112 protein-coding genes (1 of these 112 cut by a window edge) are annotated in these 114232 nt (G+C 64.9%); 59 read left to right on the top strand and 53 right to left on the bottom strand.

What is annotated here, in order from left to right; translation table 11 throughout:
• The 3 genes in view from G572_RS0100640 to G572_RS0100630 are tightly spaced (at most 56 nt apart) and all read right to left on the bottom strand, a layout consistent with a single transcriptional unit that may run on beyond the window.
• Positions 1 to 548, bottom strand: the 5' portion of a protein-coding gene (locus G572_RS0100640; protein WP_029056836.1) for an enoyl-CoA hydratase/isomerase family protein. Its footprint begins 517 nt before the window's first position; the window shows 548 of its 1065 coding nt (coding positions 1-548); the start codon lies at positions 546 to 548; its stop codon lies beyond the left edge, outside the window.
• Entirely contained in the window at positions 548 to 904 is a 357-nt protein-coding gene (locus G572_RS0100635) for a DUF5367 family protein (RefSeq protein WP_156884432.1), read from the bottom strand. Before G572_RS0100635 ends, G572_RS0100640 begins: the two co-directional genes overlap by 1 nt.
• Before the next feature lie 56 nt (positions 905 to 960).
• Positions 961 to 2100, bottom strand: coding sequence for an isobutyryl-CoA dehydrogenase (locus G572_RS0100630; RefSeq protein WP_029056834.1), 1140 nt, complete (start codon positions 2098 to 2100; stop codon positions 961 to 963).
• 187 nt (positions 2101 to 2287) lie between these two features.
• Between G572_RS0100630 and hemB the strand changes: the two genes are divergently transcribed.
• Positions 2288 to 3316, top strand: coding sequence for a porphobilinogen synthase (gene hemB / locus G572_RS0100625; RefSeq protein ID WP_029056833.1), 1029 nt, complete (start codon positions 2288 to 2290; stop codon positions 3314 to 3316).
• A gap of 24 nt (positions 3317 to 3340) precedes the next feature.
• On the opposite strand, the gene G572_RS0100620 is transcribed toward hemB, so the two are convergent.
• The gene (locus tag G572_RS0100620; RefSeq protein ID WP_029056832.1) at positions 3341 to 4735 is read right to left on the bottom strand and encodes an aminotransferase-like domain-containing protein; all 1395 of its coding nucleotides are present in this window, start codon (positions 4733 to 4735) and stop codon (positions 3341 to 3343) included.
• Positions 4736 to 4819: 84 nt separating this feature from the next.
• On the opposite strand from G572_RS0100620, the gene G572_RS21865 reads away from it, so the two are divergent.
• The 5 genes from G572_RS21865 (at position 4820) to G572_RS0100595 (ending at position 10088) form a co-directional block, all read left to right on the top strand.
• Positions 4820 to 5440, top strand: a complete 621-nt coding sequence (locus G572_RS21865) for a LysE family translocator (RefSeq protein ID WP_051241393.1) — start codon at positions 4820 to 4822, stop codon at positions 5438 to 5440.
• Positions 5441 to 5482: 42 nt separating this feature from the next.
• Positions 5483 to 6706: a threonine ammonia-lyase gene (locus G572_RS0100610; protein WP_029056831.1), complete on the top strand. Its 1224-nt coding sequence runs from the start codon at positions 5483 to 5485 to the stop codon at positions 6704 to 6706.
• Positions 6707 to 6781: 75 nt separating this feature from the next.
• Positions 6782 to 7270: an RDD family protein gene (locus tag G572_RS21860; protein WP_037545447.1), complete on the top strand. Its 489-nt coding sequence runs from the start codon at positions 6782 to 6784 to the stop codon at positions 7268 to 7270.
• Between the two features lie 184 nt (positions 7271 to 7454).
• The gene (locus G572_RS0100600) at positions 7455 to 9281 is read left to right on the top strand and encodes an SLC13 family permease (protein ID WP_029056830.1); all 1827 of its coding nucleotides are present in this window, start codon (positions 7455 to 7457) and stop codon (positions 9279 to 9281) included.
• Between the two features lie 27 nt (positions 9282 to 9308).
• Complete coding sequence (locus G572_RS0100595) at positions 9309 to 10088, top strand: arginyltransferase (RefSeq protein ID WP_029056829.1); 780 nt, start codon at positions 9309 to 9311, stop codon at positions 10086 to 10088.
• Positions 10089 to 10107: 19 nt separating this feature from the next.
• Here G572_RS0100595 and G572_RS0100590 read toward each other — a convergent pair whose 3' ends face one another.
• Together G572_RS0100590 and G572_RS0100585 are read right to left on the bottom strand one after the other, a co-directional pair.
• On the bottom strand, positions 10108 to 10758 hold the full coding sequence (locus tag G572_RS0100590) for a uracil-DNA glycosylase (protein ID WP_029056828.1): 651 nt from the start codon (positions 10756 to 10758) through the stop codon (positions 10108 to 10110).
• A gap of 12 nt (positions 10759 to 10770) precedes the next feature.
• Positions 10771 to 11370, bottom strand: coding sequence for a LabA-like NYN domain-containing protein (locus G572_RS0100585; protein ID WP_029056827.1), 600 nt, complete (start codon positions 11368 to 11370; stop codon positions 10771 to 10773).
• Positions 11371 to 11824: 454 nt separating this feature from the next.
• Between G572_RS0100585 and rpoZ the strand changes: the two genes are divergently transcribed.
• The 12 genes from rpoZ (at position 11825) to G572_RS0100525 (ending at position 23941) form a co-directional block, all read left to right on the top strand.
• Positions 11825 to 12229: a DNA-directed RNA polymerase subunit omega gene (gene rpoZ, locus G572_RS0100580; protein ID WP_029056826.1), complete on the top strand. Its 405-nt coding sequence runs from the start codon at positions 11825 to 11827 to the stop codon at positions 12227 to 12229.
• A 127-nt stretch (positions 12230 to 12356) separates the two neighbouring features.
• A complete protein-coding gene (locus tag G572_RS0100575) occupies positions 12357 to 14576 on the top strand; it encodes a RelA/SpoT family protein (protein ID WP_029056825.1) in 2220 nt (739 codons plus the stop codon).
• 39 nt (positions 14577 to 14615) lie between these two features.
• A complete protein-coding gene (locus G572_RS0100570; RefSeq protein WP_029056824.1) occupies positions 14616 to 15215 on the top strand; it encodes a DUF2062 domain-containing protein in 600 nt (199 codons plus the stop codon).
• A gap of 64 nt (positions 15216 to 15279) precedes the next feature.
• Positions 15280 to 16035, top strand: coding sequence for a pyridoxine 5'-phosphate synthase (locus tag G572_RS0100565; RefSeq protein ID WP_029056823.1), 756 nt, complete (start codon positions 15280 to 15282; stop codon positions 16033 to 16035).
• A 3-nt stretch (positions 16036 to 16038) separates the two neighbouring features.
• A complete protein-coding gene (gene acpS / locus G572_RS0100560) occupies positions 16039 to 16476 on the top strand; it encodes a holo-ACP synthase (protein ID WP_029056822.1) in 438 nt (145 codons plus the stop codon).
• A gap of 222 nt (positions 16477 to 16698) precedes the next feature.
• Complete coding sequence (lepB, locus tag G572_RS0100555) at positions 16699 to 17451, top strand: signal peptidase I (RefSeq protein ID WP_029056821.1); 753 nt, start codon at positions 16699 to 16701, stop codon at positions 17449 to 17451.
• Between the two features lie 31 nt (positions 17452 to 17482).
• A complete protein-coding gene (rnc, locus tag G572_RS0100550; RefSeq protein WP_029056820.1) occupies positions 17483 to 18202 on the top strand; it encodes a ribonuclease III in 720 nt (239 codons plus the stop codon).
• Complete coding sequence (gene era / locus G572_RS0100545) at positions 18199 to 19161, top strand: GTPase Era (protein WP_084649809.1); 963 nt, start codon at positions 18199 to 18201, stop codon at positions 19159 to 19161. Before rnc ends, era begins: the two co-directional genes overlap by 4 nt.
• Before the next feature lie 33 nt (positions 19162 to 19194).
• Positions 19195 to 19950, top strand: a complete 756-nt coding sequence (recO, locus tag G572_RS0100540; RefSeq protein WP_029056818.1) for a DNA repair protein RecO — start codon at positions 19195 to 19197, stop codon at positions 19948 to 19950.
• Positions 19951 to 20023: 73 nt separating this feature from the next.
• Complete coding sequence (gene parC / locus G572_RS0100535) at positions 20024 to 22273, top strand: DNA topoisomerase IV subunit A (protein WP_029056817.1); 2250 nt, start codon at positions 20024 to 20026, stop codon at positions 22271 to 22273.
• Positions 22274 to 22301: 28 nt separating this feature from the next.
• Positions 22302 to 23462, top strand: coding sequence for an iron-containing alcohol dehydrogenase (locus G572_RS0100530; protein ID WP_245566132.1), 1161 nt, complete (start codon positions 22302 to 22304; stop codon positions 23460 to 23462).
• 38 nt (positions 23463 to 23500) lie between these two features.
• On the top strand, positions 23501 to 23941 hold the full coding sequence (locus tag G572_RS0100525; protein ID WP_029056815.1) for an acyl-CoA thioesterase: 441 nt from the start codon (positions 23501 to 23503) through the stop codon (positions 23939 to 23941).
• 110 nt (positions 23942 to 24051) lie between these two features.
• Here the strand turns inward: G572_RS0100525 and smpB are convergent, their stop codons facing one another.
• Positions 24052 to 24531 (bottom strand): SsrA-binding protein SmpB, encoded by a 480-nt coding sequence (gene smpB, locus G572_RS0100520; RefSeq protein ID WP_029056814.1) that lies wholly within the window; start codon positions 24529 to 24531, stop codon positions 24052 to 24054.
• Between the two features lie 52 nt (positions 24532 to 24583).
• The gene (dapA, locus tag G572_RS0100515) at positions 24584 to 25462 is read right to left on the bottom strand and encodes a 4-hydroxy-tetrahydrodipicolinate synthase (protein WP_029056813.1); all 879 of its coding nucleotides are present in this window, start codon (positions 25460 to 25462) and stop codon (positions 24584 to 24586) included.
• A gap of 304 nt (positions 25463 to 25766) precedes the next feature.
• Here dapA and G572_RS21855 point away from each other — a divergent pair, with 304 nt between their 5' ends.
• The gene (locus G572_RS21855) at positions 25767 to 26558 is read left to right on the top strand and encodes an alpha/beta fold hydrolase (protein WP_051241392.1); all 792 of its coding nucleotides are present in this window, start codon (positions 25767 to 25769) and stop codon (positions 26556 to 26558) included.
• A gap of 3 nt (positions 26559 to 26561) precedes the next feature.
• Here G572_RS21855 and pbpC read toward each other — a convergent pair whose 3' ends face one another.
• The 3 genes from pbpC to G572_RS21845 all read right to left on the bottom strand — a co-directional run bounded on the left by pbpC (position 26562) and on the right by G572_RS21845 (position 37814).
• Positions 26562 to 28712: a penicillin-binding protein 1C gene (pbpC, locus tag G572_RS0100505; RefSeq protein WP_051241391.1), complete on the bottom strand. Its 2151-nt coding sequence runs from the start codon at positions 28710 to 28712 to the stop codon at positions 26562 to 26564.
• A gap of 9 nt (positions 28713 to 28721) precedes the next feature.
• The gene (locus G572_RS21850) at positions 28722 to 34226 is read right to left on the bottom strand and encodes an alpha-2-macroglobulin family protein (protein ID WP_051241390.1); all 5505 of its coding nucleotides are present in this window, start codon (positions 34224 to 34226) and stop codon (positions 28722 to 28724) included.
• A 114-nt stretch (positions 34227 to 34340) separates the two neighbouring features.
• Complete coding sequence (locus G572_RS21845; protein ID WP_084649807.1) at positions 34341 to 37814, bottom strand: PAS domain S-box protein; 3474 nt, start codon at positions 37812 to 37814, stop codon at positions 34341 to 34343.
• Between the two features lie 204 nt (positions 37815 to 38018).
• Between G572_RS21845 and G572_RS0100490 the strand changes: the two genes are divergently transcribed.
• On the top strand, positions 38019 to 38717 hold the full coding sequence (locus tag G572_RS0100490; protein WP_029056811.1) for a glutathione S-transferase N-terminal domain-containing protein: 699 nt from the start codon (positions 38019 to 38021) through the stop codon (positions 38715 to 38717).
• A 96-nt stretch (positions 38718 to 38813) separates the two neighbouring features.
• Here G572_RS0100490 and G572_RS0100485 read toward each other — a convergent pair whose 3' ends face one another.
• Positions 38814 to 39446: a glutathione S-transferase N-terminal domain-containing protein gene (locus G572_RS0100485; RefSeq protein ID WP_029056810.1), complete on the bottom strand. Its 633-nt coding sequence runs from the start codon at positions 39444 to 39446 to the stop codon at positions 38814 to 38816.
• Positions 39447 to 39728: 282 nt separating this feature from the next.
• On the opposite strand from G572_RS0100485, the gene G572_RS0100480 reads away from it, so the two are divergent.
• The 6 genes from G572_RS0100480 to G572_RS25255 all read left to right on the top strand — a co-directional run bounded on the left by G572_RS0100480 (position 39729) and on the right by G572_RS25255 (position 44736).
• Positions 39729 to 40307 carry a YceI family protein gene (locus G572_RS0100480; protein ID WP_037544957.1) on the top strand — a complete coding sequence of 193 codons (579 nt, stop codon included), beginning with the start codon at positions 39729 to 39731 and terminating at the stop codon, positions 40305 to 40307.
• Positions 40308 to 40367: 60 nt separating this feature from the next.
• Positions 40368 to 40979, top strand: coding sequence for a cytochrome b (locus G572_RS0100475; protein WP_208978988.1), 612 nt, complete (start codon positions 40368 to 40370; stop codon positions 40977 to 40979).
• A 45-nt stretch (positions 40980 to 41024) separates the two neighbouring features.
• On the top strand, positions 41025 to 41588 hold the full coding sequence (locus G572_RS0100470) for a YceI family protein (RefSeq protein ID WP_029056807.1): 564 nt from the start codon (positions 41025 to 41027) through the stop codon (positions 41586 to 41588).
• A gap of 112 nt (positions 41589 to 41700) precedes the next feature.
• Positions 41701 to 43335: a fumarate hydratase gene (locus tag G572_RS0100465; protein ID WP_029056806.1), complete on the top strand. Its 1635-nt coding sequence runs from the start codon at positions 41701 to 41703 to the stop codon at positions 43333 to 43335.
• 190 nt (positions 43336 to 43525) lie between these two features.
• On the top strand, positions 43526 to 44116 hold the full coding sequence (locus G572_RS0100460; RefSeq protein ID WP_029056805.1) for a L,D-transpeptidase: 591 nt from the start codon (positions 43526 to 43528) through the stop codon (positions 44114 to 44116).
• A 173-nt stretch (positions 44117 to 44289) separates the two neighbouring features.
• A complete protein-coding gene (locus tag G572_RS25255; protein WP_156884431.1) occupies positions 44290 to 44736 on the top strand; it encodes a c-type cytochrome in 447 nt (148 codons plus the stop codon).
• Positions 44737 to 44761: 25 nt separating this feature from the next.
• Here G572_RS25255 and G572_RS0100450 read toward each other — a convergent pair whose 3' ends face one another.
• Together G572_RS0100450 and G572_RS0100445 are read right to left on the bottom strand one after the other, a co-directional pair.
• On the bottom strand, positions 44762 to 45454 hold the full coding sequence (locus G572_RS0100450) for a L,D-transpeptidase (protein WP_208978987.1): 693 nt from the start codon (positions 45452 to 45454) through the stop codon (positions 44762 to 44764).
• A gap of 87 nt (positions 45455 to 45541) precedes the next feature.
• Entirely contained in the window at positions 45542 to 45913 is a 372-nt protein-coding gene (locus tag G572_RS0100445) for a gamma-butyrobetaine hydroxylase family protein (RefSeq protein WP_029056802.1), read from the bottom strand.
• A gap of 281 nt (positions 45914 to 46194) precedes the next feature.
• On the opposite strand from G572_RS0100445, the gene moaA reads away from it, so the two are divergent.
• On the top strand, positions 46195 to 47196 hold the full coding sequence (gene moaA, locus G572_RS0100435) for a GTP 3',8-cyclase MoaA (RefSeq protein ID WP_051241388.1): 1002 nt from the start codon (positions 46195 to 46197) through the stop codon (positions 47194 to 47196).
• 4 nt (positions 47197 to 47200) lie between these two features.
• Positions 47201 to 47533: a hypothetical protein gene (locus tag G572_RS21835; protein ID WP_037544951.1), complete on the top strand. Its 333-nt coding sequence runs from the start codon at positions 47201 to 47203 to the stop codon at positions 47531 to 47533.
• 65 nt (positions 47534 to 47598) lie between these two features.
• On the opposite strand, the gene G572_RS25250 is transcribed toward G572_RS21835, so the two are convergent.
• Positions 47599 to 48348, bottom strand: coding sequence for a DUF3306 domain-containing protein (locus G572_RS25250; protein WP_051241387.1), 750 nt, complete (start codon positions 48346 to 48348; stop codon positions 47599 to 47601).
• Complete coding sequence (locus G572_RS26410; RefSeq protein WP_169391266.1) at positions 48345 to 48881, bottom strand: DUF3305 domain-containing protein; 537 nt, start codon at positions 48879 to 48881, stop codon at positions 48345 to 48347. The genes G572_RS25250 and G572_RS26410 overlap by 4 nt, the downstream gene beginning before the upstream one ends.
• A 265-nt stretch (positions 48882 to 49146) precedes the next feature.
• On the opposite strand from G572_RS26410, the gene G572_RS0100415 reads away from it, so the two are divergent.
• On the top strand, positions 49147 to 51186 hold the full coding sequence (locus G572_RS0100415) for a 4Fe-4S dicluster domain-containing protein (RefSeq protein WP_029056798.1): 2040 nt from the start codon (positions 49147 to 49149) through the stop codon (positions 51184 to 51186).
• A gap of 69 nt (positions 51187 to 51255) precedes the next feature.
• Here the strand turns inward: G572_RS0100415 and G572_RS0100410 are convergent, their stop codons facing one another.
• The 17 genes from G572_RS0100410 to G572_RS21780 all read right to left on the bottom strand — a co-directional run bounded on the left by G572_RS0100410 (position 51256) and on the right by G572_RS21780 (position 67614).
• Entirely contained in the window at positions 51256 to 51558 is a 303-nt protein-coding gene (locus tag G572_RS0100410; RefSeq protein ID WP_029056797.1) for a DUF3144 domain-containing protein, read from the bottom strand.
• A gap of 49 nt (positions 51559 to 51607) precedes the next feature.
• On the bottom strand, positions 51608 to 53035 hold the full coding sequence (locus tag G572_RS0100405; RefSeq protein WP_029056796.1) for a multicopper oxidase family protein: 1428 nt from the start codon (positions 53033 to 53035) through the stop codon (positions 51608 to 51610).
• Positions 53036 to 53150: 115 nt separating this feature from the next.
• A complete protein-coding gene (locus G572_RS21820; protein WP_037544948.1) occupies positions 53151 to 54389 on the bottom strand; it encodes a multidrug effflux MFS transporter in 1239 nt (412 codons plus the stop codon).
• Between the two features lie 122 nt (positions 54390 to 54511).
• Positions 54512 to 54856 carry a hypothetical protein gene (locus tag G572_RS26590; RefSeq protein WP_029056795.1) on the bottom strand — a complete coding sequence of 115 codons (345 nt, stop codon included), beginning with the start codon at positions 54854 to 54856 and terminating at the stop codon, positions 54512 to 54514.
• A gap of 81 nt (positions 54857 to 54937) precedes the next feature.
• Positions 54938 to 55843, bottom strand: a complete 906-nt coding sequence (locus G572_RS0100390; RefSeq protein WP_029056794.1) for a DMT family transporter — start codon at positions 55841 to 55843, stop codon at positions 54938 to 54940.
• Positions 55844 to 55889: 46 nt separating this feature from the next.
• A complete protein-coding gene (locus G572_RS0100385) occupies positions 55890 to 56906 on the bottom strand; it encodes a DUF6352 family protein (protein ID WP_029056793.1) in 1017 nt (338 codons plus the stop codon).
• Positions 56906 to 57391, bottom strand: coding sequence for a DUF6505 family protein (locus G572_RS21805; RefSeq protein ID WP_037544939.1), 486 nt, complete (start codon positions 57389 to 57391; stop codon positions 56906 to 56908). The genes G572_RS0100385 and G572_RS21805 overlap by 1 nt, the downstream gene beginning before the upstream one ends.
• A 2-nt stretch (positions 57392 to 57393) precedes the next feature.
• The gene (locus G572_RS21800) at positions 57394 to 58161 is read right to left on the bottom strand and encodes a biotin/lipoate--protein ligase family protein (protein WP_051241386.1); all 768 of its coding nucleotides are present in this window, start codon (positions 58159 to 58161) and stop codon (positions 57394 to 57396) included.
• A gap of 132 nt (positions 58162 to 58293) precedes the next feature.
• Positions 58294 to 58491, bottom strand: a complete 198-nt coding sequence (locus G572_RS0100370; protein ID WP_029056792.1) for a DUF6494 family protein — start codon at positions 58489 to 58491, stop codon at positions 58294 to 58296.
• A gap of 104 nt (positions 58492 to 58595) precedes the next feature.
• The gene (locus G572_RS21795; protein ID WP_208978986.1) at positions 58596 to 59597 is read right to left on the bottom strand and encodes a S1C family serine protease; all 1002 of its coding nucleotides are present in this window, start codon (positions 59595 to 59597) and stop codon (positions 58596 to 58598) included.
• 8 nt (positions 59598 to 59605) lie between these two features.
• Complete coding sequence (locus G572_RS26125; RefSeq protein WP_156884429.1) at positions 59606 to 59758, bottom strand: hypothetical protein; 153 nt, start codon at positions 59756 to 59758, stop codon at positions 59606 to 59608.
• Positions 59755 to 61125 carry a c-type cytochrome gene (locus G572_RS21790; protein WP_208978985.1) on the bottom strand — a complete coding sequence of 457 codons (1371 nt, stop codon included), beginning with the start codon at positions 61123 to 61125 and terminating at the stop codon, positions 59755 to 59757. Before G572_RS21790 ends, G572_RS26125 begins: the two co-directional genes overlap by 4 nt.
• A 5-nt stretch (positions 61126 to 61130) precedes the next feature.
• The gene (locus G572_RS21785) at positions 61131 to 62297 is read right to left on the bottom strand and encodes a formate dehydrogenase subunit gamma (RefSeq protein ID WP_208978984.1); all 1167 of its coding nucleotides are present in this window, start codon (positions 62295 to 62297) and stop codon (positions 61131 to 61133) included.
• 741 nt (positions 62298 to 63038) lie between these two features.
• Positions 63039 to 63638 (bottom strand): formate dehydrogenase FDH3 subunit beta, encoded by a 600-nt coding sequence (gene fdh3B, locus G572_RS0100340; protein WP_029056791.1) that lies wholly within the window; start codon positions 63636 to 63638, stop codon positions 63039 to 63041.
• A 12-nt stretch (positions 63639 to 63650) separates the two neighbouring features.
• Positions 63651 to 66548: a formate dehydrogenase subunit alpha gene (locus G572_RS0100335; RefSeq protein ID WP_029056790.1), complete on the bottom strand. Its 2898-nt coding sequence runs from the start codon at positions 66546 to 66548 to the stop codon at positions 63651 to 63653.
• Between the two features lie 140 nt (positions 66549 to 66688).
• A complete protein-coding gene (locus tag G572_RS0100330) occupies positions 66689 to 66880 on the bottom strand; it encodes a twin-arginine translocation signal domain-containing protein (RefSeq protein ID WP_029056789.1) in 192 nt (63 codons plus the stop codon).
• Between the two features lie 80 nt (positions 66881 to 66960).
• Positions 66961 to 67614, bottom strand: coding sequence for a TorD/DmsD family molecular chaperone (locus tag G572_RS21780; protein WP_084649805.1), 654 nt, complete (start codon positions 67612 to 67614; stop codon positions 66961 to 66963).
• Here G572_RS21780 and G572_RS26120 point away from each other — a divergent pair.
• A complete protein-coding gene (locus G572_RS26120; protein WP_156884428.1) occupies positions 67597 to 68142 on the top strand; it encodes a hypothetical protein in 546 nt (181 codons plus the stop codon). The genes G572_RS21780 and G572_RS26120 overlap by 18 nt on opposite strands.
• Here G572_RS26120 and G572_RS0100320 read toward each other — a convergent pair.
• Entirely contained in the window at positions 68091 to 69275 is a 1185-nt protein-coding gene (locus G572_RS0100320) for an Mrp/NBP35 family ATP-binding protein (protein ID WP_029056788.1), read from the bottom strand. The two genes, G572_RS26120 and G572_RS0100320, sit on opposite strands and share 52 nt — an antisense overlap.
• Before the next feature lie 276 nt (positions 69276 to 69551).
• Between G572_RS0100320 and G572_RS21775 the strand changes: the two genes are divergently transcribed.
• The 10 genes from G572_RS21775 to G572_RS0100270 all read left to right on the top strand — a co-directional run bounded on the left by G572_RS21775 (position 69552) and on the right by G572_RS0100270 (position 77954).
• The gene (locus G572_RS21775; protein ID WP_051241383.1) at positions 69552 to 70010 is read left to right on the top strand and encodes a BLUF domain-containing protein; all 459 of its coding nucleotides are present in this window, start codon (positions 69552 to 69554) and stop codon (positions 70008 to 70010) included.
• Between the two features lie 140 nt (positions 70011 to 70150).
• Positions 70151 to 70609 carry a BLUF domain-containing protein gene (locus G572_RS25240; protein ID WP_051241382.1) on the top strand — a complete coding sequence of 153 codons (459 nt, stop codon included), beginning with the start codon at positions 70151 to 70153 and terminating at the stop codon, positions 70607 to 70609.
• 123 nt (positions 70610 to 70732) lie between these two features.
• Positions 70733 to 71647, top strand: a complete 915-nt coding sequence (fdhD, locus tag G572_RS0100305) for a formate dehydrogenase accessory sulfurtransferase FdhD (protein ID WP_169391265.1) — start codon at positions 70733 to 70735, stop codon at positions 71645 to 71647.
• On the top strand, positions 71644 to 72267 hold the full coding sequence (mobA, locus tag G572_RS0100300) for a molybdenum cofactor guanylyltransferase MobA (protein WP_029056786.1): 624 nt from the start codon (positions 71644 to 71646) through the stop codon (positions 72265 to 72267). The genes fdhD and mobA overlap by 4 nt, the downstream gene beginning before the upstream one ends.
• Positions 72264 to 72809 carry a molybdopterin-guanine dinucleotide biosynthesis protein B gene (gene mobB, locus G572_RS0100295; RefSeq protein WP_029056785.1) on the top strand — a complete coding sequence of 182 codons (546 nt, stop codon included), beginning with the start codon at positions 72264 to 72266 and terminating at the stop codon, positions 72807 to 72809. Before mobA ends, mobB begins: the two co-directional genes overlap by 4 nt.
• Entirely contained in the window at positions 72796 to 74082 is a 1287-nt protein-coding gene (locus tag G572_RS0100290; RefSeq protein WP_029056784.1) for a molybdopterin molybdotransferase MoeA, read from the top strand. The genes mobB and G572_RS0100290 overlap by 14 nt, the downstream gene beginning before the upstream one ends.
• Positions 74083 to 74218: 136 nt before the next feature.
• Positions 74219 to 74995: an ABC transporter substrate-binding protein gene (locus G572_RS0100285; protein ID WP_029056783.1), complete on the top strand. Its 777-nt coding sequence runs from the start codon at positions 74219 to 74221 to the stop codon at positions 74993 to 74995.
• 75 nt (positions 74996 to 75070) lie between these two features.
• Positions 75071 to 75784, top strand: coding sequence for an ABC transporter permease (locus tag G572_RS0100280; protein WP_029056782.1), 714 nt, complete (start codon positions 75071 to 75073; stop codon positions 75782 to 75784).
• The gene (locus G572_RS0100275; protein ID WP_029056781.1) at positions 75781 to 76611 is read left to right on the top strand and encodes an ABC transporter permease; all 831 of its coding nucleotides are present in this window, start codon (positions 75781 to 75783) and stop codon (positions 76609 to 76611) included. Before G572_RS0100280 ends, G572_RS0100275 begins: the two co-directional genes overlap by 4 nt.
• Before the next feature lie 176 nt (positions 76612 to 76787).
• A complete protein-coding gene (locus G572_RS0100270; RefSeq protein ID WP_029056780.1) occupies positions 76788 to 77954 on the top strand; it encodes a trans-sulfuration enzyme family protein in 1167 nt (388 codons plus the stop codon).
• A 13-nt stretch (positions 77955 to 77967) separates the two neighbouring features.
• On the opposite strand, the gene G572_RS0100265 is transcribed toward G572_RS0100270, so the two are convergent.
• The gene (locus G572_RS0100265) at positions 77968 to 78882 is read right to left on the bottom strand and encodes a LysR family transcriptional regulator (protein WP_029056779.1); all 915 of its coding nucleotides are present in this window, start codon (positions 78880 to 78882) and stop codon (positions 77968 to 77970) included.
• Between the two features lie 100 nt (positions 78883 to 78982).
• Here G572_RS0100265 and G572_RS26115 point away from each other — a divergent pair, with 100 nt between their 5' ends.
• Both G572_RS26115 and G572_RS0100255 read left to right on the top strand, forming a co-directional pair.
• A complete protein-coding gene (locus tag G572_RS26115) occupies positions 78983 to 79138 on the top strand; it encodes a hypothetical protein (protein WP_156884427.1) in 156 nt (51 codons plus the stop codon).
• Between the two features lie 144 nt (positions 79139 to 79282).
• Complete coding sequence (locus tag G572_RS0100255; protein ID WP_029056778.1) at positions 79283 to 80167, top strand: NAD(P)-dependent oxidoreductase; 885 nt, start codon at positions 79283 to 79285, stop codon at positions 80165 to 80167.
• 96 nt (positions 80168 to 80263) lie between these two features.
• Here the strand turns inward: G572_RS0100255 and G572_RS0100250 are convergent, their stop codons facing one another.
• Together G572_RS0100250 and G572_RS0100245 are read right to left on the bottom strand one after the other, a co-directional pair.
• Positions 80264 to 80752: a DUF302 domain-containing protein gene (locus tag G572_RS0100250; protein WP_037545417.1), complete on the bottom strand. Its 489-nt coding sequence runs from the start codon at positions 80750 to 80752 to the stop codon at positions 80264 to 80266.
• 177 nt (positions 80753 to 80929) lie between these two features.
• Positions 80930 to 81421, bottom strand: coding sequence for an Lrp/AsnC family transcriptional regulator (locus G572_RS0100245; protein WP_208979016.1), 492 nt, complete (start codon positions 81419 to 81421; stop codon positions 80930 to 80932).
• A gap of 233 nt (positions 81422 to 81654) precedes the next feature.
• On the opposite strand from G572_RS0100245, the gene G572_RS0100240 reads away from it, so the two are divergent.
• A complete protein-coding gene (locus tag G572_RS0100240; protein ID WP_029056775.1) occupies positions 81655 to 82629 on the top strand; it encodes a sulfurtransferase in 975 nt (324 codons plus the stop codon).
• 56 nt (positions 82630 to 82685) lie between these two features.
• Here G572_RS0100240 and G572_RS0100235 read toward each other — a convergent pair whose 3' ends face one another.
• Positions 82686 to 83321 (bottom strand): uracil-DNA glycosylase family protein, encoded by a 636-nt coding sequence (locus tag G572_RS0100235; RefSeq protein ID WP_029056774.1) that lies wholly within the window; start codon positions 83319 to 83321, stop codon positions 82686 to 82688.
• Between the two features lie 179 nt (positions 83322 to 83500).
• Here G572_RS0100235 and G572_RS0100230 point away from each other — a divergent pair, with 179 nt between their 5' ends.
• Positions 83501 to 85066: a sensor histidine kinase gene (locus G572_RS0100230; RefSeq protein WP_029056773.1), complete on the top strand. Its 1566-nt coding sequence runs from the start codon at positions 83501 to 83503 to the stop codon at positions 85064 to 85066.
• Positions 85067 to 85098: 32 nt separating this feature from the next.
• On the opposite strand, the gene cobT is transcribed toward G572_RS0100230, so the two are convergent.
• Complete coding sequence (gene cobT / locus G572_RS0100225) at positions 85099 to 86127, bottom strand: nicotinate-nucleotide--dimethylbenzimidazole phosphoribosyltransferase (RefSeq protein WP_029056772.1); 1029 nt, start codon at positions 86125 to 86127, stop codon at positions 85099 to 85101.
• Between the two features lie 103 nt (positions 86128 to 86230).
• Here cobT and G572_RS0100220 point away from each other — a divergent pair, with 103 nt between their 5' ends.
• The 4 genes from G572_RS0100220 (at position 86231) to G572_RS0100205 (ending at position 89311) form a co-directional block, all read left to right on the top strand.
• On the top strand, positions 86231 to 87058 hold the full coding sequence (locus G572_RS0100220) for an adenosylcobinamide-GDP ribazoletransferase (protein WP_037545402.1): 828 nt from the start codon (positions 86231 to 86233) through the stop codon (positions 87056 to 87058).
• Positions 87059 to 87143: 85 nt separating this feature from the next.
• Positions 87144 to 88304 (top strand): alpha/beta hydrolase, encoded by a 1161-nt coding sequence (locus G572_RS0100215; RefSeq protein WP_029056770.1) that lies wholly within the window; start codon positions 87144 to 87146, stop codon positions 88302 to 88304.
• Positions 88305 to 88412: 108 nt separating this feature from the next.
• Complete coding sequence (locus G572_RS0100210) at positions 88413 to 88598, top strand: DUF1289 domain-containing protein (protein ID WP_029056769.1); 186 nt, start codon at positions 88413 to 88415, stop codon at positions 88596 to 88598.
• Positions 88598 to 89311 (top strand): retropepsin-like aspartic protease family protein, encoded by a 714-nt coding sequence (locus G572_RS0100205; RefSeq protein ID WP_037544937.1) that lies wholly within the window; start codon positions 88598 to 88600, stop codon positions 89309 to 89311. The genes G572_RS0100210 and G572_RS0100205 overlap by 1 nt, the downstream gene beginning before the upstream one ends.
• Positions 89312 to 89332: 21 nt before the next feature.
• Here G572_RS0100205 and G572_RS0100200 read toward each other — a convergent pair whose 3' ends face one another.
• Together G572_RS0100200 and dusA are read right to left on the bottom strand one after the other, a co-directional pair.
• The gene (locus tag G572_RS0100200; RefSeq protein ID WP_037544934.1) at positions 89333 to 90163 is read right to left on the bottom strand and encodes a sulfite exporter TauE/SafE family protein; all 831 of its coding nucleotides are present in this window, start codon (positions 90161 to 90163) and stop codon (positions 89333 to 89335) included.
• A 46-nt stretch (positions 90164 to 90209) separates the two neighbouring features.
• Positions 90210 to 91244 carry a tRNA dihydrouridine(20/20a) synthase DusA gene (gene dusA / locus G572_RS21765; RefSeq protein ID WP_084649804.1) on the bottom strand — a complete coding sequence of 345 codons (1035 nt, stop codon included), beginning with the start codon at positions 91242 to 91244 and terminating at the stop codon, positions 90210 to 90212.
• A 637-nt stretch (positions 91245 to 91881) separates the two neighbouring features.
• Here dusA and G572_RS0100190 point away from each other — a divergent pair.
• The 3 genes from G572_RS0100190 (at position 91882) to G572_RS26110 (ending at position 94843) form a co-directional block, all read left to right on the top strand.
• Entirely contained in the window at positions 91882 to 93255 is a 1374-nt protein-coding gene (locus G572_RS0100190) for an NAD-dependent succinate-semialdehyde dehydrogenase (RefSeq protein ID WP_029056766.1), read from the top strand.
• Between the two features lie 93 nt (positions 93256 to 93348).
• Positions 93349 to 94203: an SDR family oxidoreductase gene (locus tag G572_RS0100185; RefSeq protein WP_029056765.1), complete on the top strand. Its 855-nt coding sequence runs from the start codon at positions 93349 to 93351 to the stop codon at positions 94201 to 94203.
• 478 nt (positions 94204 to 94681) lie between these two features.
• Positions 94682 to 94843: a hypothetical protein gene (locus G572_RS26110; protein ID WP_156884426.1), complete on the top strand. Its 162-nt coding sequence runs from the start codon at positions 94682 to 94684 to the stop codon at positions 94841 to 94843.
• Between the two features lie 9 nt (positions 94844 to 94852).
• Here the strand turns inward: G572_RS26110 and G572_RS21760 are convergent, their stop codons facing one another.
• On the bottom strand, positions 94853 to 95392 hold the full coding sequence (locus G572_RS21760) for a sigma-70 family RNA polymerase sigma factor (RefSeq protein ID WP_208978983.1): 540 nt from the start codon (positions 95390 to 95392) through the stop codon (positions 94853 to 94855).
• 188 nt (positions 95393 to 95580) lie between these two features.
• Here G572_RS21760 and G572_RS0100170 point away from each other — a divergent pair, with 188 nt between their 5' ends.
• The 7 genes from G572_RS0100170 to G572_RS0100140 all read left to right on the top strand — a co-directional run bounded on the left by G572_RS0100170 (position 95581) and on the right by G572_RS0100140 (position 102963).
• Positions 95581 to 95988, top strand: a complete 408-nt coding sequence (locus G572_RS0100170) for a CBS domain-containing protein (protein ID WP_029056764.1) — start codon at positions 95581 to 95583, stop codon at positions 95986 to 95988.
• Between the two features lie 149 nt (positions 95989 to 96137).
• Complete coding sequence (locus G572_RS0100165) at positions 96138 to 98198, top strand: catalase (RefSeq protein ID WP_037544931.1); 2061 nt, start codon at positions 96138 to 96140, stop codon at positions 98196 to 98198.
• Positions 98199 to 98402: 204 nt separating this feature from the next.
• Entirely contained in the window at positions 98403 to 98585 is a 183-nt protein-coding gene (locus tag G572_RS0100160) for a DUF3008 family protein (RefSeq protein WP_029056762.1), read from the top strand.
• Positions 98586 to 98676: 91 nt separating this feature from the next.
• Positions 98677 to 99201 (top strand): 2Fe-2S iron-sulfur cluster-binding protein, encoded by a 525-nt coding sequence (locus tag G572_RS21755; RefSeq protein WP_084649879.1) that lies wholly within the window; start codon positions 98677 to 98679, stop codon positions 99199 to 99201.
• On the top strand, positions 99198 to 100169 hold the full coding sequence (locus G572_RS0100150; RefSeq protein WP_029056761.1) for an FAD binding domain-containing protein: 972 nt from the start codon (positions 99198 to 99200) through the stop codon (positions 100167 to 100169). Before G572_RS21755 ends, G572_RS0100150 begins: the two co-directional genes overlap by 4 nt.
• On the top strand, positions 100166 to 102352 hold the full coding sequence (locus G572_RS0100145) for a xanthine dehydrogenase family protein molybdopterin-binding subunit (protein ID WP_029056760.1): 2187 nt from the start codon (positions 100166 to 100168) through the stop codon (positions 102350 to 102352). The genes G572_RS0100150 and G572_RS0100145 overlap by 4 nt, the downstream gene beginning before the upstream one ends.
• A 26-nt stretch (positions 102353 to 102378) precedes the next feature.
• Complete coding sequence (locus G572_RS0100140; protein WP_029056759.1) at positions 102379 to 102963, top strand: exopolysaccharide biosynthesis protein; 585 nt, start codon at positions 102379 to 102381, stop codon at positions 102961 to 102963.
• Between the two features lie 13 nt (positions 102964 to 102976).
• Here G572_RS0100140 and ligD read toward each other — a convergent pair whose 3' ends face one another.
• The 11 genes from ligD to G572_RS0100090 all read right to left on the bottom strand — a co-directional run bounded on the left by ligD (position 102977) and on the right by G572_RS0100090 (position 113722).
• Positions 102977 to 103132, bottom strand: coding sequence for a non-homologous end-joining DNA ligase LigD (gene ligD / locus G572_RS26105; protein WP_156884425.1), 156 nt, complete (start codon positions 103130 to 103132; stop codon positions 102977 to 102979).
• 24 nt (positions 103133 to 103156) lie between these two features.
• On the bottom strand, positions 103157 to 103882 hold the full coding sequence (locus tag G572_RS21750; protein WP_037544928.1) for a cytochrome c oxidase assembly protein: 726 nt from the start codon (positions 103880 to 103882) through the stop codon (positions 103157 to 103159).
• Position 103883: 1 nt separating this feature from the next.
• Positions 103884 to 104198 carry a hypothetical protein gene (locus G572_RS21745; protein WP_037544924.1) on the bottom strand — a complete coding sequence of 105 codons (315 nt, stop codon included), beginning with the start codon at positions 104196 to 104198 and terminating at the stop codon, positions 103884 to 103886.
• Complete coding sequence (ctaD, locus tag G572_RS21740; RefSeq protein WP_051241380.1) at positions 104195 to 106714, bottom strand: cytochrome c oxidase subunit I; 2520 nt, start codon at positions 106712 to 106714, stop codon at positions 104195 to 104197. Before ctaD ends, G572_RS21745 begins: the two co-directional genes overlap by 4 nt.
• Positions 106711 to 107637, bottom strand: coding sequence for a cytochrome c oxidase subunit II (gene coxB / locus G572_RS0100120; protein ID WP_029056758.1), 927 nt, complete (start codon positions 107635 to 107637; stop codon positions 106711 to 106713). Before coxB ends, ctaD begins: the two co-directional genes overlap by 4 nt.
• 1 nt (position 107638) lies before the next feature.
• The gene (locus G572_RS26585) at positions 107639 to 108130 is read right to left on the bottom strand and encodes a c-type cytochrome (protein WP_245566131.1); all 492 of its coding nucleotides are present in this window, start codon (positions 108128 to 108130) and stop codon (positions 107639 to 107641) included.
• A 42-nt stretch (positions 108131 to 108172) separates the two neighbouring features.
• Positions 108173 to 108985 (bottom strand): c-type cytochrome, encoded by an 813-nt coding sequence (locus G572_RS21730; RefSeq protein ID WP_051241379.1) that lies wholly within the window; start codon positions 108983 to 108985, stop codon positions 108173 to 108175.
• 12 nt (positions 108986 to 108997) lie between these two features.
• On the bottom strand, positions 108998 to 110776 hold the full coding sequence (locus G572_RS0100105) for a GMC family oxidoreductase (RefSeq protein WP_029056757.1): 1779 nt from the start codon (positions 110774 to 110776) through the stop codon (positions 108998 to 109000).
• Between the two features lie 3 nt (positions 110777 to 110779).
• On the bottom strand, positions 110780 to 111517 hold the full coding sequence (locus tag G572_RS21725) for a gluconate 2-dehydrogenase subunit 3 family protein (protein WP_084649802.1): 738 nt from the start codon (positions 111515 to 111517) through the stop codon (positions 110780 to 110782).
• Between the two features lie 67 nt (positions 111518 to 111584).
• The gene (locus G572_RS21720; protein ID WP_051241378.1) at positions 111585 to 112268 is read right to left on the bottom strand and encodes a potassium channel family protein; all 684 of its coding nucleotides are present in this window, start codon (positions 112266 to 112268) and stop codon (positions 111585 to 111587) included.
• Complete coding sequence (locus tag G572_RS0100090; RefSeq protein WP_029056756.1) at positions 112265 to 113722, bottom strand: TrkH family potassium uptake protein; 1458 nt, start codon at positions 113720 to 113722, stop codon at positions 112265 to 112267. Before G572_RS0100090 ends, G572_RS21720 begins: the two co-directional genes overlap by 4 nt.
• Positions 113723 to 114003: 281 nt before the next feature.
• Between G572_RS0100090 and G572_RS0100085 the strand changes: the two genes are divergently transcribed.
• A partial coding sequence (locus tag G572_RS0100085; protein WP_029056755.1) for a transposase occupies positions 114004 to 114232 on the top strand: 229 nt, incomplete at its 3' end.

Raw genomic sequence — 114232 nt, 5'->3', positions numbered from 1 at the left:
TGGGTGAGAACCCCGGCCCACAAAGCGTCGGCCTGCTTGAGGCGGGCGGCACTCAGCGCCGCCATCATGCCGGTGTGATGCGGCATGCGCGGCAGGAAATAGGTTCCGCCGACATCCGGAAAGAAGCCGATTCCCGTCTCGGGCATGGCGAACATGGTGCGTTCGGTGCCGACCCGGTGGCTGCCGTGAACGGACACGCCGACGCCACCGCCCATGACGATACCGTCGATCAGGGCGACATAGGGCTTGGGGTAGCGCTTGATCTGGACGTTCAAACGATACTCGTCGGCAAAGAACCCGACCTGCGACGGATCGCCCGCCGTGCCCTGATCGTAGATCCTGCGGATGTCGCCACCGGCGCAAAAGGCCTTTTCGCCCGCCGCCTGCACGACCACGCAACGCACCTGGTCGTCTTCGCGCCATTCCTCGAGCTTGGCGGCAAGCGCCAAAACCATGCCGTGGGAGAGCGCATTGAGCGCTTTCGGCCGGTTCAGGGTCACCAGTCCCGCATGGCCGCGGATTTCGAACAGGATCTCGTCTTCGCTCATCAAGTCCTCACAACCTTGTCGCCAAACAGGATCAGCACGGCGAGGATCACGCCGTAGCCCCAAAGCATCATCGCCGCGAACAAAACGTCATACTCCGGCGGAATTTCCGGAAACACCCGCGCGAAGGCGAGCGTCGCGGCCGCATCGCCCAAAAGCCCCGGCATGACAACACCCGCCGCAAAACGCGCGCTCTTGCCCGGTTCGCAAAAGAGCCGCGCCGCCAGCAGCGCAACCGCGCTCGCCGCAACCCCGCCGACGACGAGCGCAACCACATAGGCAAGCCCGGGGCCGACCAGAATGTACTGACCGAACAGACGGAAGACGAGGCTTGCCCCGATCCACCCCAAGATGCCCACGATCAATCCGCGCCGCATGTTCCCTCGCCGTTCCGCGATTCCGCCCGACCGTTCGCTCAATCCTTCAGGAGGTCCCGCGCGATGATCATTCGCATGATCTCGTTGGTGCCTTCCAGGATCTGGTGCACGCGCACGTCGCGCAGGAAGCGCTCGACCGGATAGTCCCGCAGATAGCCGTAGCCGCCATGCAATTGCAACGCCTCGTTGACGACAGAGAACCCTACATCCGTCGCCATTCGCTTGGCCATGGCCGCCATGCGGGTTGCGTCCGGCGTCTTGGCGTCGACGAGCGTCGCGGCCTTGTGCAGCAGCAACCGCGCGGCTTCAAGCTCCGTCGCCATGTCCGCGAGGCGAAACTGAAGCGCCTGGAATTCGGCGAGCGGCTTGCCGAACTGCTTGCGCTCCTTGAGATAGGAAATCGAGCGGTCGAGACAGCTTTGCGCCGCCCCCAGCGAACAGGCGCCGATGTTGAGGCGGCCGCCGTCGAGACCGGCCATGGCGATCCTGAAACCGTCGCCCTCCGCGCCGATGCGATTGGCAGCGGGCACCCGGCAATCGCTGAAATTCACCTGCGCGGTCGGCTGGCTCTTCCAGCCGAGTTTGGCTTCCTGAGCACCGAAACTGAGGCCCGGCGCGTCCTTTTCGACCACCAGGCAGGAAATCCCCTTCGGCCCGGCGTCACCGGTGCGCACCATCACGACATAGATGTCGGAGCGCCCGCCGCCGGAGATGAACGCCTTGGAGCCGTTGAGCACATAGTCGTCGTCGTCGCGGACCGCGCGCGTGCGCAGGCTTGCCGCATCCGACCCCGATCCCGGCTCCGTCAGGCAATAGCTCGCGAAATGCTCCATTGTGCACAGCGCCGGCAGAAAGCGCTGGCGCTGGGCGTCAACGCCGAAGCGGTCGATCATCCAGGCGGCCATGTTGTGGATCGATATATAGGCGGCGGTGGAGGTGCAGCCGGCGGCCAGTTCCTCGAAGATCACGGCCGCGTCCAGACGGGTCAGCCCGGACCCGCCGACATCGTCTCCGACGTAAATGCCGCCGAACCCGAGTTCGGCCGCCTTGCGCAGCGTCTCTTCGGGAAAACGGGAGGTCTCGTCCCATTCACGCGCGTTCGGCTCCATCTCGTCGCGGGCGAACTGGCGTGCAACGTCCTGAAACGCGCGCTGGTCCTCGCCAAGGGTGAAATCCATCGAACTGCCCTCCTCCCGTCGCGTCGACGCGGGGGAACTCGCGCGGCGACCTGCCCAGTGGGATTATCCGCCCCCCGCGCCTGCGTCAATTGCGACCCGGAATTCCCTCTCCCCCGCCTTTCGGCCGCGGGCTTTCCGATGCTAATGTCGCGGCTTCAAGGTCAAACGTCTTTCCCGGAGTAGAAGCATGACAGCGCCCCAGCGCCCCGCGAGCGGTCCCGCCACCGTCGATGCCGTTGTCGGAGGCCGGCGCATGCGCCGCAACCGCCGCACCGACTGGTCGCGACGGATGGTTCGCGAGAACACGCTGACGGTGGATGATCTCATCTGGCCCTTGTTCGTCACGCGCGGGTCGAATGTCGAGGAAGCCGTCCCGTCGATGCCGGGCGTCATGCGCCACAGTGTCGACCGCATCCGCGCGCAGGCGGAGGAAGCCGCGGCGCTTGGCATTCCGGCAATCGCCCTCTTCCCCAACACCGACCCGGAGCTGCGCGACGCGCGCGGATCCGAGGCGCTGAACGCGGAAAACCTGGTGTGCCAGGCCTGCCGGGAAATCCGCGCGGCGGGGCTTCCCGTCGGACTGATCACCGATGTCGCCCTCGACCCCTACACCAGCCACGGACATGACGGGCTGATGGAGGGCGAGACCATCGTCAACGACGAGACGGTGGAGCAACTTGTCGAGCAGGCGTTGCTGCAGGCGGATGCGGGCTCCGACGTGATCGCCCCCTCCGACATGATGGACGGGCGCATCGGCGCGATCCGCGCAGCCTTGGACGCCAACGGGCATCAGGACGTGCAGATCATGTCCTATGCGGCAAAATACGCCTCGGCCTTCTACGGGCCGTTCCGCGATGCGGTCGGCACCAACACCACGCTTGTCGGCGACAAACGCACCTACCAGATGGATCCGGCCAACACGGATGAGGCGCTGCATGAGGTCGAGCTCGATCTCGAGGAAGGCGCCGACATGATCATGGTCAAACCCGGAATGCCCTATCTCGACATCATTCGACGGGTGAAGGACGCCTTCCGGCGCCCGACCTTCGCCTATCAGGTGTCGGGAGAATACGCGATGATCTGCGCCGCAGCCCAGAACGGCTGGCTCGACCGCGACCGCGCGATGCTGGAAAGCCTGATGGCGTTCAAGCGGGCCGGTGCAGACGGCGTCCTCACCTATTTCGCGCCCGAGGTCGCGCGTCGCCTCAAGGGCTGACGCTTTTCGCCGCGCGACCTGTTCTCACGGAGCGATGCGCGCAGGCCGCGCGTCGCGCGAAAGAAGGCTGGCCAGAACCTCCAGGCCGGCCTCGAAGCGCGTGTCATCGGCGACATTGGCAAGACAAAGCCGCACCGCCTGCGGTGCGTTTCTCGGTTCCACGCAAAAATGCCGGGCCGGGCTGACCCGCACACCCCGGGAAGCCGCTTCCGCTGCAAAGCCGTCCGCCGTCCAGTCGCCGGGAAGCGGAAGCCAGGCAATGCCGCCCGAGAGGCGGTCCGCGTCCAGTCCGGGAAAGCGGGTGCGACAGCAATCGGCGCGACGGGCAATCCCGGCGCGCAATGCCGTGCAGCGCGTCTCCATCCCGGGCTGCTCCAGAACCCAGCTCGCCGCATCCGCAAGCAAGGGCGAAACCATCAGGCTGGTTGCATTCAAAACCGCTTCGACGTGGCGGATCATGTCAACGGACCCTGCGACATAGCCGACCCGCAGCACCGGGGCGACGCTCTTTGAAAGACCGTAGACAAGCACGGTGCGCTCCGGTGCGATGCCGGAAAACCCCTCCGGCGCGTCGGGCACCAGAAAGCCGTAGATCCGGTCCTCCACGATGGTCAGGCCCTGACGCACCGCAACCGACGCGAGATCCGCGCGCCGCGCCTGCGGCATCGAAACGCCCGTCGGGTTCTGCACATCCGGCATCACCACCGCCAGCGAGACGGGATGGCGCGCGCAAACCGCCTCGAGCGCGTCGGCGCGCATGCCGTCTTCGTCACCTGCGACCGGATACAACGGGATCCCGAGCGCCACGGCCGCTCCGATGATGCCCGGATAAGTGACCGCGTCGCAGGCAATTCCGCCGCCACGCCCGGCAAGCGCCTGAAAGACCGCCGACAGCGCCGACTGCGCGCCATGGGTGATCACCACCTCCCGCGCCGCGAGGCCGGGACGCCAGCGCGCGAGAAAGCGTGCAGCCGCAACGCGGTCCTCCTCCCGTCCCGCGGGCGCGGCGTATCCGGCCGGCACGGCGCCCGCCGCAAGACGGGCCGTCGCCCGTTCGAAGGCCGCGCCGACCAGCGGCGTGGCGTCATGCATCTGGAAACCGTTGACGGCAAGGTCGACGATCCCGGCCTCGTCCCCGGTCGACGCCGTGGCACGGGGCGGAAAGGCGGACCGCCGGTCTGGCCCGCCGACGAAGGTGCCCCGCCCGACCTCGCCATGGGCAAGCCCGGCCACCACCAGCGCGCGATAGGCCCGCGCCACGGTTGCCGGCGCGCAGCGCAATTGCCAGGCCGCCTCGCGGATCGGCGGCAGACGTTCGCCCGCCGCAAGCGTGTGGTCGGCGATCCGCGCCCGCAAGGTCGCCTCGATGGTCCTGGCAGTCGCCGGCCCCTCGGCGGTGGCTTGGGAGAAAATTGTCATGAGTACAATATAAACATTGTATCACATTTTGTCTCATTCATTTTGGGCGACAGAACGTACAATTCCAGCGCCGGGAGATGGCGGATGCCCTCCGATTTTTTCATGCCGCTCGCCCAGTACGGCGTGCTCGTCCTGTTCATCGTCGCGATGGTCGGTTCTCCGGGACCGGCAAACATGTCGCTGATGGCAAGCGGACTGGCGTTCGGCGCCCGACCGGCGGTCCCATTCCTGCTTGGCACGATGAGCGGCTTCCAGATAATCTTCTGGCTGAACGTTCTGGGGCTTTACGCCCTCCTGCAAAGCGCGCCGCAGGTGTTCCAGCTGCTGCGCTGGCTGTGCATCGGCTACATTGTCTATCTCGCCTGGACCATTGTGCGCTCGGGCAACGGCGTGGCCGGCGACGCCCGGCGGATACCGGGATATCTGCGCGGGCTTTGGGTTCACCCGCTCAGCCCCAAGGCCTATGCAATGCAGATCGCGGCGATCTCGCAATTCGTCTCGCCCGGGCGCTATCTCGCCGATGCGCTTCTCGTGTCGCTCACATTCTGGGTGCTCGGCGGCATCCTGAACGGCCTGTGGCTGCTGGCCGGCGGCCGGTTGCGGATGGCCGCCGGCCAATCCCGTTTGCTGTATCGGCTCAAGATCGCCCTGGCCGCCGTCATGGTCGGCTCGACCATCGCGAGCTTGCAAATCATCCCGGCTTGATGGCACAGGAAGGGTCCCGGACCCTTTCGCGGTGACCCTGTCATGTCGGTTTCGCTCGATTCCATCCGCGCCGCGGCCCAGTTGATCTCCGGGGCCGTGATGCGCACGCCGTGCCTGCCGGCCCCGAAACTGTCGCGCCTCACGGGCGCGGACGTCTGGGTCAAATACGAGAACCTGCAGGTGACCAACGCGTTCAAGGAACGCGGCGCGCTGGTGAAGCTGTCGGCGCTTTCGCCCGACGAGCGCCGGCGCGGCGTCATCGCCATGTCGGCCGGCAACCACGCGCAGGCGGTTGCCTATCACGCCGGACGGCTCGGCATTCCCGCGACCATCGTCATGCCGAAACCGACCCCCTTCGTGAAGGTTGCCGCCACACGCGGCTATGGCGCGCGGGTGGTTCTGGCCGGCGAGATGCTGGCCGACGCGCATGCCGAGGCCGAGCGGATCGCGGAAGCGGAAGGCCTCGTCTGGGTGCACCCTTATGACGATGAAGCGATCATCTGCGGCCAGGGCACCATCGCGCTGGAAATGCTGGAAGACCATCCCGGCCTCGAGTGTCTCGTCGTTCCAGTGGGCGGCGGCGGCCTGATTTCCGGAATGGCAACGGCCGCCAAGGCGCTGCGCCCCGGCATCGAGGTCATCGGCGTCGAGGCCGCGCTTTACCCATCGATGAAGGGGGCGCTCGACGGCGAGACCGTCCAGTGCGGCGGCGCAACGCTCGCCGAGGGGATCGCGGTCAAGAACGTGGGAGAGCTGACGCTGGAGATCGTGCGCGAGAGCGTCGACGACATTCTCCTGGTCGACGAGGCAGCCATCGAACAGGCGGTGAACGCCTATCTCACCCAGCAAAAGACAATGGCGGAAGGCGCCGGCGCCGCCGGTCTTGCCGCGCTGCTCTCCCACCGCGAGCGCTTCGCGGGCCGCAGCGTCGGGCTGGTCATGTGCGGCGGCAACATCGACCCGCGGCTGCTGTCGTCGATCATGGTGCGCGGGCTGGCCCACGAAGGCCGCCTGCTGTCGATCCGCATCACCACGCCGGACCGCCCGGGCGTTCTGGGCGATATTTCGACCCTGATCGGGTCGCTTGGCGGCAACATCCTGGAAGTCTCGCACCACCGGCTGTTTCTCAATGTTCCCGCGAAGGGCACCACGCTGGACGTCACGATGGAAACGCACGACCGGACCCATGCGCAGGAGATCCTCACGGCGCTGGAGGGGCACGATTTCAGCGTGCGCATGCTGGACCTTGGCGAATCGCGCCTTTGACCGGGCAGGCCGGGTCGATTTGACAGCGCCTTGCGCAATCCCCACCTGAAGGCAGCAACCGCACGAAAGGACAGCATGACCTCCCCTTCCCCGCATCACGAGATGCAAGACACCACCGCCTTCGGCGCCTTCAGCGATCCGAGGCTGTTTGCCAGCGTACGCACAAACCGGATCTTCGCCTTCGTCATCGACGCGATCCTGATCGGCGTGCTGACGCTCATGGCGACGGTCCTGGTGTTCTTTCTCGGCATCTTCACGCTCGGGCTTGGATGGCTGCTGTTTCCCATCCTCTGGCCGGCCGTGGCCCTCGTCTATGTCGCGCTGACCCTTGGCGGCCCGACAAGCGCGACACCGGGCATGCGTGCGATGGGTGTCACCATGCGCATGGTACGGGGCGACCGACCCGACATCCTGATCGCCGGCATGCATGCGCTGCTGTTCTGGTTCTCGATCTCGCTGCTCACGCCGCTGGTGCTGGCGGTTTCGCTGTTCAACGGCGAGAAGCGGCTGTTGCACGACCTCGTTATCGGCACGGTCGTCGTAAACCGCGCGGTCGACCCTTGAGCGGAGTGCCACGTACGGTTTGATGCGCCCGCCCGAAGACCGGCGACTGGCAAAACTTTCCTGGATCAAGCGCTTTCGGGAAGCATTCCTTCTTTGCGAAGCGTCCCGCGACGGATAGAAAGGTTGTGGCGTACGTCGCGCCGCGCGCCTTTGCGTGGCCGGAAAGAGGATATGGGCCGACCGCATGCTGCCAGCCGATCCCGCCATGATCCTCACGTTCGTGGTGATCGTCGCCACGATTGTGCTCTATGCGATGGAGCGTTTCGCGCTCGAGTATGTCGCCCTGGGGTCGCTCGTCGCGCTGATGGTCATCTTCACGGTCTTTCCCGGCGAAACCGGAATCGGACCGGGAGAGCTCCTGGCCGGCTTCGCCAATCCCGCGCTGGTCACCGTCACCTGCCTGCTGATCGTCGGTCAGGCACTGTTCCAGACGGACGCGCTTGAAAAGCCGGCGCAATTCATCGTCAGGGCGACCAAGCGCGCGCCGCATCTGGCCGCCGCGCCGATCCTGATCGCCGTCGCGGTGATCAGCGGCTTCCTGAACAACACGCCCGTCGTGGTGATGTTCCTGCCGATCCTGTCGGCGGTGGCCGCCGCGCAAGGCAAGTCGTCCGCCCGGCTGCTGATGCCGCTCTCCTTCATTGCCATTCTGGGCGGCATGACGACCCTCATCGGCTCCTCGACCAACCTTCTCGTGGCCGATGTGGCGGCACGCACCAGCGACGTGCGCCTCGGGTTTTTCAGCTTCACCGGGCTCGGCCTGATCCTGGCGGCGGTCGGCGGCTGCTATGTGCTCTTCGTGATGCCCTATCTGCTGCGCCCGAGAAAGACGATGGCGGACGAGCTGCAACCCTCGTCGGGCAAGCAGTTCATCGCGCAGATCCACATTTCCAACGGCCATCCCCTGGAAGGCACGACCGCGGTCGCCGGGCTGTTTCCGGCGCTGAAGGACATGACCGTGCGTCTGGTCCAGCGCGGCGAACGACCGATCCTGCCCCCCTTCGAGAATGTGACCCTGCGCCCGGGCGACACGCTGATTGTCGCCGCCACACGCTCCGCATTGACCGCCGCGCTGGCACGCAGGCATCCCTTGATGGGGACCGAAAGCGAGGAGAGCGGCGAAACCGATCCCCCGGTCCCGCAACGCTCCCTCACGCTCGCCGAAGCGGTTGTCGCCCCGGCCTCACGGCTGAGCGGGCGCACCATTTCCCAGAGCGGCTTTCACACCGAGACGGGCTGCGTCGTCATGGGCGTGCAGCGGCGCTCGCGCATGCCGCGCATGGCCATGACGGAAATCCGCCTGGAACCCGGCGACGTGCTGCTCCTGGCCGGCGGCGCGGAGGAAATCCAGAAACTGCGAACCTATCGCGACGTTCTGCTGCTCGACTGGTCGGCCGCCGAAGTTCCGCCGCGCCGCCTGGCGCCCCGCGCGCTGACGATCTTCCTGATCATGGTGCTCCTGAGCGCAACCGGCCTTGTCCCGATCGTGACCGCGTCCGTCGCCGCGACCTTCGCGTTGATCGCCACCGGATGTTTGAACGTGCGTCAGGCACTGCGGGCCGTCGACAGCCGTATTTTCATGCTGATCGGCGCCTCCATTGCCTCCGCGACGGCGCTGGAGGTGACCGGCGGCGCGCGTGTGATTGCCGACGTTCTCGTCACGCAGCTCCAGAACCAGCCGCCGATGGTGATCCTCTCCGCACTGTATTTTCTGGTCATGACGCTCACCAACCTGTTGTCGAACAATGCGACCGCGGTGCTTCTTACGCCAATCGCCGTCAACATGGCGGGGCCCACGGGTCTGCCGGTGGAAGCCTTCGTCACCTGTGTGATCTTCGCGGCCAACAGTTCCTTCGCCACGCCCATCGGCTATCAGACCAACCTCATCGTGATGGGTCCGGGCCATTACCGGTTTTCCGATTTCTTGATCGCCGGCACACCGCTTGCCATATTGCTCTGGCTGACGTTCACTCTGGTTGCGCCCGTGTACTATGGCTTTGCCATGCTGTAGCAGGCGAGGAGTGGAGACCCAACGACCGTGACGCGGCACCCGACCGATACTCCGCAATTCTATCTGACCGCCCCTGCGCCCTGCCCCTATCTGGACGGACGCCAGGAACGAAAGGTCTTTACCCACCTGGTGGGATCCAAGGCGCAGACGCTGAACGAGGTCCTCACCCAGGGCGGCTTCCGGCGCAGCCAGAACATCGCCTATCGCCCGGCCTGCGAGGACTGCAAGGCCTGCGTCTCCGTGCGGGTGCGCGTCGACGACTTCCGCTGGACGCGGGCCTTTCGCCGGCTGCGGCGCAAGAACGCCGACATCATCGGAACGGCAGCCGCACCCGCGCCCTCATCGCAGCAATACGACCTCTTCCGCCACTATCTCGACGCCCGTCACGCCGACGGCGGCATGTCGGACATGACCGTGCTCGACTATGCGATGATGGTGGAAGACACACACGTGGAAACCATGCTGGTCGAATACCGCAAACGCGGACCCGACAGTTTCCTCAACGGGCGGGGCGACGGACCGCTTCTTGCCGTCGCGCTGACGGACATGCTGAGCGACGGCCTGTCGATGGTCTATTCCTTCTTCGATCCCGATCGGCGCAGCCGCAGTCTTGGAACGCACCTCATCCTCGACCACATCGAGCGCGCGCGGGCGCTGGGCCTGCCCTATGTCTATCTGGGATACTGGGTGCGGGGATCGCCGAAGATGGACTACAAGTCGCGCTTCCAGCCCCAGGAACTCCTCGGCCCCGAGGGCTGGGTGCCCGCCCCGCCGACGGATGAGGATAATCCGCCAACCGGACAATGACCGCGCCGCGGTCCGCCCGTCACCGGGCGGCGGCGTCGATTTCGTCGCGGATCGCCGAAAACACGGCCCGGAACATGTCCCGGGTCAGGCGGCCGGTATTGGTGTTGTAGCGCGAGCAGTGATAGCTGTCGAAAAGCACCGGCGTGCCCTCTGGCGCATGGCGCGCGGCGTGGCCGAAGGGAAATGCCGATTTGCGCTGCTTCAAAGCCGTGAGCGTGGCGTCATGCGCGATCCGCCCGAGCGCCAGGATCACGATTCCCCCGCCGAGACGGGCAATCGTTTCCTCAAGATAGGGCAGACAGGTCCGGATTTCCGCACCCGTCGGCTTGTTTTCCGGCGGCACGCAGCGCACCGCGTTGGTGATGGCGGCGTCGACGAGCGTCAGTCCGTCGTCGGGCCGCGCCTGATATGTGCCGCGCGCGAACCCGAAATCGACCATCGTCTCGTAGAGCAGGTCCCCGGCATAGTCGCCGGTAAAGGGACGCCCCGTCTTGTTCGCCCCCTTGAGCCCCGGGGCAAGCCCGACCACCAGGAGGCGCGGCGCCGGCGCCGAGAACGTCGGCACCGGTGCGTTGTGCCACTCCGGATTGCGGGCGCGGTGCATTTGCCGGAATTCCACCAGCCGCGGACAGGCCGGGCAATCCCGCGGCGGGTTCAATGGCAAGGACATGCGCGCGACCGATCAGTAATCGTCGTCTTCGTCGTCCGTCTCGACGCGCCGCGGACGGTCGGCGCCCGGACGGGCCGGACGTTCACCCGGATCGCGGCCGACCTTCTTGGACAGCGTCGCGAGATCGATGAAGTGATCGGCCTGGCGGCGCAGATCGTCGGCGATCATCGGCGGCTGTGTCTGCAGGGTCGACACGACGCTGACCTTGCGCCCCTTGCGCTGCAGCGCCTCCACGAGCGAACGAAAGTCGCCGTCGCCCGAAAACAGGACGATGTGATCGACGTGCTCGACGATTTCCATGGCATCGACCGCAAGCTCGATATCCATGTTGCCCTTGATCTTGCGGCGCCCGCTGGAATCCACGAATTCCTTCACCGGCTTGGTGACGACCTTGTATCCGTTGTAATCGAGCCAATCGATCAGGGGACGAATGGAGGAATACTCCTGATCCTCGATCAGGGCCGTGTAATAATAGGCGCGCAGCAGATAGCCCGTCTTCTGGAACTCCTGGAGCAACATCTTGTAGTCAATATCGAAGCCAATTGTCCTGGCGGTCGAGTACAGGTTGGCGCCATCAATGAACAATGCAACTTTTTCTCTGGGATCGAACATCACTTTCAATGCCTTTCACTGTAATGCAGGGCGGCCTCCGACAATCCGGAAAATATACCATATTAAGGAGCGGCCGTTCCGGTTTTCCGGCTTCGCCCGACCGCTCGTCCAAGAATATATCCACGACATCCGTCTCGAGGATCGACCTGCCTACTCCAGGACATTTCTGCCCCGGCGTCACGTGCCCGTGAAACACCCGTTTGATTTTTTCGGTGCTTCGTTTTTATCCAGTCGCCTAGTAGGTTTCCGGTTTAATCAAGTTCCCTACACCATTTCCGCAGGAAACAGCAACAGAACTTCATTACTCTTCCACCGTGAGTCGCACAAAGACACAACCGGAAACGATGATTAACTTAGAAACAAATAATGCGCGGGGGCTTCCGCAAGGCTTGCCATTGCCCTGTCAAGGCAGTACATATCGCGGCTTGCCGATCACAGTTTACGGAGAATACCAATGGCGCGCGTGACCGTCGAAGATTGCATCGACAAGGTCGAGAACCGCTTCGAGCTGGTGCTTCTGGCGAGCCATCGGGCGCGGATGATTTCCAGCGGCTCGCCGCTCACCATCGACCGGGACAACGACAAGAACCCGGTCGTGGCGCTGCGCGAAGTGGCCGATGAAACCGTCAGCCCGGAAGATCTCAAGGAAGATCTGATCCACTCGCTTCAGAAGTACGTCGAAGTCGACGAACCCGAGGCGGATGCGGTCCCCATGGTTCCCAATGCATCGCAGCAAGGCGGTGGCACCGAAGTGAACACCGTCGACGATTCCGCAGTGGAATTCGACCGCATGTCGGAAGAAGACCTGCTGCGCGGCCTCGAAGGCCTTGTTCCGCCCGAGCGCAAGGACGACATCTGACCGGATACGCCGTCTGCCGCTCGTCACGTCGTATTTTCCGGGGCCGGCCCCTGCCCGTCCCGGACTTCTTGCTTTTCATCCGGCGCATCTTGATGCGGGCGCAGCGGATACGTGAGGCGTTACCGCGATGATGCGGCAGTACGAGCTGGTCGAACGGGTCCAGCGGTTCAACCCCAACGCTGACGAGGCCCTACTCAACAAGGCCTACGTCTATGCCATGCAGAAGCATGGCACGCAGATGCGCGCATCGGGCGATCCGTATTTTTCGCATCCGCTCGAAGTCGCGGCGATCCTCACCGACCTTCGCCTCGACGACGCCACCATCGCGGTCGCCCTCCTGCACGACACGATCGAGGACACCTCCGCCACCCGCGACGAGATCGACCGCATGTTCGGTCCGGAAATCGGCAAGCTTGTCGACGGGCTGACCAAGATCAAGCGGCTCGACCTGGTGTCGAAACGGGCCAAACAGGCGGAAAACTTTCGCAAGCTCCTCCTCGCCATCGCCGACGATGTGCGCGTTCTGCTGGTCAAGCTGGCCGACCGCCTGCACAACATGCGCACGCTCCATCACATGCCGGAGCACAAGCGCGGACGCATTGCCGAAGAGACGATGGAGATCTACGCGCCGCTGGCCGGGCGCATGGGCATGCACGACATGCGCGAGGAGCTGGAGGATATCTCCTTCCGCACCCTCAACCCCGACGCCCATGCCACGATCACCGAGCGGCTCGCCGCGTTGGAGCAAAAAAACCAGAGCCTGATCGGCGACATTGAAGCGGACCTGACGCATCGGCTGGAAGAGCGCGGCATTGCGGCAATCGTACGCGGACGCGAAAAACGCCCCTACTCGATCTTCCGCAAGATGCAATCGAAGTCGATCGCCTTCGAACAGCTCTCCGACATCTACGGCTTTCGCGTCATCGTCGGCACCGTGGAGGCCTGCTACCGGGTGCTTGGCGTCGTGCACACCACCTGGCCGACCGTGCCGGGCCGGTTCAAGGACTATCTGTCGACGCCGAAGCAGAACGACTACCGCTCGATCCACACGACTGTCGTGGGCCCAAGCCGGCAGCGCGTGGAACTGCAGATCCGCACGACGGCGATGGACCGGGTCGCGGAATATGGCATCGCGGCGCATGCGCTCTACAAGGACGGGGAGCTCGGCGGGCGAAACATCGCCAAGCTCGATGAGGAAAGCCGCGCCTATGAATGGTTGCGGCGCACGATCGAGATGCTGTCGCAGGGCGACACGCCCGAAGAATTCCTGGAAAACACCAAGCTGGAGCTTTTTCACGACCAGGTGTTCTGCTTCACGCCGAAGGGACGGCTGATTGCGCTGCCGCGCGGGGCGACCCCCATCGACTTCGCCTACGCCGTTCACACCGACATCGGCAACACCTGCGTCGGCGCCAAGATCAACGGCCAGATCATGCCGCTCGTGACCGAGCTGCGGAATGGCGACGAGGTCGATATCGTCCGCAGCCAGGCCCAGACACCGCCGCCGGCCTGGGAAAACATCGCCATCACGGGCAAGGCGCGGGCCGCGATCCGCCGGGCGACGCGGGAATCGGCGCGCGAGCAATATGGTTCCCTCGGCCGGCATATCCTGGACCGCGCCTTCCTGCGCGCCGGGCATTCGCTGACGGACGAGCGTCTCGCCGGGGTAATCGGGACGACCGGCCACGGCAGCGTCGCGGATCTTCTGGCTGCGGTCGGGCGCGGCGACATGCGCGCGCATGATGTCGTCGCCGCCGTCTATCCCGACTACCGCGACGACCGGCTGCAGACCATGCCGGTGGCGGGCGAGGAAGGCTGGTTCGATCTGGAAGCCGGAAGCGGGATGAAATTCCGCGTCCCCGACGCCGGCGCGACAGACGAGGAAAACGGAGCCCCCGTTCTGCCGATCAGCGGCCTGGCGGGCGACCTTCCGGTGTCATTCGCGCCCGATGGCGGAGCTGTTCCGGGGGATCGCATCGTCGGCATCCTGACACCGGGGGTCGGCGTCACCATATATCCGATACAGTCGCCCGCGCTGCAGGCGTTCGAAGAAGAAACCGACCGCTGGCTTGACGTGCGCTGGGACATGAGCAATGACGCCCATGAACGGTTTCCCGCCCGCATTGTGATCGCGGCGCTCAACGAACCGGGATCGCTGGCGACGATCGCCGCAACCATCGCGGATCTGGAAGGCAACATCGACAATCTCAAAATGCTGAAAAGGGCGGCAGATTTTCATCAAATCCTCATCGATCTTGAGGTATGGGATCTGAAACACCTCACTCGGATCATGAATCAGCTGCGAGCCAAACCGAATGTGTCGAGCGTAACCCGGGAAATCGGCTGACCTGCTATCGCCTGGCGCGAGACGACAAAGAAACACACGATGCTTTTCAAACGCCGCATCTCACCCAATCATCTGGAAAGACTGCGCGTCGCGGTCTGGCCGCGGCACAGTTTCGCTCGTTCCGCCCGCTATTTCTCGAAGCGCGTGCTGCGCCTGACGGCCTCTCCCAACGCAATTGCACTGGGGTTTGCCGCCGGGGCCTTCGCCTCGATCACGCCGTTCATCGGCCTGCATTTCGTTCTCAGTTTCGTGCTCGCCTTCATCATCGGCGGCAACATGCTTGCCGCGGCGCTCGGCACCGCAATCGGCAACCCGCTCACCTTCCCGCTGATCTGGGCGTCGACCTACAAGGTCGGCGCGCTGATTCTCTACGGCGAGGCGAAAACGCTCGACCATGGCGCCCTCGACCGCCACCTCGAAGGCGGCTTCTTCGAGCGGTCGCTCGATACGCTGCTGCCGCTGATCAAGCCGATGCTTATCGGCGCCATGCCGCTCGGACTTGCCATCGGCCTTTCTTCCTACTTCCTGGTCTACTACAGCGTGCGCACCTATCAGCGTTCGCGGCGGGTCCGCCTCGCCGCACGACGCGGCCTTGCCGCCCGAAAGAACGGCGAAGCGGATCTCGACGCGCAGTCCTAACGCGGCCATATTGCCCATCGTGCGGCGTCGGCCGTGCCTTTACGATTGCTTTCGGGAGACTGTCATGACAAGCCAGCGCCTGCGTCTCGGCGTCAACATCGATCACGTCGCAACCATCCGCAACGCCCGCGGCGGGACGGTGCCGGATCCGGTGCGCGCAGCCCATGCGGCCGCGCGCGCGGGCGCCGACGGGATCACCGCGCACTTGCGCGAGGATCGCCGCCATATTTCGGATGCGGACATCGAGCGGCTGAGCCGCGAGATCGACCTTCCACTCAATTTCGAGATGGCGGCAACGCCCGAAATGCTGGCGATTGCACTCAAGGCCAAGCCGCATGCGGCGTGTATCGTTCCCGAAAAGCGTGAGGAACGCACCACCGAGGGCGGGCTGGATGCCCGCGGCCAGCACAATCAGCTTGCACCGATCGTCTCGGAACTCGCAGAGAACGGCAGCCGCGTTTCGCTCTTCGTCGAGGCGGACACCGCCCAGCTCGATGCCGCCGTCTCGCTTGGCGCAGAGGTGGTGGAGCTTCACGTCGGACGATATTGCGACCTCTTCGCAGAGGGCGATCACGCTGCTGCGGCAAGGGAACTCACGCGTATCCAGGACGCCGCGCGCTACGGCGCCTCCGTCGGACTTGAGGTTCATGCGGGCCATGGCCTCACCTTCGACTCGGTGGCGGAGATCGCGGCAATCCCGGAACTGGTCGAACTCAACATTGGCCATTTCCTCATTGGCGAAGCGATTTTCATCGGCCTGGAAGCCGCAATTGCCAAGATGCGCGAGCACATGACCCTCGGCCGGACCCGGGCGGCCTGATCCATGATCGTCGGCATCGGATCTGACCTGATCGACATTCGACGGATCGAAAAGACGCTGGAACGGTTCGGCGAACGCTTCGTCATGCGCGTCTTCACCGAGGAGGAACGGCGGCGCTCCGACCGTCGCCGCTTGCGCGCCGCCTCCTATGCCAAGCGGTTCGCGGCCAAGGAAGCCTGCTCGAAGGCCCTCGGTACGGGCATTCGCATGGGGGTGGCCTGGCGGGAAATGGGCGTTGTGAACCTGCCGTCCGGCAAGCCGACAATGCAGCTCACCGGTTCGGCGGAATGCCGACTGGCGAGACTTGTGCCGGACGGCTTTCATCCGCGCATCGACCTGACGATCACGGACGACGAACCGCTGGCGCAGGCCTTCGTGGTAATCACCGCATGGCCGGCCGACTGGCCGCAGGCGCTTTCGCCGGCCACGAACGACCGCTGAGGCGATGCGGCGCGCGCGGCTTTGCATTGCGCCGGCGAAAGCGAGCCGGTACAAGCCAAGATGCACACGCGGTCTCACCTCCTCACGCGTGCGCGCAAGACGTTACCGTCGAAACGATGCACGCCCGTGCGGCGGCACACAGTGGCGCGTCTTTCCTGGCCGGCCGCCCCATGAGCCGGTGGATATCGGCGGCCGATATGCGTTCAAGTCGCGAAGGATCAAATGAGCGTGTCTGAAGACAAGAAAAGCAAAGACGGTGGAATCTACGAGACCACCAAGGTGCTTGTGCAGGCGCTTGCGCTCGCGCTGATCGTGCGAACGCTGCTGTTTCAGCCTTTCAACATCCCCTCGGGTTCGATGATGGACACGCTGCTGATCGGCGACTACCTGTTCGTCTCGAAATACAGCTACGGCTATTCGCAATATTCGTTTCCCTACGGGCTGATCCCGATCGAGGGCCGGATCTGGGCCGAAGAGCCCAAGCGTGGCGATGTCGCGGTGTTCAAGCTCCCGCGTGACAATGCCACCGACTACATCAAACGCGTGATCGGCCTGCCCGGCGACGAGATCCAGATGATCGACGGCGTGTTGCACATCAACGGCACCGCCGTGGAACGCACCCGCATCGACGATTTCATCGCCACCGATTCCTTCGGCAGCGTGCGGCGCGTGCCCCGCTTCCGCGAGACCCTGCCGAACGGCGTCACCTACGACACGCTCGATCTCACCATGCGCGGGACCTGGGACAACACCCGCGTCTACAAGGTGCCGCCGGGGCACTATTTCATGATGGGTGACAACCGCGACAATTCCACCGACAGCCGCGTGCTTTCGGCGGTCGGTTATGTCCCGTTCGAGAATTTCGTCGGCCGCGCCGAAATCCTGTTCTTCTCCGTCGACGAGGAGGCGTCGGCCTGGATGTTCTGGAAATGGCCCTGGACAGTGCGGTTCAGCCGCCTGTTCCGGACGCTGTGACCGGTCGCCCCACCGCGCGGACACCGTATCGATGAACGCCAACACAGCGCAGCGCAGCGCCGAAAAAACCCTGGAAGCCCGCCTCGGCCACACGTTTTCCGACCGGTCGCTCCTGACGCGCGCCCTCACCCACGGCAGCGCCACGGCCAGGGGCGACGCCGGGACGAGCTACCAGCGGCTTGAATTCCTTGGCGACCGGGTTCTCGGGCTGGCGGTGGCCACCATGCTGCATCACAGCTTTCCCCAGGCCGAGGAAGGCGAGCTTGCCCGCCGGCTCAACCAGCTTGTGCGCCGCGAGACCTGTGCGGATGTCGCCCGCGATCTCGAAGTGGGCGAGGCCATCGTCTTCGGCGACAGCGAGGCCCAGACCGGTGGACGCAAGAAAACCGCAATCCTCGCCGATGTCTGCGAGGCCGTGATCGCGGCGATCTATCTGGACGCCGGCCTCGCAGCGGCGCAAACTCTCATCGAGCGGCATTGGGGACCGCGCATGACCAATTACAGCGGTCCGCTGCGCGATCCCAAGACCATGCTGCAGGAATGGGCGCAAGGGCGCGGAAAGACCGCGCCACGCTACACAATGACGGACCGGAGCGGTCCGGATCACGCGCCGCGCTTTACCGTGCGCGTCGACATTGACGATACGGAGCCGGCCTTCGGGACCGGCGGATCGAAACGCCTTGCCGAGCAGCGCGCAGCCGAAGCCGCGCTCGTGCGTGAAGGCCTGTGGACGGAGACAGAACCCACGTGAACGACACGCCAGACGAGACCGCCGGCCCGGCCGGTGAACCGAATGAGCCCGAAGCGATCGCCGCGTCCGAGACGCGGGCGGGCTTCGTCGCGCTGATCGGGGCGCCGAACGCCGGGAAATCGACGCTGCTCAATGCCCTCGTCGGGGTGAAGGTCTCCATCGTCACGCACAAGGTGCAAACGACACGCACGCTTGTGCGCGGCATCGCCATGCAGGACGCCTCCCAGATCATCTTCGTCGACACGCCGGGCATCTTCCGGCCGACCCGACGGCTGGAACGCGCGATGGTGGACACGGCCTGGGGCGGCGCGCGGGAAGCGGATATCGTGGTCCTGCTCATCGATTCCAAGAAAGGCATCGACGAGCGCGCCGAGGCCATTCTCGACCGGCTGGCGGATGTGAAACTGCCGAAGGTGCTGGTTCTCAACAAGATCGACATCACCAAGCGCGATCACTTGCTCGACCTTGCCCAAAAGGCCAACGAGCGCGTTGCCTTCGACGAGACCTTCATGGTGTCGGCGTCCAAGGGGTTCGGCCTCGACAAGCTGATGGACCATCTGGCCGCCGCCGTGCCGCCAAGCCCATGGCTCTACCCGGAAGACCAGGCATCGGACCTGCCGATGCGCATGCTCGCGGCCGAAATCACCCGCGAAAAACTGTTCCTGCGGCTTCACCAGGAGCTGCCCTACATGTCGACGGTGGAAACCGAGAGCTGGCAGGAACGCAAGGACGGCTCGGTGCGCATCGAGCAGACGATCTATGTCGAGCGGGACAGCCAGAAAATGATCGTGCTCGGCCAGGGCGGGCGCACGATCAAGGCGATCTCGCAGACCGCGCGCGGAGAGATCGCCGAGGTGCTCGGCTGCCCGGTGCATCTCTTCCTCTTCGTCAAGGTTCGGGGAAACTGGGCCGACGATCCCGAGCGCTACCGCGAGATGGGGCTGGAGTTCCCGCGCTGACGTCTGGCGCACGGAGCGGAACGGCGAGCGACCATGGAATGGAGTGACGACGGCATCATCCTCGCCACCCGGCGTCACGGGGAATCGAGCGTCATCCTCGAGGTCATGACGCGCGGACGCGGGCGGCACATGGGACTGGTGCGCGGCGGTCGCAGCCGCAAGATGCAGGCGGCGCTCCAGCCGGGCAATACGGTCGACCTGGTGTGGCGCGCGCGGATCGACAATCATCTGGGCACCTTTGCCGTCGAACCCGTGACGCAGCGTGCCGCCGACCTGATGAGCGCGGCGAGCGGCGTCTACGGGATCCAGGCGCTGGCGGCGCTCCTGCATCTCCTGCCCGAGCGCGATCCCCACCCCCAGCTGCATGCCGGGCTGACGGCGATCCTGAACCATCTGGGGACACCGGCCATCGCCGGCCCGCTGATGGTGCATTTCGAACTTCAGGTGCTCGCCGAGCTCGGCTTCGGTCTCGACCTCGCCGAATGCGCCGCGACGGGACAGCGCAGCGACCTGATCTATGTGTCGCCGAAGTCCGGCCGCGCGGTTTGCAGCATCGCCGGCGCGCCCTATGCCGACAGGCTTTTACCTCTTCCGGCCTTTCTGCGGGCCCGGGACAACCCGGAGGTCGCCACGCCCGGATCCGAGGTCGATCCCCAGTCGCTGGCCGATGCATTTCGCCTGACCGGCTACTTCCTCGACCGGCATGTCTACGCCCCGCGCGGCGTACCGGTGTCCCCGGCGCGCGACGGCTTTATCGAAGCGGTGCGCCGCGCGACCGCCGAGAGCTGAAAAGCGCCGGTTTGCCTCGCTTAACCGCCGGCAATGCGTTGCGCGATTCGGTGAATGGCTGTAGCCAAGGCGTATGGGAAAAGACCTGATTCCGCCTGGCGGCATTGAGCCGATCAATCTGCGCGACGCGCTCGAGGAGCGCTATCTCGCCTACGCGCTTTCGACGATCACCCACCGGGCCCTTCCGGACGTGCGCGACGGGCTGAAACCGGTCCACCGCCGGCTGCTCTATGCCATGCGCCTGCTGAAGCTCGACCCGAACGCGGGCTTCAAGAAATGCGCCCGCGTGGTCGGCGACGTGATGGGTAAATACCACCCGCACGGCGACCAGGCGATCTATGACGCCTTGGTCCGGCTGGCGCAGGATTTCGCCGTTCGCTACCCGATGGTCGACGGCCAGGGCAACTTCGGCAACATCGACGGCGATAGCGCGGCCGCCATGCGTTACACCGAAGCGCGGCTGACCGACATCGCCATGCGCACGCTCGACGGACTGGACGAGGACGCGGTCGACTTTCGCGAGACCTACGACGGTCTCGACCGCGAACCCGTGGTTCTGCCGGGCGGTTTTCCGAACCTTTTGGCCAATGGCGCCGCCGGCATCGCGGTGGGGATGGCGACCTCGATCCCGCCGCACAACATTGGCGAACTCTGCGCGGCCGCGCAGCTTCTGATCAAGACCCCCGATGCCTCCACGCAGGAGCTCCTCACACACGTTCAGGGACCGGATTTCCCGACCGGCGGCGTGCTGGTGCGCAATGACCCGGCGTTCCTGGAAGCCTATGAGACAGGACGTGGCGGCTTTCGCGTGCGGGCCCGCTGGGAGGTCGAGGATCTTGGGCGCGGCACCTGGCAGGTGGTGGTCACGGAGATCCCCTATCAGGTGCAGAAATCCCGGCTGATCGAGAAGGTCGCCGAACTGCTGCAAGCGCGCAAGCTGCCGCTCCTCGACGACGTGCGCGACGAATCCGCCGAGGACGTGCGTCTCGTGCTGGTGCCGCGCAGCAAGAATGTCGACGCCTCGCTCTTGATGGAATCGCTGTTCAAGCTGACGGATCTGGAAAACCGGTTTTCGCTGAACATGAACGTGCTGTCGGGCGGGCGCGTTCCCATGGTCATGGGACTCCGACAGGTTCTGCGCGAATGGCTCGACCATCGCAAGGACGTGCTGGTGCGCCGCACGAACCACCGGCTCGGCCAGATCGAGCACCGGCTGGAAGTGCTTGGCGGCTACCTGATCGCCTATCTGAACCTCGACGAGGTGATCCGCATCATCCGCGAGGAGGATGACGCCAAGGCGTCCCTGCGCGCCGCCTTCGAGCTCAGCGACGTTCAGGCCGAAGCGGTCCTCAACATGCGCCTGCGCGCCTTGCGCAAGCTCGAGGAAATCGAGATCCGCAAGGAGCACGACAAGCTCACCGCAGAGCGCGAGCAATTGCTGACGCTGCTCGGGTCGGACACCCGGCAATGGACGCGGATCGGCAAGCAGATCGCGGAACTGGCGAAGGTCTACGGCCCTGAAACCGCGCTCGGCAAGCGCCGCACAACTTTCGGCGATGCAATCGACATCGATGTCACCGACATCCATCAGGCGATGATCGAAAAGGAACCGATCACCGTCATCGTGTCGGAAAAGGGCTGGGTGCGTGCCCTCAAGGGCCACCAGAACGACCTCTCCTCCCTGTCGTTCAAGCAGGACGATGCGCTGAAATTGCATATCCACGCGGAGACGACGGACAAGCTCTTGGTCTTCACCACCGGCGGCAAGTTCTTCACCCTCGCCGCCGACAAGCTTCCCGGCGGGCGCGGTCATGGCGAGCCGTTCCGGCTTATGGTCGACATGGACGAGGGCCACGACGTGGTGGACGTCTTCGTGTCGAGGGGCGACCGCAAGCTTCTGCTCGTCTCCACGGAGGCGCGCGGTTTTGTCGTCAATGAAGCCGATGTCATCGCCAACACCCGCAAGGGCAAGCAGGTGCTCAACGTCACGACGCCCGGCGAAGCGAAGCTTTGTGTCGCCGCGACGGGCGATCATGTCGCGATCATCGGGCGAAACCGCAAGCTGCTCGTTTTCCCGCTGGCGCAAGTGCCGGAGATGAGCCGCGGGCGCGGCGTGCGGCTGCAGCGCTATCGCGACGGCGGCGTCTCGGATGCGGTCGTGTTCAACGGGGCGGATGGCCTTGGCTGGGTCGACAGCTCCGGGCGCAGCTTCAACCGAACGCTTGAGGAACTGACCGACTGGCGCGGCGACCGCGCCCAGGCCGGTCGCCTGCCGCCGAACGGCTTTCCGCGGTCGAACAACTTCGGGCGGCGGACGCTGTAGGGCGCGGCCCGAAAATGAGGACAGCCTGATGATCCCCCCGTTCCAGTTCAACACCACTCCCAGGATCGTGTTCGAAACCGGCGCGGCGCGCGATCTCGCGGGGCATGCAAACGTTCTCGGCAAGCGCGTTCTGGTGATCTCCGACGCAGGCCTGATCGCTGCCGGTCTGCTCGACGCCCCGCTTGCCGGCCTCAACGCCGCCGGCGTCGAAACCCGGGTGTTCGCCGAGGTCGTCGCCGATCCCCCTCGTGCGGTGGTGATGGCGGCGGCGAAAGCCGGACGGGACTTTGCCGCAACCGGCGTGCTCGGTTTCGGCGGCGGCTCATCGCTCGACGTCGCCAAGCTCGCCGCGCTTCTTTGCGTAAGCGACGAGGAGCTGGACGATGCCTGGGGCGTCGGCAATGCGAAGGGCCCTCGCCTGCCGCTCGCCCTTGTGCCCACGACCGCCGGCACCGGATCGGAAGTGACGCCGATTTCCATCGTGACAATCGAGGACGATGAAAAGCGCGGCGTGGTCTCGCCGGTTCTGCTTCCCGACATTGCCGTTCTCGATGCCGAGCTGACCCTTGGCCTTCCCGCCCATGTCACGGCAGCAACCGGCGTCGATGCCATGGTTCATGCGATCGAGGCCTTTGCCTCGCGCTCGCCCAACAACAACCCCGTCTCACGCGCCCTCGCCGAAGAAGCCCTGCGGCTTCTTGGCGCCAACATCGAAGCCGCGGTCGCCGACGGTGCGAACCTCGACGCGCGCGCGGCCATGCTGCTCGGCTCCCTGCTTGCGGGTCAGGCCTTCGCCAATTCTCCGGTCGCGGCCGTCCATGCGCTCGCCTATCCGGTCGGCGGTCGTTTTCATGTGCCGCATGGTCTGTCGAATGCGCTGGTGCTGCCGCATGTCCTGCGCTTCAACGCGCCGGAGGCGGCGAAGGAGTACGCGCAGATCGCGCCACTCGTGTTTCCGCAACTCGGCCGATGCGAGGGGGTGCAGGACTGCGCCGCACGCTTTGCCGAGGAACTCGGCGCGCTCAACGCAAGGCTTGGATTGCCGGCGGGCCTCAGGTCGGTCGGGATCGGCGAGGACGATCTTGCCGGGCTCGCGCGCGATGCGATGAAACAGACGCGCCTGCTGGTCAACAATCCGCGCGAGCTGCGCGAGGCCGACGCGCTTGCAATCTATCGCGCCGCATACTGAAATCCGGCGAGACCGTCTTCCAGCCAACGGGGATATGCATGAGCCAGCGCCTTGAGCCGTTTTCGCGCGACAGGTTTCAGGTCTTTCGCGAGATCCCGACCCGCTGGATGGATGTCGATACCTATGGGCACGTCAACAACGTCGAGTATCTGAGTTACTTCGACACCGCCGTGAACGGCTGGCTGATCTCGCGCGGCACCCTCGACCCGCGCTGGTCGGAACGGGTGTTCCTGGTCGTCGAGACGCAATGCAGCTACTTCGAGGAACTGGTGTTTCCAGACACGGTGCATGCGGGCCTAAGGGTCGTGCGCCTTGGCGGCAGCTCCGTGACCTACGAAATCGGCCTGTTTCGAAACGATGGACAAAGCGCCTGCGCGCAGGGCCGTTTCGTGCATGTGCAGGTGGATGCAAAGACCCGTAGACCGGTGAAAATCAGCGGCGAACGCCGCGCGCTCCTGGCGTCGATCAGCGTCCCGTGAATATTCTCTTCAATCAACAGGCTGGAACAGCTTCTTAAAGAGCTTTATCAACTTTAATCCACACGCAGCGCACAGGATATTCACGGCTTTGCCACCGTGGATCCCCAAGGTTATCCGGCTGTTTTCAACAGCCTTGCTTTTTCCCTGCCCCAGTCGCGCTTCTTCTCGGTCTCGCGCTTGTCATGCAGTTTCTTGCCGCGAGCCAGGGCCAGTTCGAGCTTCGCCGTTCCCTTTTCATTGAAGTAGAGGCGCAGCGGGACGATGGTCTTGCCGTCCTTTTGCACGGCAGCGGACAGGCGCGCGAGTTCGCGCGCATGCACAAGAAGCTTGCGGCGACGGCGCGGCTCATGGTTGAAGCGGTTCGCCTGCAGGTACTCCGGGATATAGGAGTTGATCAGCCACAACTCCCCCCGCTCGTTGCTGGCATAGGATTCCGCGATGTTCGACTTGCCGAGACGCAAGGCCTTCACTTCGGTTCCGGTCAAGACGATGCCGGCCTCGAGCGTGTCCTCGATCTCGTAGTTGAAGCGCGCCTTGCGGTTTTCCGCAACGATCTTGCGGCCGCCTTCGTTCGCCTTCTTCTTGGCCATGGTAATGCCCGAGCGCCGGCGCGGTTTCAGGCCGCGCCGGTGCTGTCCTTGTTCAGTTGAGCAGGCCCGCGTGCGTCATCGCATCGCGGATCGCCGCCTGGGTTGTCTCCGATACAGGCACGAGCGGCAGCCGCAACTCGTTGTCCAGCTTGCCGATCAACGAAAGCGCGTATTTGACGCCCGTCGGGTTCGGTTCGATGAACAGCGCGTTGTGCAGCGGCGCCAGCCGGTCCTGAATGTCGAGCGCCGCGCGGAAATCGCCGGCGAGGGTCGCTTCCTGGAACTGGGCACACAGGCGCGGCGCAACATTCGCCGTCACCGAGATGCAGCCCGTGCCGCCATGCGCGTTGAAGCCGAGCGCGGTGATGTCCTCGCCCGAAAGCTGGACGAAATCCGGGCCGCAGACCTCGCGCTGACGGCTCGCACGCGACATGTTCGCGGTCGCGTCCTTCACGCCCTTGATGTTCTTGCAGGTGGCAAACAGCTCCGCCATCGTCTCCGGCGTCATGTCGATCACCGAGCGACCTGGAATGTTGTAGATGTAGATCGGGATATCGACTTCCTTGTCGATTGCCCGGTAATGCGCCTTCAGCCCGGCCTGGTTCGGCTTGTTGTAATACGGCGTGACGACGAGCAGCGCGTCCGCCCCGGCCTTCTGCGCGAAGGTGGCGAAGTCGATGGCCTCGACGGTGTTGTTGGAGCCGGCGCCGGCCATCACCGGCACGCGTCCGCCGACGGCCTCGATGCACAGATCGACCACGCGCTTGTGCTCGGCGTGGCTGAGCGTCGGGCTTTCACCGGTGGTGCCGACAGGCACGAGCCCGTGGCTGCCCTCTTTGATCTGCCAATCCACGAACCCCTGGTACGCTTTCTCATCAACCGCTCCATCGCGAAACGGCGTGACGAGTGCGGGGATGGATCCCTTGAACATGACGGTCCTCTTGGAGTGTGGATCAGGTGACGGGCGGAAGGCCCGGGTGGCGCACAATAGTCGCCGCGCGCTGGCGACGCAACACGCACCGTTCTCCTGTCTCGACGCTCTTTCAATCGGCGTTCGGCCGGGACTATCATGCCGTCAAACACACGGGGGAAATGCCTTGGCGCACAAAACACAACCAGGTCGTGGGGCGACTTCCGGGACGAATGAATGCACGTCACTGCGACGCGCGTGGCTTGGCGCTGACGGGTTGCGGCTTGGCGCGACGACATGGCGCCCGCTCTCCGCCCGCCCCCCTTTGCCGCAGGTTGTTTGCCTTGCCGGACTGTCGCGCAACGGGCGCGATTTCACCGACCTGGCGGAAGCCCTCGCAGTCGACGGCTTCGAGGTGACCGCCATGGACTACCGGGGCCGCGGCCTGTCGGAGCGCGACGCCGACTGGCGCAATTATTCCATCGAGCGCGAAGCCGACGATATCGACTGCGGCCTCGATGCGCTCGGGATCTCGCGCGCCGTGGTCATCGGCACCTCGCGCGGCGGCCTGCATGCGATGCTGCTTGCCCTTCGTGCGTCAGACCGGATTGCCGGCATCGTGCTGAACGACATCGGTCCGACCATCGAACGCAACGGGCTGCATCGCCTCGCCGGGACGATTGGCCACACGATGGATGCGCCCGACTGGCCGTCCGCGGCCGCCCGGCTCCGCGAAACGCTGGCGCCGCAGTTTCCCGGCCTCGACGCGGCCGGCTGGGAGCGCTTCGCGCGGCAGTTGTACGTGGAGACCCCCGACGGGCTGCGTCTCGACTATGACGCGACGCTGCGCAACACGGTGGCGGATCTCGACGCGGGAACGGAGCTTCCGGACTTCTGGCCGGTCTTCGACGCGATCCGGACCACGCCGCTTCTTGCGCTGAGGGGGGCCCATTCGGACCTGTTGAGCGAAAAAACCCTTGCTGAAATGCTGCGCCGGCACCCGGATGCGCAGGCTCTCACCGTGGACGACGAGGGCCACGCTCCGCTTCTGTGGGACCGGGAAACCCAGGGGGCGATTCTGGACTTCGCGTGCCGCTGCGCCGAGGACGCCGGCTGACCGCTAGCGCAAGTGCACCGTCACGCGCGCCGAGCGCCCGTCCGCGTCGATCACCGAGATCGTCGAGGTTCCGGGCCCGTCCGGGGTCAGCGTCAGCGAGCGGGCGTGCGCGCCGCTGGCGACCGGGGCGCCATTGGCGAGCCAGACGAAAGGACCGCGCCCGCGCCGGGCCTTCACCACCAGCGGCATCGCGGCACGGGTCATCGCGGCGTCGCCAAGCCCCAGTTCGATGACGGCGCCATCCGGGGGATAGAAGATCTCGGGCGCGGCGGATGCGCCATTCTCTGCGCCACGCCGGGCGCGGGTGCGGGCATGGCGCAACGGAGCCGGCACGGGATCGCGACCCGCCAGTTCGGCGAGCGGCGGCGGCGCAAGCCGGATACGCTTTGCGGCGATGCGCTGAAAGGCCTCGAACAGGACGGGCGCCGCGGTGTCGAAGCCCGTCATGCCCGGCACCGGCGTGCCGTCGGCACGGCCCGTCCACACGCCGACGACATGCCGGCCGTCGTATCCAACCGCCCAGGCATCGCGGTAGCCGTAGGATGTGCCGGTCTTGTAGGCGACGCCCTCGCCCCGGGCGCTTGCCGGCGGGGGCACCTCGGACAGGATCTCGCCGATCCGCCAGGCGGCGGTCCGCGACAGGACACGCCGGGTGTCCGCCGCGCCGACGACGGGCGGCACGCCCGCCCCTTGCGCGATCCGCAGCGCCACCGGCGCGCCGGCGTTGGCGAACCCCGCATAGAGCGAGACGAGGTCCGAAAGGGTCAGGCCGAACCCGCCGAGCGCCACGGCAAGGCCCGGCGCCACATCGCCCGAAAACCTCGGGTTGGCGCCGGCGCGGCGCAATCGGGCGACGAAACGGGAAACCCCGACCGCATCCAATAACGCCACGGCCGGAACGTTCAGCGAGGCCTGGAGCGCGTCGCGTACCCGGACCGTTCCCTGGAACGAGAGGTCGAAATTGGTCGGACTGTAGCCGCCGAGCGTGGCCGGCCGGTCGTCGATCAGGCTGTCGGGGTGGGCGATCCCCTGCTCGAAGGCCAGTCCGTAGATAAGCGGCTTGAGCGTCGAACCGGGCGACCGGATGGCCCGTGTCATGTCGACATGCCCGCGCCGGGGCTCGTCGAGAAGGTCGGGCGATCCGACATGGGCGAGAACCTCGCCGCTCCGGTGATCGGCGACGATCACGGCCACGGAAACATGCGGCCCCAGACGCCGTGCGCGGGCCTTTGCAAGCTGCTCCATTCGCGCCTGCAGGTCCGCGTCGATGGTCAACCGGACCTCGGGGCCGGCGTCCCGCGCGGAAATGGCATCGCGTGCCGCGTGCGCGGCAAGGCGTGGAACCTCCCGGCGCAGCGTCGGCACCGGCTCGCGCGACGCGGCAGCGACCTGGTCGGCGCTCAACACGGCGCGCGCTTCCATCACCGCGAGGACGCGGGCGCGCGCCTCGCGCGCGGCTTCTGGAAACCGGTCGGGGCGGCGCAGTTCCGGCGCTTGCGGCAGCGCCACCAGCAGCGCGGCCTCCGCCGGGGTCAACCGCGACGGCTCCTTGCCGAACCAGGCGAGCGTCGCGGCCCGAACCCCTTCGATGTTGCCGCCGAAAGGCGCGCGCAGCAGATAAAGGCCAAGGATTTCGTCCTTGGTGAGGTCGCGCTCCAGCGCCAGCGCCAGAACGATCTGCCGCCATTTCGATGCGAGGCCACGCGTCGAGCGCTCCATCGTCAGACGCGCGGTCTGCATCGTCAGCGTCGAGGCCCCCGACACGATCCGGCCGGCCGCAAGCGACTGCGCGCCGGCGCGAAGAACCGCGCGCGGATCGACCCCGGCATGCGCATGAAACCGCCGGTCCTCATAGGCCAGCAACATGCGGATGTAGAGCGGGTCCACATCGTCCAGCGAAACGGGAAGCCGCCAGCGGTCATCCGGCGTCTGGAAGGCCCGCAGCAAGGCACCGTCGCGCGCCAGCACCGCTTTCGAGACGGCAACCGGAGCCATGGTCCGCACCGGCGGAACGGAGGCAACCTGGGCGACCAGCAAGACGGCAAGCGCCACCCCGCCGACCAGCACGGCCGCCGCCCCTGCGGCGGCCCATCTTGCCAGCCGGCGAAAGCCTCGTCCGCCCGTCGGGCGCCGGCGCTGCGTTTGCGGTTTCATCGTTGACCGCTACTGCCTGGGACCCAGCACCTCGAACCGCCCGGCCCCCGTGCGTCCGTTCATGTCCGGCCGGTACATGTCCTCCACCGTTGCCGGCGGCAGCGCGAAGCGGCCCGGCACCGAGGCGCGGGCAAGATAGGCGAAGGTGTAGCTGTCGCCGTTCAGCCGCGTCTCGTCCACCGCAACGACGAAGCGGTCGTCGCGGAATTCCACGTGTTCGGCCGTGTCGACGCTGTCGAACCAGTCGAGCGCGCCGACATCGCCTGAGCGCACCAGTCGGGGATTGTCGATGGTCAGGCCCGCCGGCAGGCGGTCGACCACCATCACCCGTCCGCGGCCCGGCCGCTCGCGGGTGACGGTGAGGACCACCGCCATGCGCGTGTTCACGGCGACCGCGGCGGGATCGACCGGGTTTCCGTCGAGGTCGAAATAGTCGCGGGTGATCGTGTAGCCGGAGCTTCCGGCGGCTTCCGGGGTCACCGGCTTGCCGCTCACCGTGACAACGACATCCTGCGGTGCATCGCCCCGGTTCACGACCGACACCGGATCGGCGAGCAGATCGGCACCGTCGAAGCGGCTCGCCAGCGCGCCGCTGACCGCATTGCCGTTCAGGGCGAAGGGCGTTTGCGCCGCTGTTTCCCTGAGCTCATGGCCGGCAAGCAGCAGCCAGGCCATGTCCTGGGTGGAAAGCGCCGTGGCCGCGTCCTGGCGGTCACCGACCTGGCGTGCAAGCGCCTGTGTGTCGATCCCCTCGAGGCTGGCACGGGTCGCATAGGCAAGAACGCCCGCCGCATCGCGCAGCGTCGTTCCATAGTCGTCGCGGTAGCGGATGGAATCCGCCTGTTGCATCACGCCCATGGCCGCGTCAAAGGCAAGACGCGCCCGGGTTGTCTCGCCATAAAGCGCGAGCGCCGCACCGATCTGCGCCTTGGCAAGCGAGGAGCCGAAGGCATCCAGCTTCACATCGGCATAGTAGCGAAGGTCGCCGAGCGAGGCGCGGCTCGCCCGCGCCAGCACATAAAGCGCATAGGCGACCCCTTCGCCTCCGTCCTGGAAGTCGGAGGCATAGGCAACCCTGTTTTCGAGATTGTCGAGGGCGGTTTCCAGCGACCGCTCGGGCACATCGTGATTGCGCTCTCGCGCCCGCAGCAGGAAATCGGTCACATAGGCGTCCAGCCAGGTGTCGTTGCCGCCATAGCTGTTCCACAGACCGAAGGAGCCGTTCGCCCCCTGGTTGCCCAGCACACGGGTGATCGCCGTCTGGACGCGTTCGCGCACATCCGCATCGGCGTCGAGACCGGCAGCGATCGCCATTTCGTTGACATAGAGCAACGGAAGCGCCCGCGACGCGGTCTGTTCGGTGCAGCCGTAGGGATAGCGGTCAAGCGCGGCCAGCAGGCCCGGCACATTGATGCGCGCGAGTCCGCCGTCGGCGACGCTCACCCGCGTCGTGCGCGGCTGAAGACCGGCGAAGGTGCCGGCATCGAGCGAGAGGCTGCCGCCGGGTGCAAGCGTCACATAGGAGCGGCGCGTGACCGGGGGCGTCGTGTCCCGCACACCGAGCGACAGCGTCTTCTCGCCGACCGGACCGTCGGGACCGCTGAGGCGAAGCACCAGCGTTGCGTCTCCGGGCTGATCGCCGGCACGGATGGGCACCCGAAGGCTGCTGCGTTCACCAGCGTCCAGACGCAACTTCCGGCGGTTCGCGCCGAGATCCGTCGCAACCGGTCCGGTGATATCCGCGGTGACCTCATAGTCTCCCGCCGCGCCCTCGACATTATCGATCTCGACAAGCAGGCGCGATTCATCGCCTGGCGCGAGAAAACGCGGCAGCGTCGCGGTCATGACCAGCGGATCGCGCACGGTGACGTCGCGTGTCGCTTCGCCGACGCCGCCCGCGCTCCATGCGACCGCCATCAGCTTGAGCGTACCGTTGAAGTCGGGAACGTCGAAGGACACGCTTGCGCGCCCATCGCCATCGGTTTCCACCACTCCGGAGAACAACGCGACCGGCGCTTCCTGCGGCGGCGGAGCGGCAAGGTTCAGTCCCATGCCGTCGCCGCCGGAACGCACGCGGCCGCGCTCGCCCGCCGTCCGGTCGATCAGCTGGCCGTAGAAGTCGCGGATGTCGACCCCCAGACGGCGCTGGCCGAAGTACCATTTCGACGGTTCGGGCGCTTCGAAGCGGGTAAGGTTGAGGATCCCCACATCGACGGCGGCAATCGTCAGATAGGCAGGCTGTCCGTCGTTCTGGCCGGACACCTGCACCGAGACGTCGAGGGTCGACCGCGGCCGAATTCGCTCCGGCGCCTCAAGCGTCACCCGATGCCGGCGGGCGCCCGGGTCGACCGTCAGCCATTGCAGCCCCAGCGCGCGCGAGGGCATGCGGTTTTCCTTCAGATCCATCGGCTGCAACAGCGTGGCCGTGACATAGGCCCCGCTGCCCCAGTCGTCCGTAACCTCGAATGTCACCGCGCTCTCGCCGGCCGTAACCGGGATCGCACGGCTCTCGAGAAGCCGGTCCGACATGACGGAGACAAGCGCGATGCCATCGGCCCTCGGCGTCATGCGCAAGGTGGCCGTCTCGCCGACCCGGTAGGCGTCCTTGTCGAGGCCGACCTCAAGTACATCGGGTGTCTGGGACGAGGCCGACGACACGTACCATCCGGCGTTGAATTCCACACTGGTCGCCATGTCCGGCCCGGAAACCTCCAGCCGGTAGCGCCCCCAGTCGACCGGAACGGACAGACGCGCCGGCGCATCTGCGTCGATATCCAGCGTGCCGCTCTCAACCCGCCGCGATGTGGTCACCGGCTCGTAGGACCAGCGGCTGTCGGAGCGATACCACTGATAGCGGGTGTCGAGTTTCGACAGGCTCCAGCTCACGCCCTCAGCCGCCATGCGCTCGCCGGAGGCGGCGACGGTCAGGATATCGAATTCGGCCGGACCGCCTTCCTCCACGCCGCCGTCGAAGGCCGGTTTGACGCCAATGCGCGGACCGTCGGCCAACACCGGCAGTTCCAGGTTCCGCTCGACGAACCGCCCGCCGGCCTCCACCAGCCGCGTCACGATGCGGGCGCGGTATCCGGCAGTCGTTGCCTGCAGGTCGGGAAGCGCGGGCACGAATTGCACCCGCCCTTCGCCGTCCGTCTCCAGGCCGTCGGGAAGGCTGGCGCGATCGGGGTAGATCTGTTCGTCCGCGAGCCCGAAGGTATACCCCGCACGACCGGGCATCTCACGGGTCGGCGTGAGGATCACCTCGCCTTCAAGCCGCTGACCGGAGGCCGGAGCGCCGTAAAGAAAGCGGGCCTCGATGGAAACGCTCGGAGGATCCTGCGGATCGAAGGCCTCGGCGTCCGTTCGCGGCGTGAAATCCACCCGTTCCGGCTGGAAATCCTCGACCAGGAACGAGGTTTGCGCCAAGGGGGACTCCTTCGGGTCGGCATGAATTCGAAGGCTCCAGCTGCCCTGCTGTGCGCCGGCCGGGAGGTCGAGCGCATGCGCCCGGCCGCCGTCGCCGGCATCCGCCACGACGACGCGGGCGTGTTCCACCCCATCGGGGCGGTCGTAGATGAAGGTCAGGGGAAGGTCCGGCCGGGCATTCGCCGTCCGGTCACGTGCCATCGCTCCGGCATGCACCGTTTCGCCGGGCCGGTAGACACCGCGATCGAGCCAGGCGAAGACATCCACCGGGCCGGGCGCGGCACGGCCCGAAACGCCGCGGTCGCTCAGGTCGAAGGCGGGAGACGTCACATCGAGAAAGGCGTAATCGCCGTCCGGCGTCTCGACGCTGACAAGCGCCGGCGCCAGACCTCCCGTACCGCGTGACAGGCCGGGGGCGAAGCGCGCAAAGCCGTCGGCATCGCTTTCAACCTCGCCGAGAACGTCGTTGTTGACCGCGACGAGACGCACGGAAGCGCCCGACACCGCAGTTGCGTCGGACAGCGCGCGCACGACCGCCGTGACCCCGTCCGCACCGGAATAGGCGGTAATGCCGATGTCCGACACGAGGAACCACTGCGTGGCCCTCGGGCCCCATTCGTTGGTCTTGTCGTCGGCGGCACGCGCCACCATCGCATAGATACCGGGCGCCATCTCAAGTCCGAGATCGGCGACCGGGATTGCGGTCGTTACATCCTCGTTGAGCGGATCGCGCGTCTCGATCTCGCCTTTCCAGACCTGTTCGCCGTATTCATCCCGCAATTCCTCGGCGCGACGCGGATCGAGCTGCGACAGCACCCGTTTGTCACGCAGGGCCGACGCAAGCCCACGCTCGCCGATCCGGTATATCTCGGCCTCGACCGTCGATGTGTTCACCGACACGATGGGGATGGTCGCCCCCTCGCCGGCCGGCAGCACATAGGCACGCCCGAGGAAGCGTACGGAGGGACTGCGATCGCGCACATAGGCATTGATCGACGCGGACTTTTCCAGCGTCTCGCCATCGGCTGCGGGAACGCCCTGGCGCACCAGCACGGAATAGCGTTCGCCGTGACGCACGCCGTCGATGCAGATCTGCGCTTCGTCGCTCTCGACCGAGAACGGGCCGGCCCCGGTCACGCGCACGAAAGGCTCCATGTCGGCGCTGCGCTGAAGCTTGTCGGAAAAGACCACGCAGATACGCGGCGCTGCGGAATCGGCATCGACCTGATGATCGAGAATGCGAAAGCCGTGTTCCGCGACCAGATCCTCGTAGCGTTTGCGCAATCCGGGTTGGTCCTCAAGGGCAAGCGCCGCCCGCCACGCCTTGATCGCCGGCTTGTAGAGCTGCCGCTTGATCAGCGAACTGCCAAGTCGTTCGAGGGCGGCCGCCTGCCCGAGCGGGTCCACCGAAGCGAGATAGGCATTGATGGTGGCCGAGGTGCCGTCTTCGCGCACCTGGTTGCGCTGCTGCCAGTCGTCCGGCTCCTGTTGCAAAAGGCTGTCCGACAGCCCGATCCACAGATCATGGCGTTCGGGGGCAAGCACCAGGGCGCGTGCGAACTCCGCCTGGGCCTCTTCCGCCGCGCCCCGCGACAGGGCTTCCCGGGCCGCGCGGGCCTGCACGGACACATCGCCCTCGCCTGCCCGGTACACCCGGGGCAACTGTCGGGCGAAACTTGCGGCGGTGTCCAGCAGCGTGCGGGGCAAGAAGGACAGTTCGCTTGCACGTTCCTGCGTGAGGTCCTCATCACGCGCCTGAACCACAACGACACGCCCCGCAACCGCCCCGGAGAAGGATTGAAGACTGCCAACGCCGGATTTCAGGAAACACCAGCCGGCCGAGGTGTTGAAGGTGAAAGCCTTGCACTGAAGGTCGTCGACGCAGGCCGCCTTGCAGGCGTCCAGGTCGACCTCCTTGAGCGTCCGGTAATCGGCGCCGAAGTAATCCGCCTCGTCCACCGTGACGATGCGGCGATCCGTTGCGGACGCATCGACCGAGCCGCCCAGGAATGCGGTCCCCGCCACCACCAGAACGGCGAGCGACCGGACAAGCCGGGATTCGCGTCCTGCATGCATGCGACGTTTCAACATTTCTCTTACTCCCGGGGACAACGGCACCAAAGTCTCAAGTCGATCACGCAATCTTGACAAGTCCAAGACCCAATTCGAAAAAACACGCCAATCCGGACAAAACGGCTCCGCCGGTCACCCGTCCGACCCGGCGGCTTGCCGCCGCTCGTCAAGGACATCGGCCAGCGCGCGGGCTTCGCGGACGAGAACCTCTACGCTGGAGCGGAAGTCCTGACCAGCCGGATTTCCAGCCGCGGCACGTTCCAGGGAAACAGCGTTCGCGGCAACGCCGTTCGCCCCGAAGGTCGCGGCGAGCGATCCGATCACGTGACTTGCCGCAGCCGTCGTCGCGGCGTCCCCGGTCGTTTCGAGACGGTTCGCCTGGCCCCGGAGGTCAATCGCGCATCTTGCATAGATGCTGTCGCGCATGTCTTCCGGCAGATCCTGGTCAAGCTGCCTGAGCTTGGCCTCGTCGATCAGGGCATCGGGCGCCGCATCGCCGTTTGGGGAGAGCGCGGCAACCCAGCGCTCGCGGCCCGCCGCGCCGCCTCCCAAAACCTCCGCCAGCGTCCGGCGCAACTCGGCCCCGTCCACCGGCTTCGTGACAAAGGCGTTCATGCCGGCTCCCAGCGCCTTGTCGCGTTCTTCCACAAGCGCATGCGCGGTCAGCGCCACGATGGGTATGTCCGCCTGCGCAACCGCGCCGGCCCGAATGCGCCGCGTTGCCTCGATGCCATCCATCTCCGGCATGGACACATCCATCAAGACCGCGTCGAAGTCGTCCCTCGCCAGTTGCGAAAGAACCTCCTCGCCGGTTTCCGCCGTACGGTAACGACATCCCCAGCGATCCAGAAGGCTGCCGGCCATCATCCGGTTTGTCGCATTGTCTTCGGCAAGCAGGATCATCGCGCCGTGCAGCACGCGAAAGTCGGGTGCCCTTTGTTCGGTTTCGCCATCGTCGACTTGCGAGCGGTCCGCGCGTGCAAGATCGAGGCCTACGAGGAAACGGCTTCCGCCCCCCTCACGCGGCTCCAGAGAGAGGGTTCCGCCCATTCCCTCCACGAGCTCGAGACTGATCGCCAATCCCAGCCCCACGCCTTCGCTGCGCGTCCCGGACCCTTCACGGCTGGTCACGAAGCGCGAGAACACCTTTTTCGGGTCTTTCTTGTCAATCCCGACGCCCGTGTCTTCAACCTCGATCAGGATCGGAACCCGGGTCGCCGCTCCGCCGACGATTGCGTGGCGCAGACGGAATGTTACGCTCACGCTGCCGTGCTGCGTGAATTTCACCGCATTCGCGACCAGGTTTATCAGCACCTGCCGGATCCGTCCGGCATCGCCGACAAGCGCCTCGGGAACGTCCGGGCCAATCGTCACATCGAGAAACAGCCCTTTTTCCGCGGCCCTGGCCGCGAACAGCGCGCGTACGGCCTCCACCAGCGTCCCGGGATCGAATGGTGCATCGAAAAACGCGAGCCGGCGCGCTTCCAGGCGGGAAAAGTCGAGGATGTCGTTGAGGATCTGAAGCAGGGCGAGTGCCGCATCCCGCGCCGTTTCGATGTGGTTCTTCTGGTCCGGCTGCAATGGGGTGTGAAGAAGCAAATCGAGAAGGCCGAGCACGGCATTGAGCGGTGTGCGGATCTCGTGGCTCATCATTGCGAGGAAATCGGATTTTGCCCGGTCCGCCTCTTCCGCCTGCAAGCGCGCCTCCTCGAGCGCAAGCGTCTTGCTGCGCTCCTCGGTGATGTCGCGCATGAACGCGATGATCACCGGACCGTTTTCTCCTTGCACCGAGTTGAAGCCGACCTCCATCAGGAGTTCATCGCCGTCGCGCGTCAGGGCCCGGGCCTGGACCCTTTTTCCCTCGGTCTCGGATGGGGGCGTCTCGAGGATCGTGCGGATTTGTTCGTCATAGGCCGCGCGATGGCGTTCCGGCACGAGCAAACCACCCGCTGCAACCCCGACGATATCGCTGCGGACATAGCCGAACATCCGTTCGGCAGCCGGGTTGAACTCCAGGATATGATCCTCTGCATTGATGACGATGATTGCGTCGAGCGCACCGCCGACCACCGCGCGCAACTGGCCTTCGCTTTGCCGCAGCGCCTCCTCGCGACGCTTGAGTTCGGTAATGTCGATGCGAAACCCGACCGTCTGGCCATCCGGCATCCGCCGCTCGAACACACGCAGCCAGCGCCCGTCACCCAGATGTTGCTCGATCGGACGCGCCGGCGGGGAGCGATGCAGGCGCAGGCGGTCCGCGATCCAGCCCTCGGGATCGTCCAGCGCGTCGGCATACTGACCGAGCGCCACGCCGTGGCGCAGCATCTCCTCGAAACGAAGGCCGTGCGTGATCACATCCGCACTCAGCGCGTAGAGATCGCGGTAACGCTGGTTGCAGACAACGAGACGGTCATCGGCATCGTAGAGCACGAAGGCATCGGGGAGCGCCTCGATGGCACCGCGCAAGCGGTCCTGCGCTTCCCGCAATTGTCGTTCCGTTTCCTTGCGCCGGGCGATATCGCGCACCACGGCAACATAGAGCCTCGCGTCGTCCGTTTGTACGCTGTTGACCGCCACCTCCACTGGGATGCTGTCCCCGTCCAGCGCAAGCCCGTCGAACTCGACGGTCGGGTTCGGCGTCTCCAGTCGGGGCGGCGAGGGAAACAGGTGGGACGCAACCGGGCCATCGGCAACAGAAGAACCGAAAAGCGACACCACGGAGCGGCCGACAAGAGAGCGACCGTCCTTGCCGAACATCCGGACCGCAGCGGGGTTCGCGCTTTCGATCCATCCGGCGGTGTCATAGATCAAAACCCCTTCTCCGATGCTCTCGATCACAGCGGCAAGCCGGGCGTCGCGCTCGCGCGCCTGAGTCCGGGCCGCCGCCAGATCCTCCAGTCGCCGCACTTCCGCCTGGGCGGCCGCGGCCATGAAGCGCGCCATCTGGTTCTTCTGCCGCTGCCGGTTCAACAGGATGCCCAGCAGGAACAGGCTCGAAAGCGCGGTCGCCACAGCAGACAATTCGATCGTGTCCTCAGCGCGCAGGGTGTGCGCGTCGATCCGCGCGCTGGCGATGAGCATCGCGCCGGCACTGTCCTGCTGCCAGTCCATTCCGGGTGGCTGATTTGCCGCCATCCCGTCAGGGGAATGACAGGCAAGGCATTGTCGATCGTGGACCAGCGGAAGAGCCACAAGCAGGTCGATGCCGTCTTCGCGCGTCATGCTTTGCGCATGCATCGACCGACTTTCGTCAAACAGCGCAATTCGCGCATCGAAGGCGAAATCGATCGGATCCGAGGGATCAAGCGCGCCATTGGGCGGCACAATCGAGAGGCTCATGTCGATGTCGGCGCTCTGAGCGTCCCGGTCGGACCCCGCCCGTCCCGGCCTTGAGGGCATGCTTTCGCCCTGCGAACGCACGACGCTGTGATAGAGACCGTGACGCTCGACGAGGTCGGCTTGCGCTTCGAGTACCTGGATCGCCTCGTTGACGTAGTCGGCGCGCATGTGGTCGACCACCACGAATACCGCACTCGCGCATAACGCCAAGACGCCAACGATCAACACGCCTGCACGCAGCCTTTGACCGGGGGATGCTGAAGGCATTGTCGGAGACGCTCCTTTGCCGGGTCCGCCACGCGGGGTGCACGCTCGCTCAACCAGACGAGACAATCACAAATCGGCGCCGCACGCATCTGTCCGTTCGTCGCGCCCGCGCGGCCGCGTCGCGTTCAAAAATGTTTCGGAAGACACCACCCGCCCGTTCGCCTAACCAGAGGCAGACGTCCGCACTCAAGACAGGAGATCCTCATGCCGGACCTGAGCACCTTTCCGATCACTGCCCGCTGGCCGGCGACCATGCCCGACCGCATCCAGCTCTATTCCCTCCCCACACCGAACGGCATCAAGGTCTCGGTCGCGCTGGAGGAGCTCGGCCTCCCCTATGAGGCCCATCGCGTGTCGTTCGACAGCGACGACCAGACGACGCCGGAATTTCTGTCGCTCAATCCCAACAACAAGATCCCCGCGATCATCGATCCCGACGGCCCGGACGGCACGCCGCTCGGTCTGTTCGAAAGCGGCGCGATTCTGATCTATCTGGCGGAAAAGACCGGGCGCCTCCTGCCGGCGGATCCGCGTCGCCGCTATGCGTGCCTGCAATGGCTGATGTTCCAGATGGGCGGCATCGGACCGATGTTCGGGCAGTTCGGCCATTTCCACAAGTTCGCGGCCGACAAGGTCGAAGACCCCTACCCGCGCGAGCGCTATCTCAACGAGACCAAACGGTTGCTTGGCGTTCTCGAAAGGCATCTGGAGGGCCGTGCCTACATCATGGACGATGAGTACACCGTTGCCGATATCGCGATCGTGCCCTGGCTTCGGACACTTGGCGGCTTCTACGAAGCCGGCGAGATTTCCGGCCTCGACAGGTCGGCCAATGTCCAGCGCTGGATGAAGAGCTGCCTGGAGCGGCCGGCCTTCGAGCGCGGTCTCACCATCCCGGTCTGAGCGGGACCGGCGCATCGGTCGCCCAAAGGGAAAACCCCGAACCAATGCCGCGCGGATGCGAAACGCAATCCGTATTCGCGCGGCTGCACGGGGGCGTCAGTCGGGCGTCGGGATCTCCGCGCCGACCGCGGGAACGTCATAACCGCGCCTGACCGCGGGGCGGTCGGCGACATCCAGATACCATCGCCGCACATTCGCAAAGGCGTTGAGGTCCACGCCCTGCCATTCGAAGCGGCTCGCCCACGGCCAGATGGCAATGTCGGCAATCGAATAATCGCCGGCGACGAACTCATGCTCGCTCAGTTGCTTGTCGAGCACGCCGTAGAGGCGGCGGGCTTCCCTGGCATAACGATCTTCCGCATAGGCTGCCTTGCCGGGATTGAAATGCAGAAAATGATGCGCCTGGCCGAGCATCGGGCCAAAGCCGCCCATTTGCCACATCAACCATTCGATCACCCGAAGCCTTTCAGGCCCCTCGCCCGGCAGGAAACGTCCGGCCTTGTCGGCCAGATACAGCAGGATCGCGCCGGATTCCATCAGGCTGACACCGGCCTCCCGGTCGACGATCGCCGGGATCTTGCCGTTGGGCGAGATATGAAGAAAATTCGGCCGGTACTGCTCGCTGTTCAGAATGTCCACGGGAAACACCGTGTAGGGAAGCTCGCACTCCTCCAGCATGATGGAGACCTTGCGCCCGTTCGGGGTGGTCCACGTGTACAGATCGATCATTGCCGCCTCTCTGCCATGGCGCTTCTGACGCGTCGTCTTGCCATTTCGACACAGTCCTGCCGACCATTCAAGCCGATTGCATCGCCCATCCGAATTGCACCGCCAGGACCGGTCTGTCATACCCTTGTCATACATTGCCGAGAATTTCAGCGCGACTGTTCACGCTGATTGGACAGTGAATTCAACATCACGTGCTTGATGATCCCTTACGCACGGACGATCTGTTGACGACGCCACCGCGATTGCGGTTTCCGCCAAGACACGACCTTCAAGAGGGTTCTCATGATCAAGTTCCGTACCGCTGCCACCGTGGCGGCGCTGTTGTTCGCCACACCGCTCGTGGCCGAGCCGGTCGCCTACGAGTTCGACAAGTCGCACGCCAATCTCGCATTTTCCTACGATCACCTCGGCTATTCCACGACCGACGGGCGCTTCGGCGACTGGGACGGTGACTTGCAGATCGATCTCGACACGCCAGCCAATTCCAGCATCAACATGACCGTCGACGTCACCAGCCTCGACACCTTCTGGGCGGAGCGCGACAAGCACCTCAAGAGCGCCGACTTCTTCGGGGTTGCCGCGCATCCGACCGCGACCTTCACCTCCACCAGCGTCGAGAAGACCGGCGACAACACGCTCGCGGTGACCGGCGATCTCACGATCAAGGGCATCACCAAGCCGACGACCTTCGAGGTGACGGTGAACGCCCAGGGCGAACATCCGATGGAAAAGACGCCGGCCGTCGGCCTCGACGCCACGACCGTGGTGAAGCGCACCGACTATGGAATGGACATGTTTGTGCCTTATGTCGGAGACGAAGTGACGATCTCCTTCAGCGCGGAAGCGCTTCAGGCCAAGTAGGCCCGCCTCACCGGACACGCGGCGCGACCCCGACCGCGTGTCCGGACCGGGACCCGGCCCATGGAGACCATGATGCAGATACGCAATACGTCCACAGGCTATGGCAGCGCCGCCATTGCCTTTCACTGGATCATGGCCGCGCTGATGATCGGCCTGTTCGCGGTCGGAAAATACATGACCGGCCTCGACCCGACGGCCCCGGACACTTTTGCCATCTACCAGTGGCACAAGTCCTTCGGCTTCGTCGTGCTTGCGCTGGCCGCGCTCCGCCTCCTGTGGCGCCTTGTCAATCCATCGCCGGCGCTTCCCGCCGACATGCCCGCCTATCAACGCATCGTCGCGCATCTGAGCCACGCCGGACTTTACGCCGTTCTGTTCGCCCTTCCGATCTCGGGCTGGCTGATGGTTTCCGCATCGCCCTGGGGCATTCCGACCGTGCTCTTCGACGTGATCCCGGTTCCGCATCTGCCCGTACCTGAGGTGTTGGGAACCAAGGCGCAGGCGGAGGAATTCCTGAAAGAGGTGCACGAGCTTCTCGGGTTTGTGCTGCTTGGCCTCGTCGCGGCCCATGTCGCGGCGGCGCTCAAGCATCACTTCCTCAACCGCGACACAATCCTGAAACGAATCGTTTCGACGGGGCCCGCCCGCGCCAAACCGGCCCGGCGAGGCTGAAGGTTGCGCTCAGGCGCAAACGGCCCACCCACAACAGGAGACGTCATGTCCCGCTTTTCGACGCTCAAACGGCTCGCCGCCGCGACCGCGCTGCTGACGGTTGCCGTCCCCCCCGCATCCGCGACGACCTGGTCCGTGGACAAGGATGCCAGTTCCGTGAACTTTGTCGCGCAGCAAAACGGCGCGCCGCTCGAGGGGCGCTTTCAGGATTGGAGCGCAGACATCACGCTCGACCTGGACGCGCTCGACGCGGCGACGATTTCCGCGACCGTCCGGCCGGGTTCCGCGCAAACCGGCCAGTCGCAGGTCGACCAGACCCTGCCCGGCGCCGCCTGGTTCGCCGCCTCCAGCTTTCCCGAGGCGACATTCACCTCCAGCGACATCGTCTCGACCGGTGACAACGCCTATGAAGCGCGCGGCACCTTGACCATCAAGGGCAAGAGCGAACCGTTCACCCTCCCCTTCACCCTCGCCATCGACGGGGATTCGGCGCACGCGCAGGCAAGCGTGTCGCTCGCCCGTCTGGTCTTTGGCGTGGGGACGGACGTGTCGCCGCCGGCCGTTGCCGACCCCGTGACCGTGAACATCGACATCACGGCAACGCGCTGACTTCAGGGGCGCGCGGCCATCCCAAATCTATCCGGCGTATCCCTTGGCGCGGGCTGGCCGAATAGCGTAAAAGGCGGCATCCTTTTCCCCCTGATGCAGGTCGAGATCCGTGATGTCCGAACAAGAAACCCCCGCCTATCGCCATGCGTCCCTCTTTCCGCTTCAGGAAGACGCAACGCCCTATCGCAAGCTTTCCGGCGATCACGTGCGCGTGGACCGGTTCAACGGCGAGGATGTTCTGGTGGTCGAACCGGAGGGCATGCGGCTTCTGGCCGAGGCGGCCTTCGCCGACATCAACCATTTCCTGCGGCCCGGGCATCTGGCGCAGCTGCGCAAAATCCTGGATGACCCGGAAGCGACGGAAAACGACAAATTCGTCGCCTTCGACCTGCTGAAGAACGCAAACATCTCCGCGCATGGCGTTTTGCCGATGTGCCAGGACACCGGCACCGCCATCGTCATGGGCAAGAAGGGGCGCCGGGTCTGGACCGACGGCAGCGACGAGGCGAAACTGGCGGAAGGCGCGCGCGACGCCTACTTCAAAAAGAACCTGCGCTATTCGCAGCTCGCACCGATTTCCATGTTCGAGGAGAAGAACACCTCCAACAACATGCCGGCCCAGGTCGAGCTCTACAGCGAGGGCGAGGACGCCTACAAGTTCCTGTTCATGGCGAAGGGCGGCGGCTCGGCCAACAAGACGTTTCTCTATCAGGGCACACCCTCGCTGCTGACCCCGGAACGACTGATCGACTTCATCAAGGAAAAGATCCTGACGCTCGGCACCGCCGCCTGCCCGCCCTATCATCTGGCCATCGTCATCGGCGGCACCTCCGCGGAAATGACGCTGAAAACCGTGAAGCTCGCCTCCGCCCGCTACCTGGACGGACTTCCCGATGCCGGCTCGGAGCTCGGCCACGCCTTCCGCGATCACGAGATGGAAGCGCAGATCCACAAGCTGACGCAGGACACCGGCGTCGGTGCGCAGTTCGGCGGCAAATACTTCTGCCACGATGTGCGGGTGATCCGCCTGCCGCGGCACGGCGCCTCGTTGCCGATCGGCATCGGCGTCTCCTGCTCCGCCGACCGCCAGGCGCTCGGCAAGATCACCAAGGACGGGATCTTCCTGGAGGAGCTTGAGCGCGAGCCGGTCAAGTATCTGCCGGAAGTGACCGACGAGACCCTGTCCGACCACGTGGTGAAGGTCGACCTCACCCGGCCGATGCCGGAGATCCTCGAGGAACTGTCGCGCCATCCGACGAAGACACGGCTGTCGCTCACCGGCCCCGTGATCGTCGCGCGGGATCTGGCCCATGCCAAGCTGCGCGCGCGGCTTGAGGCCGGCGAGCCGCTTCCCGACTATTTCAAGAACCACCCGATCTACTACGCAGGCCCCGCCAAAACGCCGGAAGGTTATGCGTCCGGATCGTTCGGCCCGACAACAGCGGGGCGGATGGATGCCTATGTCGACCAGTTCCAGGCCGCCGGCGGATCGATGGTGATGCTCGCGAAGGGCAACCGCTCCGCCCAGGTGCGCCGGGCCTGCCAGGCGCATGGCGGGTTTTACCTGGGGTCCATCGGCGGACCGGCCGCGCGTCTTGCCCAGGACTGCATCAAGAAGGTCGAGGTCGTCGAGTTCGAGGAACTCGGCATGGAAGCGATCTGGCGAATCGAAGTCGAGGACTTCCCCGCCTTCATCGTGATCGACGACAAGGGCAACGACTTCTTCAAGGAACTCAATCTCGGTTGAGCGGTTCGCACCGGGAGGCATCCTCACAAGGTTGTGATCCCGGTCACGGCTCCATACCAAAATCTGGCTACAGTTGTGCCTCCACGCCCCTTTGCATTAACCGCTTTGCAAGGGACAATACCGAATACTGTCAACAGGCCGCCGGCCGTTGGAAGGATGGTTTGCTTGACCACCGGATGGGGATCTTGAAATGCGTTTATTTCGTTTGCTAGCAATAACCGTGGCTGCGGCGGTCATCGCCACACCGACCCTCGCCGCGCGTTACTTCGACCCGGCGACCAAACAGTGGATCGACTACACTGCGCATGGTGTGCCGAGCGGGAAGTCGCCGATCCCGCGCAAGCGCGTGCGATATGACGGGCCGTACAAGCCCGGCACCGTCATCATCGACACCAGCGAACGCCGCCTCTACCATGTGCTGGGGAACGGTCGCGCCATGAAATACGGCATCGGCGTCGGCCGCGAGGGGTTCCAGTGGGCCGGCACCCAGCGCATCAGCCGCAAGGCCGAGTGGCCGGGCTGGACGCCGCCGCCGCAGATGCGTGCCCGCGAACGCCGCAAGGGCCGCATCCTTCCCGCCCATATGCCGGGAGGACCGAACAACCCGCTGGGCGCGCGCGCCCTGTATCTCGGCAACACGCTCTACCGCATCCACGGCTCCAACGAGCCCTGGACCATCGGCACCGCGGTCTCGTCCGGCTGCATCCGCATGGCCAACGACGACGTCAAGCACCTCTATGACAAGATCAACATCGGGGCGAAGGTCGTCGTCAAGCGCTGACGGGTCTCCCGCACTGCGCCACAAGACATCTTGAGAACGGGCCGGCACAGCGCCGGCCCTTTTTCGTTGTCCGGAACCGAAGCTCCGTCCGGCCCCCGAGGCCTTGCGACTCCCGTCTGCGGAAAAAACGCGGTACCTTGCAAAAGGGACGCGATGTTTCGGCGGAGGTCGGAATGAAACAGGACGAAAGACGCCCTCACCTGCGGCGCGGCGCTTCGGGAAGCCGGTTTCCCGAAGCCGCGGCGCGCCTGCACGCCGTCCTGCTCCTCTTCGCAACGGCGGTGCTGCTGCCGCTCCAGGCTCGGGCGGATCCGGCACTTGCAAACCGGGGCGAGGCGCTGTCGAAGCTTCATTGCGCGCGCTGCCATGTGGTTTCGCCGGACGACCGGATGAGCGGGATTTCCTCCACGCCGTCCTTCATGATCATGGTCAAGGCGCTCGACGACTGGCGGGACCGGTTCGAGACATTCCACGCGCGCCGGCCGCATCCCGCGCATATCCGCTTCGACGGAGACGCAAAGCGTCCGCCCGACCAGCCCGCGACGATCGAGGAAATGGTGCTGAAGATCGACGACGTCGAAGCGATCGTCGCCTATGCGCAAAGCCTGAAAGACCCCTGAGCAACAGGGCGGTGGCGGGGCCGCCTCAGCCGAGCACGACAACCTTGGCACCGACCTTGACCCGCGAATGCAGGTCGATCACATCCTGCTGCCACATGCGGATACAGCCGGAGGACGCATTCGTGCCTATGCTGCGCGGCTGGTTCGTGCCGTGAATGCGGTAGAGCGTGTCGACATTGCCCTGCCAGAGATACAGCCCGCGCGCGCCGATGGGATTGCGGGGGCCGCCATCCTGACCGTTGCGGTATTTCTCGAGCTTCGGGTCGCGCGCGATCATCTCGTCGGGCGGAAACCACTTCGGCCACGCACGCTTGAAGCGAATGGTCGCATCGCCCGACCAGGCAAAGCCCGCGCGTCCCACGCCGATGCCGTAGCGCAACGCCCGTCCGCCCGGCTCGACCAGATACAGGAACTTGTTCGCCGGATCGACGATGACCGTTCCGGGCTCTTCTCGGGTCACGTATCGCACCGACTGCCGCAGGTATTTCGGGTCGAACTCCTGCCAGGGGACGGCCGGAATGCGAAAGCCGCCGTCGGTGCGCGCGGCATAGGCAAGCGCGTAATCCGGCGTGCCATCGGCGCGCGGGGTCAGGCCGGCGGCCTCGATGGAGCGGCCCCTCGACTGGCATGCGGCAAGCAGAAACGGCAGGCCGATCACAAGGGCGCGACGGGTCAGGAGACCTCCTTCGCGAGAACGACGTTCATGACCTTGGCGCACGACACAGATCTCCGATGGGTCCAGACCCCGATTATTGGCCTGATTCCGCCGCTTTGTCGACGCGCAAGCGCGGCTCCGGCCGCGCGATCAGCGTTTCGGGTCCCGGGAAAGCCCCTTCGCCTCCAGGTCCTTCAGATACCCGCCCCACATCTCCTCGCGGTTGGCCCCGAGCTTCAGGAAATAGTCCCACGAGAAGATCCCGGTGTTGTGCAGGTCGTCGAAATGGATGCGCACCGCATAATTGCCCACGGGCTCGATCTTCATGATGCCGACGCCGCGCTTGCCCGGAACCGTCTGCTTCTGCGCGGGCGAATGGCCCTGCACCTCGGCGGAGGGCGAACACACCCGCAGGTACTCGGCATCGAACGTGTGGCTTTCGCCCGTGTCGAAGGCAACGGTCAGTTGCGTCTTGTCCTTGGCGAGACGGATCTCTGTCGGCCAGGGCTTGCTGTCAGTCACGGGAAAGATCCTCTCCATCAAAACCGCCCCTGTCGGGGCTGCAAACACGCTGCGGACCATAACGTGTCGACGGCCCGCGGCAAGCCCGTCGCGCTGCACTCGCTCATCATCGCCTCCGCAGCTCATGAGAAGGGCGAATTCGCCGCTCGCGGCAATTGACGCGAGGCGCCATTCCGCTACCTTGCCCTGAAGAACACAAAGTCGCACCTGTTGCGGCGGGCCGCATATCGGGATTTGGCCGCAGCACGCAGGCGCGCCTTCACCCAGTTGAGGAAACGGAAATGTCCCAGCCGATGATCGACCCCTTCGGACGAGAAGTCAGCTATTTGCGCGTGTCGGTGACCGACCGCTGCGACTTTCGCTGTGTCTATTGCATGGCGGAAGACATGACGTTTCTGCCCAAGCGCGAGGTTCTGAGCCTGGAGGAACTCGACCGGCTGTGCTCCGCCTTCATCGAGAAAGGCGTGCGCAAGCTGCGTCTGACCGGCGGAGAGCCGCTGGTGCGCAAGAACATCATGAGCCTGATCCGCAGCCTGTCGCGCCATCTGGACAGCGGCGCGCTGGAAGAGCTGACCATCACCACCAACGGCTCGCAGCTGTCGCGCTTTGCCCAGGAGCTCTACGACTGCGGCGTGCGCCGCATCAATGTCTCGATCGACACGCTGGACACCGCGAAGTTCAAGGCAATCACCCGCTGGGGCGATCTCGGCAAGGTGATGGACGGATTGCGCGCCGCAACCGCCGCCGGGCTGAAGGTGAAGATCAATATGGTGGCGCTCAAGGGCGTCAACGAGCATGAAATCCTGCAGATGATGCAATGGTGCCACGAGCAGGGCTACGATCTCACACTGATCGAGACGATGCCCCTCGGCGAGATCAACGAGGACCGCACCGACCAGTACCTGCCGCTCTCCACGGTGCGCGCGCGCATGGCGGAAGCCTTCACGCTGGACGACATTCCCTACAAGACCGGCGGCCCGGCCCGCTACGTCAGTGTTGCGGAAACCGGAGGCCGCGTCGGCTTCATCACGCCGATGACCCACAATTTCTGCGAAAGCTGCAACCGGGTGCGGGTCACCTGCACGGGCATGCTCTACATGTGCCTCGGGCAGGACGACAGCGCGGACCTGCGCGCGGCGCTGCGTGCCTCGGAAAGCGACGAGCTGCTGAACGACGCCATCGACGAGGCCATCGGACGCAAGCCGAAGGGGCATGACTTCGTGATCGACCGGCAGACCCGTCAGCCTGCGGTGACCCGGCACATGAGTGTCACCGGCGGCTGAGGCCATGGCAAAAAACAGGAGCGGGCCCGAAAGCCCACTGCTCGACCGACCCGTCGCGCGCCTGTCAGCTCTGGCCGTGGCCGGTGCAGCCGTTCTGGCCATCGTGTGGATCGGCCGCGTTGGCTTTGCCGGTGTTGCCCTCACCCCGTTCGAACACCTCGCCCCGGACGATGCCGAAGCCCTTGCCCAAAATCCGCAACTCGCCGCCTGCCTCACGGAGCGCATCGGCGCGGTGGACCAGATGCGCAAGGATCGTGTGATCGACGACACGCAGCATGACGCTTTCAAGGCGCGCGCGGTCAGCTACTGCCGGGCGCAGTTCCCCCCGCAGCGGTAGCGCGCCGTCCGCCCCTGCCCTGCACACGCCGGGGGGATGCGGCCGGCGGCAGCGTCAAAGGGCTCTCAGCTGAAGCGCATCCGCTTGCGCGCCGGTCGTGGCGGCTGATCCGGCTGCCTGTCCGCCGCGCCCTCCCGGACCGGCCCGGCCAGGGGCCTGCCGCTCTCTTCCGCGAGGTTCGCATCCGGGATCGCCTCGCCCTGCAACGGCTGCGATGCGCCGGCGTCGGCCAATGTCTCCGCCTGCGGCTCCGGCCCCGCTTCGCCTTCCGCTTGCCCGACATTTGCGTCATCCGAAGGCGCGACCGCGGCTTCCGCGTCCAGCGCCGGCGCATCCGCGTCGGCCACCGCCTTTGCAGCCGTCTCGGCCTTGTCGCGCTCCTCCATCCAGCCGTAGCCATTGCCGACCTGCCAGGAAGACTTCAGCGCTCCGACAAGCGGTTCGACCGTGCGGAAATCCTGATCGTAGTCATTCAGCCCGTCGACACATGCAAGAACCGGGTTCGAGCGCCACAACTTGCGCAGCGCCGCATTCTTCAGCTGCTTTGAAACACCGTCTTTCAAGAAGACGGAATAGTCGGACTCGAATTCGAGCGTCTCCAGGTCGACGGCCTCTGCCGCTGCCTGGTTGGCCTCTTCGATGCGGGCGGTCTCGGCTTTCGCCTCCGCGGCCTCTTCCTCTCGCTGCGGATCGGTGCCGGCCTGCGCCTCTGCCCCTTCCTCGCGCTCGCGCTGAACGGCGCGCTTGCGCTGGGACCAGCGGCTCAGAAATCCGGTCTCCCCGTCATTGCGCGTGTCGTTTCGGTCGGCACTCATGCGCCCCCCTCCTCCGGTCCCCCGTCGGAATTGAAGATGGGAGCCTTGCCGAAAATCTGCCGCTCCTCCACGGCTTTCGTGCGGCGACGCTTCTTGAAGGCCGGCGCCTCGGGAATCGCGGCGAGGAAGCGCGCCATCCAGGCAACGGTGGCCGGCGGCATCGCAACCCGCTCGACCAGACTGTCCGGGCGCTCCAGAAACCCTTGCGCTTCGTAGGGATCGGCTGTCACTGCGAACACGCGCCAACCCGGTTCGCGAGAGCCGTCGGTCGCTTCGAGCAGCGCCCACACGCAAGGTTCGCCGGTCTCGATGTTGCTGTCGTAGGCCTCGACCATCTTGTGATGCAGGGTCAGCGCGTGGGGCGCCGACAGATAGCGCCTCGTCTCGCCGTCGCGCGCGATCTCGCGCCATCCATCGGTCGGCGGCGCATCTGCGATGACCTCGGGGACGGCCCAGACCCAATCGACCCATCGCGATGTTGCCGGACGACGCTCCAGCACGACCCCGAGCATGGCTGACACTTCCCGTTCCACGCAAAACTCCCAGATCCGTTGTCCGGCACGCTCGGTGCCGGCTTTGCCCGCCTTGCGGACACCCGGTGATTTTGGGGCCTGGAACGCGGAAAGACAATGTCTGTCGCGCGCCGCAAACGCTGCGTCCTCTCGCCGGCTTGCCGATTTTCGCGAAAGGCAATCTCGGTTAGGAAAATCCGGATCATCTGCGCTATCTTCGCGGCAAAACGACAAGCTGAGGGAACGCGCCGCCGGGCGGCCCGGCGTTTCCGCGACGGAGGAATTCATGACCGCGACCCAGCCAAGGGTTCTCCTGTGCGATTGCGAGAAGACCATGCGCCTCGATCCCGCACGGATCGAGGGCATCGATGCGGAGACCCCCATCCACACGCAGTTGTGCCGTTCGCAGCTCGCCGCCTTCGAAAAGGCGCTCGCCAGTGGTGAACGGCTCGTCATAGGCTGTACGCAGGAAGCTCCGCTTTTCGACGAAGTGGCGGAAGAAAAGGGCGCGACCCAGCAGCTCGACTACGTCAACATTCGCGAGCGGGCCGGATGGTGCGCACGCGGGACCGATCCGCACCCGAAGATCTCGGCCCTTCTCGCGGAAGCCGGGGTCACCGGAGAGCCGGCCTCCCTGCGCTCGATCGATTCCGACGGCGTCTGCCTGATCTACGGCAAGGGCCAGCAGGCGCTCGACGCCGCACGCGCGCTTGAGGGTCGGCTGTCCGTCTCCTTGCTGCTCAGCGACGCCTCCGACCTCGTTCTGCCCACCATCCTCGAGGTTCCGGTGCATGCGGGGCGCATCCGCACGGTCACCGGGTCTCTTGGCGCCTTCTCGGTGACGGTGGATGCATACGCGCAGATCCTGCCGTCCTCGCGCGGCGCCGCGCAATTCGCGATGCCGCGCGACGGCGCGAAATCGGCTTGCAGCCTCATTCTCGACCTCTCCGGCGAGACACCGCTGGTCACCGCGCCCAACAAACGCGACGGCTACATGCGTGTCGATCCGAAGGATCCGGCTGCGGTGGCACGTGCGCTCTTCGACATCTCCGACATGGTCGGCACTTTCGAAAAGCCGGTCTACGTGGAGTATGACGCGTCGATCTGCGCCCATGGGCGATCCGGCAAGACCGGCTGCACAAAATGCCTGGACGCCTGTCCCGCCGGCGCGATCACCGGCAACGGCGACCGGATCGAGGTCGATCCCGGCATTTGCGGCGGCTGCGGCTCCTGTGCGGCACATTGCCCGACCGGCGCGGTCGCCTATCGCTATCCGATGCGCGACACGCTGATCCGCCGCCTGCAAACCCTTGTCGGCACCTATTGCGATGCCGGGGGGAAAGACCCCATCGTCCTGGTCCATGACGAAGGTCACGGGCTCGACCTGATCAACGCGATGGCGCGGTTTTCCGACGGACTGCCGGGGAACGTCCTGCCGATCGCCGTGCATGCCGTCACGGTCTTCGGTCATGACGCGATGCTCGCCGCGGTGCTCGCGGGCGCAAAGCGCATGGTCTTCCTCTGCCCGCCATCCCAGGCCGACGAAACACTTGCCCTTTCACGCGAGATCGCGCTTTCCACGGCCCTTCTTGAGGGAATGGGCTACCATGGCGACACCGTGTTTACGCTTGCCCTTGAAGCCGACCCGGACAAGCTGACGGGATGTTTCACCGTTCCCTCCGGTCCGCTCCCGGCCGCCCCCGCACTCTTCGATCCGGTCGGCGGCAAGCGCGATGTGGCGCGCAGCGCCATTTCACGGCTCCTCAAGTCGGCGCCGGAGCCGGCGACGGTCATCGGCTTGCCGGAGACGGCTCCTTACGGGCGCATCTCCATCGATGCGGATGGCTGCACGCTGTGTCTGGCGTGCGTTTCCGCCTGCCCGGCAAATGCACTGGCCGACAACCCGGACAAACCGCAGGTCAGCCTGACGGAAGCCGCCTGCGTGCAATGCGGTTTATGCGCGACGACCTGCCCGGAAAACGTGATCACGCTGGAACCGCGCTACAATTCGGCGCCGGAGGCCATTCGCCCGGTGGTGTTGCATGAGGAAGAGCCGGCGACCTGCGTGTCTTGCGGCAAGGCTTTCGGGACGAAGTCCTCGATTGCGCGCATCCGGGACAAGCTCTCGGGCAAGCACTGGATGTTCCAGCGCGAAGACCAGACCCGGCTGATCGAGATGTGCGACGACTGCCGCATCTCGGCGCAATGGGAAATGCCGGATACACCGCTGCGCGGCGGGTCCCGGCCGAGGATCGCCACCACGGACGACTATCTTGCGCTGGAGAAAGGGCCGCTTTCGGCCGATGACTTTCTCAAGGACGACTGAACGCCCGCTCGCCGAACCAAAAGCGCCGCCGGGGTCGTCCGGCGGCGCTTTTGGTTGCGTGCAGCCGACTTAGGCGGACCCTGCCGGCGGATCGAGCTCCGGGTCGGCGAGGTTCTGGCGCAGCATCTCGGTGTATTGCTTGACCATATGGGTCACGAAGGCCTCATGGTCGTCGACCTCGAGCACCGCCTTGGCGACATGGGCATTGTAGCGCGAGGCCGCCCACAGGAAGGCGAGATGCAGGTCGGTCGCCGGGATCTTTCGGTTTTCCCGGTTGGCCACCTCGATGAAGCGAGCCGCGACCTGCAGGAAACCGGCGGTGTCGAGGTCCCCTTGCGCCCGTGCCGCGCGGCGTTCCTGGCGATTGCTCATCGGTGTCGTTCCCTTGATTGGTTTTGTTTTCCGTGGTGCGCGCGGGCGGTCAGGCGACCTCGAACCATGACATCATGCCCGCGACCTGATGTTCCAGCATATGACAATGAACCATCCATTTTCCCGGATTGTCGGCCACGAAGGCGATCTCGACGCGCTCGCCAGGATCGGTCAGCACGGTGTCGCGCCATTCCTCGCGCTGTACCGGCGTTCCGTTTCGCGACAGCACCTTGAAATGGTGGCCATGAACATGCATCGCGTGGGGCCATCGCGTGTCGTTGACGATCGGCATGCGCACCGTCCGGCCGCGCGCGACCTTGAACATCGCCGGATCGCCATGCGTGCCGGCGATCCCGTTGAAGGACCAGACCTTGCCCTGGTCGACAAGCTCGCGCATGCCGCGTTGCGCGCCCTTCAGCATGGCGCCGCTCATGCGTCCCATCGCGCCACCCTCCATCAGGAGGTCCTGTGTCAGGGCCGCGTCCATATCGAGGGTCATCGGCAGTGGATTGGCGGGAAGCGCGATGTCCTGCGGGAGCGGCGTCGCGCGTGTCACGGGATCGCCGTCGAGGACGAATTCGCACGCCGCGAAGGGCTGACCCGACGCTTCCTCGACGGTGAAGGTTCTCGCCTCGGCGGGCAGATCGACAATCACATCGGCACGCTGGGCCGGCGCGATCAGCAACGTCTCATCCGCAAGCAGCTCCGGTGCGACCGGCTGTCCGTCGAGCGCGATCAGATGCGGCGCAAGACCGGTAAAGCGGATGGTCAGGACACGGGCATTGGCGGTGTTGACCACGCGCAGGCGCAACCGCTCGCCCGGGCGCGCCGGAAAGCGCGGATAAGGCTGTCCGTTGACCGTCAGCACATTGCCGAGACGCCCCGCGTGCGCCCAGTCGTGCATGGCACCGAGGCTTGCGACATCGATCTGCCGCGCCTCGTCCAGACGCCAGTCGTCGAAGGCGAGCACGACGTCGCGATCATAGGCCTTGGGTCCGGGTTCCTCGACAACCAGGACGCCATAGAGCCCGCGCGCGAGCTGTTCCCAGGACCGGTTATGCGGATGATACCAATAGGTGCCGGCGTCCGGCGCCTTGACGCGGTAGTCGAATGTCGCGCCCGGTTCCACCGCCGGCTGGGTCAGGCCCGCGACACCGTCATAGGCATTCTCGATGCGGATGCCGTGCCAGTGGATCGTCGACGGCTGCTCCAGCTCGTTCTTGAAGCGGACGTCGAGGGTTTCGCCCTGTTTCATCCTGAGCAAAGGACCGGGAACCCGCCCTTCGTAGCCCCAGATATCGGCCAGCGGCCCTTCGTTTTCCCAAAGCGCCGCGCGGCCCTTGCGGGCAATGAGCATGCGCGGCTCATGGGTCGCAGCGCTTGCCCGGTCGACAAGTCGGGGAAGCATGCTCCCCATTGCGGCGCCCGTGGCGCCAAGCAGCGCGGCGCGGCGCGTGATCCCGACCCGTCTTGTCATGACATCCCTTTCCAAATACGACACTGGCTCATACCAGCTGCCATGGGCGAAAACTGGGCAGGCCGCGCCGCAAGGCCGGCGATGCGGCAAAATGTCCGCGGCGCGCAGCGTCTCCCTACCCGGTCCGGGTTTCCTCGCCGCCACGCTCCAGCCGACGCGCGATCGTTCCGAAGGTTACCGCCCCCGCGCAGGCAAGCGCCATCACCAGAATGAGCGACCAGACAGTGCCCGGCCACAAGACACCCGACAGCAGCCAGCCGGCAAGCGCGGAGGCAATAGCGCCCGCGCCGATCTGCAGACTGCCGGTCAGGCCAGACGCCGCGCCGGCCAGATCCGGGCGTACGCTGACCGATCCCGCAATGGCGTTGGGAAGCGACATGCCGTTGCCGATCCCGACAATGAACATCGGGCCGAACAGCGCAAGCGGATGCACGAAGCCAAGCGCGAAGAACGCGGCAATGGCCGAAACGGCACACACCAGAACGCAGTTTCCGCCGAGAATCATGCGCGATATCCCGAGCTTTTCCGAAAACCGCCCCGTGAGGCCGTTCCCGACCATGTAGCCGGCCGCGACCATGATGAAGTAGAGCCCGTAGGCCGACGGTGACATGTCGAACAGGCGGGCGGCCAGAAAGGGCGCGCCGCCAAGGAACGAGAAGAAGACCGCCGACGTGAAGGCCGAGGTCAGCGTATAGGCCCAGAAAAGTCTCGAGCGCGACAGGGCCGCGTAGCTGCGCACCAGACCGCGCATCCCCCCGCCGGAGGCGCGGGTGTGGTGGGTCTCGTGCAATTCCGCCCAGGCCCATGCGAGCACCAGTGCGCCCAGGGCGATCATCAGATAGGAGCTCGAGCGCCAGCCGAAGGTCTCGTCGAGAACGCCGCCGATGGCGGGCCCGATCATCGGCGCGACCGCCATGCCCATGGTGACATAGCCGATCATGCTGGCGGACTGCCGGCGGTCGAAGAGATCGCGCACGATGGCGCGTCCAAGCACGATGCCGGCGCATCCCCCCGACGCTTGCAGCATGCGCCCTACCAGCATCACCTCGATGTCGGTCGCTGCCGCGCAGGTCACGCTGCCGAGAAGAAAAACGCCAAGCCCCCACAACAGCACCGGACGCCGTCCGTAGCGGTCGGACAGCGGCCCGATGCCGATCTGGGCAATTGCAATCGCCGCAAGATAAAGCGACAGCGACAGCTGGACCATCGCCGCCGTGGTGCCGAAAACATCGACGAGAACCGGGAGCGAGGGGAGATAGATGTTGAGTGCGAGCGGGCTGACGGAGGATACGGCAACAAGCAGAGGGAGCGAGGGGCGGCGTTGCGGCAGAGCCGTCGATAGGCTGTTTGTCATACGGTTAAGTACGGTCTGTTCGTCGACATTGGCAAGAACAAAGGCCGGCGCACAGGGGAAGTTCCTATCACCTCTTTTTGAATTTCCGGGACGGAAATCAAACGCCCGGATCGGGCATTACGTTACGGAATGCACGTCAAAACAGGGAACGGACGGGCCTGCACGCCGGAACCCGCCGCGCGCTTGCCCTCACCGGAATCTCCTGCCGGGGTCTCGCTGCTGCACGATGACAGCATCGCCACCTGCCGGATGTTGCAGGCTGGAGCCACCGGCTTGCCGAGGCCGGAGCTGCGCCCGTCGCTCCAGCCCGCAGCCTTCGCTTCAACCACGCCGAACATGCGCTCGATGCGGCGGCGGCCGGTGCGGGCGCGGTGCTCGCGCGGCAAACTCTCGCGGCCGGCGACATTCGCATCGGCCGGCTGGTCACCCCGTTTTCCCTGAGATTGCCGATCCGGCCGAGGTTTCACCTCGTCGGGCTGCCGACAACTTTCCGCCGACCCGCGGCCGCGACCTCCCGGGACCGGGCGCGCCGGGACATCACCGAAACGTCAGCTGCCGCGTAAGCCTGTCTTCGCGGCCGGCCCGGCCGTGCGCAGGCGTTTGCGCTCGCGCATCAGACTGTACAGACCGGTTGCCACCAGAATGGCGATGCCGGCAAGGGTGGGAAGATCGGGAATATCGCCCCAGACCACATAACCGATCAGGATCGCCCACATGATGATGGAATAGCGAAACGGCGCGACCATCGAGATGTCGCCCATCCGCATCGCGCTGATAAGACATGTGAAGCCGACGAGAATGAAACCGGCCGCAGTTGCCAGGAAGATCAGTTCCTTTGCCGTCGGCATCGGCCATGTCTCGGCCGTGGACAGCGCAAGCCCCATCGCCGATACGCCGCACAAGGTGGCAAAGGAAACGCCGAGAGTGGGGATATGCGCCGGCAGGACATTGGTCGAGAGATCGCGCAGAACCATGAACATCACGCCGGCCAGCGCGACGAGCGCCCAGGCGTCGAAGCCCGCCATGCCGGGACGGACGATGAGCAACACCCCGCAAAACCCGACGACAATCGCCGTCCAGCGTCGCCAGCCGACGGGCGCGCCGAGAAAGAGCGCCGCGCCCGCCGTCACCAGCAGCGGCAACGCCTGAAGGATCGCGGTCGCATTGGCGATCGGCAGGTGAAACAGGGCGGTCAGGTAGAACATGGTCGCGACGACCTCCGCGAAGACGCGCACGCCGACCCATTTGTTCAAGAGCAGCGGAAACCGCCGGATCGAACCGTTTGCGACGCAGATCACCAGAAGGAACGCGAGCGCGAAGACGCCGCGCAGGAACATGATCTGCCCGAGCGGGAGGTTCTCCGACACGAGCTTGACGAAACTGTCGTTGAAGATGAAGCCCATCATGGCGAGCATCATGATGGCGACGGCGCGCCCGTTGTCGGGGGAGGTCATGTCAAGCCTTGCTGGTTGCGCCGCGTCCGAATGGAGCGGAAGGAAATCAGTTGCGGCGGCGCACGGGAAGATTGGTCAACAGGTTCTGCGGCTTCATACGGATGATGCCGTCGCTTCCCACAGCCAGTCCGAGCCAGACGGGCTTGCCGCGCATCGTCTCGATACTATCGCTCCGGTTGTCAAAGTCGAGCCGGAACAGCGCGGCAATGCGTGCCATGTCGCTCTCCTCCACCGGAGTGCCCTCGTAAAGCGCGTTCAACAGACGGGTCGCCTCGGAATCCAGGCCGATATGCCACGACCAGCGCTCGTCGCGGATCGATTGCTGCGGCTGGATCCGCACGCCGACGCCATGGAAGTGGCCGATCCAGCTCTCCAGCACGCGCGCGAAGGCATCGAGCGCCGGTTCCGTGAAGCGGAAATCGATCGCCGTGTCGAAGCGGTCGGAGCGCTCCCAATAGATGTCCTTGTTTTCCTCGCCCAGCACATCGAGCGCAATGTCGCGTGTCGGCGTCCCGGCTTCCGCCAGCAAGGCCCCCAGCCCGCCAAATCCGCCGGTCTTCGAATAGGTCTCGACGATCTCCGCATCGGCCAGCATGAGCTGGCCGTCGGTCGTGGTCACCGACTGTTCGCGAAACAGCAGTTCGCCGGCGCGCAGACGCAGCGGGTCCGCCACCTTGCGCAGGATGTTGTGGGTGATCAGATGCACCATCTGGTCGATGAACACCGGCGGGATGGTGACCGTCGCCCCTTCCCCGAACAGCGCGGCGTAGGACGCCTCGATGGTGCCGTGACGGGCCAGATGATCGCGGAAGGCGAGAATGATGCGGTAGTTGTCGGCTGCATCCGCATCGGCGATTGCGTCAATCTCCTCCGCCCCGACGGCACGGAAGGGATCGTTCATCAGCGCCTCGAACAGGCGATGCTCGGCCGGACAGGAGTCCTCCACCGGGTGAATTTCCGGCCGGGTGAAATAGGCGCGCAGGATATCCGGCGTGACCGTGAGCCAGCCGTTTTTCTCGCGCTCCACCAGATGCATGCCGGAGGATTTCCAGAAGCTTGGCATCAGGCGTCTCCGCTCACGTCCCAGATCCGCGCATGCGGTGCATCTTCCGGCGGCGTCACCAGATGGAACCGCTCGTGGATCGCGCCCTCGTCGTCGATTTCGCGCTGGATGGCCAGCAGCGCATTGAGGTCCAGTTCCTCGGCAAGCTCCATCGCATCGGCGATCTCGGCTTCGGCGACCCCGCGCGCGGCGTCGACAGAGGGTGCGCCGTGTTCGTCGACGAAGTGCTGGGCCAGCCGGTCCACCAGCCGTTCTTGCTCTTCCCCGGAAATCTCCGCAGGCGTTGCCAGCGTGGACCAGCCAAAGGTTTCAAGCGACAGGAAACCGGACACGAAGGCCTGGCGGACCTTGCCTTCCAGACCTTCCGGCGTGTAGGCGCGAAAGGCAAAGGTGCCCGGAATCACCCAGTCGCCCGGCTCCGCGGCGACGGGAAACACATGGGCGTCCGATGCATCGAGACGAATGGCTTTTAGAAGTTTCGACATGATCAGGCCTCCGAGGCCTCGAGAGAGTGGGAAGACAGGTGCTCGTACAGCTTCAGCGATACAGAGTCACCACCGGCCGACGCGTCGCGCTTGAGCAGAAGGTTGCCCGCCTCGTCGAGCCCGAGGAAGGTGCCCGCGACCGTGCCGCCTGGTGTTTCAACGGCGTGCGGACCACGATAGCCTTCCGCACGAAACAGCCAGTTTTCCAGAACCGGCGCGAAGCCGTCGACACCCCAGGAGTGAATCCACGTCAGAAGGTGACGCGACAGGGATTCTATCACCTGTGTCCGGTCGAGATCGACGGCGCCCTCGTCGATCAGACTGGTGCGATCCGGCGTTTCGCCAGGCTCCAGCGGGCCGTCGAGCGGCGCCAGCCGGAAGTCGAGTGCAACCGTCAGCCAGAGCGGCGCGCCCTCGCCATCGAGCTGGTCGCTCATTGCCAGACGCACGGTTCCGACTTTCGCGCCATTGACCTTGAACACATCGGGCCAGAGGAAGGTCAGCGCCGTCTCCGGCGGCGTGATGGCGCCAAGCGCGTCATTTGCGGCCACCATCGCCAGGAAGAGCATCTCAACGCCCCGCTCCGGGGACACGTCCGGTTCGAGCACCACCGCGAGCGACACCACATCCGTGCGCCTGGACCAGATGAGGTCTCCGGCGGATAAACGCCCCGCGCTCGCACCGTCGCACGCGGTTTGGAAGACATCCTCGCTGGCGGGCACGGCATGGCCCGTCAAAAGGGGCGGAAACGTCGGGTCGGGCGTCAACACGGCCCCTCTCCTTCACAGATTGAATCACGTGGTTCGCGCAATGGTGGAATGCCCTTCCCGGCAGACGCCGGAACGAGAGTCCCGTCAATGAATTGACGGGAGGCATTCACCTTCTGAATCAACCGGACCCGCTCAGCCGTCGCCCAGTTCGATCTCGCCGGTCACGACATGTTCGAACGTTTGGCCGTCGATCGTCAGGACCACGCGCGCGGGCAAGGTCCCGCTGGTCAGGCCGGAATCGCGGACATGCGCTTCCAGCGCCTGCTGCGAGGTCACGCCGACCTGCTTCAGGAACTTGCGCAAGGACATGTTGAAGGTTTCGTTGTCCATCTGGTCGTTTCCTTGTGTGGCGGGCCAAGAGCGAAGCCGTCTGGCTTCGCAAAATGATTCAACCCGTTGTCATTCCGATTCCGCTTTTTGCTGCAAGTTGCTGATCAGTCGACCAGAACAAGCTCGACATGCAGTTCCCTTCCGTCGCGGCGAAGGGTCAGCCGGCCCCGCGCATCCGCACGCTCCATCCGCCCGCGCAGCGCGGCAACCGTGCGCACGGGCCAGCCGTCGATCGCAAGGAGCACATCCCCCGCACGCAGCCCCGCACGCGCAGCCGGCCCGTTGGCCACCACATCCACGATTGCCAGGCCCGGACGCTCCGGACCAAGAGGGGTAGCACGCAGACGTGCGCCAAGCGACCTGCGCGCGGACCGCTCGGCCCGCGCGGCAGCCACCACCCGTTGGGCCAGCGAGGCGGAGACCGCAAAATTGACCCCGATGTCGCCGTCCCCGGACTTCGTGTAGATCGCGGACAACAGACCGACCAGCCGTCCGCGCCCATCGACAAGGGCACCGCCGCTGGTGCCCGGATTGACCGCCGCGTCGGTTTGCAGGAAGTCCTCGATGGCGTTGAAGCCGATGCCGCCGCGTCCCTGCGCCGAGATCACGCCGCAACTGACCGAAACACCGAGACCGAAGGCATTTCCGATGGCGCAGACGCGCGTGCCGGGTTCGGGATCGCGCGTGGCGAGGGTGAGCCCCTCACCCGACACCGAACCGGCAAGCGACGCGCTCAAAACGGCCAGATCGGTCTCGGGATCGCGAAACAGGATTTTTGCCGCGACGACCCTCCCGTCCTCAAGGCGCAACCTCGCGCTCGTCGCCCGCCCGAGCACATGATCGGCCGTCAACAAGAGCCCATCGGGCGCGAGGCGAACGGCGGATCCCTCCGGCTCGTCCGGATTGACCGCCCCGTCCGGCCAATCCGGCAAGAGGGCGACGACCTGGCCGCGCGCGGCGGAAAGGCTCTCAAGCGCGGCGGCTGGGCGGACAGGCGCATCGAGACCGTCGGCCGCCCGCGCGCCCGCAACCGCCGACATGCCCAGTCCCATGGCAATCGCCAGGCCGAAACCGACCGGCCTCATCCGCCGGGCATAATCGGACAACGGCGCGATCAATTCCTCTCGCCGGACGACAGGCGCACGGCCCCCGGCGTGCTGGTCGTGTAGACCGATGCGGCGGAGTAATCCAGGCCGCGGGTCAGCACGGCCCAGGACCCGACCCCGATCACCGCGACCGCAATGACCGCTGCAACGAACGCCTTCATTTTGCCTTTTCCTTCTCGGCTTGCGACGGCCCCCCTTGCGGCGCCGTCGCCTGTTTCAGAAACCGCACCAGCGCATTGCGCTCCTCGACGCTCTTGAGGCGCTGGATCGGCATTTTCGTCCCCGGCGTGACAACGTCCGGGCCGTGATCGAAGAGGTCGGAGATCGTCTTCTCCGTCCAGGTGAAGTCCGCCTCCAGAAGCGCCTGCGAGTAGGGATACCCCGGCAGGCTGCCGACCTTGCGACCGAACACGCCGTAAAGCGTTGGACCCGCACGGTTGCCGTCATCCGGGGTCAGCGTATGGCAGACCGAGCACTTTCGGGCGAATTGCAGCGCGCCCGGGTCGTCCGTGTCGGCGACCTGGAAGCGGCGCGGAAACGAACTCTCCACCGGTTCGAACGGCTTGCGCGGCGCGATCTGCCACGCGTTCACATGATCGTCGAGCCCGGCGTAGAAGGCGACCGCCCTGTCACCCGTCAGCGCCATGCCCCAGACAGGGCCATAGGGGTTTTCATAGCGTTCGATAAGCTCCCAGGCCCTGGCATCATAGACGCGGATCTGCCCGTCGCCACCGCCACTGGCCAGCAGGCCGCCGTCGCCGGAAAGCGCCAGCGCCAGAACCGGACGCTCGTGACGGGCAAGCTGCTTGGCGATCTCCCCGCTGGCGATGTCGACAACCGCGACCGTTCCGTCGGTCGCGCCGAAGGCGATTTCCTTGCCGCCCGCCATGAGTTTCAGAACGTTGATGCCCCAGCCGTGAACATGCACCTCCCTGAGAAGCGCACCGTCACGGCGGGCGAACGAGCGGATGACCCCGTCGGACGATCCGGTGAAAACCGTTTCCGCATCGGGGGAGAAGGCCACCGCGTTGACGTTGTTGCGATGGCCGGTCAATCGTCCGGCCGGAACGAGTGCGCCATTGCGAACCTCGAAGAGATGCGCGCTGCGATCCCATGAGGCCACCGCCACATGGCGCCCGGAGGCCGACACGGCGAGCGAGAGCATCTTGTCGTCGCCGGTATCGACACGCGACAGCACCGCCCCGTCAGCGAGATCCCAGAGCAGCACCGCACCGTCGTCGCCGACAGAGACGGCGGTGGTGTCCCCCGGCAGGAAGCGGGCGTCGTTCACCGCAGCATCGTGCCCGATCAGGCGCTTCGAGGGATGAGACTGTCCGTTGGACAGGTCCCAGAGGATCACGGAGTAGTCGAAGGATGCCGTCAGGGCCTGCCGCTCGTCCGCAGAGAGCGTCACGGATTTCACCGGGCCGCCATGGCCGGCCAGCCGCTCGGGCCAGCCGGAGGCCGCCGCCGCACCGCAGAGCGCGGCGGCAACCAGGATGGCAAGACCTGCGAGACGCCGCAGCACGGTGCCTACCCGGCAGGCTGAGGGGTCGCAGCGGCATCGGACTTGCCCGTGCCGCCCTGACGCGAAAGCACCTCCTCGACCCAGAGCGAATGGTGCTCCTTGGCCCAGTTCAGGTCGACCTCACCCGATCCCATGGCATCGAAAGCCCCCTCCATGCCGATCGAGCCGATGTAGATATGGGCGATGATGACGCAGACCAGGAACACGCTCATGATCGAATGCCAGAGCGTTGCGAGCTGTTGCTCCTGCAGCACCGACAAGCCGGCGGGCAGGCTCGTTCCGAAGACGGAATTGACGACCTCGAAGGTGCCGCCGAAGAAATGCGTCGTATAGGGAAACAGCAGCGACCAGCCGGAAACCGACACCGAAAGACCGCCGAGGATCGTCAGCCAGAAAATCATCTTCTGGCCGGCATTGAACTTCTTCGCCGGCGGATGCAGGTTTTTGGAGAACAGGCCGCCGGCCTGAAAGATCCACTTGATATCGGTGCGATCCGGCAGGTTGTGACGGACCCACATGATGAAGATCATCGCCAGTCCCGCCATGAAGGCGAAGGCGAGATAATTGTGCAGGTACTTGCCCACCATCGTGAGCCAGCCGAACGCATCCGCCCCGATCACCGGCAAAAACACATAGCGGCCGTACATCACGTTGAGGCCCGTCAGCGCAAGGATGACGAAGGACGACGCCAGCAGCCAGTGGCCGAAGCGCTCCACCCCGGCAAAGCGGGTGATGGTCTTGTCGCTGCGCCCGTGCTCGATCCTGATCCGCCCGCGAATGGCGAAGAACAGGCACAGCACAACGACAATCCCCAGCAATGCCCAGCTGGCATAAAGCGCGATGGGCCCATTGCGAAGCGAGCGCCAAAGCTCGCCCTCCGACTGGATCAGCGTCGCGGATTTTTCATCCTGAATAGCGACGGTGCCGGCATCGCCCTGCCGCACGGCCCGCCAGAAATCCGAATCGGAGGATCCGCCAAGCGTGTTGCCGGGAACCCGTCCGTCGATGGGCACCTCGCTTTCGACCGGGGGCGCCGTCCCCTGCTGGGCCCCGGCGGGAGCGGACAGCGTCACGGCGACCGCGGCAACCAGCAAAAGCGCGCCGGCCCCGGTCATGACCCCGCGCGCGCGGGCCCCCAGGCGGCTCAGGAATTCATTCGCGATCATGACCATCGTTCACTCTCCCGCCGACATGACGCCGGACTTACTGGACTTCATCCGATACGAGGACTGTCTTGCCTCGCCATCAGCGGCGACCGCACTCAAAAGCGCTGCCGGTCCGCGCGCTGTCGCAACGCGCGCCGGTCCGCCTCGCTCAGTACCTGGTCCGGTGCACCCCGATAGACACCTTTTTCAAGGGTCAACGGCCGGTTCTGCTCGTCTTCGCGACATCCGGCCAGCGCCGAAAGCGCAACCACCGAAAAAGCGACCACCGCAAACGTCCGATTTCCCGATCTCACATCCAAACTCCTTGCCCTCACGCCAATGCCGGCCGCACGCCTCGTCGTGCGGTGCCACTGACCGAGCTTTCTCACTGCCCGAACCCGCCGCCGCCCGGGTCTTCGGCCGGGTCGAACTCCGGCGCCACGGCGCGGGCCAATCCTTCGGAATACCGAGCGAACCCGACGCTATCCGTAGAACACCGTATGTCTTATCGCATTCCAGACCTTTTGCCACCGGACAGACGCTCAAAGGTCTGAAATTCCGGCCACAAGACCCTGCGCTGTGTCGTGCTTGACGTCCCGGCGGGCTCCGCGGCGGTCGCACAGCCCGCATGGCGTCACGCGGGAGGGTGCTTTCGCGAGGAACCACCATCACTGGCCGGGACTGTCGTCCAAGCCACGGACGTCCGGATCACAGACGACAAAGGCGGCCGATGGCCGCCTTTGCCGGTTTCGTTTCAGGCGGCCAGCGTCAGAGGCTGCCGGCCTTCTGCTCATAGGCCGTGCCCCATCCCCAGGCGCCGCTGCCGAAGCCGCGGGCGACGACGCGCTCGCGGTAGATCGCGGAGACGACATCGCCGTCACCTGCGAGCAGCGCCTTGGTCGAACACATTTCCGCACAGAGCGGCAGCTTGCCCTCTGCCAGGCGGTTGCGCCCGTATTTGGCGTATTCGGCCGAGGAGTTGTTGGCTTCCGGACCGCCGGCGCAGAAGGTGCACTTGTCCATCTTGCCGCGCGACCCGAAGTTGCCGGCCTGCGGATACTGCGGCGCGCCGAAGGGGCACGCATAAAAGCAGTAGCCGCAACCGATGCACAGGTCCTTGGAGTGGAGAACCACCCCCTCGGCCGACTCGTAGAAGCAGTCGACCGGGCAGACCGCCATGCAGGGCGCATCCGAGCAGTGCATGCAGGCGACAGAGATCGAGCGTTCGCCCGGCTTGCCGTCCTGGATCGTCACCACACGGCGACGATTGATGCCCCACGGCACCTCATGCTCGTTCTTGCAAGCTGTCACGCAGGCATTGCATTCGATGCAGCGCTCGGCGTCACAGAGGAATTTCATCCGTGCCATGATCTATCCCCCTTACGCCGCGCGCTCGATGCGGCACAGCGTGGCCTTGGTTTCCTGCATCTGGGTGACCGAATCGTAGCCATAGGTCTGGGCCGTGTTGGTGGCCTCGCCCAGGACGTACGGATCCGCACCCTTCGGATATTTGTGCCTCTGGTCTTCACCCTGGAAGTGCCCGCCGAAGTGGAAGGGCATGAAGGCAACGCCGGAGCCGACACGTTCGGTCACCAGAGCCATGACCTTCACCTTGCCGCCTTCCGGACCGTGCACCCAGACCATCTGGCCATCGCGAACGCCGAGATTGTTGGCGTCACGCGTGTTGATCTCGACGAACATGTCCTGCTGCAGTTCGGCCAGCCACGGATTGGACCGCGTCTCGTCGCCGCCGCCCTCGTACTCCACCAGGCGTCCCGAGGTGAGAATGATCGGGAAGTCCTTGGAGAAGTCGTTTTCCTGGATCGACTTGTAGCGGGTGGGGACGCGCCAGAAGGTCTTGTCCTCATAGGTCGCATACTTGTCGAGCAGGTCGCGGCGGTTGGTGTAGAGCGGTTCGCGATGCACCGGCACCGGATCCGGGAAGGTCCACACGACCGCACGGGCCTTGGCGTTGCCATAAGGAGCGCAGCCGTGCTTGATCGCCACGCGCTGGATGCCGCCCGAAAGGTCGGTCTTCCAGTTCGTGTTCTCGCCGGCGACCGCGTCGATGGCGGAGCGTTCCTCGTCGGTCAGATCCCCGTCCCAGCCGAGCTTCTGAAGCATGGCCATGGTGAACTCGGGATATCCGTCCTCGATCTCCGACCCGGTCGGCCAGGAGGATTCGGCGAGCAGGTTGTCACCGTCCTTTTCCACGCCGAAGCGGGCGCGGAAGCCCATGCCGCCTTCGGAAACCGGAAGCGATGTGTTGTAGAGGACGGCGGACCCGGGATGGTTCATCTCCGCCGTGCCCCAGCACGGCCACGGCAGACCGTAGAAGTCGCCATCGGCCGGGCCGCCGATCGCACGCAACGTGGTGCGGTCGAAGGTGTGCTGGTTTTCCATGTGCAGCTTGAGCCGCTCCGGCGACTGGCCGGTGTAGCCGATGGTCCACATGCCGCGGTTGAACTCGCGCGTCACATCCTCGATCAGCGGCTCGTTGCCATTGACCTCGATGTTCTTGAACATCGCGTCCGCGAAACCGAACTTCTTGGCCAGAAGGTAGGTGATCTCGTGGTCCGTCTTGCTCTCGAACAGCGGCTCGACGACCTTCTCGCGCCACTGAAGCGACCGGTTGGACGCCGTGACCGAGCCATAGGTCTCGAACTGGGTCGTCGCCGGCAGCAGATAGACGCCGTCCTTGCGGTCATGCATCACCGCCGACATGGTCGGGAACGGATCGATGATGACCAGAAGGTCGAGCTTCTCCATCGCCTTCTTCATGTCGGGCAGACGGGTCTGCGAGTTCGGCGCATGGCCCCAGAACACCATCGCGCGGGTGTTGTCCGGCTGTTCCAGGTTCGCCTTGTCCTCAAGAACGCCGTCGATCCAGCGCGAAACCGGAATACCGGTCTCGTGCATCATCGCGACGTCCTTGCCGTCGGGGCCCTTCATCGTCGCGAACCGCGCTGCAATGTCCTCGAACGGAACGTCCCAGACGCGCGCCCAATGCTTCCACGAGCCTTCCGCAAGGCCGTAATAGCCCGGCAGCGTGTCGGCAAGCACACCCAGATCGGTCGCACCCTGGACGTTGTCATGGCCGCGGAAGATATTCGTCCCGCCGCCTTCCTTGCCCATGTTGCCGAGCGCGAGCTGCAGGATGCAGTAGGCGCGGGTGTTGTTGTTGCCGTTGGTGTGCTGCGTTCCGCCCATGCACCAGATCACGGTGCCCGGACGGTTGTTGGCCAGCGTGCGCGCGACGCGCTTGAGCTGCGACCCCGGCACGCCCGTGACACGCTCGGTTTCTTCCGGCGTCCACTTGGCAACCTCGGCGCGGATCTCGTCCATGCCCCAGACGCGCTGGCGAATGTACTCGCGGTCTTCCCAGCCGTTCTCGAAGATATGCCAGAGAAGGCCCCACACGAGCGCAACGTCCGATCCCGGACGGAAGCGGACATACTCGGAGGCATGCGCCGCGGTGCGCGTGAAGCGCGGATCGCAGACGATCAGCGGCGCGGCGTTTTCTTCCTTGGCCTTGAGAACATGCAGCAGCGAGACGGGGTGCGCCTCGGCCGGGTTCCCGCCAATGATGAAGATCGCGCGGCTGTTGTGGATGTCATTGTAGGAGTTCGTCATCGCACCGTAGCCCCAGGTGTTTGCAACACCTGCGACCGTGGTGGAGTGACAGATACGAGCCTGGTGGTCGACGTTGTTCGTGCCCCAGAAGGCCGCGAACTTGCGCACCAGATACGCCTGCTCGTTGCTGTGCTTGGCAGAGCCCAGCCAGTAAACGCTGTCGGGGCCGCTTTCCTCGCGGATCTGCAGCATCTGGTCGCCGACTTCCTCGATCGCCTGATCCCAGGAGATCCGCTCCCACTTGCCGTCGACCATCTTGGTCGGATATTTCAGCCGGCGCTCGCCATGGGCGTGCTCACGCACCGACGCGCCCTTGGCGCAATGTGCGCCGAGATTGAACGGACTGTCGAAGCCGGGTTCCTGCCCCGTCCACACACCGTCCTGAACCTCGGCAAGCACCGTGCAGCCCACCGAGCAGTGCGTGCAGACGGTCTTCTTGATCTCGGCTGCAGCAGCCGTCGGCCCTGCGGCCTCGGCCTTGCGAACCATGCCACCTGTCAGCGCTCCGGCCGCCGCAAGGCCCCCAGCCGCAAGCCCGGATCGGCGCAAGAACGTCCGACGATCCATCGCGCTGGCCCCCATGGCCTCCACGGCGGATGTCAACCGGGTGCGACGGGCGATTGCGCTCGTCTTTTTCCTCAGCATCTCGTTTCTCCCTCAATCGCGCCCGGCATTCAGCGATGTGCCTGCGCGTGGGACCTCGTATCCGTGTCGATCCGAAGTCTGCGAAAATCGCCGTCTCGTCCGATTTCGCGGGCGGGATCGGGCGTGTCCATGTCCCGTCGTCAGAAGCGCGCGGACTTGTAGAATGTCTTCACGTGCTCGGTTTCGCGATAACCGGCCGCGGTCTCGGGAAGTGCCTCGTCGGCAACCGCTTCGCCGGCCACGAGGGTCGCCGACCCGGCAACCGCACCCAGACCCGCGAGCTTCAGGAAACTGCGCCGATCCGCTTCCACCGCTGTATCTTTCCGTCTCATGTCACTCTCCTAGGTTCATAACCGGACCCGGGTCCGCATCTTTCGTTCGATCGTTCAGGTCCGCGACCCGCGACCGTCGGTCATACCGCGCCGCGCCGTTGCTCAAACAGCGCATCCGCATGTTCTTCCAGATCAATGAACACCTGCCCCAGCCGGCCGAGCGCCGGATAGACCGCCCCCGCGCCGGTTGCTGCAAGGTCCTTGAAGAAATACGGCGCCCAGCTCGCCAGATGAGCCCTGAAGAAACGCGACGACGTTGCCGGCACCCCGTCGCCGAAATCGCCCTCGATCAGGCCCGCCATCATCTGGCAAAGCGCGGCAATGTGATCCTCGGGTTCCTTGACGTCGGGATCGCGCTCGATCCCGAGCCGGCGCATGTCCTGCCGCAGCAGCGCAAGCGGCTTCTCGTTCAAGAACCCGGTCAGATAATAGGATCCGTAGGGAACCAGCTCGCCGCGCCCCACCCCGATGAAGAGATCGTGATAATTGCGCCCGAGGCTCTCGGGGTCGGCTTGCGCCGCGGCAGACGCGAGACCGGCAATCGCGTCGGCAAGATCGTCTCCGCCGCCGCTCAGACCGGAGACGACATCGAGCCAGTCCTGACCGACAGGCCCCTGAAGGCCGCTCGCCAAAAGGCCGTAGAGCGCGACCCGGTCGCGGTCTTCCGGGCACACGACCGCGTCGCGACCCTGGTCGCGCGCATCGATGCGGTCATCTTGAGCTTTGTCGGCCATGTCCCTGCCAGCAAGCGAAACTCTATCTGCCGTCATTCAGGCATTCTCCTAGGCGGTGAAGATAACGGGGCGAGCCAAACTGTTGCAAATGAATTCAGTTTTGCGTCGCCAACTGCAATATCGGACAAAGTTCGGATAAATTTCCCGACCGATACACAAAACAACACCAAAAACATGAAATCACATAAAATGACCGCCCAAGGGATACTGCGTTGCAGCATTTATTGCGCGTTTTACCCCATCCGCGATCCCGCTCGAACCACGAAACCCGACGCCAATCTTGCCCGCCCGCAAAAAGCTGATTTTTCCCCGAAACTTATTGCCGTCAAATGGCATAGACTTTGGTCTATGATGCGGGCCGTTCGATGCGGGTATCCGGGCGGACCGATTCGGATCGGCGGGTTGTTTGTCGCGGGGCATGAAAACGGGCGCCGCAATCGGCGCGACGCCCTTTTCAACCCTGGCCCGGACCGGCTTCAGCTCTCGAAGACGATCTTCGGGGCGGCGCGCTCGCCGCCCTCCTTGTGACGTTCGACCTCGGCCCAGACCTTTGCGGCGATGTCCTTGTAAACGCGGGCGTGAGGTCCGTCCGGGTCGGTCACCGTCACGGGCGTGCCGGCGTCGGACGTCTCGCGGATCGCCATGTCGAGCGGCACCTCGCCGAGGAAGGGAACGCCGAGCTTTTCGGCTTCCGCGCGGGCGCCGCCATGTCCGAAGATGTCGTGGCGCCCGCCACAATCGGGACACAGGAAATAGCTCATGTTCTCCACGATCCCGAGCAGCGGCACATCCACCCGGCGGAACATGTTCAGCCCCTTGCGGGCGTCGATCAGCGCGAGGTCCTGCGGCGTCGACACGATCACCGCGCCGGCGAGCGGCACATTCTGCGCCATCGTCAGCTGCGCGTCGCCGGTTCCCGGCGGCATGTCCACGACCAGAACGTCGAGATCGCCCCAGGCGACCTCGCGCAGCATCTGGGTGATGGCCGAAATTACCATCGGACCGCGCCAGATCATCGGGGTTTCCTCTTCCACCAGGAAGCCCATCGACATCACCTTGATGCCATAGCCTTCGAGCGGTTTGAGGATGCGGCCCGAGACGGGTTCCGGGCGGCCGGTCACGCGGAACAGGCGCGGAATGGACGGCCCGTAGATGTCGGCATCGAGCACTCCGACCTTCAGGCCGTTCGCCTGCAGCGCCAGCGCCAGATTGCAGGTCGTCGTCGACTTGCCGACCCCGCCCTTGCCGGAGGCGACCGCGATGATGGCCTTCACGCCGGGAACGCCGGGCTTCTCGCCTCCTCCGCCCGCGGCGGCCTTGGCCCGCCCCTGCATCGGCGGCGGAACGCTGGCCGCCTCGCCGGTCTTGGGCGCCGGGCGCACGGGCGGCGGGGTCGGCGCCGGGCCGGTGCCCTGCCCCTTTTCCGAGGTCAGTGCCGCCAGAACCTTGTCGACCCCGGGCAGCTTGGCCACCACCTTCTCGGCGGCCTGGCGCAATGGCTCCAGCTCTTCCGCGCGCTCCGCCGGAACGGTTATGGAAAAGATCACCCGCCCCTCGGAGATGAACACATCCGACACAAGTCCGAGCGATACAATATCGTCCTTCAGATCCGGCCCCTTGACCTTCGCCAGTTCGGCGAGGACGTCCTCACGCGTCGGCATTGCATCTCCCTTTTTCTTCCAGAACATCATTTCAAACCCGTACCCGAAACCGATGCCGGGAACGTAAGGTGATCGGGGTAAAGGTCAATCGCCAAATCCGGCCGAGGCCGTCGCAGCGGACCGTTCGCGTTCACGCAACCTGTCACAAGTTTCACAAATTTTGAGACAAGTTTTCGCAGAATTTGTCGATATTGCGCGTCGAATTAACGAAATCGCCAGTGCTCGGCGACCACAGTGGGCGGCAAGGGGCATGCTAAAACCACCGGAGTCAGGGCGATGACGCTCGAAGCGCTTTGCTACACCTGCGAGATCGACTGGACCGCGATCCGCACCCCCGCCGACGCGGAAATCGAACGGGCCCTGTCCCGCGCCCGCCGCCTCAATCGCCTCAACGGCGTCACCGGCGCGATCCTCCTCTACCCAGACCGTCTGGTGCAATGGCTGGAGGGAAGCGCCAACGGGCTCACCGACAGCCTGGAGTGCGCCCGCCGCGACCGGCGATTGCGCGGACCGATCGAGATCCTGTGCAAGGGGGATGTCGAAACCCGCCTGTTCGGCCAATGCTGGCTGTATTTCGCTGACTATCGCAATGACGCAGATCGCCCCGACGGGCTTCTCGGCGCGCTTGGGCATGGTACGGCAACGGTCTCCTGCGGGGAGCTTCGACGTGAATTGCGCACGGTTGCAGCGCATCTCGAGCCGGCCCGCTACACGCATGCCGCCATGCTCGTGTGAGCTGGAAACGCGCCTCCCCGCAACCGGGTGCTTGCTGGCAAGTTAATGCAATTGCGCAATAATCCGCGCCGCTGATTACGGAAACCGAACGTCTGGCGTGTAGGGTCGTCCCACAACCTAGAACACCGGGACAGGCTCAGATGACCGTAACGCGGCTTTGCTATCGCAGCACGCTCGACTTTTCGAAAATGACACTTTCGCTGGACGACGAGATCGACCGGCTGCTGGCTTATGCGCGTGCGAACAATTCCCGCCAGGGCATCACGGGCGCCCTGCTGCTTGCCGGATCGACGTTCTTCCAGATCCTTGAAGGCGCGGATGTGGACGTACGCGAAACCTTCGCGCGGATCCGGGCGGATGATCGCCACAAGGATCTGGTGATAATCGACGAGCGCTCCGATTCGGAACGGCTGATGCCGGGCGAATGGCTGTTCTTCACCGACACGATGGATGCTTATGACGGTGTTCTGGCAAGTCTTTTCCTGCCGATTGCCAACACGCCCGATCTTGTCGGATACGACGATCTCGTCTCGGTGATGATGTTCAGCGCAACCCGGGTCCACCGCGGCTTCGAAACGCGCGACGTCATGCGCGCCTGATCCTTTCCCCCTGCAATCCGCACGTCGCACGGCGTCTCGCAGGCTCCCCCTTGCCAGCCCTCCGTCTCCTTCCATAGTTTGAAGCACCAGCGGCGTTCACGCCTTGGCCGGAAGGACACAGCCTTGACCCTATCGAATGCCCCCGCGCCCCGTTTGCCCGACTTTCACATCCGGCCGGATCCCGACGACGCACGTCTGTCGGAGGCCGTTGCCGGCACCGACCAGGACGGCAGGCGCGTCGACCTCAGAGTCGTGAGCGAGCGCGCGCTCACGCTCTTCCTGAATGCGCAGGAGATCGTCACAATGATGACGATCGGAGACCGCCCGGACCTGCTCGCGGTGGGCTATCTCATCAACCAGAACATGCTGCGTCCGGATGACATCATCACAGGGATCGACCACGACGAGGACCTGGAGATCGTCGTCGTGCGCACCGAGCGGGCGACCGACTACGAAGAGAAGATGAAAAAGAAGGTGCGCACCTCCGGCTGCGCGCAGGGCACCGTCTTCGGCGACGTGATGGACCGCTTCGACGAGATCGAACTGGCCCCCGACGCCCGGATCCACACCTCCTGGCTTTACGCACTGACCAAGAAGATCAACACCCAGCCGTCGCTCTATCTCACCGCCGGCGCCATCCACGGCTGCGTGCTGTGCCAGGAAGACCGGGCCGTTGCCTACATGGAAGACGTCGGACGCCACAATGCGGTCGACAAGATCGCCGGCTGGATGTGGCTCAACAATGTGCCGGCCGCCGACAAGATCTTCTATACGACCGGCCGTCTCACGTCCGAAATGGTGATCAAGACCGCGATGATGGGCATTCCGATCCTGGTGTCGCGCTCCGGTTTCACCGCCTGGGGCGTGGAGCTCGCCCGCAAGGTCGGACTGACGCTGATCGGCCGCGCGCGCGGCCAGCGGTTCGTGGTGCTCTCAGGCACGGAGCGTGTCGTCTTCGACATGGACGCGAAAGACGCAGAGCCAGAGGAATCGAAGCACCGCCGCAAGGGTTCCAAGGCCATGGAAAGCAACGCATGACGGTCCCCGCTCTCGTTGGATGCATTCTTGCCGGAGGTCTCGCACGCCGGATGGGCGGCGGCGACAAGCCGCTGCTGACCCTGGACGGTCAACCGATGCTGTCGCATGTCATCGCCCGACTTGCGCCGCAGGTCGAGGCGATGATGCTGAACGCCAATGGCGACCCGGCCCGTTTTCAGACGTTCGGGCTTCCCGTCGCGCCCGACCCGATCGAGGGGTTCGCCGGCCCGCTTGCCGGCGTGCTCGCGGGCCTGACCTGGGCGCGGGCACACGCCCCGCAGGCCGAGGGAATCGTCACTGTCGCGGGAGACACGCCCTTCTTCCCGCGCGACCTCGTCGCCACCCTGCTGGCTGCGCGCGGCAGCGATCCGGACACGATCGTGCTGGCGCGGTCGGGCGGCCACATGCATCCCGTCTTCGGCTACTGGCCGCTGTCCTGCGCGGAGGATCTCGACGCATTCCTGACGGAAGGCACCACACGCAAGGTGCTGGCCTTCGTCGACCGGCACCCGAATGCGGCGGCGGAGTTCGACACCGGCCCGGACGGGCGCGATCCCTTCTTCAACATCAACACGCCGGACGACCTGCGTGCGGCGGAAAAGGCGGAAGCCCTGCGATGAGCGGTCTGGACACACCGGTTTTCGGCATCACCGGCTGGAAGAACTCCGGCAAGACCACGCTGGTCGTACGCCTCGTTGCGGAATTCACCGCGCGCGGCTTCCGTGTCTCCACCGTCAAGCACGCCCATCACGCTTTCGATGTCGACCGCGAGGGAACCGACAGCCATCGTCACCGCACGGCGGGCGCAAGCGAGGTCGCCCTGGTCTCGGGGCGCCGGTGGGCGCTGATGCACGAATTGCGCGACGACGACGAGCCCCCACTCCCGGACATTCTCGCCAGGCTCTCGCCCTGCGATCTCGTCCTGATCGAGGGATACAAGCGCGAGGCCCATCCCAAGATCGAGGCCCGCCGGGCCGATGCCCGCCAGCAGACGCCGCTGGCGCCTGAAGACCCGCAGATCCTCGCCATTGCGACCGACGGCGCCCTCCCGGCCGGCGGATTGCCGATTTTCGATCTCGACGACATTCCGGCAATCGCGGATTTCATCGCCGCGCATTGCAGTCTCAAACAGCCAGGGAAAGCCCGCGATGCCGTCCTCTAGGCGCCTGATCGACGACTGTTTTCTGCACGACAAGGACCGGCTGCGCCACCAAGAGGCGCTGGAGATCCTCAAATCGCGGGTATCACCGGTGTCGGGGAAAGAAACCGTGCCACTCGCGCAGGCTGCCGGCCGCATTCTGGCCGAAGCGGTCGTCGCGCCACACGATGTGCCGGGCGCGGACAACGCCGCCGTGGACGGCTACGTCTTTTGCCACGCGGATCATGCGGAAACGGGCGGCTTCTTCCTGCTTCAGACCCGCATCGCCGCCGGCCATCCGGTCGAGACGCCGCTGCGCCCCGGCGCGGCGGCGCGCATCTTCACCGGAGCGCTGATCCCGCCGGGCGCGGACACCGTCGCCATGCAGGAGGACTGCGAAACGCACGCGCAGGACGGCCAGTCCTTCGTGATCGTGCCGCAGGGGCTCAAGCCGGGTGCAAACCGGCGCCGGGCCGGCGAAGACCTCACGGCCGGCACCGAGATCGTCGTCCCGGGCACGCGGCTGCGTCCGCAGGACCTTGCCGCCATCGCCTCAACCGGGATGGCGCAAGTGCCGGTCCATATGCCCGTTCGCGTCGCGCTGATGTCGACCGGCGACGAGATCCGCAGACCCGGGGAGAGCCTTCCCCCCGGCGGGGTCTACGACAGCAACCACTTTCTCCTGCGCGCCTTGCTGGAAGAAATCGGTGCATCCGTCACCGATTACGGCGTTCTGGCGGATGACGCCGACACCCTGCAGGCCACCCTGTCGCAGGCGGCGGCGTCGCATGACGCGATCCTTACGACGGGCGGCGCGTCACGGGGCGAGGAGGACCACATGGTCACGGCCCTCGACACGCTCGGCAGCCGGCACATGTGGCAATTGGCGATCAAGCCCGGCCGTCCGATGAGCTTCGGCCAGATCGGCGACTGCGTGACGCTCGGGCTTCCCGGCAATCCGGTGGCCGCGATGATCTGTTTTCTCCTCTATGTGCGGCCGGTCCTGTCGGTTCTCGGCGGCGGCGCCTTTCTCGAGCCGCGTCGCTTCCAGATCCCGGCGAATTTCGCGGTGGCCGCCAAGAAACCTGACCGGCGGGAATTCTACCGGGGCATTCTCGAGCGCGATTCCGACGGACGCACCGTCGTTCGCAAGTTCGACCGGGACGGCTCGGGCCTCATCACCGGGCTTCGCGAGGCCGATGGCCTGATCGAGATCCCCGAGGCTGCGACCGAGGTGACCGAGGGTCAGCTTGTGGATTTTCTTCCCTTTGCCGAATTCGGCCTGAGCCCGCGTTGAGGCGGCTCGGCGGGGCTGGGGAAATCGCGACGTAAACCTGTTGAAATCCGGACGAATTTGGTGGGAGTATGGCCACTGGTAATCAAGGGCGCGCAGTCGTCTTGAAATAAAAACCAGGCAACAGGGGAATCCCACCATGCGTTTCATGAAAGTCGCGGCCGCAGCCGCCATTTTTCTCGCGGCCATCGGCGGCGCCGAGGCCAAGGACTGGTCCAAGGTCCGGATCGGCACCGAGGGCGCCTACCCTCCGTTCAACAATCTGACCGCCGACGGCCAGCTGGTCGGCTTCGACATCGACATCGCCAATGCGCTCTGCGCGCAGATGAAGGTCGAGTGCGAATTCATCACCCAGGACTGGGACGGCATGATCCCGGCCCTGCAGTCCGGCAAGTTCGACGCCGTGATCGCTTCCATGTCGATCACCGAGGAGCGCCTCCAGAAGGTCGACTTCACCAACAAGTACTACAACACGCCGCCGGCCATCGCCGTGCCCAAGGACAGCACGATCGCCGAAGCGAGCGATGCCGCACTCGATGGCAAGCTCCTGGGCGCGCAGTCGTCCACCACGCACTCCAACTATGCCGAAGCCAAGCTCCCCTCGGCCGAACTGAAGCTCTATCCGACGCCTGACGAGTACAAGCTCGACCTTGGATCGGGTCGCATCGACGGGGCCATCGACGATGTCGTGGTCCTCTCCGACTGGCTCGACAGCGACGACGGCGCGTGCTGCAAGCTGCTCGGCACCCTGGTGCCGGACCCGGTGATCAACGGCCAGGGCGCCGGCATCGCCATTCGCAAGAACGAGCCCGAACTGAAGGCGATGTTCAACGACGCCATCGCCGCGATCCGTGCCGATGGCACCTACGAGAAGATCCAGTCGAAGTACTTCGACTTCGACGTCTACGGCGGCTGATCCGATCCGCAAACCTGACGAAACGCATGACATGGCCTTCACGGGCCGTGTCATGCCCGCACGCGGGTTCACGGCATGACCGACGCCTTCACGCTTCTCTCCTTCGGCTCCGACGGCTGGGGGGATGAAATCGCACGCGGCACGCTGATCACGGTGAGCCTCGCCCTTGCCTCCCTGCCATTCGGCCTTGTCATCGGCTTTGTCGTGGCGCTCGGCAAGAAGTCGGACGAACCGTCGCTTCGCACGGCGGCGAACATCTACACCACGATTTTTCGCGGCCTTCCCGAACTCTTGACGCTGTTTCTGGTTTATTACGGCGTCCAGATCCTGCTGAACAAGGTCTACCAGCTCTTCGTTCCGGGCAGCTTCGTCGATGTAAATGCCTTTGTTGCCGGCATGGTTGCGCTGTCGATGGTGTTTTCCGCCTATGCGTCCGAAGCCTTCCTGTCGGCCTTTCGCGGCATCAAGCAAGGCCAGTACGAGGGCGGCTATGCGCTTGGCCTCAGGCGCGGCCAGACGCTGCGGCTCATCGTCTTTCCGCAGCTGATCCGCCTCGCCCTTCCCGCCCTCGGCAATCTCTGGCTCATCCTGTTGAAAGAAACGGCGCTGATCTCCGTGATCGGGCTCGACGATCTCCTGCGTTGGTCGGGTATTGCGGCCCGGGTAACGAAGGAACCGTTCCTGTTCTTCGGTGTCGCGTGCCTGATCTATCTGCTGCTTGCCATGATTTCCTCCATCGGCCTGACGTGGATCAGGACCTGGGCACAACGCGGCGAGGGTCTGCGATGAACCAGCCCATCAACGCCCCCCAGCTTCCGCCTCCGCCGCTTCGACGCCGCTGGACGGGATCGCGGGTGACCGGTCATGTGCTTGTCGCCCTGTGGGCGGTCGCCGGGGCCTATCTGCTCTACTACCTGGCAAGCAACCTGCTTTCGAGCTTCGTCGCCAACTATTGGGACGATTACCTCGAGGGGGTTGTCATCACGATCCAGCTTGTCGTCATGTCGATCTTGCTGGGCGCCGTGCTGTCGCTGCCGATCGCGCTTGCCCGGTCGTCGCGAAACATCGTGCTGTCGAGTATCGCCTACACCTATGTCTATTTCTTCCGCGGCACGCCGCTGCTTGCGCAGACCTTCCTGATTTATTATGGCGCCGGCAGTTTCCAGCCATTGTTCAGCGATCTGGGGATCTGGTGGTTCTTTCGCGACGCCTGGTATTGCGCGGTCTTCGCCTTCACGCTCAACACCTCCGCCTATCAGGCGGAAATCCTGCGGGGTTCGGTGCAGAATGTCGACAGGGGCCAATGGGAAGCGGCCTCCGCGCTTGGCATCCGCAAGGGCGTCACCTTCTGGAAAGTGATCCTGCCGCAAGCCCTGATCGTGGCACTGCGCCCCTATGGCAACGAGCTGATCCTTCTGATCAAGGGCTCCGCCATCGCCTCGATCATCACGATCTACGACCTGATGGGCGAAACGCGGCGCGCCTATTCCCGCTCCTACGACTTCCAGGCCTATATCTGGGCGGCGGTGCTTTATCTGATGGTGGTGGAAACGCTGCGCCGGATCTGGGAGAAACTCGAGATCAGACTCACGCGTCACCTCAAGAGGAATGGATAGAAGCTTGACGTAAAGGGGCTTTCGCCCGCTTCCGGATTTGCGAGACTCCGCGGCGTTCCCCTATGCTTGCCAAGGGCGGCGCTGCGGTCTAGAGCGAAGCGGGCGAGCTGCCGACACCGGCACGCCACCATCCCTGGCCGCAGGATGCGGCACCATTCCCCTGCGCTGGAGGCACCATGTCCGAGACACCGAAATCCGCTCTCCATCCGGCGTCGCTGCTCGCCCACGGCGGCGGCGGCGTGGACCCGGCAACCGGCGCCGTGGTGCCGCCGATCCAGCCGGCAACGACCTTCGCCCGCAATGCGAACTACCGCCTCGTCAGCGATACCCATCTCTACGCCCGCGACGACAACGATCTCGTCCGCCAGATCGAGAGCCTGATCGCCGATCTCGAAGGGGCCGCCGACGCACGGCTCTTCGCCTCCGGCATGGCGGCGATCGCGGCCACGGTGCGCACCGTCAAGCCCGGCGGCACGATCCTTGCGCAATCCGGGATCTATTGGGGCACCACCTCGTGGCTGCGCAAGCATTGCGATCACGCCGGCATCGCGCTGATCGAGGCAGATGCCGCCGACACCGCGCGCTTTTGCGAAACGCTCGCCGAGAGCGGCCCGTCGCTCGTCCTGCTGGAAGCGCCGTCCAACCCCTGGCTGACCGTCGCCGACATCGCGCCGATCTGCGAGGCCGCTCACGCAGCCGGCGCAACCGTCGCCGTCGATGCCACGGCAGCCACCCCGCTGCTGATGCGCCCGCTTTCGCTCGGCGCGGATCTGGTCATTCACTCCGCCACGAAGGCACTCAACGGACATTCGGATGTCCTGGCCGGCGTCGTGTCCTGCCGGGAGGCCGACAGCAGCGCCTGGACCTTCATTCGCACCGAGCGCCATGACGCGGGCGCGATTCTGTCCTCCTTCGATGCCTATCTGCTATTGCGCGGGCTTCGGACGCTCGCCTTGCGGATGGAACGCATGTGCGCGAACGCGCAGACGATTGCCGAGGCACTGGCTGCGCATCCGGCGGTCGACAGCGTGCTCTATCCGGGTTTGCCCGAACATCCGAGCCACGAACGGGCAAAGGCCCAGATGCACGGCGGTTACGGTTTTCTCATGTCGGTGCTGGTCACGGGGGACGGCGCGAACGCCCTCGCGGTTGCCGGACGGCTTGCGCTCATCAAGCGCGCGACCTCGCTCGGCGGCGTGGAGAGCCTCGTCGAACACCGGCACACCATCGAGGGCGACGCCACGGGCGTTCCGGAAAACATGCTGCGGCTTTCCATCGGGATCGAGGCCGCGGACGATCTCCTCGCCGATCTCACCGAGGCGCTTGGCCCCGACCGGCGCTGACGTCGTTCCCTGTTCAGGACGGCAAACCGTCCGTCGCTTTCGCCGGGATGGCCATCGTCTCCTTGTGGCTGCGCAGCCAAGCGACGAACGCCTTGACCGAGGCGCGCTGCACGCCGGGCTGGGTGACGATGTGATAGCCGGAGCCGTCGCGCACGTCCTCGAAGAGCACCCGGAGCAGCCCGCTCTGGATCTCCGGCTCGATGAAGGCCCGCGCGGTCGCCGTCACGCCCTCGCCCCGCCTCAGGCCGTCGAGCATCATGTGCCCGGGAAGATGCAGGACATTGAGGTTGCGCTTGGAGACGACCCCCTGACGGTCGAGCCAGAGCGCGAGCTCGTTGGTGCCGTATTCCTGGAGCCAGGGAAATTCGTAGATCCGCGCTGGATCGGGAAAAGGCTCGGTTCCGACCAGCGCAGTCGCGGCGACGATGACGAAATTGGTCAAAAGCAGCGGTTCGGACTCCAGCCCCGGCCAGTGGCCGTCGCCGAAGCGTATCGCGATGTCGACCCCGCCCGGTGCGAACTCCACGAGCTCGGCCGTCGGGTTGAGCATCAACTCCACATCCGGGTGGCGATGCCGGAACTCCGCGATCCGCGGCATCAGCCAGCTCACCGCGAACGCCGGGGTCATCGTGACGTGAACCGCGCGGGTCGCATCCGCGCGCGACAGCGCATCGACCGCCCGGCGAATGGTGGAAAACCCGTCGTTGAGGCTGCGGGCCAGCTCCCGCCCCTCCATCGTCAGCGCCACGCCGCGCCCTTCCCGCACCACGAGGCGAACGCCGAAAAACGCCTCAAGCGTGCGCACCTGCTGGCTCATGGCCGCGTGACTGACATTCAAAGACCGCCCCGCAGCCGAATAGCTAAGGCATTCCGCCACCGCGGAAAACGCGCGCAGACTGCTGAGCGAGGGCATGTCGCGCCAATCCATATGTAACCTCCCCTTACATATCGAATGTTTTCCTGAGTGGCATTTTCGCCCGTTTGCGGCAGTATGGATAGCACCACACGGCGTCTACGAGGACAAGCCAATGTTTGATATCTTCGCCAACACGATGATGACCGCAACCCGCTCCAGGACCGACGACCAGCTCCCCGACCGCTATGTCGACCCTTACGGCCCGACGACGGGCTTCACCCGAACCATGGACAGCTGGCGCCGTTCGCTCATGCGAGGGCGTCGGTGAGCGGCGGCCCGCCAAAAGCCCCCTAAGCCTTGCGGTGGGCCGCCACGCTGACACACAGCGACGATTGCGCTAAAACCCTAGCGACACTTGCGGCCGCCAGTTTTCACTGCGGCCGCTTTTTCGACACGCAGGGAGGCGCTCCACATGGCAAAAGCAGCATTCATCGGCCTTGGCGTCATGGGCTACCCCATGGCCGGCTATCTCGCCACGAAGGGCGGACACGAGGTCACGGTCTACAACCGCACGCCCGCCAAGGCGGAAAAATGGGTCTCGGAGTTCGGCGGCAAACAGGCTGCGACGCCGGAAGAGGCCGCCCGCGACCGCGATTTCGTCTTTGCCTGCGTCGGCAATGACGACGACCTGCGCGCTGTCACGACCGGCGAAGGCGGCGCTTTCCACGGCATGAAACCGGGCGCGATCTTCATCGACAACACGACGGCGTCGGCCGAGGTCGCGCGCGAACTGCACGCGGCGGCGGCCGAACGCGGCTTCGGCTTCCTCGATGCGCCGGTGTCGGGCGGCCAGGCGGGCGCGGAAAACGGCGCGCTCACCGTCATGGTCGGCGGCGACCAGGCCCACTACGACGCCGCCCGTCCGGCCATCGCGTGTTTCTCCAAGATGGTCGGCCTGATGGGGCCGTCGGGCGCCGGCCAGCTTACCAAGATGGTCAACCAGATCTGCATCGCCGGTCTCGTTCAGGGCCTGTCGGAAGCGATCCATTTCGCGAAATCCGCCGATCTCGATGTCGCCAAGGTGATCGACGTGATCTCCAAGGGCGCGGCGCAGTCCTGGCAGATGGAAAACCGCTGGGAGACCATGCGCGACAGCAAATTCGAGTTCGGCTTCGCCGTCGACTGGATGCGCAAGGATCTCGGCATCTGCCTGAAGACCGCGAATGAGACCGGCGCGCGCCTGCCGGTGACCGCACTCGTCGACCAGTTCTATGCCGAGGTTCAGGGCATGGGCGGCAACCGCTGGGACACCTCCAGCCTGATCGCCCGCCTTGAAAACGCCGACCGCAAGGGCTGAACGGTCTCGCCAGGACGAAACATGAAAAAAAGCCCCGGTGCGCGCTGCATCCGGGGCTTTTGCTTTGGGGGATGTCCTGCAGAAAACGCGCCGGGCCTATTCGCCCGTTGCCTCGGCAACGATTTCGGCGAGAAGGGCGTTCACATTCGCCAATGCCTTTTTGGATGCGTCCGACCCGGTTTCGTCAAGACGGCGGTAGCCGACGGTCACCTTGCCGGGCTGATCCGGGGTTTCGTAGAGAAACACCGCATAGGGGCAAAACGCGATGTTCCCGGGTGCGGCCTCCATCGCGGCGCGGGACAGGCGCGCGGAACAAAACAGCATCGATTCCGCCTTGGTGAAGACCGTCGCATCGGACCCGACATCGGCTCCGGTACGGGCCAGCATCTCGCCGATCTGCGAGACGTAATCGATAACCAACCCGCGATTGACGATGGCGCTTTCCAGATCGAAGCGCACATCATCGTAAGCCGCCTCGACGGTCGCACCGCTCGCCGTCTCGGGAAGCCCCGATTGCGCCCGAGTCGGGCCGACGGCGGCGGCCGCGCTCAGGAGTGCGACTGCTGCGATGCGAGTGAACGTCATGCGTTTGCCCATCTTTGGGTCTCCTCCGGCTTGTTTGAAGCTTGCATCCCGGGACGGCACAAGACCCCGAAACCGCGTGCTCTTTCGGGCAAAGCGTACCGCAGCACGGTCCCGGAAACCATGACATATCTCAAAACGCGAATATGAAAGGCCGGAACCCTGCAAACGGCCGGTGTCTCACCCCTCGCGGTCGGACCGCGATTTCTCCGTCGGCACATAGGCCAGCGGCAATTCACTGGTGCTCTTGATCTGCTCCATCGCAAAAGAGGTCGACACGTCGGAGATCTCTATGCGCGCGATCAGGCGCTTGTAGAAGGCGTCATAGGCCTCGATGTCGGGCACGGCGACCCGCAGCAGATAATCCACCTGCCCCGCCATCCGGTAGAACTCGACAACCTCCGGAAACTCCGAGATCACGTCGGCGAACTTGCGCAACCAGTCGTCATTGTGCTGGGACGTGGTGATGGAGACGAAGGCCGTGACCTTCACGTTCACCTTCCTGGGGTCGAGAATGGCGACGCGGCGCTGGATCACCCCGTCTTCTTCAAGTTTCTGGATCCGGCGCCAGCATGGCGTGGTGGACAGTCCGACCCGCCGTCCGATCTCGGCAACGGGAATGGTGCAATCCTCCTGAAGGATGGAGAGAATTCGTCTGTCGATGCGATCGATCATGGTTTCACGGCTCGGTTGGACCGCCCGCGCCATGGATTCATTTTCTAATAAATGACCGTGACGCAATACGGATTTTCTTCTGACTCCCGCATGACGGAGAAAGTTAGATTTTTCTTCCAAAATCATGCCTGTTTCCGCTTGCCGCGTTTTGTTTGCGATGTCAACTCACTCCCTCAGGAAACGAATTTTCGGACGGATCGACGTCCCGACTAGCAAGGGGAGCAGACATCATGCTTCGTCTCAATCGCATCGCCGCCCTGATCGGGCTTGCCGTCTCCCTCGGGGTCGCACCGGTCGCCACCGCCGCGCCGGAGGTCACGCCGCTGGTCTCCACGCAGTGGCTCGCCGACAACCTGGACCGCGACGATGTCCTTGTGGTCGACATTCGTTCGCCCTTCGCCAAGTCCGGCCGAGACGCCTACCTCAAGGCCCATGTTCCCGGCGCGGTGTGGAGCGAATACCCGGGATACTGGCGCACCGATCGCGACAGCATCGTCGGCGTCCTGCCGTCGGTGGAAAAGCTTGAGGCCGCGCTTTCGGAACTCGGCGTTTCCGACACCAAGACCGTGGTGATCGTGCCCGCCGGAACGACCAGTTCGGAATTCGGGGCAGCGGCACGCATCTACTGGACGCTGAAGTATCTGGGGCACGATGCGGTCGCGATCCTCGACGGCGGCCATGCGGCCTGGGTCGCGGAGAACCGCCCCGTGGAAAGCGGCAATGTGGTCCCGACCGGCGACATGTTCATCGCAGACCCCCGCGCTTCCTATCTGGTGCAGACGTCGGATGTGGCGGGCAAGCTCAACTCGCCCGCCGTTCTGGTCGACGGCCGGCCGGCCTCCCAGTTCACCGGCAAGGACAAGCACTCCAAGGCGACCCGCTTCGGACGCATTCCCGATGCGGTCGGCCTGGACCAGGCGGTGTTTTATGACGAGGAAAAGGGGCGCCTTAAGGACCGCAGCGAAATCGCCGGCCTTGTGTCGCCCGAACTCGCCGACAAGAGCGTCGAAGTCGTCTCCTACTGCAACACCGGTCACTGGGCCGCCACCAACTGGTTCGTGCTGCACGAGATACTGGGTTACGAGAACGTCTCGCTCTACGACGAGAGCATGGTCGGGTGGTCGCAGGACGAAAGCCTGCCGATGGCCTCCGAACGCACGACATTCGACGACATCAAGGCCTTCTTCTCCGGCATTCTGGGCTGAACCGGTCCTGAAATTTGAAGACAGGACAACGCCGGCGGCCCGTTCCGCCGGCGTTTCTACGTCAGCAAGGCGGCAACCTCGCGCTTGAGAACCGGCAGGCAGTCGCGCTCGAACCACGGGTTCTTGCGAAGCCAGGCGTTGTTACGCCAGGAGGGGTGAGGCAGACAGATCGCCGCAACCCCCTCGGCCCTGGTCTCGTCGAGGATCTCGCGCCAGGCGGCCACGGTCTCGCGCACGGAACCGCGATGATGCGCGCCCAAATGATAGTCCTGCGCATAGGCGCCGATCACGATCTTGAGGCGCAGCTGCGGCATTGCGCGGAAAACGCGATCATGCCAGTGCAGGCGGCATTCCCTGCGCGGCGGCAGGTCTCCCCCCTTCGCATCGAGGCCGGGAAAACAAAAGCCCATCGGCACGATCGCGACCCGGGACGGATCATAAAAGACGTCCTCACCGATCCCCATCCAGTCGCGAAGACGCTCCCCGCTCGGGTCGGTGAACGGCCGGCCGCTTGCGTGCACCCGGGTTCCCGGCGCCTGTCCGCAAATTGCAATTCGCGCGCTCGACGACAAGACGCACACCGGGCGCGGCTCGTGCGGAAGCGGGCGACGAAACGGCGCTTCCACGCACAGCCTGCAGCCGGCGATTTCCCGCGCCAGCTCTTCGGTTCCCATGCTTGGCTGATCCTGCATCTTCGCTCCCCGGCAGCCCTCCTTTCGGATCGGGCAATTTTCTCGGCATTTCGTCCGGCACCACGCGTTGAAACGATTTATTAACCATCTCCCTGAGGTGTCTATTAAGGGTTCGTGACCATGATGTGGAGACTTCCAACCGTTCGGGAAAACTCCCGATAACCCTTGTCCAGGCACGAATGGCGGCGCAAGACAGCACTTCAAGCGAGGCCAAGACCGCGCAAAACAGCCAGCGGGCGCAACGCCGGCGCGATGTCGCACGCACCGTGCGCAGCGTCCGCGAACGCCTGTCGTCGGCCGACGGAGCGCCCCCCAATTTCGATTACGAGCTGCTGCTCACTTTCGCCAAGAACCGGCTGAGCGCGGCTTTCGCCCTGCCGCTTTTCGCCCTCATCGTCGGCGCGATATCGCTTCTCTGGATGCAGCCCGGCGTCATCGGCGGCTGGCTCGCCTTCACGCTGTTCGCGCATATCCTGCTGCTGATGGCGTGCCGCAGGTTCGAACGCGAGGCAACGGCAGAGACCGACCTTGCCGGCTGGCGTCGCCAGATGATCCTCGGCGATCTCCTTTACGGCCTGTGCTGGGCCGGGTTCTTCGTGTTGCAGTCGACCGCGCCGGGACACGACGGTTCGGAAATTTTCCAATTCGCCACGATGCTGATCGTGATCGCCATGCTGACGATGCTCTCCGCGAGCATCCCGCGCGCCCTGCTTGCGGGCACGATGCCGATCACGATCGCCATCGTCGTGTCCTTCTTGAACGAGCAAAGCGCGATCCACTACGCCATGATGGCCATGGCCGTCGGCGCGCAGTGCTTCTTCGTCATGCTCGGCAACCAGCTTCACGTTTCCACGGTAACGATGCTGGCCTTTCGCGCCGAAAAGGATCACCTGATCTCCGAGCTGGAGCAGGCAAAGGCGATCTCCGACGAAGCCCGTCGGCGCGCCGAGGAGGCGAACCTCGCAAAGTCGCGCTTTCTCGCAACGATGAGCCACGAGCTGCGCACGCCACTCAATGCCATTCTCGGTTTTTCGGAAGTGATGAAAAGCCAGTTGCTCGGTCCGATCGAGAACCAGACCTATTGCGAGTACGCCGGCGACATTCACAGCTCCGGTCAGCACCTTCTCAACCTGATCAACGAGATCCTCGATCTGTCGCGCATCGAGGCCGGACGCTACGAGCTCACGGAAGAGGCCGTTCCGCTCGCAACCCTGATCGACGAATGCAAGAACATGATGGGGATCCGCGCTCGCAAGAAGAACATCACCATCACCGAGATCCTTGAGGACAATCTGCCGAAACTATGGGTCGACGAGCGCGCCGTGCGCCAGGTCGTGCTCAATCTGGTTTCGAACGCGGTCAAGTTCACTCCCATGGGCGGCGATGTCACGATCAAGGCCGGCTGGACCGCCGGCGGCGGTCAATACATCTCCATCCGCGACAACGGCCCGGGCATTGCCGAAGAGGAAATACCCGTCGTGATGCAGGCCTTCGGCCAGGGCGCGATCGCGATCAAGAGCGCGGAAGACGGCACGGGCCTCGGTTTGCCGATCGTCCAGGCCCTCGTGCAGATGCACGGCGGCAAGTTCGAGCTGAAGTCGAAATTGCGCGAAGGCACCGAAGCGCTGGTCACGTTCCCCTCAAGCCGGGTTCTGGAAGCAATGCCCGCCTTCGCGGAGACCGGCATTCCGGTCTCCGCGCCGCGCCGCCCTTCGAGCCGCAAGATTGTACGCAAGGCCTCCTGAGGCAATCCGCTGCGCGGCGGAGCGCTTGCGCGTTATTCGTCGCCTTTTCCCGACACGCCGGCGTCCGCAAAGGTGGCCATGCCGTCGTGAACCTGGGCGGCGGCCTTGACGATACCGGCCGCAAGGGCCGCCCCGGTGCCCTCTCCCAACCGCATGCCCATGTCGAGCAACGGCGTCTTGCCCATCTCCCCGAGCGCACGCGGATGCGCCGGCTCCGCCGAAACATGCCCGAACAGGCAATGGTCGAGTGCGTCGGGCCGCATCTTGTAAAGCACGGCGACCGCCGCGGTCGCGACGAAGCCGTCGACAATCACCGGAATGCGCTGCAGACGCGCGGCGACCACCGCGCCCGCCATCGCGGCGATCTCGCGTCCGCCGACCCGGCGCAACACTTCAAGCGGATCCGTCACGTGGCCGATGCGCTCGACAGCGGCTGCAGCGGCCGCGCGCTTGCGCTCCATGCCGTCGCTGTCGACCCCGGTGCCCGGACCGACCCACTCTCGCGGATCGCCACCAAACAGCGCCGCCAGAACAGCGGCGGCGACCGTCGTGTTGGCGATGCCCATTTCGCCCAGGCACAGAAGATCCGCACCGCCGGCAACCGCCTCCATGCCGAAGGCCATCGTCGCCGCGCAATTCGCCTCGTCGAATGCGTCTTCCTCGGTGATATCCGGCGTCGGCATGTCGAGGGCGAGGTCGAACACCTTCAGACCCAGGTCATGCGCGATGCAGATCTGGTTGATCGCCGCCCCGCCGGCTGCGAAGTTCTCCACCATCTGACGCGTGACCGCCGGCGGATAGGCCGAAACCCCCTTTTCCGCAACGCCATGGTTCGCCGCAAAGATCGCGACCATCGGCCGGGTGATCTTCGGCCGGGACTTGCCGCTCCAGCCCGCAAGCCACTCGACGATCTCTTCCATGCGGCCGAGCGAGCCGGCCGGCTTGGTCAGATTGGCCTCGCGCGCACGGACATCCGCGACCGCCTCCGCGTCGGGACCAGGCATCTGGGCGACCAGATTTCGGATATCGTCAAAGGGCAATGCGGATGCGGATGAAGTCATGCGAAGGTCTCCGGATGGGGCTCACGAACCCGCCTTGGCGCCGGGCGGGCGCCGATCTATAAACCCTCAAGCGATGTGCCGCAAAGCCGGATCGAAGGACCTCATGCCAAGCGCTGACGACCGCCCTGCCCTCACTGCGATCTGGACGCCCGGCCGGCTGTTGGCGGATGTCGCCGCGACCTTGCGGTTTTTCTCGCGCATTGCTGTCCCGGCGGTGAACCGCCACGACGATCCGGCCCGCCTCCCCGACTTCCGGCGCGCCGCCGCCGTCGCGCCGGTGAGCGCAATCGTGATCGCGCTTCCGGGAATCACGGTTTTCTGGCTGGCCCTGCAGACCGCGCTGCCGGCCAGCGTCGCCGCGCTTTTCGGCCTCGCTGTGGGCATCGCCCTGACCGGCGCGCTTCACGAAGACGGCCTGGCCGATGTTGCCGACGGGTTCTTCGGTGCGGGCAGGCCGGAACGGCGGCTGGAGATCATGAAGGACAGCCGGATCGGCGCCTTCGGAACACTTGCGCTGATTTCAGCGCTCGGCCTCAAGACATTGCTGGTCGCAACGCTTGCCCTGCGCTACGGCGGCGGCGGCGCGGCACTCGGCTGGCTTGCTGCGGAAAGCGGCTCGCGCGCCGCATTCGTCGCGGTCTGGAAAGCGCTCCCTCCGGCCCGCCCCGACGGCCTGGCGGCCAAATGCGGAACGCCGACGCGCCGCGCCGTCGATTTCGCGGCCGCCCTGGCGCTCCTGCCTTTTGCCGCGGCCCTGTCGGTCTACGGGCCGGCCGCCGTCACCCTCGCGATCGTGGCGCAAGCGGCGGCGGGCGTCGCGGTGGCCCGGCTTGCAATCGCGAAGATCGGCGGTCAGACGGGAGACGTTCTCGGCGCAACACAACAAGCGTCCTGCCTTGCCGGATTGACGGGGCTTTGCATCCTCGTTTGACTGGAGAACGCAACACTGCGCCAATACACGAGCGCGGGCGCTCCCGCCCCGCCTTCCACCCGCCCGGATGAAGAAACGACCCTCAATGACCGGATCCCGATCGACGCTTACCGCCACGGCCCGCACGGTTTTGCTGCTTGCTCTTTTCGCGCTTGCCGGCTGTGGAGCAAGGCCCGGCGCCGGCATCCTGGAGGTTTCGCACGAACCCGCGCCCAAGACGACGCAGCACACGATTCTCGTGGCAACCACCCGCGAGGCAGACAAGCGCCCCGGAACGCTTTACGGTCGCGACCGCGCAACGGGTCTGAATTTCGCCAGCGCCACCGTGTCCGTTCCCCCCACCCATGAGCCCGGCAAGATCGAATGGCCGGCAACGCCGCCCGGCAACCCGGAAACGGACTTCACGGTCCGGGCCGCAAGCCGCCTGGACGACGCCGGCTTCCGCGCGGCCCTGAATAAGGAACTCGCCAAACGGCCCAAAGGCAAGCGTGAGGTCTTCGTGTTCATCCACGGCTACAACACGCGGTTTCCCGAAGCGCTGTATCGCATGGTTCAGCTGAAGAACGATTCCGGACTGCCGCATGTCGCGGTCCTGTTCACATGGGCCTCGGGCGGCAATGTCACCGACTATCTCTACGATTCCAACAGCGCCACAATCGCGCGCGACGGCTTTGAACGCACGCTGCGCACCCTTGTCGACTCCGGCGCCGAAAAGGTGAACATCCTCGCCCATTCGATGGGCAACTGGGTGCTGACAGAGACCATCCGGCAAATCCGGATTTCCGACCGCCCCTTGCCGGAAAGCAAGCTCGGCGTGGTCGCAATGGCGGCTCCCGACCTCGACGTCGACGTATTCAAGGCGCAGATGCGCCGGGCCGGAAAGCCGAAAAAGCCCTATATCATCCTTGTTTCGCGTGATGATCGCGCGCTTCGCGCCTCAAGTCTGCTTGCCGGCGGAAAGGAGCGGCTCGGGGCTTATGAGGATGAAGCCGAACTGGCCGAACTCGGCGCGATCGTGATCGACCTGACCGCCATCAAGGGATCGGACACGGCAAATCACGGCAAATTCGCGGAAATCGCACAAGCCGCGCCGGAACTGCGATCGGCGCTGCAGTCACTGGAGTTGCGGCCCCGGGTGTCGACGACCGAAACGACGGTCAATGCAGTTGGCGACACCGCGAAGGCGGCCATCACTTTCCCGTTGAAGATCCTCACCGCACCGCTGACGGCCTTGTCCAATCAGTGAAACGCCCCACATCGATGTCAGGAACACATTCCACCATGACGCGGGACCGGACCGGTCCGGATATTGACGCATGATCCGCAGCGCAAACACCCTGGACGCCGGCACCGCATGACACCTGCCATCGACACCCCCTGCATCAAGCTTTGCCGCATCGATCCGGCGTCTCGTCTGTGCGCGGGCTGCCTGCGCACGCTCGACGAAATCGCCGGCTGGGGCAAACTGTCTTCCGAGGAAAGGCGCCAAATCATGTCCGCCCTGGCGGGGCGCAAATCCCTCCTGACGGAGGCGGGCTGATGTTTCGCGGCGGCTTCGCGGGAACGCTGGTTCTGGTGGTTCTCGGTCTCGTCATCTTCGCGGCCATTCTGGCCTTCCTCACCGGCATCGACATGCCGGGCGATGACTCCATGTTTTCGACGGCCGGCCCGCGGATCGTCGCGCTCGTCGCGCTGCTGATCGTGATCGGCGGTCCGATGCTGGCCGCCCCGCGCCAGATCCCGGCCCTGCTGCGCGGCCTTGTTGTCTGGACGCTGTTGGGTCTCGTCCTCGTCGGTGGCTATGCCTATCGGGCCGAGCTTGAGGACGTCGGGCGGCGGATCATGGGAACGCTGTGGCCGGGAACGGCCATCGAGGATCGCGCCGAGACGATCACCGTGGTGCGCGACCGCAGCCGACAGTACCGCATCAAGGCCGAGGTGAACGATGCTCCGGTCGATTTCGTGTTCGACACCGGCGCATCGGCCGTCACCCTGACACAGACGGATGCGCGCGCGGCCGGGATCGACCCGTCGTCCCTGAGCTATACCGTCCCGGTCTCGACCGCGAACGGCAAGTCGACCTTCGCCGTGACGACGCTCGACATCCTTCGGATCGGGAGCTTGCGGCTGGACAACGTCCGCGCCTTCGTCGCGCGTCCGGACGTGCTGGAAACCAGCCTTTTGGGCCTGTCCGCGCTCGACCGGCTGAAAGGCTGGCGGGTGGAGGGCGACAGGCTCATTCTCGACCCCTGACGCGCCCGCCTCCCGATCCGCTCAGCCCCACAGACTCCAGGCGAAACGCGCCGCCACCAGAAGCAGGAACAGGCCGAAGAAGACCTCGAGCTGTCGCCTGGGCAGCGCATGCGCGATCCTGACACCGAAGGGGGCTGCGAAAGTGGTGATCGGAATGATCAGCGCGACACCCAAAAGATTGACGTATCCGAGCGAAAAGGCCGGCAAATGGGGATTGCCCCACCCGGCCCAGATCATGCCGATCACTCCGGGAATGGAAATCAGCACGCCCGTCCCCGCGGACGTGGCAACGGCCTGATGAATCGGGCGGCCGTAGAGCGTCATGAAGGTGTTGTTCATCACCCCGCCGCCAATCCCCATCAGCGTGGAGAAAAAGCCGATCAGCGCGCCGCAGACCGCGCGCAGCGGATTGCCGGGAATGTCGGCTCCAAGACGCCAGCTTTCCCGGTTGAACAGCATCCGCAGGCCGACGACGACGGCAATGCCGGCGAAGATCGCCTTCAGGCCGTCGCCGGAAACATAGGCTGCGACAAGGCTGGCCACGACGACGCCGGCGGGAACCGGGATCAGCCAGCTCTTCAACAGTTCGAGATCCGCCGCGCCCCGTTTCTTGTGGGCGGAAAACGAGCGCAGCGACGTCGGCACGATAATGCCGAGAGACGTGGCGACCGACACATGCATGCGGACGGACTCGTCGACGCCCAACCACGTCAGAAACTGAAACAGGACCGGGACAAGAACCGCACCGCCGCCGATGCCGAAGACGCCCGCGAGCAATCCGGCTATGGCACCGGAGGCGACCAGAGCGACGACGAGACCGATTGTGTCGCCGTTGATCGACGAAAAATCCATGGAAGCCCCCAAAGGTGCGGATGGAAAATTGACAAGGGAATATGGCTCAGCGACCGCCCGCCCCTGCGAGTTCTAACTGACCCAGCCCGAGGGAATTGTCCAGCCCGAGCTGGTCGATCTCCGCCAGGGCCGCATCGAGAACCTCAACCCCCGCCCCCGGACGGACCGCATCGACCGTCAACCGGCGCCGCCAGGCACGCGCGCCGGGGACACCATGATAAAGCCCGAGCACATGCCGGAGAAGCTGGTTCGCCCGCGCGCCGTCCTGCAGCCGCTCGATGAGGAACGACCGGAAGCGGGCAACCGCCTCGGCACGGCTTTCGACGGGGTCGACCGCGCCATGGAACCGGCTGTCGACGCCGGCAAGCAGCCATGGGTCGTGGTAGGCGGCGCGACCGAGCATGACGCCGTCGACATGCGACATCTGCGCGGACGCCTCGTCAAGCGATCCGATGCCGCCGTTGATCCCGATGAAGAGATCCGGAAACCTCTGCTTCAACCGATGGACCCGGTCGTAGTCGAGCGGGGGAATGTCGCGGTTTTCCTTCGGCGACAGCCCCTTGAGCCAGGCCTTGCGGGCATGCACCCAAAGGCCGTCGACCTTTACGGCTGCCACCGCATCCGCAAGGGCGTCGAGGGCGACCTCCGGATCCTGGTCGTCCACACCGATCCGGCATTTGACCGTCACCGGGATCCGGACGACCGCCTTCATTGCCGCCACGCTCTCGGCGACCAGATCCGGCTCGCGCATCAAACACGCACCGAAGCGACCCGACTGAACGCGGTCGGAGGGGCATCCGACATTGAGATTGACCTCGTCATACCCGAAATCCTCGACGATCCGCGCGGCCTCGGCGAGCTGCCGCGGATCAGATCCGCCAAGCTGACAGGCCACCGGATGCTCCAGATCGCGAAACCCCAAGAGGCGCTGCCGGTCTCCATGCACGACGGCCGCCGATGCGACCATCTCCGTGTAGAGAAGCGCATGGCGCGTAAGCACACGGTGGAACGCCCGGCAATAGGGGTCGGTCCATTCCATCATCGGGGCAACGGCGATTTTATGTGCCTGATATTTCGTCATTTTTCCAACAGCATCACTTCATGGCGCAATGGCGTGTGCACTCCAGTTCACCACCCGACAGGCCTCGTTTCGCCACGTCCCGATGGCGCACTGCACATATAGATCACACGAAACGGCTAGATCACACGAAACGGCGACCATATCAAAGCTTCCTTCGGGCTCCTGGCGGGGCCAGGTCAGACGCAAAGGACACCGGATCAACAACCCCGTCCGGCGTCGCGGCAACGCGGAGCCTTGGGCACGGACCATTGTGGGCAAGGTCGATAAGGGCGACCCTATACATGCTGGCGCCGCCCCGGCCAAGACATCCGACGTTCTCACCGATCCTCCCGGAGCAGACTGAACCGCGCCGGGTTTGCCGAAAGCTCCAACGGCTGAGCAGGATAGAGCATCATGTGCAAACCGACGAACAGGTTCTCCCCTGAGGTCCGCGAACGGGCGGTTCTCCTTGTGCAGGACAACGACGGCCAGCACGGGTCTCACTGTCTTGCTGGCGAGCGATCCCGATGACCGGCGCGGCTGCAAGGCGAGGCCCTGCGCTCCCGGACCGATGAGAAACACGGCCGCCGAAATTCGGAACCATGTGCCGGCCCCGACTGTTGGGATCGTGACGCCAGAAAACCCAATGGAGGCATTCATGGCCAGACAGATCGACACAGTCAATCCGGCCACCGAAGAGGTGATCGGGACCTACCGGTTGATGAGCGACCAGGAGGTCGCGACGGCCGTCGATGACTGTCATGCCGCATTCGAGGCGTGGCGCCTCGTTTCGCTGGAAGACCGCGCGGCGAAAATCAGCGCCATCGGCCGCGCGCTGCGCGACAACCGCGAGGACTTCGCCGCGCTCATGACCAAGGAGGTGGGCAAGCTGATCGGCGACAGCCGCGACGAGATCGACCTGTGCGCCGCGATCTGCGACTACACCGCAGAAAACGGGCCGGCAGAACTTGCCGACGAAGAGCGCGCAATTCCCGGCGGCACCGGCATCGTCACCCATGCTCCGACCGGTGTCATTTACGGCATCCAGCCCTGGAATTTTCCCTGCTATCAGGCGATCCGTTATTCGGTCGCCAATCTGATGGCGGGAAACGGTGTCTTGTTGAAACACGCCGCCAACTGCACCGGCAGCGGACTTTACCTGCGCGATCTGATCGAGGCGGCGGGCCTGCCCAAAAACCTTTTCACGGTTCTGGTCATCGACCACGACCAGTCGGCTGAGGTCATCGCCAGCGCCCGCGTGCGCGGCGTGACGCTGACCGGCAGCGATACCGCCGGACGCATTGTGGCGAAACAGGCCGCACGGCACCTGAAGAAGACGGTTCTCGAACTCGGATCGAACGATGCCTACGTCATCCTCGACGATGCCGATCTCGACGTGGCGGTCGAGAGCTGCGCGACGGGCAGGATCTACAACAACGGCCAGACATGCGTGAATGCCAAGCGCTTCGTCGTGACCGACGCGAATTACGATGCGTTCGTGGAGCGTTTTACCGAGCGCATGAAGTCATTCGAAATCGGCGATCCGACGGATGAGGCCACCGGCCTCGGCCCGTTGGCGCGCAAGGACCTGCGCGAAACGCTGGCCGGACAGGTCGAGGACAGCATTGCCAAGGGCGCGCGGGCCTTGTGCGGCGGAACGGTGCCTGAAGCGACAGGCGCCTTCTACACCCCAACCGTGCTTGTCGACGTGAAACCGGGCCAGCCGGCCTATGACGACGAGCTGTTCGGGCCGGTTGCATCGGTTATCAGGGCCCGCGACGACGACGACGCGATGCGGACCGCCAACGACAGCCACTACGGCCTCGGCGGCGGCATTTTTTCCAAGGATACGCAGCGCGCCCGCGACCTGGCATCCAAGCATTTCGACACCGGGATGGTTTCGATCAACACCTACAAGCTCGCCCTCCCGAACATGCCCTTCGGCGGGGTCAAGAACTCCGGCTACGGACGCGAGCATGGCGGCTTTGGCATGAAGGAATTCGTGAATGTGAAATCCCTCTACATGGCGTGAGCGGGACCGGGCACCCCGCCCGGTTCCCCCTTGCGGGAACATCGGTCGGCGCCGGCTGTTCCCGCGAGCGAGCAATGCAGAAGGAGCGCAAGAATGCACTATCCAAGCCCCCCGTTCCCCGAACAGCCGCAGACGTTGCCCGGCGAGACCGGCAGGATGGAACCGCGCCCGGACCACGGCGAACGAAGCTACAAAGGGTCCGGAAAGCTGAAGGGCATGGCGGCTCTCGTCACCGGCGCCGATAGCGGGATCGGCCGTGCCGTCGCGCTTGCCTATGCCCGCGAGGGCGCCGACGTGATGATCTCCTATCTTGAAGAAGACAAGGAAGCGGATGTGACCCGGGCCCTCGTGGAAGAGGCGGGACAACGCGCCTGCGTCATGCCGGGCGACATCCAGGACGCCGACCACTGCCGCGCGTTGGTGCGCAACACGCATGAGGCGTTCGGCCGGCTGGACCTCCTGGTCAACAATGCGGCCCACCAGATGTATTTCCAGGAGCTGGAAGACATCGATGACGAGGAGTGGGAAATGACATTCCGCACCAACCTCCATTCGATGTTCTACCTGTGCAAGGCCGCCGCGCCGCTGATGGAAAGAAACGGCGCGATCATCAACACCGCGTCGATCAATTCCGACAAGCCCAATCCCGGCCTGCTCGCCTATGCAACGACCAAGGGCGCCATCCAGAATTTCACGGTGGGACTGGCGCAAATGCTCGCCGAGCGCGGACTGCGGGTGAACTGCGTCGCCCCGGGACCTGTCTGGACCCCGCTGATCCCCGCGACCCTGCCCGCAGACTCCGTGGCGCATTTCGGCGAGAACAAGCCGATGGGCCGTCCCGCCCAGCCGGCGGAACTGGCGACCGCCTATGTGATGCTGGCCGATCCGCTGTCGAGCTACACATCGGGTGCCACCGTCGCGGTCGCCGGCGCAATGCCGATGATGTAGATCGCCGATAACATAGACAGGCAAACCATCGGCGCTGGGCGTCGCCTTCTCCGCTCACGCGCGCGGGCTGCCCGGCTTCGCCTCGCCCTTTGGGCTTGTGTCGGAGCGGGCAGTTGGCGGACGGACGACGGTCGCACGCCCTTCCCCGCGCGACGCCAGCTCGACCGCCAGGGCGTCGATCAGCCCCGCAGCGGATAGAGCTTCCCCTCCCCGCGACCGCGGAATTGGAACAAAGCTTTCGCGCGTCTGTTGCAGTCATTGAAGGGATCGGGCACCGAAGAAGGGGTGTTGCGCCGCGCGAGAAAAAGGCGCAGACGGAACCCGTGCGGTGTAACGGGGCGAACGGCACTTTCGGGCGAATTGACCGCTTCGAACTTCCGGGAACGCCCCCTGCAAGACCGCAGGACCGAACCGGGGCAAGCCCCCGCAGATCCACTGCCGAAACCCGCTCGTAGAGTGCAAAAAGAGGGCTTTGACCTTGAAATCCAGCAACGGATCAAGCCGAAAGGACGATGTCCTGGACGAGCAGCTTCAGCAGGTACTTTTCGAAATCGGAAAGGAAGACATTCCCGACCGCGTGCTCGATCTGGCCCATCATCTGGAAACCTTGTTGCAGCAACGCCAAAAGCGGCGGCGCTGACCCCGCAGATCAGACCGGCCGAATGTCGCCCGTGCCGTGCAAAGGCTCGTCCCGGCGCAGTTCTTCCGTGACCCTTCCTCCCTCCAGTTCACGCGCGACCATGGCCCGCGACCGGTTTACCCGGCTCTTGATGGTGCCGATCTGGACACCGAACATTTCCGCCGCCGTCTCGTAGCTTTCTCCCAGCATCACGACAACCACGAGTGTTTCGCGATAGGGCAGCGGCAATTTCGCCACGGCCTCCATCAACTCGCCTCCGCGCATGGTCCATTCCTGCGTCGCGGGCTCGGAAAGCGTCGTGGAGACACAGTCTTCTGACCCCGTCGAGACCCGTTTCATCTTCGCGATATCGTTGAGAAACGTGTTGCGCATGATCGTCTTCAGCCATGCCCGAAGATTGCTGCCGGGCTGAAAACTGTCGATCTTGTCGATCGCCTTCACGAGCGTTGCCTGAACGAGGTCGTCGACATCCTCATGCCGGCGGGTGAGCGCCCACGCATAAACGCGCAAGGACGGTATGAGATCGACGATGTCGTTCCTTACGGTCACGCCGTGTCACTCCTTTTTTTGCCCCGCAAACGAGGTGAAACCCCTGCTTGTTCAATGCACAAGTCGCGCGAGAGTTCCGCGGGCACCGGGAATCTCGGTGAAGACACAGGGAACCTTTTTGGTTTGTCGCTGTTCGACGGGACAGATGCGGAAGGCCTTTTGCCGCCGCGAAACCGAAGGAGATCTCCATGCAGGTCAACGAGATCATGAGTCCCAGGCCATTGACACTCACTCCCGAACAGACGCTGCGCGAGGCGGCCCGGGTGATGCGACGGATCGACAGCGGTTTCGTTCCCGTGGGAGACGGCGGCCGGCTCGTCGGCACCCTTACGGATCGCGACATCGTGATCAACGCACTGGCGCAGCAAAAATCCGCGGAGAGCCCCGTGAGCGACGCGATGACGACGGAGGTCCTGTATTGTTTTGAGGATCAGGCCGTGGCCGAGGTCGCAAGGAACATGGGCGCGCAACAGGTCCGCCGCCTGCCCGTCGTCAACCGCGACAAGCGCCTCGTCGGCATCGTTTCGCTCGGCGACCTGTCGCGTCATGGCGATCCCTCCGCAGCAGGCGCCGCCCTCGAGCAAATCTCAGTCTGACCGTCATCGCGTGACGCATGAGCGCGCCCGATGCCGGAAGCGGTAGCCGGCATCGGGGCACGAGACACACCGGAGCGGTTGCTGCCGGCCTGTCACTGCACAGACCCCGGGTCGGCCAGGCGACACCGAAAACGAGGAGCACCACCCAGATGCAGAAAGACACGACATCTTCCGGACGCGGGGGCGAATATCACCAGACGGCCTCGGAGGGTGTGGAACGGATGACCACCCAGCAGGGGATCCCTGTCTCCGACGACCAGAATTCCCTGAAACAGGGCACACGCGGCCCCACGCTCATGGAAGACTTCCATTTTCGCGAGAAGATTTTCCATTTCGATCATGAACGCATTCCCGAACGCGTGGTTCATGCTCGCGGTTACGGCGCCCATGGCTACTTCGAGACGTATGACCCGATCCCGGAGCTGACGCGCGCCGACCTGTTTCAGCGCAAGGGCGAGAAAACCCCCGCCTTTGTCCGTTTCTCGACTGTGGCCGGCAACAAGGGGTCGGCAGACCTTGCCCGCGACGTGCGCGGTTTCGCGGTCAAGCTCTACACGCGGGAAGGCAACTGGGACATCGTCGGCAACAACATTCCCGTCTTCTTCATCCAGGACGCGATCAAGTTCCCCGACCTGATCCACGCCGCCAAGCAGGAGCCGGATCGCGGCTTTCCGCAAGCACAGACCGCCCATGACAATTTCTGGGACTTCATCTCGCTGATGCCCGAGGCCGCGCACATGATGATGTGGATCATGTCCGACCGGGCCATCCCGCGATCCTTCCGGTTCATGGAAGGCTTCGGCGTCCACACGTTCCGTTTCGTGAATGCCGAGGGCAAATCGCATTACGTGAAGTTCCACTGGAAGCCGAAACAGGGCCTGCAATCCGTGACATGGCCCGAGGCGCTTGCGATCAACGGCGCCGATCCGGATTTCCACCGCCGCGATCTGTGGGACGCCATCCAGTCCGGCAATTATCCAGAATGGGAACTCGGCCTGCAGGTGTTCGACGATGATTTCGCGGACCGGTTCGACTTCGACATCCTCGACGCGACCAAGCTTATCCCCGAGGAGGACGTGCCGGTGCGAAAGGTCGGCCGGCTGGTGCTCGACCGGATGGTCGACAATTTCTTCGCCGAGACAGAACAGGTCGCCTTCCACACCGGCAACGTCGTGCCGGGCGTCGACTTCACCAACGACCCACTGCTGCAGGGCCGCAATTTCAGCTACCTCGACACGCAATTGAAGCGTCTCGGCAGCCCGAACTTCACACACATTCCGGTCAACGCCCCGAAATGCCCGATGCACTCGCTGCAGCAGGACGGGCATATGGCTATGACCAATCCGACGACCCGCGCCAACTACGAACCGAACAGCTGGGGCGATGCCGAAGGCGGGCCGCGCGAGGATCCCGACGGTGGATTCCGTTCGGTTCCGGAGGAAAACCCGGGGCCGAAGGTTCGCGAGCGTTCCGAGACATTCGCCGATCACTACAGCCAGGCGAGACAGTTCTACATCAGCCAGACCGACGTCGAACAACGTCACATGGCCGACGCCCTGGTCTTCGAGTTGTCGAAGGTGGAGACCCCGGCGATCCGCACACGCGTCCTGTCGCAGCTTTGCAACATCCACGACGATCTTGCCAACGCCGTCGCCGACGGTCTGGGCATGTCCGTGCCGGAGCCGGCCGAACCGGCAATCCCGACACGTCAGGATTTGTCTGCCTCTCCCGCCCTCTCGATCCTGAAGAACGGGCCGAAGAGCCTCGCCGGTCGCAGGCTGGGCATCCTGATCGCGGATGGAACAGATGCCGGCGAACTCAAGACGCTGAGCGATGCGGCAAAGGCGGCAGGCGCGACGCCAATGCTCGTCGGCCCACGCGTCGGGTCGGTCAGTCTTTCCGACGGGTCCACCACCGCAACGGACGAGAAAATCGACGGCGGTCCGTCGGTAATCTTCGACGCGACCGCCGTGCTGGTCAGCGCCGAGGGCGCTGCTCAGCTTGGTGGACTGCACGCGGCCCGAAGCTGGGTCGCCGACGCCTGGGCGCATGGAAAATACATTTTCCACAGCGCCGACGCGGGGCCGTTGCTCAGCGCGGCGGGCCTCCCGGACACCCCTGGCGACGGCGTGGTGTCCACGGACGTCCTGTCGGCCGATGATTTCCTGAAGGAAGCCTCCGCGCTTCGGGTCTGGAACAGGGCCCCGTAGCGATACGGATGCCCTGGCGTCGCGACGGCAGTGAGTCCTCCCCGGCTGCCGTCGCGACGCCCCTCCCTGCGACGTTTTGGCGAAACGTTTCGTGCGTCATCGCGACATTGCGTCCCTTCCCCGCCGGCCCTGCTCCACGGCCGTCCGGAACCTGTCGGGCTTCCGCCAGTTTTCGTGCAACGCCTTATCCACGGAGATCCAGTCATGCCCGCCAAATCGCAAGCGCAACAAAAGGCTGCCGGCGCCGCCCTGTCCGCAAAACGCGGCGAAATGGATCCCTCCGATCTGACCGGTGCCGCACGAGAAATGCACGAGACGATGACCGAGACGCAGCTGGAGGCATTTGCCGAGGGCAAGCGCAAGGGCAAGCCCGGCCATGCGTCGTGACACACGAAGGACCTGAGTGTCCGAAGACCGAAAACAGAGGGAACATGAACCACCACGCCTGGTTGTTTTCATGTTGCCCAAGGAGAGCGCCATGAAACTCAGTTTCGCAGTGAACGGCCGGAAGCAGTCGCTCGATCTCGACCCGCGGGTCACGCTTCTCGACGCCCTTCGCGACCATGTCGGCCTGAGCGGGAGCAAGAAAGGTTGCGACCACGGACAGTGCGGAGCCTGCACGGTGCTGGTCAACGGACGCCGCATCAACGCCTGTCTCAGCCTCGCGGTCATGCATGAAGGCGACGAGGTCACCACCGTCGAAGGGCTGGCGCGGGACGGTCCGTCAGCACTGCAGGCCGCCTTCGTCGAACACGACGGAATGCAATGCGGCTATTGCACGCCCGGGCAGATCTGTTCAGCGACGGCGATGCTTGAGGAAGTCGCCGCGGGTTGGCCCAGCCATGTCAGCGCCGACCTCACATCGAAGGTGGAGCTGACGCAGGACGAATTGCGCGAACGGATGAGCGGCAATCTCTGCCGCTGTTCCTGCTACCCCGGCATCAATGCCGCGATCGGCCAGGTTGCGACCGAGGTGCCCGCTGAAGAGGAGACGGCAGATTGAAACCGTTCGACTACGTCAGACCCGGCGAGCGCTCCAGCGCACACGAGGCGGCACGCGACGGCGGAAGATATGTCGCCGGCGGCACGAACCTGATCGACCTGATGAAACTGGAGGTGATGACGCCAGACACGTTGGTCGACATCTCCCGCCTCGACCTAGACGGTATCGAAACGGTGGACGGCGGGCTTCGCATCGGAGCCACGCTCACCAATTCCGACCTTGCCGCAGACCCCCGGGTGCGGCGCGACTACCCCGTGCTTGCCCGCGCCCTGCTGGCGGGCGCGTCCGGGCAATTGCGCAACAAGGCGACAACCGGCGGCAACCTGCTTCAGCGCACGCGCTGTCCCTATTTCTACGATACCGACACGAACTGCAACAAGCGCACGCCCGGATCCGGTTGTGCCGCCATCGGCGGCGAAACGCGCAATCACGCGGTACTGGGCGCTTCCGAGCACTGTATCGCATTGCATCCTTCCGACATGGCGGTCGCCTTGCGCGCGCTGGATGCCACGGTCGAGGTGGAAGGCCCGGATGGCGCGCCACGCGAGATTGCGCTGCCCGATCTCTACCGTCTGCCCGGTGCCACACCGCATATCGAGACATCGCTGGCGCCGGGCGACCTGATCACCGCGGTCCGCCTGCCCGCGCCGTCCGGCGACCGGCAGGTCTATCGCAAGGTCCGCGACCGCGCGTCCTATGCCTTCGCGCTGCTGTCGGTCGGCGCCGTGCTGCGCATGGAAAACGGCCGCATCGCACAGGCAGCGCTGGCTTTCGGCGGGCTCGCACCGCAGCCGTGGCGCGACCGGGAAGTCGAAGCCCTGCTCACGGCGGAAACTCCGTCCGACGCATTGTTCGAAAAAGCCGGCGAGGTGCTGCTTGCCAAGGCCGATCCGCCACCTGGCGCGGCATTCAAACTGCCGCTGACCAAACGCGTCTTGAAAGCGGTATTGACGGAGGCGACACAATGACCCTGGACCTGAAACTCGACGCACCCGACGAGGCCAACCGGGCCGATGACCTTGTTCAAGGCGTCCTTGGACACGAAAACGAGCGGCCGGACGGGTTGTCCAAGGCCATCGGTGCCGCGACCTATGCGGCCGAACCGCGGCCCGATGGCCTCCTGCATGGCTTTCTCGTGCGTGCCCCGGGAATAGGCGCCGTCTCCTGTTCCAATGCGAATAGCGTGCGCGAGATGGAGGGGGTGCGCCTGGTTCTGCGCGATCCCCGCATGATCCGCAACGCCGCGCAGGGCGCCGCCAACGAAGCTCCGGTCCAGGGCGTCGACAGGGCCGAATACGTCGGCCAGCCGGTCGCCCTGGTGGTGGCTGACAGTTTCGAACAGGCACGCCACGCCGCACAGGCCCTTGAGGTCGAAGTCGAAACGGACGATGCCCCGGTCGACCCCGAGGCGGTCACGGCCGAGAAACCGGACGGCCGACAGACCGCGCAGGGCGACCTGGACGCGGCCCGTCGCGACGCGGCGCATGTACTGGACCGGACATACACAACGTCCTCTATGGTGTCGGCGGCCATGGAGCCGCATGCGGCCACCGCCGAATGGGACGGCACGCGACTTGTCCTGCGCGGCAGCCTGCAGATGCTGAAATACAACCGCAACGAACTGGCCGACAGCCTTGGCATTGCCCCGGAGAACGTGCGGATCCTGGCTCCCTATGTCGGCGGAGGGTTCGGTTCCAAGCTCGGCATTTCGGCCGAGTGCGTGGCAGCGGCCCTCGCCGCGATCGAACTGGGCCGGCCCATCCGCGTGGTTCAGCACCGCCGACAGGTGTTCGAGATGAACACACGCCGCTCCGAAACCCGACAGCGCATTCGGCTCGCCGCAGACCGCCAGGGCCGGCTGACGGCGCTGGAGCACGAGGCGCTGGTCTCAAATCTGCCCGACGAAACCTTCGCGGAACCGGTGCTTCAGGGCAGTCATTTCGCCTATGCGGCACCGAACAGGGCCTTGCGGATGCATGTCGCGCGGATACACCGGCCCGCGGCCGGATCGGTACGTGCCCCGGGCGAGGCCGTCGGTGTCACCGCGTTCGAGGTCGCGATGGACGAACTCGCCGTGGCCACCGGCATCGATCCGGTCGAGTTGCGGTTGCGAAACATCCCCGACAAGGACCCCGAAGCCGGCATTCCCTTTTCTTCCCATCGGCTGAAGGCCGCGCTGAGCGAAGGGGCACGACGGTTCGGATGGGCCGACCGGCCCTCGCCCCCGCGCCAGCGGCGCGAAGGTGAGTGGTGGATCGGCACCGGCATGGCCGCGGCCTTCCGCGTCAATGCGATCATGGAGGCGCAAGCCCGCATCCTCCTGACCGGCGACAGGGCCGTTGTCGAGACGGACATGACCGATATCGGCACCGGAAGCTATGCGATTTTCCAGCAGATCGCGGCGGAATTGCTGGGCCTGCCGCTCGAGCGTGTGAAGGTCAGGCTGGGAGACACCGAACTGCCGCCCGGCTCGGGGTCCGGCGGGTCCTTCGGCGCAGCCTCCACCGGCACCGCCGTCTGGATGGCCGGAATGGACCTGCGCAGGCAGATTGCGCGGGCGCTTGCTTGTGACGAGGCCGACCTCACGCTGAAGGACGGCACAATCATCCGCGGCAACACGCGCCGCAGCCTGGCCGAGGCGTTTGACGGCACGGTGCTGACAGGCGATGGCCATGTACAGCCTGGCGACGCGCAGCAAAAGGTCCGCCAGGCCACTTTCGGCGCCCATTTCGCTGAGGTCGCGGTCAGCGACGTTACCGGCGAGATACGCATGCGCCGGATGCACGGAAGCTTTGCAGCCGGGCGTATCCTCAATCCGCGCACCGCACGCTCGCAATGCCACGGCGGCATGATCTGGGGGATCGGCATGGCCTTGACGGAGGCGGTGACCCATGACCGCCGCGACGGACACATGGTCAACCGCGATTTCGCGGAATACCACCTGCCGGTCAATGCGGATGTTCCGCCGCTCGATGTGCACTTCATAGAGGAACGCGATCCCTGGGCCGGACCGCTGCAGGCGAAGGGGATCGGCGAACTGGGTATTTGCGGCGCCGGCGCGGCGATCCTGAATGCGGTTCATCACGCCTGCGGGGCGCGCTTGCGCGATTTCCCGGCCACGCCCGACCGGGTCCTTGCCGCACTCGTATGACGGAAACCTTGGGAGAGCACACCATCGTGTCGGACAGCGGAACCTATGCGTTGAGCGAAATCCTGGACGAACTGGAATCCGCGGTGACCGACGAAGAGGTCACCGTGGACGTTGTCGTCGACAAGCTCGGCCGGTCGTCCTTTGCATCCCTGATGCTGGTGTTTTCGCTGATTTCCACCTCCCCGGCGAGCACCCTGCCCGGCATCACGACCATGGTCGCCATACTGGTCTTCATTCTGGTGGCGCAAATGATGGGAGGCCGGGAAAGTGTCTGGCTTCCCCGGCTTCTCACCAGGAGGCGGATGTCGTCCGAGACACTCTGCCGGGGTATCCGCTGGCTCCGAAGGCCGGTGCGATTTGTGGAGCGTTTCCTGAAACCGCGCCTGACCTGGCTGTTTCACCGCCCCTGGCTGTGGCTACCCATGAGCCTGATCATGGGTCTCACGCTGTTCATGCCGTTCATGGAGCTGGTGCCGACCTCCGGGTCCATTGCCTCGGCCGTCATCGCCTTGTTCGCGGCCAGCCTTCTTACCCGGGACGGGTTGCTGGCCCTGGCGTCGTTCGTGCTGCTTTCCCTGGTGCCAGTCTCGATCTACCTGTGGCAAACGTAAGATCGGAGCGGCCTCACCCTTTCGACCAGCGTTCGAGCGCTTCCAGCTCTTCCCACGCAACAGGGACGGCAATGGTGGTGTTAGTGTCTACCCGCAGCGAACAGGGAGCATCCGCCGTGGCGCCGCGCTCGTTGCGCAGCCAGTCGAAACGGGCGCCCCGCAGTTTCATCGCGGGCCGCTCCCGCGATGGCCTTCAGCGTTCCTCCACCGCCCGGTGCGATCCCAGAAACCGAAGGGCGAGCGAGGCGACAAGACCCGCAAACAGCAACCCGCCCGCAATCCACATGAATGCGCCGGCCAGAACCTGGTCATCGAGGGCGCCCAGGCCGTAAGGCGCGGTTGTCGCCAAATGCCACGGATGCCACAGCCGGTCCGAGAAGATCAGCAGCACCGAGAGGAGCGTCATCTGGGCGGCCGTGCCCGCCGCCGCCAGTGCGGTGGCGAAGGGAGCCGTCCCCACGTGCGTCCGGAACGAGGCCCACAGCACGACCGCCGACCCGAGCAGGCTGAGGTGCATCGCCCAATAGACCAGATCCGACTGCAAGGTCAGTGCATAGGGCCCGGGAACATGCCACAGCCAAAAGAGTGCGGCGAAGACCGCCGCGGCAAGGCCGGGCCCGACGCCCCTGCCCCGTAGCAGGGACGCCAGGAGCGGGGCCGCGATGAGCACAAGCACGAGATGCTGGGCGACGCGCGCGGAAAACAGGGACATGGACGCCGCGCAGATCGGAGAGACGAACATGACGCCAACCAGGATCCAGCCGAGCACCGGCCGTGTCCGGTCGCCGTTGCCGACGCGCCACAGAATGAGGGCCAGCGTGACCGCGAGAGCGGTCAGGAGGACCGGATCCAGGGTCCAGCGGGTCCACAGGTCCGCCGGCGCGGGCGGGGGACCGCAAAATGGCACATGGGTTTCCATGTCAACCTCCACATCCTTGAAAGAAAAACAGGATCGCGGCATCGGCGAAGATCGCCAGCGCGAAGATCAGGCCGCTCCAGAACGCCGCGCCGCCAAGATCGTTGTCGGTCTTGCCCCATCCCGACACGACCGACCACAAACAGGCGGCCAGCGCCGCGAGCGTCACCGCCGCGACCGTGGCGACCAGGTGGGAATACCCGATCATGGCGCGCGGCGGACAGGCGGCGGAGATCAGTGCGTAAACGGCGATAAAGTGGGTTGCCCAGGCGAGACCGGGGACAACGATTGCCGTGACCCTGCGTGCCATGTTCGTCATCCCGCCCCTCCCTGCAGCGCGCCCGCCAGATAGATCGCCGCCGTGGCGACGACCATCAGGCCGGTGCCCTTGGCGTAGGTTGCAAGATTGAAGTCCGGCAGACACTGCCCCGCCTCCACCTGGCCGGAGAGCCTTCGCACCGCATTGAAAAGCGCACAGTAAGCCGTCACGAAAAGGTTCACTGCGACAAAAGCCGCCATGGCCCACAACGTTGCACCGAGCGCGGTTGCCCAGGGGTCGATCGGCTTGAGCGCCGCCCAAAGGGCCCAGAGCGCCAGGCCGGCGGAAATGGCTGTAAGCAGGGCGAACAGCGCGGCACCGGCAAACCGGTCTTTCAGCCCGGCATGGCGTCCAAGCTGGCCGAAGCCGGCCACGGCAAGTCCCGCCAGCGCGGCGCCGACAACCGGCAGAACCGACGGCAGACGCGCAGCTCCGGCCATCCCGGGCGCGACGTTCCACAGATAGAGCACACCGAAGACCAATGAGGCGAACAGGGCCATCAGCACCAGAACGGTTCCCACCACCCCGACATGCGTGTGGCTGCGCCGATCCACGACATTGACCGGAAGCCGGTGCCCCATCCCGGCGTCGCGCGCGACGCCACTGTCGGACGGCTCCCAGCCCCACAACGTGAACGCGACCAATGCAATGGCGCCGCCGACGGCGCTGACCCAGTAGAAGGAGGCGATCGTCGCCCCGAAAAGCACCGCAAGGCCGAAGGCGGCAAGCATCGGGATCCATGTCGGATGGGGAAGCCGCAGGATGTAAAGCGGCTCGCCGCTGACCGGATCGCACCCCATCGTCTCGCGCCGCCCGTCGCGTATGCCGCGCATCACGCCCTCGACCCGATGCGCCTCGTTGTCCAGCAACTCCGGCTGGTCCCACAGCGGTTCGCGGCTCTTCACGGGCGGAATGGCGTGGAAATTGAACCCCGGCGTCACCGGCGGATAGAGCCACTCCAGCGTCCCCGCCCCCCAGGGATCACGCGGCGCGACCGCCCCTTTGCGCTTGTGCCGGAGAAAATCGAAGACGAAGAGCGCAATGCCGGCTGCCAGAATATAGCTGCCGATGGAACTGAGCATGTTCAACCGGTCCCAGCCGAGACCCTCGGGATAGGTCGCCACACGCCGCGGCATCCCGCGCAGACCGGTGACATGCATCAGCAGAAAGGTCGTGTTGAAGCCGATGAACATCAGCCAGAAAACCCATCGGCCAAGGCGTTCCGACATCATGCGTCCCGTGAAATGCGGCGCCCAGTAATAGAATGCGCCGAACAGCGGAAAGACCATCCCGCCGATCAGCACGTAGTGGAGATGCGCGACGACGAAGTAACTGTCGTGCGCCTGCCAGTTGAAGGGAACGCTCGCGAGCATCACGCCCGTCAGCCCACCGAGCACGAAGATCGCGAGAAAACCGAGGATGAACAGCATCGGGGTGGTCAGCCTCGGCCTGCCGGAAGCCAGCGTCGCGATGAAACAGAATATCTGGACGCCCGTGGGGATCGTCACCATGGTCGAGGCAGCCGAAAACAGTGACAGCGACAGGATGGGCAGGCCCGTGGTGAACATGTGGTGCGCCCAGAGGCCGAAGCTGATGAACCCCATGGAGACCACGGCCGCGACCGTGAAGCCGTATCCGAACAGGGGCTTGCCGACAAAGGTCGGCAGCATGGTCGCCACCATGCCCGCCGCCGGGAGGAAGATGATGTAGACCTCGGGATGGCCGAACAGCCAGAACAGGTGCTGCCAGAGCAGCGGGTCGCCCCCCAGCGCCGGATCGAAGAACGGCAGATCGAGAAGGCGTTCCGATTCCAGCAGGATCGACCCGATGATCAGGGGCGGGAAACCGATCGCGATCATGAACGCAGTAATCAGGATGTACCAGGCAAAGACCGGCATCTTCGCCAGGCTCATGCCCGGCGCGCGGGCACAGAGTATGGCGGTGATCAACTCGACGGCGGCCGTGACCGAGGCGATCTCGGCAAAGGTGATGCCGATCAGCCAGAAGTCGGCCGACACGTCCGGCGTAAAGGCGCTGGTCGACAGCGGCACATACATGAACCAGCCGCCATCGGGCGCGGCGTCGAACAGGAACGACGAGAGGACAATGATCCCGCCAAACAGATAGCAGTAATAGCCGAACTGGCCCAGACGAGGGAAAATCAGATCCCGCGCACCCAGCATCAACGGGATCAGATAGACCGCAAACCCCTCCAGGATAGGGATCGCAAAAAGGAACATCATCAAGGTGCCGTGCATCGTGAAGACCTGATTATAGGTCTCCAGATCCAGGAAGGTGTTCCCGGGCACAATCAGCTGCGTTCTGACGAGAAGGGCCAGGAAACCCGCAATCAGAAAGAAAACAAATCCGGTGTAGATGAAACGGCGACCCACCACCCGGTGGCTGACCGACGACAGGCGCCGGATGCCTTTCGGCGTGTCCCACACGCCCTCGAAGGACTTGTCTTCCCCTTTTCGGGTTCCCGAATAGTCGCTCGGGTTCTCCACTACGCTCATTCCAGGCTCTCCAGCCATGCCACCAGCGCCCGCAGCTCAGGCCCTGACAGGTGGTTGTAGGACGGCATGTCCGCGCCGGGCTTCATGTCCCGGACATCGGCGATCCAGCCGGCCAGGTTGCCGGTGTTCATCTTCCACATTCCCGCGCCCAGCGACGCCCGGGCACCGACACGGGTCAGATCGGGACCGATCCGGGCGTCGGATATGCCGCCAACCCTATGACAGGCGATGCAGCCCGCTGTCTGGAACACCTCGGCCCCGCGCCGCTCCTGCGGTGTGACCGCATCGCGTGCCTCGCCCTCGAGGCCGTCCAGAAACGCGTCGAATTCGTCTTGAGGAAGGGCCACGACCTCGAATGCCATCAGGGGATGGGCGAGACCGCAGAACTCCGCGCATTGACCGCGAAACCGGCCCTCCTCAGTGGCTGTGACGGTCAGCCGGTTCACCCGTCCCGGGATCATGTCCATCTTTCCGGAGATCGAGGGAACCCAGAAGGAATGGATCACGTCGGCGCTCTTCAGACGGAACTCCACCGTCTCGCCCACCGGCAGGACGATCTCGTTGGCATCCCGGATCGCGCGGCCGTCGGGATCGTAGACCACGTCCCACCAGAACTGCTTGCCGGTCACCTCGATGACATGAGCGGCCTCCGCACCGCCCGCGATCGCCCGCAGGACCAGCGTCGAGCCGACGAAAAGGGAAAAGAGCACCACCGCGGGAAAAACGATCCCGCCGCCGACGACCCACCACGTGCGAGCCTCGCCGCGCGCCTTCCACGCGAGCGCCACGAAAACCATCACGAGAGCGAAGATCGCAATGCCTGCCACGGTCATGATACCCGTCAGCCACAGGGTTCTGGAGGCCCCGACCCCTGCGCCGTTCAACGCCCATTGTGCGTCGAAGATATCCAGAGCAGCTTCCATCTCAGCGCGACTCCATCATGTAGAGATAAGCGGCCATATGCCTTGCCTCGTTCTCGCTCACGCCCATGTCCGGCATCACCGTTTTGGGGGAATGGCGAGGGGGAGACTGCAGCCAGTCGACCAGGTTTCCGGGCCGGTTCGGGAGAATGCCGGCGATGTAGGAACGGTCGCGAAACCCTCGCAGGTCCGGCCCCACGGTTCCCCGGGCCCGCACGACCCCGGGGATCGCATGGCAGGCGCCGCAGCCGAAATCGGCTATGAGATCCGCCCCTCGGGCCGGATCGCCGTCCACGACACGCAAAGCCTGGTCCGTCCAGTCCGTCCGGCCGGCGCCCGTTGGTGTCTGAAGGCTGTCGGCGTAGGAGGCGGTGCGTGCGCCGAGCGCCCGAAACCAGGCGCCGATCGGATCGGCTTCGGGTCGCGCAAGCGCCCAGACCGAAACGCCCACCACGCAGGCGGTCAGAACGACCGCGCCGACAAGCGGCAAAAACACGCGTCGGAGGCGTTGAAATACAGTGGACAGCACCATTGTCGCTCAGTCCGACGCGCGTGTTACACGGTCCTGCACGGGAACCGTTTCGGCCGTCGCGGGATTGGCGGCGCGGGCATAATATTCGGACACCGCACGCATATCCTCGGCGCTCATCTTGTCGGCGATGGCAGACATCACGTTCATCGCGTCATTGTCGCGCGTGCCCTCCTTCCACAGGTGCAACTGAAGCTCCATGTATTCCGCATATTGCCCGGCGAGATAGGGAACCGACGGCGGCAGGCCGGTGCCGCCCGCGCCATGACAGTTGACACAGGCCGGAATGCCCTTTTCCGCCGACCCGACGGCCGCGAGCTGGCCACCCCACTGAAGCAACGTCCCGTCGAAGGCGCTGCGCGGCCTGTCGAGCGTGCCCGCGCCCATCGCCGCGTAATAGACCGAGACGGCTTCGCGCTCGCGGTCCGTCAAACGGTTGGCAATGCCGCTCATGACCCGGTTGGGGCGCGCGCCGCTGGCATAGTCCTGAAGCTGTTTGTAGAGATACCAGCCCGCCTGCCCGTCGAGACGCGGAAACGCCCCCGTCCCGTCGCCTTGTCCGTCGACGCCGTGACAGGTGATGCAGGCCATGCCGGATCCGCCTTTTTCCGCACCGCCCATGGCCACGAGACGTCCCGCCTCCAGCAGGTCGTCGTCGGGCGCCCGGCTTATCGTGGCGTTGAACAGGACGCCGTCGACCTTCAGTCGGCGCTCGAGTTCCGACTTGGCCGGGCCCTGGGAGTAATCCTGCGCCTGCAATGCGACGCTGGATCCGACGCTCAGGGCGACAAGGACGATTGCTGTTCGTCTGACCAGTTTCATGTCGAGCCTCCCTCAGGCGTCCATCAGCGGGCGCGGATTGCCCAGGTAGTCGTTCTTCATGTGATCGAGCGTCCAGTAGGCCAGCCCCATCAAAGCCCCGGTCGGGTTGTATCCAAGGTTTTGCGGGAACAGGCAGGCACCGAAAACGAAGACATTGTGGTGGTCCCACATCTGGCCGTAGCGGTTCACCACGCTGGTCGCCGGGTCGGTGCCGATCACCGCCCCACCGGTGTTGTGGGTGGTCTGGTAGGGAACGACGGAATAACTCTTGCCTTCGGATGCCTGATTGCTCGTGCTGACGGCCCGGACATTGTCCATGTTGCGGGCGATTTCTTCCGCCTTCGAAAGCACATAGGCGCTCATCTTGCGGTCATTGTCGGGAAAATCGAAGGTCATCCGCAGCAGTGGTTGCCCGAAATCGTCGACATAGGTCGGATCGAGATCGAGGTAATTCCGGGGAACCGCGACCGAGCTGCCGTGGCAGACGATCCCCACGTGGTGAAGATAGCTGTCGCGCACCGCCCGCTTCCACTTTGCGCCCCATGGCGGGGTGCCCGGTGGCGTCGGCTGGTAATTGATCGGCCGTCCGTTCGTCTGGTTCGCGCTGATATAGCCGCCCCCGACAAATCCGAGCTCGCTGTGATCGAAGTTGTCGCCGTTGAAATCGTCGATCGTCATTCCCAGAGCGCCGGCCCCCATGAAGGGGTTGGACCAGACCTCGTCGTCGAAGAATGCGCCCGCCGCGGCGAGGGTCTGGTAGGCATAGTTTCGTCCGACGGTGCCTTTGCCGGTCTCCGGGTCGTAGGGCGTGCCCAAACCGCTGACCAACATCAGGTGCACGTTCCACAGGGCATAGGCGTTGAGACAGACGGTATCGGCCGGCTGAAACACCTCCTGTCCGTCTTCATCGACATAGGTCACGCCGGTTGCGGTCTTCCCGTCGCCGGATTTCTCGACCCTGAGAACGTGGGCGTTCATCCGCAACTCGAAATTCTCGTGATCCTTCAGGATGTCGTAGATGCAGACAATGGGGTCTGCCTTTGCGAGATATCCGCAGCCGAAGCGCTCGCAGAACCCGCAATAGGTGCAAGGATGCAACTGGGCTCCATAGGCGTTCTCGTAAGCCCTGGTGACGTTGGCCGAAGGCATCTGAAACGGATGATAGCCGAGCGCCTTTGCAGACTCGCGGAAACGCCGCAGCGGCGGAGAGGCCTTCATCGGCGGATTGGGATATTCCGCCGAACGCGGTCCTTCAAAGGGATTGCCGCCTTCGCGGATTTCGCCATCGAGATTTCCTGCGACGCCAGCCGTGCCGCAGACGCGATCGAAAAAGTCGAGGTGGGGCTCGAGTTCGTCATACGACACGCCCCAGTCCTGGATGCTGAGGCCGTCGAGCATGCTTTCGCCATAGCGCTCCGCATAGTGGCTGCGCATGTTCAGGTCCGACGGCAGGGGACGCCACAGCTGACCGTTCCAGTGAATGCCGGCACCGCCGAGCCCCTTTCCCGGCAGGAACGACCCGAGGCGCCGCATTGGCCGGGCCGTCTGTGAGCTGTTGTTGCGGAAAGACAGGGTTTTTACCTGCGTATCGAGCATATGCCCCTTGCGACGGGCATATTTGAGCTCGTCATGTTCCTCCGGAGCCCCGAAGCTCACCGTATCGTGCCGCCAGTCGCCGCGCTCTAACACCACGCACCGCTGACCCGCATCCGCCAGTTCCTTGGCGGCGGCCAGACCCGTCCACCCGGCCCCAACGATCACGACATCCGTCCTGGGAAGTTCCTTGACCACGATTCAGCCCTCCTTTCTCGCCGGTTCCTGCCGCCCCCGGACTCCGGCGGCCCGGCCCGGAGTTGCGGAGCGCGCACGTCCCGGCACATGGGCGATGCCGCGCGGCGGCGCCGCGAAAGGAGCGTTCTTGTCGACAAAATCGGTGTAATAGGCATGAGCCCCGGGAAAACCGACCATCCGCCAACCGGCATAATCCTTGTTGCCGCCATAGATCGGATCGGCGAAATAGCCTTCCTTCACCAGGGACCAGAGCTCGTCGAAGAACGTGGATGCGGGCATGTCACCGAGATCGCTCCCCTTCCCTTCGGACAGGCGTGTGACGAAGTCCTGCCGCTGCGGTTCGTTGAGGTCGACCAGGCGGGGGCCGTTCTTTTCGAGGCGTGCGATCCCGTCGCGGATCAACGACGCCGGTGTGCGATCCACCTGCCAGCCCTGCTCGGGCGCGGCATCGCCGAAGGGGCCCTTCAGGTAGAGACCCGCGCCCGACCCGTAAGGTCCGGCCAGTTGCAGGTCGATGTAATCGACGACACCCGCCTGACTTGCGCTTGGAAACGCGTCTTCCGGAATCAGGACGTCGGCCAGGGCGGCAAGAAAGCGCGCTTCATCCCCGGTGAGAAATGCCCAGGGTTTTCCATCAAGGGCGGCAAAAGGGTTTTGGGCGAGCGATGCACCCGGCGTGATGGCGGCCACCCCCGCCGCTCCCAGCTGGAGCAGCACCGCCCTTCTCGAAAAAACTGCCATGTGATCCCCCGATAATTGACGCGGTCGAGGCTCAAACAGGGCAAATGACCACTTGTTCCGAAATTTCTCAGCCCTTCCGGTTTTTGGGCATGTCCCCTGCTCCCTCGGCTTCGAAAGAAGCGTCCAGGTCATCGACGATGCTGTCTTCCGCGACCATGATCAGACGGTAGCCCTCCTCGAGCCTTGTCTCGTCGTCGCCGAGCCACTCCGTCTCGTCGCAGGCAATCCCGATAACCCGGCATTGGCGCGGCAGATTGAGATCGCGGATCTTCTTGCCGTCCAGTTCCGGCCCGACAGGGTATCCGCGTATTGTCAGCCCCTTGCGAAACCGCATCTCAAGCGCGGCATCGGAGTGATCCTCGATCATCCGCAGCAAGGAGCGCGCGAGGGTCTGGTGCGGCGTGACGAGATCCTCGAGGCCCAGTTCCTCACAGACGGATACAAGCTCCGAACGCACGATCTGCGGTATGACACGCTCGAATCCGACAGAGCGTCCAACCAGCGCCGCCATGATGTTCACGTCGTCCGTGTTGGTCAGAAGGATCAGCGCATCCGCATGGTCGCCGAACGCTTCGCGCTGGATTGTCGGCAACGTCCCGTCGCCATGCAGCATGCCGCAATCCAGATCCTCCGCGACCTCGTCGAGCGTTTCGCGGTTCCTGTCGACAAGGACCACCTGGTGACCGGTTTGCATCAGCTGGTCGGTGGTCGCCACGCCGAAACGGGACGCGCCCACGATGACGATCTTCATTTGCTTCTCCATGGACTCCAGGTGGACGGCGACAACGCAACAAGAACGGCAAGAAACTCCAGCCGCCCAAGAAACATTGCCGCCACCAGAACGAATTTCAGGTGCGGCGCGAGATCGGGGCCGGTCACGCCCGACGAAAGCCCCACGGTCGACAGCGCCGAAACGATATCGAACAGCGATCCAAGCGCCGGCTGGCCCGACATCAAGAAGACGATCCAGGCCACCAGGGCGGTGATCGCGTAGCAGCTGACGACAGCGACCAGGGAGACCACGCGCTCGGATTTCACCGGCGCGCCGTCCTCCTTGAAATGCGTGACGGCGCGCGGCGGGGTGCGCATGCGCAAGAGGGTGAGCCCGATCATGCGAAGCGCGCTCATGGCGCGGTCGATCTTGATCCCCCCGGCGGTCGATCCCACCCCGCCACCGACGATCATGGCGGTCAGGAGAAAGGCAACGGCAGGCGGAACGTCCGTGACAACAGCGACTGAGAAACCCGCGGTGGTCAGCGCGCTGATGTAGTTCAGAAGGACATCGGCAAGAGCGCTCGCGGGCAATTGCGAACTCAGCACCACCAGCGCGCAGAGCGCGAGGAGACCTGAAAGGGTCAGCGCCAGCACGCCCCTGGCGTTCGTTGCCCTCAATGCCGAAGAAAGGCCGGACCGCCAGCAAAGAACGTAGAACATCAGGGAAATGCAGGTGGACAAACACAGAAGCATGATCACCGCCTGCGCGACGCGACTGTAGCTGGCCAGACTGTCCGGTCTTGGCGTGAAGCCCCCGGTTGAAACCGCAGCCAGCCCCACGACAACGGCTTCCCACCAACTGGGCATGAGCTGCAGCAGCAGCAGAATGCCCACACCGGTAATCGCGCCATAAACGATCAGCAACTGACGCGCCTGGGTGCGGGTCGACTGCAGCAAATCGCGCTGGCCGATCCCCACATCGCCGAGGGTCTGCGCGGTCACCCCCGGCCCGACGATGACCGCAACCCCGGCGACCGCGATCGCGAAGCCGCCCGACCATTGCAACCAGGCGCGCAGGAGATGCCCGCTCAAGGACCAGTCCATTGTCCCGGTTGCGACGGAGAGCCCGGTCGAGGTGATCGCCGAGACGGATTCGAACAGGGCATCGCTTGCGGAAAGCCCGAGCACCATGAAGGCCGGAACGGCAAGCACGGCGCCAAGCGCGAACAACATGACAAGTGTGACGATGGCTTCGATCCCCCGCAGATCCCGAAGCTGCCACTTGCGCAGCGACACCCCGCCGACCGCGGTGAAAACCAGCGTGGGCGCGCCAAGCGCGAAGACCAGTTCCCAATGGCGCTCGACAGCGGCGGCAACGGCGGGCGGAGCGGTCAGTCCGGCAAGGACCAGTCCGTGAACCGCGACGGCCCGCAGAACATGCCCCGGACGCGCGCGCCAGACGACACTGCTTTGACCAGTTGCTCGGGACATGGGCCTAGGATGCCGGACGGGATGTCATTCGCCATAAACCGGCAACAGGGATCGATTGTTCCCGTAACCGACACGCCGGTCCGAAGACACCCGGAAATGCCGGCCTGCCCCTGATGCAATCGTTCAGATGCCTCAAGGAAGAAACCGTCGCCCCCTGGACACTCTCCCGACAGTCCTGATCGCCCGTGCGATCACGTGTTCCCCGTCAGCGCCTATGGCACAGATTTGAGGTTGTGATTTAAGGAGGGTTTGGGCTTCGTCGTAGTGACGAAGGAACGAAGATGAAGCCCAAATCCTCCAACGCAAAATCACCTGCCGAGCGGGTGGTAAAGGACATCCGCCGCAAGACCCGTCGGCATTTTTCCGCTGAAGACAAGATCAGGATCGTGCTCGACGGGCTGCGCGGTGATGACTCCGTTGCCGAGTTGTGCCGCCGTGAAGGGATCGCACAGAGCCTGTATTACACCTGGTCCAAGGAGTTCGTGGAAGCCGGCAAGCGCAGGCTTGCTG

It is taken from the genome of Stappia stellulata DSM 5886 (genome assembly GCF_000423705.1).
GTDB lineage: Bacteria > Pseudomonadota > Alphaproteobacteria > Rhizobiales > Stappiaceae > Stappia > Stappia stellulata.
Note: the sequence above shows the minus strand (reverse complement) of the source record. Positions and strands in the feature narration are given on the sequence as shown.

Excerpts from the sequence above, each read along its gene's own strand:
- G572_RS0100630 (WP_029056834.1), bottom strand. The coding sequence starts at position 2,100 with ATGGATTTCACCCTTGGCGAGGACCAGCGCGCGTTTCAGGACGTTGCA.
- hemB (WP_029056833.1), top strand. The coding sequence starts at position 2,288 with ATGACAGCGCCCCAGCGCCCCGCGAGCGGTCCCGCCACCGTCGATGCC.
- G572_RS0100620 (WP_029056832.1), bottom strand. The coding sequence starts at position 4,735 with ATGACAATTTTCTCCCAAGCCACCGCCGAGGGGCCGGCGACTGCCAGG.
- G572_RS21865 (WP_051241393.1), top strand. The coding sequence starts at position 4,820 with ATGCCCTCCGATTTTTTCATGCCGCTCGCCCAGTACGGCGTGCTCGTC.
- G572_RS0100610 (WP_029056831.1), top strand. The coding sequence starts at position 5,483 with ATGTCGGTTTCGCTCGATTCCATCCGCGCCGCGGCCCAGTTGATCTCC.
- G572_RS21860 (WP_037545447.1), top strand. The coding sequence starts at position 6,782 with ATGACCTCCCCTTCCCCGCATCACGAGATGCAAGACACCACCGCCTTC.
- G572_RS0100600 (WP_029056830.1), top strand. The coding sequence starts at position 7,455 with ATGCTGCCAGCCGATCCCGCCATGATCCTCACGTTCGTGGTGATCGTC.
- G572_RS0100590 (WP_029056828.1), bottom strand. The coding sequence starts at position 10,758 with ATGTCCTTGCCATTGAACCCGCCGCGGGATTGCCCGGCCTGTCCGCGG.
- G572_RS0100585 (WP_029056827.1), bottom strand. The coding sequence starts at position 11,370 with ATGTTCGATCCCAGAGAAAAAGTTGCATTGTTCATTGATGGCGCCAAC.
- rpoZ (WP_029056826.1), top strand. The coding sequence starts at position 11,825 with ATGGCGCGCGTGACCGTCGAAGATTGCATCGACAAGGTCGAGAACCGC.
- G572_RS0100575 (WP_029056825.1), top strand. The coding sequence starts at position 12,357 with ATGATGCGGCAGTACGAGCTGGTCGAACGGGTCCAGCGGTTCAACCCC.
- G572_RS0100570 (WP_029056824.1), top strand. The coding sequence starts at position 14,616 with ATGCTTTTCAAACGCCGCATCTCACCCAATCATCTGGAAAGACTGCGC.
- G572_RS0100565 (WP_029056823.1), top strand. The coding sequence starts at position 15,280 with ATGACAAGCCAGCGCCTGCGTCTCGGCGTCAACATCGATCACGTCGCA.
- acpS (WP_029056822.1), top strand. The coding sequence starts at position 16,039 with ATGATCGTCGGCATCGGATCTGACCTGATCGACATTCGACGGATCGAA.
- lepB (WP_029056821.1), top strand. The coding sequence starts at position 16,699 with ATGAGCGTGTCTGAAGACAAGAAAAGCAAAGACGGTGGAATCTACGAG.
- rnc (WP_029056820.1), top strand. The coding sequence starts at position 17,483 with ATGAACGCCAACACAGCGCAGCGCAGCGCCGAAAAAACCCTGGAAGCC.
- recO (WP_029056818.1), top strand. The coding sequence starts at position 19,195 with ATGGAATGGAGTGACGACGGCATCATCCTCGCCACCCGGCGTCACGGG.
- parC (WP_029056817.1), top strand. The coding sequence starts at position 20,024 with ATGGGAAAAGACCTGATTCCGCCTGGCGGCATTGAGCCGATCAATCTG.
- G572_RS0100530 (WP_245566132.1), top strand. The coding sequence starts at position 22,302 with ATGATCCCCCCGTTCCAGTTCAACACCACTCCCAGGATCGTGTTCGAA.
- G572_RS0100525 (WP_029056815.1), top strand. The coding sequence starts at position 23,501 with ATGAGCCAGCGCCTTGAGCCGTTTTCGCGCGACAGGTTTCAGGTCTTT.
- smpB (WP_029056814.1), bottom strand. The coding sequence starts at position 24,531 with ATGGCCAAGAAGAAGGCGAACGAAGGCGGCCGCAAGATCGTTGCGGAA.
- dapA (WP_029056813.1), bottom strand. The coding sequence starts at position 25,462 with ATGTTCAAGGGATCCATCCCCGCACTCGTCACGCCGTTTCGCGATGGA.
- pbpC (WP_051241391.1), bottom strand. The coding sequence starts at position 28,712 with ATGAAACCGCAAACGCAGCGCCGGCGCCCGACGGGCGGACGAGGCTTT.
- G572_RS21850 (WP_051241390.1), bottom strand. The coding sequence starts at position 34,226 with ATGTTGAAACGTCGCATGCATGCAGGACGCGAATCCCGGCTTGTCCGG.
- G572_RS21845 (WP_084649807.1), bottom strand. The coding sequence starts at position 37,814 with ATGCCTTCAGCATCCCCCGGTCAAAGGCTGCGTGCAGGCGTGTTGATC.
- G572_RS0100490 (WP_029056811.1), top strand. The coding sequence starts at position 38,019 with ATGCCGGACCTGAGCACCTTTCCGATCACTGCCCGCTGGCCGGCGACC.
- G572_RS0100485 (WP_029056810.1), bottom strand. The coding sequence starts at position 39,446 with ATGATCGATCTGTACACGTGGACCACCCCGAACGGGCGCAAGGTCTCC.
- G572_RS0100480 (WP_037544957.1), top strand. The coding sequence starts at position 39,729 with ATGATCAAGTTCCGTACCGCTGCCACCGTGGCGGCGCTGTTGTTCGCC.
- G572_RS0100475 (WP_208978988.1), top strand. The coding sequence starts at position 40,368 with ATGGAGACCATGATGCAGATACGCAATACGTCCACAGGCTATGGCAGC.
- G572_RS0100470 (WP_029056807.1), top strand. The coding sequence starts at position 41,025 with ATGTCCCGCTTTTCGACGCTCAAACGGCTCGCCGCCGCGACCGCGCTG.
- G572_RS0100465 (WP_029056806.1), top strand. The coding sequence starts at position 41,701 with ATGTCCGAACAAGAAACCCCCGCCTATCGCCATGCGTCCCTCTTTCCG.
- G572_RS0100460 (WP_029056805.1), top strand. The coding sequence starts at position 43,526 with ATGCGTTTATTTCGTTTGCTAGCAATAACCGTGGCTGCGGCGGTCATC.
- G572_RS25255 (WP_156884431.1), top strand. The coding sequence starts at position 44,290 with ATGAAACAGGACGAAAGACGCCCTCACCTGCGGCGCGGCGCTTCGGGA.
- moaA (WP_051241388.1), top strand. The coding sequence starts at position 46,195 with ATGTCCCAGCCGATGATCGACCCCTTCGGACGAGAAGTCAGCTATTTG.
- G572_RS21835 (WP_037544951.1), top strand. The coding sequence starts at position 47,201 with ATGGCAAAAAACAGGAGCGGGCCCGAAAGCCCACTGCTCGACCGACCC.
- G572_RS25250 (WP_051241387.1), bottom strand. The coding sequence starts at position 48,348 with ATGAGTGCCGACCGAAACGACACGCGCAATGACGGGGAGACCGGATTT.
- G572_RS0100415 (WP_029056798.1), top strand. The coding sequence starts at position 49,147 with ATGACCGCGACCCAGCCAAGGGTTCTCCTGTGCGATTGCGAGAAGACC.
- G572_RS0100410 (WP_029056797.1), bottom strand. The coding sequence starts at position 51,558 with ATGAGCAATCGCCAGGAACGCCGCGCGGCACGGGCGCAAGGGGACCTC.
- G572_RS0100405 (WP_029056796.1), bottom strand. The coding sequence starts at position 53,035 with ATGACAAGACGGGTCGGGATCACGCGCCGCGCCGCGCTGCTTGGCGCC.
- G572_RS21820 (WP_037544948.1), bottom strand. The coding sequence starts at position 54,389 with ATGACAAACAGCCTATCGACGGCTCTGCCGCAACGCCGCCCCTCGCTC.
- G572_RS0100390 (WP_029056794.1), bottom strand. The coding sequence starts at position 55,843 with ATGACCTCCCCCGACAACGGGCGCGCCGTCGCCATCATGATGCTCGCC.
- G572_RS0100385 (WP_029056793.1), bottom strand. The coding sequence starts at position 56,906 with ATGCCAAGCTTCTGGAAATCCTCCGGCATGCATCTGGTGGAGCGCGAG.
- G572_RS21805 (WP_037544939.1), bottom strand. The coding sequence starts at position 57,391 with ATGTCGAAACTTCTAAAAGCCATTCGTCTCGATGCATCGGACGCCCAT.
- G572_RS0100370 (WP_029056792.1), bottom strand. The coding sequence starts at position 58,491 with ATGGACAACGAAACCTTCAACATGTCCTTGCGCAAGTTCCTGAAGCAG.
- G572_RS26125 (WP_156884429.1), bottom strand. The coding sequence starts at position 59,758 with ATGAAGGCGTTCGTTGCAGCGGTCATTGCGGTCGCGGTGATCGGGGTC.
- G572_RS21785 (WP_208978984.1), bottom strand. The coding sequence starts at position 62,297 with ATGGTCATGATCGCGAATGAATTCCTGAGCCGCCTGGGGGCCCGCGCG.
- fdh3B (WP_029056791.1), bottom strand. The coding sequence starts at position 63,638 with ATGGCACGGATGAAATTCCTCTGTGACGCCGAGCGCTGCATCGAATGC.
- G572_RS0100335 (WP_029056790.1), bottom strand. The coding sequence starts at position 66,548 with ATGCTGAGGAAAAAGACGAGCGCAATCGCCCGTCGCACCCGGTTGACA.
- G572_RS0100330 (WP_029056789.1), bottom strand. The coding sequence starts at position 66,880 with ATGAGACGGAAAGATACAGCGGTGGAAGCGGATCGGCGCAGTTTCCTG.
- G572_RS21780 (WP_084649805.1), bottom strand. The coding sequence starts at position 67,614 with ATGGCCGACAAAGCTCAAGATGACCGCATCGATGCGCGCGACCAGGGT.
- G572_RS0100320 (WP_029056788.1), bottom strand. The coding sequence starts at position 69,275 with ATGCCGACGCGTGAGGACGTCCTCGCCGAACTGGCGAAGGTCAAGGGG.
- G572_RS21775 (WP_051241383.1), top strand. The coding sequence starts at position 69,552 with ATGACGCTCGAAGCGCTTTGCTACACCTGCGAGATCGACTGGACCGCG.
- G572_RS25240 (WP_051241382.1), top strand. The coding sequence starts at position 70,151 with ATGACCGTAACGCGGCTTTGCTATCGCAGCACGCTCGACTTTTCGAAA.
- mobA (WP_029056786.1), top strand. The coding sequence starts at position 71,644 with ATGACGGTCCCCGCTCTCGTTGGATGCATTCTTGCCGGAGGTCTCGCA.
- mobB (WP_029056785.1), top strand. The coding sequence starts at position 72,264 with ATGAGCGGTCTGGACACACCGGTTTTCGGCATCACCGGCTGGAAGAAC.
- G572_RS0100290 (WP_029056784.1), top strand. The coding sequence starts at position 72,796 with ATGCCGTCCTCTAGGCGCCTGATCGACGACTGTTTTCTGCACGACAAG.
- G572_RS0100285 (WP_029056783.1), top strand. The coding sequence starts at position 74,219 with ATGCGTTTCATGAAAGTCGCGGCCGCAGCCGCCATTTTTCTCGCGGCC.
- G572_RS0100280 (WP_029056782.1), top strand. The coding sequence starts at position 75,071 with ATGACCGACGCCTTCACGCTTCTCTCCTTCGGCTCCGACGGCTGGGGG.
- G572_RS0100275 (WP_029056781.1), top strand. The coding sequence starts at position 75,781 with ATGAACCAGCCCATCAACGCCCCCCAGCTTCCGCCTCCGCCGCTTCGA.
- G572_RS0100270 (WP_029056780.1), top strand. The coding sequence starts at position 76,788 with ATGTCCGAGACACCGAAATCCGCTCTCCATCCGGCGTCGCTGCTCGCC.
- G572_RS0100265 (WP_029056779.1), bottom strand. The coding sequence starts at position 78,882 with ATGGATTGGCGCGACATGCCCTCGCTCAGCAGTCTGCGCGCGTTTTCC.
- G572_RS26115 (WP_156884427.1), top strand. The coding sequence starts at position 78,983 with ATGTTTGATATCTTCGCCAACACGATGATGACCGCAACCCGCTCCAGG.
- G572_RS0100255 (WP_029056778.1), top strand. The coding sequence starts at position 79,283 with ATGGCAAAAGCAGCATTCATCGGCCTTGGCGTCATGGGCTACCCCATG.
- G572_RS0100250 (WP_037545417.1), bottom strand. The coding sequence starts at position 80,752 with ATGACGTTCACTCGCATCGCAGCAGTCGCACTCCTGAGCGCGGCCGCC.
- G572_RS0100240 (WP_029056775.1), top strand. The coding sequence starts at position 81,655 with ATGCTTCGTCTCAATCGCATCGCCGCCCTGATCGGGCTTGCCGTCTCC.
- G572_RS0100235 (WP_029056774.1), bottom strand. The coding sequence starts at position 83,321 with ATGCAGGATCAGCCAAGCATGGGAACCGAAGAGCTGGCGCGGGAAATC.
- G572_RS0100230 (WP_029056773.1), top strand. The coding sequence starts at position 83,501 with ATGGCGGCGCAAGACAGCACTTCAAGCGAGGCCAAGACCGCGCAAAAC.
- cobT (WP_029056772.1), bottom strand. The coding sequence starts at position 86,127 with ATGACTTCATCCGCATCCGCATTGCCCTTTGACGATATCCGAAATCTG.
- G572_RS0100220 (WP_037545402.1), top strand. The coding sequence starts at position 86,231 with ATGCCAAGCGCTGACGACCGCCCTGCCCTCACTGCGATCTGGACGCCC.
- G572_RS0100215 (WP_029056770.1), top strand. The coding sequence starts at position 87,144 with ATGACCGGATCCCGATCGACGCTTACCGCCACGGCCCGCACGGTTTTG.
- G572_RS0100210 (WP_029056769.1), top strand. The coding sequence starts at position 88,413 with ATGACACCTGCCATCGACACCCCCTGCATCAAGCTTTGCCGCATCGAT.
- G572_RS0100205 (WP_037544937.1), top strand. The coding sequence starts at position 88,598 with ATGTTTCGCGGCGGCTTCGCGGGAACGCTGGTTCTGGTGGTTCTCGGT.
- G572_RS0100200 (WP_037544934.1), bottom strand. The coding sequence starts at position 90,163 with ATGGATTTTTCGTCGATCAACGGCGACACAATCGGTCTCGTCGTCGCT.
- dusA (WP_084649804.1), bottom strand. The coding sequence starts at position 91,244 with ATGACGAAATATCAGGCACATAAAATCGCCGTTGCCCCGATGATGGAA.
- G572_RS0100190 (WP_029056766.1), top strand. The coding sequence starts at position 91,882 with ATGGCCAGACAGATCGACACAGTCAATCCGGCCACCGAAGAGGTGATC.
- G572_RS0100185 (WP_029056765.1), top strand. The coding sequence starts at position 93,349 with ATGCACTATCCAAGCCCCCCGTTCCCCGAACAGCCGCAGACGTTGCCC.
- G572_RS0100170 (WP_029056764.1), top strand. The coding sequence starts at position 95,581 with ATGCAGGTCAACGAGATCATGAGTCCCAGGCCATTGACACTCACTCCC.
- G572_RS0100165 (WP_037544931.1), top strand. The coding sequence starts at position 96,138 with ATGCAGAAAGACACGACATCTTCCGGACGCGGGGGCGAATATCACCAG.
- G572_RS0100160 (WP_029056762.1), top strand. The coding sequence starts at position 98,403 with ATGCCCGCCAAATCGCAAGCGCAACAAAAGGCTGCCGGCGCCGCCCTG.
- G572_RS21755 (WP_084649879.1), top strand. The coding sequence starts at position 98,677 with ATGAAACTCAGTTTCGCAGTGAACGGCCGGAAGCAGTCGCTCGATCTC.
- G572_RS0100145 (WP_029056760.1), top strand. The coding sequence starts at position 100,166 with ATGACCCTGGACCTGAAACTCGACGCACCCGACGAGGCCAACCGGGCC.
- ligD (WP_156884425.1), bottom strand. The coding sequence starts at position 103,132 with ATGAAACTGCGGGGCGCCCGTTTCGACTGGCTGCGCAACGAGCGCGGC.
- G572_RS21750 (WP_037544928.1), bottom strand. The coding sequence starts at position 103,882 with ATGGAAACCCATGTGCCATTTTGCGGTCCCCCGCCCGCGCCGGCGGAC.
- G572_RS21745 (WP_037544924.1), bottom strand. The coding sequence starts at position 104,198 with ATGACGAACATGGCACGCAGGGTCACGGCAATCGTTGTCCCCGGTCTC.
- ctaD (WP_051241380.1), bottom strand. The coding sequence starts at position 106,714 with ATGAGCGTAGTGGAGAACCCGAGCGACTATTCGGGAACCCGAAAAGGG.
- coxB (WP_029056758.1), bottom strand. The coding sequence starts at position 107,637 with ATGGAAGCTGCTCTGGATATCTTCGACGCACAATGGGCGTTGAACGGC.
- G572_RS21730 (WP_051241379.1), bottom strand. The coding sequence starts at position 108,985 with ATGAAACTGGTCAGACGAACAGCAATCGTCCTTGTCGCCCTGAGCGTC.
- G572_RS21725 (WP_084649802.1), bottom strand. The coding sequence starts at position 111,517 with ATGGCAGTTTTTTCGAGAAGGGCGGTGCTGCTCCAGCTGGGAGCGGCG.
- G572_RS21720 (WP_051241378.1), bottom strand. The coding sequence starts at position 112,268 with ATGAAGATCGTCATCGTGGGCGCGTCCCGTTTCGGCGTGGCGACCACC.
- G572_RS0100090 (WP_029056756.1), bottom strand. The coding sequence starts at position 113,722 with ATGTCCCGAGCAACTGGTCAAAGCAGTGTCGTCTGGCGCGCGCGTCCG.